This is a genomic window from Geomonas sp. Red276, from assembly GCF_054784495.1.
The window spans coordinates 1-106617 of the sequence record NZ_BLXW01000019.1 but is presented as its reverse complement, the minus strand read 5'-3'; the positions used below and the strand labels follow the sequence as shown (position 1 = coordinate 106617).

98 protein-coding genes, 1 tRNA gene, 2 rRNA genes, 1 pseudogene and 1 riboswitch are annotated in these 106617 nt (G+C 62.0%); of the genes and pseudogenes, 62 read left to right on the top strand and 40 right to left on the bottom strand.

The window, feature by feature from the left end:
• The first annotated feature begins 12 nt into the window (after window positions 1-12).
• The 3 genes from ACYVL5_RS14455 to ACYVL5_RS14445 all read left to right on the top strand — a co-directional run bounded on the left by ACYVL5_RS14455 (window position 13) and on the right by ACYVL5_RS14445 (window position 5103).
• Window positions 13-2970: ribosomal RNA gene (locus tag ACYVL5_RS14455) — 23S ribosomal RNA — on the top strand.
• A gap of 169 nt (window positions 2971-3139) precedes the next feature.
• Window positions 3140-3256, top strand: a 5S ribosomal RNA gene (gene rrf, locus ACYVL5_RS14450).
• A 380-nt stretch (window positions 3257-3636) separates the two neighbouring features.
• Complete coding sequence (locus ACYVL5_RS14445) at window positions 3637-5103, top strand: aminoacyl-histidine dipeptidase (RefSeq protein ID WP_460596281.1); 1467 nt, start codon at window positions 3637-3639, stop codon at window positions 5101-5103.
• 419 nt (window positions 5104-5522) lie between these two features.
• On the opposite strand, the gene ACYVL5_RS14440 is transcribed toward ACYVL5_RS14445, so the two are convergent.
• Window positions 5523-7196, bottom strand: coding sequence for a B12-binding domain-containing radical SAM protein (locus tag ACYVL5_RS14440; protein WP_460596280.1), 1674 nt, complete (start codon window positions 7194-7196; stop codon window positions 5523-5525).
• A 206-nt stretch (window positions 7197-7402) separates the two neighbouring features.
• Here ACYVL5_RS14440 and ACYVL5_RS14435 point away from each other — a divergent pair, with 206 nt between their 5' ends.
• From ACYVL5_RS14435 to ACYVL5_RS14370, 14 genes are all read left to right on the top strand, one after another.
• Entirely contained in the window at window positions 7403-8755 is a 1353-nt protein-coding gene (locus ACYVL5_RS14435; RefSeq protein WP_460596279.1) for a radical SAM protein, read from the top strand.
• A gap of 199 nt (window positions 8756-8954) precedes the next feature.
• A complete protein-coding gene (locus tag ACYVL5_RS14430; protein ID WP_460596278.1) occupies window positions 8955-9821 on the top strand; it encodes a S66 peptidase family protein in 867 nt (288 codons plus the stop codon).
• Window positions 9818-10393 carry a nucleoside recognition domain-containing protein gene (locus tag ACYVL5_RS14425; protein WP_460596277.1) on the top strand — a complete coding sequence of 192 codons (576 nt, stop codon included), beginning with the start codon at window positions 9818-9820 and terminating at the stop codon, window positions 10391-10393. Before ACYVL5_RS14430 ends, ACYVL5_RS14425 begins: the two co-directional genes overlap by 4 nt.
• Window positions 10390-10920 carry a spore maturation protein gene (locus ACYVL5_RS14420; protein WP_460596276.1) on the top strand — a complete coding sequence of 177 codons (531 nt, stop codon included), beginning with the start codon at window positions 10390-10392 and terminating at the stop codon, window positions 10918-10920. Before ACYVL5_RS14425 ends, ACYVL5_RS14420 begins: the two co-directional genes overlap by 4 nt.
• A complete protein-coding gene (locus ACYVL5_RS14415) occupies window positions 10920-11633 on the top strand; it encodes a class II glutamine amidotransferase (protein ID WP_460596275.1) in 714 nt (237 codons plus the stop codon). The genes ACYVL5_RS14420 and ACYVL5_RS14415 overlap by 1 nt, the downstream gene beginning before the upstream one ends.
• A gap of 236 nt (window positions 11634-11869) precedes the next feature.
• A complete protein-coding gene (locus tag ACYVL5_RS14410) occupies window positions 11870-12226 on the top strand; it encodes an Hpt domain-containing protein (protein ID WP_460596274.1) in 357 nt (118 codons plus the stop codon).
• A 32-nt stretch (window positions 12227-12258) separates the two neighbouring features.
• Window positions 12259-12759, top strand: a complete 501-nt coding sequence (locus ACYVL5_RS14405) for a chemotaxis protein CheX (protein WP_460596273.1) — start codon at window positions 12259-12261, stop codon at window positions 12757-12759.
• Between the two features lie 420 nt (window positions 12760-13179).
• The gene (locus tag ACYVL5_RS14400) at window positions 13180-14277 is read left to right on the top strand and encodes a hydrogenase small subunit (RefSeq protein ID WP_460596272.1); all 1098 of its coding nucleotides are present in this window, start codon (window positions 13180-13182) and stop codon (window positions 14275-14277) included.
• Complete coding sequence (locus ACYVL5_RS14395) at window positions 14274-15974, top strand: nickel-dependent hydrogenase large subunit (protein WP_460596271.1); 1701 nt, start codon at window positions 14274-14276, stop codon at window positions 15972-15974. The genes ACYVL5_RS14400 and ACYVL5_RS14395 overlap by 4 nt, the downstream gene beginning before the upstream one ends.
• Window positions 15975-15984: 10 nt before the next feature.
• A complete protein-coding gene (gene cybH, locus ACYVL5_RS14390; protein WP_460596270.1) occupies window positions 15985-16647 on the top strand; it encodes a Ni/Fe-hydrogenase, b-type cytochrome subunit in 663 nt (220 codons plus the stop codon).
• A gap of 356 nt (window positions 16648-17003) precedes the next feature.
• The gene (locus ACYVL5_RS14385; RefSeq protein ID WP_460596269.1) at window positions 17004-17474 is read left to right on the top strand and encodes a HyaD/HybD family hydrogenase maturation endopeptidase; all 471 of its coding nucleotides are present in this window, start codon (window positions 17004-17006) and stop codon (window positions 17472-17474) included.
• Window positions 17475-17781: 307 nt separating this feature from the next.
• Window positions 17782-21711: a CheR family methyltransferase gene (locus ACYVL5_RS14380; RefSeq protein ID WP_460596268.1), complete on the top strand. Its 3930-nt coding sequence runs from the start codon at window positions 17782-17784 to the stop codon at window positions 21709-21711.
• On the top strand, window positions 21711-22145 hold the full coding sequence (locus tag ACYVL5_RS14375) for a DUF2141 domain-containing protein (protein WP_460596267.1): 435 nt from the start codon (window positions 21711-21713) through the stop codon (window positions 22143-22145). The genes ACYVL5_RS14380 and ACYVL5_RS14375 overlap by 1 nt, the downstream gene beginning before the upstream one ends.
• A 53-nt stretch (window positions 22146-22198) precedes the next feature.
• Window positions 22199-22651, top strand: coding sequence for a DUF2889 domain-containing protein (locus tag ACYVL5_RS14370; RefSeq protein WP_460596266.1), 453 nt, complete (start codon window positions 22199-22201; stop codon window positions 22649-22651).
• Between the two features lie 60 nt (window positions 22652-22711).
• Here ACYVL5_RS14370 and ACYVL5_RS14365 read toward each other — a convergent pair whose 3' ends face one another.
• From ACYVL5_RS14365 to ACYVL5_RS14350, 4 genes are all read right to left on the bottom strand, one after another.
• A complete protein-coding gene (locus ACYVL5_RS14365) occupies window positions 22712-23455 on the bottom strand; it encodes a phospholipase C/P1 nuclease family protein (RefSeq protein ID WP_460596265.1) in 744 nt (247 codons plus the stop codon).
• A 132-nt stretch (window positions 23456-23587) separates the two neighbouring features.
• Window positions 23588-24505, bottom strand: coding sequence for a hypothetical protein (locus ACYVL5_RS14360; protein ID WP_460596264.1), 918 nt, complete (start codon window positions 24503-24505; stop codon window positions 23588-23590).
• A complete protein-coding gene (locus tag ACYVL5_RS14355) occupies window positions 24502-26466 on the bottom strand; it encodes an alpha-amylase family protein (protein WP_460596263.1) in 1965 nt (654 codons plus the stop codon). The genes ACYVL5_RS14360 and ACYVL5_RS14355 overlap by 4 nt, the downstream gene beginning before the upstream one ends.
• Window positions 26467-26609: 143 nt before the next feature.
• Window positions 26610-27338, bottom strand: a complete 729-nt coding sequence (locus ACYVL5_RS14350) for a hypothetical protein (RefSeq protein WP_460596262.1) — start codon at window positions 27336-27338, stop codon at window positions 26610-26612.
• A gap of 106 nt (window positions 27339-27444) precedes the next feature.
• Between ACYVL5_RS14350 and ACYVL5_RS14345 the strand changes: the two genes are divergently transcribed.
• The 7 genes from ACYVL5_RS14345 to ACYVL5_RS14315 all read left to right on the top strand — a co-directional run bounded on the left by ACYVL5_RS14345 (window position 27445) and on the right by ACYVL5_RS14315 (window position 34401).
• Window positions 27445-27918, top strand: a complete 474-nt coding sequence (locus ACYVL5_RS14345) for a DNA-processing protein DprA (protein WP_460596261.1) — start codon at window positions 27445-27447, stop codon at window positions 27916-27918.
• A gap of 252 nt (window positions 27919-28170) precedes the next feature.
• Window positions 28171-28491: a carboxymuconolactone decarboxylase family protein gene (locus ACYVL5_RS14340; protein ID WP_460596260.1), complete on the top strand. Its 321-nt coding sequence runs from the start codon at window positions 28171-28173 to the stop codon at window positions 28489-28491.
• A 163-nt stretch (window positions 28492-28654) separates the two neighbouring features.
• The gene (locus ACYVL5_RS14335; protein ID WP_460596259.1) at window positions 28655-30235 is read left to right on the top strand and encodes a putative bifunctional diguanylate cyclase/phosphodiesterase; all 1581 of its coding nucleotides are present in this window, start codon (window positions 28655-28657) and stop codon (window positions 30233-30235) included.
• Between the two features lie 215 nt (window positions 30236-30450).
• Window positions 30451-30588 (top strand): hypothetical protein, encoded by a 138-nt coding sequence (locus ACYVL5_RS14330; RefSeq protein ID WP_460596258.1) that lies wholly within the window; start codon window positions 30451-30453, stop codon window positions 30586-30588.
• A gap of 19 nt (window positions 30589-30607) precedes the next feature.
• The gene (locus ACYVL5_RS14325) at window positions 30608-31606 is read left to right on the top strand and encodes a 6-phosphofructokinase (RefSeq protein WP_460596257.1); all 999 of its coding nucleotides are present in this window, start codon (window positions 30608-30610) and stop codon (window positions 31604-31606) included.
• An 18-nt stretch (window positions 31607-31624) separates the two neighbouring features.
• The gene (gene rtcA / locus ACYVL5_RS14320) at window positions 31625-32752 is read left to right on the top strand and encodes an RNA 3'-terminal phosphate cyclase (protein WP_460596256.1); all 1128 of its coding nucleotides are present in this window, start codon (window positions 31625-31627) and stop codon (window positions 32750-32752) included.
• On the top strand, window positions 32749-34401 hold the full coding sequence (locus tag ACYVL5_RS14315; RefSeq protein ID WP_460596255.1) for an aspartate:alanine exchanger family transporter: 1653 nt from the start codon (window positions 32749-32751) through the stop codon (window positions 34399-34401). The genes rtcA and ACYVL5_RS14315 overlap by 4 nt, the downstream gene beginning before the upstream one ends.
• 39 nt (window positions 34402-34440) lie before the next feature.
• Here the strand turns inward: ACYVL5_RS14315 and ACYVL5_RS14310 are convergent, their stop codons facing one another.
• From ACYVL5_RS14310 to ACYVL5_RS14275, 8 genes are all read right to left on the bottom strand, one after another.
• A complete protein-coding gene (locus ACYVL5_RS14310) occupies window positions 34441-34914 on the bottom strand; it encodes an NUDIX domain-containing protein (protein ID WP_460596254.1) in 474 nt (157 codons plus the stop codon).
• 171 nt (window positions 34915-35085) lie between these two features.
• Entirely contained in the window at window positions 35086-35706 is a 621-nt protein-coding gene (locus ACYVL5_RS14305) for a trimeric intracellular cation channel family protein (protein WP_460596253.1), read from the bottom strand.
• A gap of 158 nt (window positions 35707-35864) precedes the next feature.
• Window positions 35865-37520, bottom strand: coding sequence for an HflX GTPase family protein (hflX, locus tag ACYVL5_RS14300; RefSeq protein WP_460596252.1), 1656 nt, complete (start codon window positions 37518-37520; stop codon window positions 35865-35867).
• Between the two features lie 83 nt (window positions 37521-37603).
• The gene (locus tag ACYVL5_RS14295) at window positions 37604-38374 is read right to left on the bottom strand and encodes an enoyl-ACP reductase FabI (RefSeq protein WP_460596251.1); all 771 of its coding nucleotides are present in this window, start codon (window positions 38372-38374) and stop codon (window positions 37604-37606) included.
• A gap of 195 nt (window positions 38375-38569) precedes the next feature.
• Window positions 38570-38827 carry a hypothetical protein gene (locus ACYVL5_RS14290; RefSeq protein ID WP_460596250.1) on the bottom strand — a complete coding sequence of 86 codons (258 nt, stop codon included), beginning with the start codon at window positions 38825-38827 and terminating at the stop codon, window positions 38570-38572.
• A gap of 14 nt (window positions 38828-38841) precedes the next feature.
• The gene (locus ACYVL5_RS14285; RefSeq protein WP_460596283.1) at window positions 38842-39144 is read right to left on the bottom strand and encodes a TIGR03905 family TSCPD domain-containing protein; all 303 of its coding nucleotides are present in this window, start codon (window positions 39142-39144) and stop codon (window positions 38842-38844) included.
• A 7-nt stretch (window positions 39145-39151) separates the two neighbouring features.
• Window positions 39152-39685 (bottom strand): YkgJ family cysteine cluster protein, encoded by a 534-nt coding sequence (locus ACYVL5_RS14280; protein ID WP_460596249.1) that lies wholly within the window; start codon window positions 39683-39685, stop codon window positions 39152-39154.
• 2 nt (window positions 39686-39687) lie between these two features.
• Window positions 39688-40101, bottom strand: a complete 414-nt coding sequence (locus tag ACYVL5_RS14275; protein ID WP_460596248.1) for a response regulator — start codon at window positions 40099-40101, stop codon at window positions 39688-39690.
• Between the two features lie 176 nt (window positions 40102-40277).
• On the opposite strand from ACYVL5_RS14275, the gene ybaK reads away from it, so the two are divergent.
• The 3 genes from ybaK to ACYVL5_RS14260 all read left to right on the top strand — a co-directional run bounded on the left by ybaK (window position 40278) and on the right by ACYVL5_RS14260 (window position 42612).
• Window positions 40278-40766, top strand: a complete 489-nt coding sequence (ybaK, locus tag ACYVL5_RS14270; protein WP_460596247.1) for an aminoacyl-tRNA deacylase — start codon at window positions 40278-40280, stop codon at window positions 40764-40766.
• Between the two features lie 59 nt (window positions 40767-40825).
• Window positions 40826-41668: an SIR2 family NAD-dependent protein deacylase gene (locus tag ACYVL5_RS14265; RefSeq protein ID WP_460596246.1), complete on the top strand. Its 843-nt coding sequence runs from the start codon at window positions 40826-40828 to the stop codon at window positions 41666-41668.
• Window positions 41669-41871: 203 nt separating this feature from the next.
• Entirely contained in the window at window positions 41872-42612 is a 741-nt protein-coding gene (locus ACYVL5_RS14260; RefSeq protein ID WP_460596245.1) for a YecA/YgfB family protein, read from the top strand.
• A gap of 93 nt (window positions 42613-42705) precedes the next feature.
• Here the strand turns inward: ACYVL5_RS14260 and ACYVL5_RS14255 are convergent, their stop codons facing one another.
• A complete protein-coding gene (locus ACYVL5_RS14255) occupies window positions 42706-42816 on the bottom strand; it encodes a VOC family protein (RefSeq protein ID WP_460596244.1) in 111 nt (36 codons plus the stop codon).
• A gap of 88 nt (window positions 42817-42904) precedes the next feature.
• Here ACYVL5_RS14255 and dusB point away from each other — a divergent pair, with 88 nt between their 5' ends.
• From dusB to ACYVL5_RS14235, 4 genes are all read left to right on the top strand, one after another.
• A complete protein-coding gene (gene dusB, locus ACYVL5_RS14250; RefSeq protein ID WP_460596243.1) occupies window positions 42905-43870 on the top strand; it encodes a tRNA dihydrouridine synthase in 966 nt (321 codons plus the stop codon).
• Window positions 43863-44948 carry a two-component system sensor histidine kinase NtrB gene (locus ACYVL5_RS14245; protein WP_460596242.1) on the top strand — a complete coding sequence of 362 codons (1086 nt, stop codon included), beginning with the start codon at window positions 43863-43865 and terminating at the stop codon, window positions 44946-44948. Before dusB ends, ACYVL5_RS14245 begins: the two co-directional genes overlap by 8 nt.
• A gap of 205 nt (window positions 44949-45153) precedes the next feature.
• On the top strand, window positions 45154-46596 hold the full coding sequence (locus tag ACYVL5_RS14240; protein ID WP_460596241.1) for a sigma-54-dependent transcriptional regulator: 1443 nt from the start codon (window positions 45154-45156) through the stop codon (window positions 46594-46596).
• Between the two features lie 132 nt (window positions 46597-46728).
• A complete protein-coding gene (locus ACYVL5_RS14235; protein WP_460596240.1) occupies window positions 46729-47292 on the top strand; it encodes a cysteine hydrolase family protein in 564 nt (187 codons plus the stop codon).
• Window position 47293: 1 nt separating this feature from the next.
• Here ACYVL5_RS14235 and ACYVL5_RS14230 read toward each other — a convergent pair whose 3' ends face one another.
• From ACYVL5_RS14230 to ACYVL5_RS14170, 13 genes are all read right to left on the bottom strand, one after another.
• On the bottom strand, window positions 47294-47992 hold the full coding sequence (locus ACYVL5_RS14230; RefSeq protein WP_460596239.1) for a response regulator: 699 nt from the start codon (window positions 47990-47992) through the stop codon (window positions 47294-47296).
• Window positions 47993-48215: 223 nt separating this feature from the next.
• Window positions 48216-49499: an enoyl ACP reductase FabMG family protein gene (locus ACYVL5_RS14225; RefSeq protein WP_460596238.1), complete on the bottom strand. Its 1284-nt coding sequence runs from the start codon at window positions 49497-49499 to the stop codon at window positions 48216-48218.
• Window positions 49500-49521: 22 nt separating this feature from the next.
• On the bottom strand, window positions 49522-50871 hold the full coding sequence (gene dnaB / locus ACYVL5_RS14220; protein ID WP_460596237.1) for a replicative DNA helicase: 1350 nt from the start codon (window positions 50869-50871) through the stop codon (window positions 49522-49524).
• 289 nt (window positions 50872-51160) lie between these two features.
• Window positions 51161-51799, bottom strand: a complete 639-nt coding sequence (gene recO, locus ACYVL5_RS14215) for a DNA repair protein RecO (protein WP_460596236.1) — start codon at window positions 51797-51799, stop codon at window positions 51161-51163.
• Between the two features lie 213 nt (window positions 51800-52012).
• The gene (locus tag ACYVL5_RS14210) at window positions 52013-52930 is read right to left on the bottom strand and encodes a dihydrofolate reductase (protein ID WP_460596235.1); all 918 of its coding nucleotides are present in this window, start codon (window positions 52928-52930) and stop codon (window positions 52013-52015) included.
• 143 nt (window positions 52931-53073) lie between these two features.
• The gene (locus ACYVL5_RS14205; protein WP_460596234.1) at window positions 53074-55407 is read right to left on the bottom strand and encodes an endonuclease MutS2; all 2334 of its coding nucleotides are present in this window, start codon (window positions 55405-55407) and stop codon (window positions 53074-53076) included.
• Window positions 55408-55478: 71 nt separating this feature from the next.
• Complete coding sequence (locus tag ACYVL5_RS14200) at window positions 55479-56663, bottom strand: phospholipase D-like domain-containing protein (RefSeq protein ID WP_460596233.1); 1185 nt, start codon at window positions 56661-56663, stop codon at window positions 55479-55481.
• Window positions 56664-56799: 136 nt separating this feature from the next.
• Entirely contained in the window at window positions 56800-57021 is a 222-nt protein-coding gene (locus ACYVL5_RS14195) for a NifU family protein (protein ID WP_250681009.1), read from the bottom strand.
• Between the two features lie 168 nt (window positions 57022-57189).
• Window positions 57190-58590 (bottom strand): aspartate ammonia-lyase, encoded by a 1401-nt coding sequence (locus ACYVL5_RS14190; protein WP_460596232.1) that lies wholly within the window; start codon window positions 58588-58590, stop codon window positions 57190-57192.
• A 9-nt stretch (window positions 58591-58599) separates the two neighbouring features.
• Window positions 58600-59214, bottom strand: a complete 615-nt coding sequence (locus ACYVL5_RS14185; protein ID WP_460596231.1) for an HAD family hydrolase — start codon at window positions 59212-59214, stop codon at window positions 58600-58602.
• Entirely contained in the window at window positions 59211-60368 is a 1158-nt protein-coding gene (locus ACYVL5_RS14180; protein ID WP_460596230.1) for a class I SAM-dependent methyltransferase, read from the bottom strand. Before ACYVL5_RS14180 ends, ACYVL5_RS14185 begins: the two co-directional genes overlap by 4 nt.
• 210 nt (window positions 60369-60578) lie before the next feature.
• Complete coding sequence (locus tag ACYVL5_RS14175) at window positions 60579-61583, bottom strand: helix-turn-helix transcriptional regulator (RefSeq protein WP_460596229.1); 1005 nt, start codon at window positions 61581-61583, stop codon at window positions 60579-60581.
• Window positions 61583-63052 carry a DEAD/DEAH box helicase gene (locus tag ACYVL5_RS14170; protein ID WP_460596228.1) on the bottom strand — a complete coding sequence of 490 codons (1470 nt, stop codon included), beginning with the start codon at window positions 63050-63052 and terminating at the stop codon, window positions 61583-61585. Before ACYVL5_RS14170 ends, ACYVL5_RS14175 begins: the two co-directional genes overlap by 1 nt.
• Before the next feature lie 172 nt (window positions 63053-63224).
• On the opposite strand from ACYVL5_RS14170, the gene trmB reads away from it, so the two are divergent.
• Window positions 63225-63845, top strand: coding sequence for a tRNA (guanine(46)-N(7))-methyltransferase TrmB (gene trmB / locus ACYVL5_RS14165; protein WP_460596227.1), 621 nt, complete (start codon window positions 63225-63227; stop codon window positions 63843-63845).
• A 340-nt stretch (window positions 63846-64185) separates the two neighbouring features.
• Here trmB and ACYVL5_RS14160 read toward each other — a convergent pair whose 3' ends face one another.
• The 3 genes from ACYVL5_RS14160 to ACYVL5_RS14150 form a co-directional block, all read right to left on the bottom strand.
• Window positions 64186-66390 carry a putative bifunctional diguanylate cyclase/phosphodiesterase gene (locus ACYVL5_RS14160; protein WP_460596226.1) on the bottom strand — a complete coding sequence of 735 codons (2205 nt, stop codon included), beginning with the start codon at window positions 66388-66390 and terminating at the stop codon, window positions 64186-64188.
• Window positions 66391-66486: 96 nt separating this feature from the next.
• On the bottom strand, window positions 66487-68616 hold the full coding sequence (locus ACYVL5_RS14155; protein ID WP_460596225.1) for an HDOD domain-containing protein: 2130 nt from the start codon (window positions 68614-68616) through the stop codon (window positions 66487-66489).
• 232 nt (window positions 68617-68848) lie between these two features.
• Window positions 68849-68925: riboswitch (cyclic di-GMP riboswitch) on the bottom strand.
• A 322-nt stretch (window positions 68926-69247) separates the two neighbouring features.
• On the bottom strand, window positions 69248-72202 hold the full coding sequence (locus tag ACYVL5_RS14150) for an NAD-glutamate dehydrogenase (protein ID WP_460596224.1): 2955 nt from the start codon (window positions 72200-72202) through the stop codon (window positions 69248-69250).
• A 244-nt stretch (window positions 72203-72446) separates the two neighbouring features.
• Between ACYVL5_RS14150 and truD the strand changes: the two genes are divergently transcribed.
• The 7 genes from truD to ACYVL5_RS14115 all read left to right on the top strand — a co-directional run bounded on the left by truD (window position 72447) and on the right by ACYVL5_RS14115 (window position 78764).
• Window positions 72447-73646, top strand: coding sequence for a tRNA pseudouridine(13) synthase TruD (truD, locus tag ACYVL5_RS14145; RefSeq protein ID WP_460596223.1), 1200 nt, complete (start codon window positions 72447-72449; stop codon window positions 73644-73646).
• Between the two features lie 213 nt (window positions 73647-73859).
• Window positions 73860-75143, top strand: a complete 1284-nt coding sequence (locus ACYVL5_RS14140) for a putative nucleotidyltransferase substrate binding domain-containing protein (protein ID WP_460596222.1) — start codon at window positions 73860-73862, stop codon at window positions 75141-75143.
• Between the two features lie 216 nt (window positions 75144-75359).
• The gene (gene ispE / locus ACYVL5_RS14135) at window positions 75360-76202 is read left to right on the top strand and encodes a 4-(cytidine 5'-diphospho)-2-C-methyl-D-erythritol kinase (RefSeq protein WP_460596221.1); all 843 of its coding nucleotides are present in this window, start codon (window positions 75360-75362) and stop codon (window positions 76200-76202) included.
• Window positions 76203-76256: 54 nt separating this feature from the next.
• A tRNA-Gln gene (locus ACYVL5_RS14130) sits at window positions 76257-76331 on the top strand.
• A 266-nt stretch (window positions 76332-76597) separates the two neighbouring features.
• On the top strand, window positions 76598-77074 hold the full coding sequence (locus tag ACYVL5_RS14125; protein WP_460596220.1) for a hypothetical protein: 477 nt from the start codon (window positions 76598-76600) through the stop codon (window positions 77072-77074).
• Window positions 77075-77292: 218 nt separating this feature from the next.
• Window positions 77293-77730, top strand: coding sequence for a hypothetical protein (locus ACYVL5_RS14120; RefSeq protein WP_460596219.1), 438 nt, complete (start codon window positions 77293-77295; stop codon window positions 77728-77730).
• A gap of 581 nt (window positions 77731-78311) precedes the next feature.
• Window positions 78312-78764, top strand: coding sequence for a hypothetical protein (locus ACYVL5_RS14115; RefSeq protein ID WP_460596218.1), 453 nt, complete (start codon window positions 78312-78314; stop codon window positions 78762-78764).
• Between the two features lie 228 nt (window positions 78765-78992).
• Here ACYVL5_RS14115 and ACYVL5_RS14110 read toward each other — a convergent pair whose 3' ends face one another.
• Window positions 78993-80891: a methyl-accepting chemotaxis protein gene (locus tag ACYVL5_RS14110; protein WP_460596217.1), complete on the bottom strand. Its 1899-nt coding sequence runs from the start codon at window positions 80889-80891 to the stop codon at window positions 78993-78995.
• A 464-nt stretch (window positions 80892-81355) separates the two neighbouring features.
• Between ACYVL5_RS14110 and corA the strand changes: the two genes are divergently transcribed.
• Entirely contained in the window at window positions 81356-82420 is a 1065-nt protein-coding gene (gene corA / locus ACYVL5_RS14105; RefSeq protein ID WP_460596216.1) for a magnesium and cobalt transport protein CorA, read from the top strand.
• Between the two features lie 86 nt (window positions 82421-82506).
• On the opposite strand, the gene ACYVL5_RS14100 is transcribed toward corA, so the two are convergent.
• Entirely contained in the window at window positions 82507-83016 is a 510-nt protein-coding gene (locus ACYVL5_RS14100; RefSeq protein WP_460596215.1) for a cupin domain-containing protein, read from the bottom strand.
• A 298-nt stretch (window positions 83017-83314) separates the two neighbouring features.
• Here ACYVL5_RS14100 and ACYVL5_RS14095 point away from each other — a divergent pair, with 298 nt between their 5' ends.
• Complete coding sequence (locus ACYVL5_RS14095; protein WP_460596214.1) at window positions 83315-83584, top strand: hypothetical protein; 270 nt, start codon at window positions 83315-83317, stop codon at window positions 83582-83584.
• A 133-nt stretch (window positions 83585-83717) separates the two neighbouring features.
• On the opposite strand, the gene ACYVL5_RS14090 is transcribed toward ACYVL5_RS14095, so the two are convergent.
• On the bottom strand, window positions 83718-84137 hold the full coding sequence (locus tag ACYVL5_RS14090; protein ID WP_460596213.1) for a bacteriohemerythrin: 420 nt from the start codon (window positions 84135-84137) through the stop codon (window positions 83718-83720).
• Between the two features lie 472 nt (window positions 84138-84609).
• Here ACYVL5_RS14090 and ACYVL5_RS14085 point away from each other — a divergent pair, with 472 nt between their 5' ends.
• Window positions 84610-84795 (top strand): hypothetical protein, encoded by a 186-nt coding sequence (locus ACYVL5_RS14085; protein WP_460596212.1) that lies wholly within the window; start codon window positions 84610-84612, stop codon window positions 84793-84795.
• 160 nt (window positions 84796-84955) lie between these two features.
• The gene (locus tag ACYVL5_RS14080) at window positions 84956-85873 is read left to right on the top strand and encodes a hypothetical protein (protein WP_460596211.1); all 918 of its coding nucleotides are present in this window, start codon (window positions 84956-84958) and stop codon (window positions 85871-85873) included.
• A 93-nt stretch (window positions 85874-85966) separates the two neighbouring features.
• On the opposite strand, the gene ACYVL5_RS14075 is transcribed toward ACYVL5_RS14080, so the two are convergent.
• Window positions 85967-86296, bottom strand: a complete 330-nt coding sequence (locus tag ACYVL5_RS14075; RefSeq protein WP_460596210.1) for an Hsp20/alpha crystallin family protein — start codon at window positions 86294-86296, stop codon at window positions 85967-85969.
• Between the two features lie 339 nt (window positions 86297-86635).
• On the opposite strand from ACYVL5_RS14075, the gene ACYVL5_RS14070 reads away from it, so the two are divergent.
• Window positions 86636-87601, top strand: coding sequence for a DMT family transporter (locus ACYVL5_RS14070; protein ID WP_460596209.1), 966 nt, complete (start codon window positions 86636-86638; stop codon window positions 87599-87601).
• A gap of 86 nt (window positions 87602-87687) precedes the next feature.
• On the opposite strand, the gene ACYVL5_RS14065 is transcribed toward ACYVL5_RS14070, so the two are convergent.
• The 3 genes from ACYVL5_RS14065 to ACYVL5_RS14055 all read right to left on the bottom strand — a co-directional run bounded on the left by ACYVL5_RS14065 (window position 87688) and on the right by ACYVL5_RS14055 (window position 89519).
• Window positions 87688-88221 (bottom strand): hypothetical protein, encoded by a 534-nt coding sequence (locus ACYVL5_RS14065; protein ID WP_460596208.1) that lies wholly within the window; start codon window positions 88219-88221, stop codon window positions 87688-87690.
• 299 nt (window positions 88222-88520) lie between these two features.
• Entirely contained in the window at window positions 88521-88691 is a 171-nt protein-coding gene (locus tag ACYVL5_RS14060; RefSeq protein ID WP_460596207.1) for a hypothetical protein, read from the bottom strand.
• Window positions 88692-89099: 408 nt separating this feature from the next.
• Window positions 89100-89519, bottom strand: coding sequence for a DUF309 domain-containing protein (locus ACYVL5_RS14055; RefSeq protein ID WP_460596282.1), 420 nt, complete (start codon window positions 89517-89519; stop codon window positions 89100-89102).
• Window positions 89520-89770: 251 nt separating this feature from the next.
• On the opposite strand from ACYVL5_RS14055, the gene ACYVL5_RS14050 reads away from it, so the two are divergent.
• The 8 genes from ACYVL5_RS14050 (at window position 89771) to ACYVL5_RS14015 (ending at window position 97372) form a co-directional block, all read left to right on the top strand.
• Window positions 89771-90064, top strand: coding sequence for a hypothetical protein (locus ACYVL5_RS14050; protein ID WP_460596206.1), 294 nt, complete (start codon window positions 89771-89773; stop codon window positions 90062-90064).
• A 208-nt stretch (window positions 90065-90272) separates the two neighbouring features.
• Entirely contained in the window at window positions 90273-90695 is a 423-nt protein-coding gene (locus tag ACYVL5_RS14045) for a cytochrome c3 family protein (protein ID WP_460596205.1), read from the top strand.
• 270 nt (window positions 90696-90965) lie between these two features.
• Window positions 90966-92231, top strand: coding sequence for a TraB/GumN family protein (locus tag ACYVL5_RS14040; protein WP_460596204.1), 1266 nt, complete (start codon window positions 90966-90968; stop codon window positions 92229-92231).
• Window positions 92224-92691, top strand: a complete 468-nt coding sequence (locus ACYVL5_RS14035) for a hypothetical protein (RefSeq protein ID WP_460596203.1) — start codon at window positions 92224-92226, stop codon at window positions 92689-92691. The genes ACYVL5_RS14040 and ACYVL5_RS14035 overlap by 8 nt, the downstream gene beginning before the upstream one ends.
• Window positions 92692-92750: 59 nt before the next feature.
• On the top strand, window positions 92751-93905 hold the full coding sequence (locus tag ACYVL5_RS14030; protein WP_460596202.1) for a glycosyltransferase family 2 protein: 1155 nt from the start codon (window positions 92751-92753) through the stop codon (window positions 93903-93905).
• A 547-nt stretch (window positions 93906-94452) separates the two neighbouring features.
• On the top strand, window positions 94453-95307 hold the full coding sequence (locus ACYVL5_RS14025) for a hypothetical protein (protein ID WP_460596201.1): 855 nt from the start codon (window positions 94453-94455) through the stop codon (window positions 95305-95307).
• A 244-nt stretch (window positions 95308-95551) separates the two neighbouring features.
• Complete coding sequence (locus tag ACYVL5_RS14020) at window positions 95552-96046, top strand: hypothetical protein (RefSeq protein ID WP_460596200.1); 495 nt, start codon at window positions 95552-95554, stop codon at window positions 96044-96046.
• 120 nt (window positions 96047-96166) lie between these two features.
• Window positions 96167-97372 carry a glutathione-independent formaldehyde dehydrogenase gene (locus ACYVL5_RS14015; protein ID WP_460596199.1) on the top strand — a complete coding sequence of 402 codons (1206 nt, stop codon included), beginning with the start codon at window positions 96167-96169 and terminating at the stop codon, window positions 97370-97372.
• A 193-nt stretch (window positions 97373-97565) separates the two neighbouring features.
• On the opposite strand, the gene ACYVL5_RS14010 is transcribed toward ACYVL5_RS14015, so the two are convergent.
• Window positions 97566-97949, bottom strand: a complete 384-nt coding sequence (locus tag ACYVL5_RS14010) for a PilZ domain-containing protein (RefSeq protein ID WP_460596198.1) — start codon at window positions 97947-97949, stop codon at window positions 97566-97568.
• A gap of 219 nt (window positions 97950-98168) precedes the next feature.
• Between ACYVL5_RS14010 and ACYVL5_RS14005 the strand changes: the two genes are divergently transcribed.
• The 9 genes from ACYVL5_RS14005 (at window position 98169) to ACYVL5_RS13965 (ending at window position 104422) form a co-directional block, all read left to right on the top strand.
• Window positions 98169-99119: a ribose-phosphate pyrophosphokinase gene (locus ACYVL5_RS14005; protein WP_460596197.1), complete on the top strand. Its 951-nt coding sequence runs from the start codon at window positions 98169-98171 to the stop codon at window positions 99117-99119.
• A 76-nt stretch (window positions 99120-99195) separates the two neighbouring features.
• Complete coding sequence (locus tag ACYVL5_RS14000; RefSeq protein ID WP_460596196.1) at window positions 99196-99774, top strand: 50S ribosomal protein L25/general stress protein Ctc; 579 nt, start codon at window positions 99196-99198, stop codon at window positions 99772-99774.
• Between the two features lie 21 nt (window positions 99775-99795).
• Window positions 99796-100359, top strand: coding sequence for an aminoacyl-tRNA hydrolase (gene pth / locus ACYVL5_RS13995; RefSeq protein ID WP_460596195.1), 564 nt, complete (start codon window positions 99796-99798; stop codon window positions 100357-100359).
• Window positions 100360-100424: 65 nt separating this feature from the next.
• Window positions 100425-101519 (top strand): redox-regulated ATPase YchF, encoded by a 1095-nt coding sequence (gene ychF / locus ACYVL5_RS13990; RefSeq protein ID WP_460596194.1) that lies wholly within the window; start codon window positions 100425-100427, stop codon window positions 101517-101519.
• A gap of 212 nt (window positions 101520-101731) precedes the next feature.
• Window positions 101732-102121, top strand: coding sequence for a 30S ribosomal protein S6 (gene rpsF, locus ACYVL5_RS13985; protein WP_460596193.1), 390 nt, complete (start codon window positions 101732-101734; stop codon window positions 102119-102121).
• Window positions 102122-102124: 3 nt separating this feature from the next.
• Window positions 102125-102406 carry a 30S ribosomal protein S18 gene (rpsR, locus tag ACYVL5_RS13980; protein WP_250680840.1) on the top strand — a complete coding sequence of 94 codons (282 nt, stop codon included), beginning with the start codon at window positions 102125-102127 and terminating at the stop codon, window positions 102404-102406.
• A 42-nt stretch (window positions 102407-102448) separates the two neighbouring features.
• Complete coding sequence (locus tag ACYVL5_RS13975) at window positions 102449-103369, top strand: YybS family protein (RefSeq protein ID WP_460596192.1); 921 nt, start codon at window positions 102449-102451, stop codon at window positions 103367-103369.
• 24 nt (window positions 103370-103393) lie between these two features.
• Window positions 103394-103837, top strand: coding sequence for a bL9 family ribosomal protein (gene rplI, locus ACYVL5_RS13970; RefSeq protein ID WP_460596191.1), 444 nt, complete (start codon window positions 103394-103396; stop codon window positions 103835-103837).
• 195 nt (window positions 103838-104032) lie between these two features.
• Window positions 104033-104422 (top strand): hypothetical protein, encoded by a 390-nt coding sequence (locus ACYVL5_RS13965; protein WP_460596190.1) that lies wholly within the window; start codon window positions 104033-104035, stop codon window positions 104420-104422.
• Here ACYVL5_RS13965 and ACYVL5_RS13960 read toward each other — a convergent pair.
• Entirely contained in the window at window positions 104412-105221 is an 810-nt protein-coding gene (locus tag ACYVL5_RS13960; RefSeq protein WP_460596189.1) for a DNA-binding protein, read from the bottom strand. The two genes, ACYVL5_RS13965 and ACYVL5_RS13960, sit on opposite strands and share 11 nt — an antisense overlap.
• Before the next feature lie 381 nt (window positions 105222-105602).
• Between ACYVL5_RS13960 and ACYVL5_RS13955 the strand changes: the two genes are divergently transcribed.
• Entirely contained in the window at window positions 105603-106430 is an 828-nt protein-coding gene (locus ACYVL5_RS13955) for a hypothetical protein (RefSeq protein WP_460596188.1), read from the top strand.
• Between the two features lie 66 nt (window positions 106431-106496).
• Here ACYVL5_RS13955 and ACYVL5_RS13950 read toward each other — a convergent pair.
• Window positions 106497-106617: pseudogene (locus ACYVL5_RS13950) on the bottom strand (IS1595 family transposase); the annotation flags it as partial.

The window sequence follows — 106617 nt, the reverse complement described above, 5'->3', positions numbered from 1 at the left end:
AGGTTTTTTTATGGTCAAGCTACTAAGGGCGTACGGTGGATGCCTAGGCAGAGAGAGGCGATGAAGGACGTGGTAAGCTGCGATAAGCTTCGGTGAGCCGCTAAACAGGCTTTGACCCGGAGATTTCCGAATGGGGAAACCCACTGGAGGTAATGCTCCAGTAACGCATGGTAAATACATAGCCATGCGTGGCGAACGGGGGGAACTGAAACATCTAAGTACCCCCAGGAAGAGAAAACAATAGTGATTCCGTCAGTAGCGGCGAGCGAACGCGGAACAGCCCAAACCAAATCTACTTCGGTGGATTTGGGGTTGTGGGGCCCCGACGTGGGATTGACAATGGGTAGGAAAACGGTCTGGAAAGTCCGGCCATAGTGGGTGATAGCCCCGTATCCGAAACCTTGAGTCACCCTAGGGTGTCCCCGAGTACCGCCAGGCACGTGAAACCTGGTGGGAATCCGGGAGGACCATCTCCCAAGGCTAAATACTACTCTCTGACCGATAGTGCACTAGTACCGTGAGGGAAAGGTGAAAAGTACTCCTATGAGGAGGGTGAAATAGAACCTGAAACCGTATGCCTACAAGCAGTGGGAGCACTATGGGGTAACCCAGTGTGACCGCGTGCCTTTTGCATAATGAGTCAGCGAGTTACCTTCAGCAGCGAGGTTAAGCTCATAGAGTGGAGCCGCAGCGAAAGCGAGTCTTAATAGGGCGACATAGTTGCTGGAGGTAGACCCGAAACCGGGTGATCTATCCATGTCCAGGGTGAAAGGAAGGTAACACTTCGTGGAGGCCCGAACCCACTGGCGTTGAAAAGCCAGGGGATGAGGTGTGGATAGGAGTGAAAGGCTAATCAAACTCGGAGATAGCTGGTTCTCCCCGAAATATATTTAGGTATAGCCTCGTGAAGTAAGTGATGGGGGTAGAGCACTGGATGGGCTAGGGGTCTTACCGGATTACCAAACCTAACCAAACTCCGAATACCATCAACTGTTATCACGGGAGTCAGACTGCGGGTGATAAGATCCGCGGTCAAAAGGGAAAGAGCCCAGACCGCCAGCTAAGGTCCCAAAATCTACGCTAAGTGGAAAACGATGTGGAAATGCCCAGACAACCAGGAGGTTGGCTTAGAAGCAGCCACCCTTTAAAGAAAGCGTAATAGCTCACTGGTCGAGTGGGTCTGCGCGGAAAATGTAACGGGGCTAAGCGTAGTACCGAAGCTGCGGATTCGATCCTTAAGGATCGAGTGGTAGGGGAGCATTGTGTAAGCCTGCGAAGGTCGACCGCGAGGACGGCTGGAGGTATCACAAGAGATTATGCTGACATGAGTAGCGAAAAACAAGGTGAGAAACCTTGTCACCGAAAACCCAAGGTTTCCTACGTAAAGGTAATCTGCGTAGGGTTAGTCGGTCCCTAAGGCGAGGCCGAAAGGCGTAGTTGATGGGAAACAGGTTAATATTCCTGTACCACCTGTTGTTGCGATGGGGGGACGGAGAAGGGTAGACGATCCAGGCGCTGGTTGTCCTGGTTTAAGGTCGTAGGCGGGAAGAGGAGGCAAATCCCTTCTTCCATTCAACGCTGAGAACTGATGACGAGGGGGTATCCCCGTAAAGTCGTCGATCCCATGCTTCCAAGAAAAGCCTCTAAGCTTCAGACAGCAGGTGACCGTACCGTAAACCGACTCAGGTGGGTGAGGATAAATGTCCTAAGGTGCTTGAGAGAACACTGGTTAAGGAACTCGGCAAAATGATACCGTAACTTCGGGAGAAGGTATGCCCCTCCAGGTGTAGCGATTCGCACGTGAAGCTAGGGGGGGTCGCAGAGAAATGGCGGTAGCGACTGTTTACTAAAAACATAGGACTCTGCAAAGTCGCAAGACGACGTATAGGGTCTGACGCCTGCCCGGTGCCGGAAGGTTAAGGGGATTTGTTAGCCGCAAGGTGAAGCTTTGAACCGAAGCCCCGGTAAACGGCGGCCGTAACTATAACGGTCCTAAGGTAGCGAAATTCCTTGTCGGGTAAGTTCCGACCTGCACGAATGGCGTAACGATTTCCGCGCTGTCTCAACCAGTGGCTCAGCGAAATTGAATTCTCGGTGAAGATGCCGAGTACCCGCGGTAAGACGGAAAGACCCCGTGCACCTTTACTACAGCTTGACAGTGACATTCGAATAAGCTTGTGTAGGATAGGTGGGAGGCTTTGAAGCTGGGACGCCAGTCTCGGTGGAGCCAACCTTGAAATACCACCCTGGTTTGTTTGGATGTCTAACCCAGGCCCGTCATCCGGGTCGGGGACACTGTCTGGTGGGTAGTTTGACTGGGGCGGTCGCCTCCCAAAGAGTAACGGAGGCGCGCGAAGGTTCCCTCAGGCTGATTGGAAACCAGCCGTAGAGTGTAAAGGCATAAGGGAGCTTGACTGCGAGACCAACAAGTCGAGCAGGTACGAAAGTAGGTCTTAGTGATCCGGCGGTTCTGTATGGAAGGGCCGTCGCTCAACGGATAAAAGGTACGCCGGGGATAACAGGCTGATCTCCCCCAAGAGTTCACATCGACGGGGAGGTTTGGCACCTCGATGTCGGCTCATCGCATCCTGGGGCTGAAGTAGGTCCCAAGGGTTTGGCTGTTCGCCAATTAAAGCGGTACGCGAGCTGGGTTTAAAACGTCGTGAGACAGTTTGGTCCCTATCTACCGTGGGCGCAGGATACTTGAGAAGAGTTGACCTTAGTACGAGAGGACCGGGTTGAACGTACCTCTGGTGTTCCAGTTGTTCCGCCAGGAGCAGTCGCTGGGTAGCTATGTACGGAAAGGATAACCGCTGAAAGCATCTAAGCGGGAAGCCTCCTTCAAGATTAGGTATCCCCGGGAGCAATCCCCTGAAGACCCGTTGTAGACCACAACGTTGATAGGCCGGGTGTGTAAGCGCAGCAATGCGTTCAGCTTACCGGTACTAATCGGTCGTGAGGCTTGACCATAAAAATTAACTGAAGGGGGGGCTGGGACCCAGCCCCCCCGATATAAACTGCCAGAGCTGCCGACAGATCAAGAGCATGCGATTGTTATAGGTCGTATAGGACGCATAGGTCCTATAGGACCCATAGAGACAAGGGGTCGGGCACCTTCGGAGCCAGCCCCCAAGAGTTTCTCTGTGGCGATGCCGAGAGGGCCACACCCGTTCCCATCCCGAACACGGAAGTTAAGCCTCTCAGGGCCGATGGTACTGCACTGGTAACGGTGTGGGAGAGTAGGTCGCCGCAGGGAATTTAATAGAAAGCCCCGCCTGGTTATCCAGCGCGGGGCTTTTCTTTTTCACTCTCCACAATTCCCAATCACATTATAACATTCTAATAATATCTCTCGTCCATTTCTTCTCACCATCATGTTAGCTACGGACTTCGGAGGGGGCGACATGAACAAAGTTTTTCGCATCGTCGTGGTGCTCATCGCTATCCTGTTCGGCCTCAATTCTCTCTATGGTTGTCATTGGTGGCAACCGCCAGCCCCTCCGGGCCTTCCCAAACCGCCTCCAGTTCCGGTTCCGTGATCATCCAGCCTCACGTTGTTTGTCTCCAATTGGCCTTCCCTTAAACGGAAAATCTGGTATCTTCTAGCTGATCCGATTTTACCCAGGGAGGTGCCCATTGGAATTCAACGTCTGCCCCGCTATCGGCGGGTTGAAACCCGAACGATTCTGGCGCTGCTTTGCTGAGCTGTCACGCATCCCGCGCCCGTCCGGGCATGAGGAGCGCGCTGCCCAGTTCGTGCTGGACCGTGCTCAATCGCTTGGCCTGGAAGCCCGCAAGGACGGTTTCGGTAACGTAGTCGTCAAAAAGCCTGCCTCCAAGCGGAGAGACGGTCTACCCTCCGTTTGTCTGCAGTCTCACCTGGACATGGTCTGTGAGAAGAACGCTACCAAGGCACACGACTTCATGTCGGATCCCATCGAGTTGCTGCGCGACGGTAACTTCGTCACTGCCGATGGTACTACCCTCGGCGCCGACAACGGTGTCGGCGTGGCGACCAGTCTTGCCATCATGGAGGATGCCGATCTCGAGCACGGTCCCCTCGAACTGCTCTTCACCGTCGAGGAGGAAACCGGGCTCACCGGTGTCTTAAACCTGACCGCAGACCTCGTTACAAGCCGCATTCTCCTTAACCTTGATTCCGAGGACGAGGGCGTCATCTTCATTGGTTGTGCCGGCGGTCGCGATACGGTTGGCAAGTGGACGCTCGCTAAAGAAAGACCGTCCACCGGTTTCACGCAGGTGCGCATCATGGTGCGTGGGCTGAAAGGCGGCCATTCCGGGATCGATATCGGGAGGGGGCTCGGCAACGCCATCAAGATTCTCAACCGAGCCATCATTCAGCTGGGGACTCTAGGATTGCGGCTCTCTTCTCTGGAGGGGGGCAACATGCGCAACGCCATCCCTCGTGAGTGCTCTGCGGTGGCGTTTCTTCCCAAGGAGCGACTCGATGATGCCAAGGCCTTGGTGAACTCGCTCAACTCCACCTATCGGGCTGAGTTTGCCTCGGTAGATCCCGACCTCGAACTCACTCTTGCGGAAGAGCTGGGGGGGAGCGGAGAGGTGATTACGGCCTCTCTCCAGGAGCGCCTTTGCCGCACGATCGCGGCGCTTCCGTCTGGCGTTCAGCACATGAGCGCGGACATGCCGGGCCTGGTCGAATCCTCCACCAATGTTTCCGTCATCAGGACTCACCAGGACACCATCGAATTGATCACCAGCCAAAGGAGCTCGGTGGCCTCCCGTCTGGCCGAGGTCGCCGAAACAGTGGAAGCGGCTCTTTGCTTGGGTGGGGCTGAAGTTACGGGGGGCTCAGGATATCCGGGGTGGAAACCGAACGTTAAATCGCCCATCCTTGCCGTGGCAAAAGAAAAATACCACGCCCTTTACGGTAAGGAACCCGAAGTCACCGCCGTCCACGCCGGGCTTGAGTGCGGAATCATCGGCGAGCGGATACCCGGGATCGACATGATCTCCTTCGGCCCCACGCTCCACGCGGTTCACTCTCCTGACGAAAGAATCGATATCGCTTCGGTCCCTAAGTTTTGGGACTTCCTTGTCGAGATCCTCAAAGCGGTGCGCTGATAGCTCATAGAATGCAGACGAAGCGTACCTGTACCGGTAAAATAGCATTGGTGCCGGCGATCATGACCCTCTGTGTCATGACCCGGCACCTTCCCCCCAACAAACACTCCAGTGTCACATCGTGCAATCCAGGGTCGCATTGAAACACGCGCAGGGTGTCTCCTCTCCGGTTTTCTCCCAAATCCAATCCGTCCAGGATAACCTTTCCTTTGCGCTGGCAGGATACGGTGAAGTATTCCATGCGGAACCTCACTTTATTTCAGTCTCAAACAGGCGATGTGAGTAAACCCATCCTCACCCTGACCCTCCCCTCGAAGGGGAGGGTCCGCTGGGGTGGCATCTCCATGGAGGCTATGTCGATTTGATTAATAGTAGCTAATTATATTGAGGCTGCTTGGGGAGGGGGCGAAAAGGGCGGGCTACAGGATCTGGACGGTCAGGCCTTCTCCGGGGGCGGAGCGGTAGACGAAGGTTACGGTGGCGGGGTGCTCATGCCACGGGGTGACTCGATAGTCACGGGCGAAGGTGCGACGGTAGTATCTCACTCGCTCGTCTTTGCGGACCACCGGGAGCGACGGCAGCGGCTCTCTTCCCGGTTTCTGGGGGGGGCCAAAGAAGGAGGGGAGGTTGCCTCCCGGATAGCCGGTCAGGCAGTAGTCGTAGGCGAGGGCATCGTGGAAGCGGGTGAGTTCCTCGCCGGCAAGCCGGGTGGCGGCGAAGCCGTTGAGGGTTTCGAAGAGGGGAGGGAGGGAGAGGTTCCAGGCCACCTCCTGGCTCTCGAAAAAAGATGCCGCGGCGACGAAGATTTCCGAGAGCGGCGCCCGCTCTGCCAGCACCGCCAACGAGGTGGCGAACCTGCCGCTGTTGTACAGCAGATCCAGCAGCCGGCTGATGTTTTCGATCGAGCAGATCTCCGCGTAGCTGAGCCATGGGGTCTGCAGTACCTTGTACGGTGCCGACTCCGAATACGCGTACTTTTCGCTCCGGGCGATGCCGCGCATCCGGGTCCCTTTCATTACCTTCAGCGGCTCGACCTGGATGTGATCTGGCGCCACCTTGAAGAGGCTTTCGAGGGAGGATAGAAAGCCGGAGAATGACTCCCCGGGAAGGCCGGCCACCAGGTCCAGGTGGACGGTGACCTTGGTCTCCTCTTTCAGCCGGCGCACGTTGGAGAAGAGTTTCTCCAGGCTCGATTTCCTCTCCACCTTGGCGAGCGTCTCTTCCCCTCCCGACTGCACCCCGATCTCGAAGCGGAAGAGATCGGCGGGTACCTGCGACAGTAACGAGATGTTCTCGCCGGTCAAAAGGTCGGCGGCGATCTCGAAATGGAACTTGCTCTCCCGGTTGTTCTCCAGGATGAACCGCCAGATCCTGTTAGCCCGCCCGGCGTCGTAGTTGAAGGTCCGGTCCACGAACTTGATGGTCCGCACCCCCGATTCCATCAGCAAACCAAGGTCGGCTTCGATCCGTTCATAGGAATAGGATCTCACTCCTTTTTCCAGAGAGGAGAGACAGAAGGCGCACGAGAAAGGGCAGCCGCGGGAGGTCTCGTAGTAAACGAGCGGCTTCGAGAGATCGGCCAATCCCGCCAGGAAAGGGGAGGGGAGGGTGTCGAGTTCCGCGACCACCTCGGCCTCCGGGTTGGCAACGGTCTCCTCGTCCTCGCGATAGCTCAGGCCGGCAATGCCGTCGAGCGGCTGGCGGTCCAGCAGGGCTTCCAGGAGCCTGCGGCAGGTGATCTCGCCCTCCCCGCGGACGATGCAGTCGATGGCCGGGTTATGCTGCATCAGCTCGAAGGAGCCGAAGGAGACTTCCGGGCCTCCCAGTACCACGAAGAGCTGGGGATCGAGCTTCTTGAGATCGGAGACGAGCTTGAGGGTAAGCTCGGTATTCCAGATGTAGCAGGAGAACATGGCCACGTCGGCCCTGGCGTCCACCAGGCGGGAGAGAAGCTGGTCCCGGTGCTCGTTCACCGTCAGCTCGAGGATCTCCAGCTCGACCCCCGGCAGGCCGGCGCAGGCGGCCGCCAGGGCGGGGAGGGCAAGGGAGGAGTGGACGTACTTGGCGTGCAGGGTGGCGAGAAGAATTTTCATGGCGGCGATTGTAGCGGAAAAGTCATTAAGGTGAAAGGTCAAAGGGATTCATTGGCGATGCGCCTTGCCGTAAGGGGCGATTTTTGTTAGTGTGCTGAGGTTGGGAATTCGTGGAGGGGCGGATGGTTTTCCTAGGTGGAGGCTCCCCCACCCCCGGCCCCCCTCCCTCCGGGGGAGGGGGAGATATATGGAAGGCGGTAAGTACTATGAAGGGTAGAAAACTTCCCAAGCTCCTGTATGCGGACAGCAAGGGGAATATCTTTGACCATCCCTACCTGAACATGGCGGGGATGAGCGCCGACGAGGCGGTGTTGCCGGAGAACGTGGAGCTGATCCCGCTGCCGGAAGACAGCCGGCTCTTTACGATCCCCAACACGCCCCCCATCGCGTGGGACGGCCGCGAGCGCCGCTTCGTCACGGTGTCGCGGGTGAACGAGGGGAGGCGGAGCATTCCGGTCCAGGCCGTCTCCGCCTTCATGGCCCCGGGGTACATGCGGACCCTGCTCCCCGCCTGCGACTATTCGAAGAAGAAGGTGCACCTCCCCCTTTGGTCCTACACGGCGGTCGGCTGGGACGAGGAGCGCGACTGCTTCGTGGTGGCGGCCACCCGGGTGGACGACAACGAGAACTGGCTTCCCCGCAACTACGATGACCGCCTGCTCGACCCGCTGGTCCGCAAGATGGTGGCCCAGTACTCGAAGAACCGCCTCGTCGAGCAGCTTTCCCGCTGCGCCGTGGACTACCACTGCTTCGCGGCCAAGAACCTCTTCTTCCGCCGCTGGGAGGCCCCCATCCCGACCTCCCCGGTCTGCAACTCGCGCTGCCTGGGGTGCATCAGCCTCCAGCCCTCCGATTGCTGCCCCTCCAACCACGAGCGCATCCCCTTCGTCCCCACGCCGGAGGAGATCGTGGAGCTGATGCTCCCCCACCTGAACGAGGCGCCGGAGCCGATCGTCTCCTATGGCCAGGGGTGCGAGGGTGATCCGATCATGCAGGCGGACACCATCGCGGAGGCGACCAGAAGGCTCAAAGCCGGCACCTCCCGCGGTACGGTCAACTTCAACTCCAACGGCTCCTTCCCCGACCGTGTCCGGATGCTCTGCGACGCCGGGATGGACTCCATGCGCTTCTCGATGAACTCGGTGCAGGAGGAGTTCTACAACCGCTACTACCGCCCCAAAGGGTACACCTTCGCGAGCGTCGTCGAGTCGGTGAAGGCGGCCAAGGAAAAGGGGCTCTTCACCATGATCAACTACCTCGTCTCTCCCGGGGTGACCGACAGCCCCCAGGAGGTCGAGGCGCTCCTCAAATTCATCGACCAGACCGGCGTGGACATGCTGCAGATGCGCAACCTTTCCATCGACCCCGCCTTCTACAACGAAAGGATGGGGGTCTCAAAGAAAGGGATTGGGATGTATCGGATGCTGGAGATCATCAAAAAAGAGTTCCCAAAGATCCAGTACGGCTACTTCAACCGGACCAAGGAGCGGTTTTACCCTGACGGTTATGAGACCGGGTGGCCGATCAAGGAAAAGAGCAGGAAAAAACAGCTGCAGTGAGCTGGGAGTGCAAAGTCCCCTAGTCAAAGGGGACTTTAGGGGGATTTGCCTTTGCTGCCGGTGAGGTAACTGCAAATCCCCCCTGTCCCCCATTTGACAAGGGGGGGACGTTGCGCCGGCGGCTTCCCTCGGATAAACATTTGAGGGCTTGCCGCAAATTTCGCCGGAGCGGACGGAACGATCAATTTTGGGAGGTCCAGTGAGCACCATCTCGATCATCACGCCGAGCTACCTCATCAAGAAGAGGAGCGACCACGCCAAGGGGATCAAGCAGCTTGCCACCCTCGGCTACCAGGTGCTCAATCCCGATTTTCCGGCCCGGCTTCCGTCCCCCGCCGAGAAGGCCCAGCAGATCCACGAAGCCTTCCGCGATCCAGGCACCGACATCATCCTCGCCCAGCGCGGCGGCTACAGCGCGATGAAATCGCTTCCCTTCCTCGACTTCGAGCTGATCAGGAACCACCCCAAGATCCTCGCCGGCTTCAGCGACCTCACCGCGCTCCTTAACCCGATCTACGAGCGGACGGGGATGGTCGCCCTGCACTCGCCGATGGTCATCAACCTCGACGCCCCCACCGCCTTCACGGTGAAATCCTTCCTGAACGCCCTCAACCGCTACCCGGAGAAGAACCTCCTCAAGGGGGCGCCGATCAAGGTCTACCGGCACGGCGTCGCGGAAGGGATCCTCAAGGGAGGGAACCTCATCACCCTCACCGCGCTCATCGCCACCAACTGGGAGGTGAACCTCGAGGGGGCCATCCTCTTCCTGGAGGACGTGGACGAGAAGCTCCACCAGGTCGACCGCTACCTGACCCAGTGGATCCTCACCGGCAAGCTCAAGGGGGTGAGGGCCATCATCCTGGGCGACTTCCGCGGGATCAGGAGCCCGCAGGTGTACCAGATCCTCTCCTCGCAGATGGAGCTGGACATCCCGGTCATCCACTGCCCGTTCATCGGCCACGTCCCCAACAAGATCACCCTCCCGGTCGGGGCAGAGGTCGAGCTGAACACCCACAAGAAGCAGCTCCTCATCCGGAACATGGCCTGGCCCGGAGGGGATGCATGAACGTCGTCTGGCTCGGGCTGATCACCGTCAGCGTCATCTTCGCCATCTTTACCGGCAACCTCGAGCCCTTCACCAAGGCGATCTTCGACGGCGCCAAGCAGGCGGTCGAGATTTCGCTCTTTCTCTTGGGGATCGTCTCGATCTGGATGGGGATCACCAGGATCCTCGAAGACTCCGGGCTCATCTACCGGATCGCCCATCTCTTCAAGCCGCTCATCTCCCGCCTCTTCCGCGGCATCCCCGACGACCATCCCGCGGTCTCGGCCATCACCCTGAACGTGCTCGCCAACGTCTTCGGCTTAGGCAACGCCGCCACTCCCCTGGGGATCAAGGCGATGCAGGAGCTCGACACCCTCAACGACGATAAGGGGACCATCACCTTCGAGATGATGATCTTCACGGTGATCAACACCGCCAGCGTCCAGCTCATCCCCTTCTCGCTGATCGGCATCCTGGCGAGCTTCCACGCCAAGAACCCGACCGCCATCGTGCTCCCGGTCATGATCGCCACCATCATCCACGCGAGCTCGGCGGTCGCCGTCCTGTTCGCCTTCAGGAGGGTGCTCAAGTGACCGAGTACGTCAACTACGTCTCCCTGCTCTTCATCCCGCTGTTCATCCTCTTCACCATCTGGTACGGGACCTTCAAGAAGATCAGGGTCTACGACTCCTTCATCGCGGGGGCCAAGGAAGGACCCAAGGTCATCCTCAACATCTTCCCCTACCTGGTGGGGATCTTCATCGCGATCAAAGGATTCCAGGCATCGGGCGCCTTCGATTATCTCAAGAACTGGTTCTACCAGATCTTCTCTTTCCTCGACATCCCGATCGAGGTGGTCTCCATGTCGCTCATCAAGCCGCTCTCCGGTTCGGCCGCCACCGCGCTTTTCACCGACATCGTCAAGACCACCGGACCCGAGTCGGTGGCCACCAAACTGACCGCGGTGATCGTGGGAAGCGCCGAGACGACCTTCTACGTGCTCGCCGTCTACCTGGGGGCGGTGAACATCAAAAAGAGCCGCTACCTGGTGCCGGTCTGCCTGATCGGCGACTTCATCGGCATCGTGGTGGCGGTAACCGTGGCGAGGTACTTCCTGTAATGTGCAGACTCCTGGGCATCACCAATTTCGACTATTCACTTCATGGCCGCCTGGTCGACAACTTCTGCGAGCTCGCCCGCTGCGGCGTGGTGATGGCGGAGGACCCTCCCGGGCACGAGGACGGGTGGGGGATGGCCTACTATGAGGACGGCAAACTCGTGGTGGACAAGAGCGGCGAGAGCCTTCTCAAGGAGAGGGAGCGGGTCGTGGAGCCGTTGAAGCGGCTCGGCCGGACGCCGGTGTTGATCCTGCATCTCAGGAAGTCGGCCTGGAAGGACAGTTCCTCCACCCGCCACGCCCACCCGTTCCACCACGACAACGTGGTCTTCGCCCACAACGGGACCGTGTACGAGTACCAGCCCCTGCTTCCCGAGATTACCCTCCCCGGGCTCGGCGACGACGCCCTCGATACCGAGGTCTTCTTCTACCACATCATGAGCTTTCGCGAGTCCGGCCTGGGACCCGCCTTCCTGCACAGCGTCGCCAGGATCAAAGAGGGGCTTCGCTATTCCGCCCTGAACTGCCTCTTCAGCGACGGCACTACCCTCTACGCCTACCGGGACTTCACCAAGGAGCCCGACTACTACTCGCTCTACAAAGCCTTCTCCCCGACCTCCTCCCTGGTCTGCTCCGAGCCGCTCGACGACCGTCACACGTGGCTGGCGATGGAAAAGGGGGAGTTTCTCGAACTCCCGGTGGCCACTACCCGCTGATTGACCCCGTCTGTCCCACCCACGCCCGCGCTGTCCCGCTACGGGACAGCCGGGTTTCCCTCCCTCCAGGCTAACCTCCTGAAATCACGCCTAATGCTCCGTTGGCATCCATCCTGAAAGGTATAAGGGCAGAAACGTTGCAGACCGCCCTATTTGTCCCATCGCGGGACATGGGGCTGCCGCCATCGAAAGCGCAGAGTCCAACGCAGCGCGCAGAGTACTTCAGGGGGTGCCAAATGAAATACAGAACGATTTCCGGTGACGGCGTAGAGGTTTTTTCGCGGGAAGAACTGGAGGACCGGCTGGGCGACGCGATCCCGGTCGACCAGATCGTGGAGGTATTCCTGGTGAGCGGTGCCAATCACCTGGCGAGCCTCAAGGAAGCGGTGGCGGAGGGGGACGTAGACAATTTTCTCGCCATCGCGCACACGCTGAAGGGGACCGCGGCTTCCCTGGCAGCCCACCGGATGGAGGCGGTCACCACGGCGATGGAGTCCATTGCCATCCTCGGGTCGCTCGCGGGAGCGCGGGAACTGGTGAGCCTTTTGGAGTTGGAATTCGAGGCGTTCAAGGAAGCGGTGGCTGCACGCTGAATCGGCACCTGCGCCGAAGGAGGGAGAGAAAGATGGCATTTTCCAGCGCTCTACTTAAACGGTTGCAGACCACCGAAACGACCATGGAGAGGTCGCTGATCAAGGACGTGAGGAAGGTGTTCGCCGAACTGCTCGGCATGGATCACCTGCTGCACCTGCCGATATCGGTGGATCCGGCCAGTAACTTCAGCGACTGCATAAGCGCGCTGGTAGGGCTCGCGGGGCACTACAACGGCCTGGTCAGCCTGCACGTTCCCATCGCGCTGGCCACCCGGCTCACTTCGCAGCTTTTGGACGTGGCCAACCCGAGTGAGGAGGACGTGGAGGACGCCCTGGGTGAGATGGCCAACATCCTGGCCGGGGCCTTCAAGCAGCACCTCTCCGCCAGCAGCCTCGATGTGAGGCTCTCGACCCCCTCGATAGTTTCCGGGAAACAGTACGTGATCCACGTGGCCAAGAAGCCCGAGGTGATGACGCTCCTCTTCGACTCCGAGGAGGAGTGGTTCATGGCGGCGTTGGCACTGGAGAACTAGCGGCTTTCACGGGCAACATCCCCAGCCCCCCTCTCCCAAGGGGGGCGATATGGTCCCCTCCTCCTTGCGTTTACTGCGTATTTCCTGTCCCTGCTCGTCTCCCTGGTGGATTCCCTTCTCGGCTCACTTTTCACGGCTCCTTTTACACCCTGGCGGGGTGGGGGCGGCCCGCGGACCGCTATCCGGGGGCGGAGCAATCAATCCTGTAGGTGATGGCGTTTTAGAATCGAATGCCTGCCCGAAGCCGCCGAGAGGGTCCGGCAGCGCAAGCCGATCGCCACCTGGCTGGATTTTCTGTTATTAGGCCTTGACAAAGAAAATATCGTCATATAGAACGATGTTATCTTTAAGGTGGTTAGGGGCTGCTCCCCGTGGCCCGATCGGTTCCTGGCGAAGGCAAAGCTGCGAAAGGAGGGCGTGATGGCGAAGGACCAGAGAGAGGAGTTCGATTTTCCCCGGCTCCTGAAGCAAAAGGGGGTCTCCCGCAGGGACTTCCTCAAGTTCTGCACCGGCGTGACCGCCGCCTTGGCACTGCCGGCCAGTTTCGTTCCCAAGGTCGCCGAGGCGCTGGAGGGGGCCAAGCGGCCGACCCTGGTCTGGATGGAATTCCAGGACTGCGCGGGCGACACCGAGGCCCTCCTGCGGGCGGCCAACCCGACGGTGGCCGAACTGATCCTCGACATCCTCTCGGTGGACTACCATGAGACGGTGATGGCCGCGGCCGGGTTCCAGGCCGAGGAGGCGCTCGCCAAGGTGGTCAGGGAGGAGAAAGGGAAGTACATCGCCATCGTGGAGGGATCGATCCCCCTGAAGGACAACGGCGTCTACTGCTGCGTGGCCGGCAAGAGCGCCCTCCAGAGCGCCCGCGAGGTCTGCGGCAACGCGCTCGCCACCATCGCGGTCGGCACCTGCGCAAGCTACGGCGGGCTCCCCGCCGCCAAGCCCAACCCGACCGGCGCGGTCGGTGTCAAAGAGGCCGTCCCCAGCGCCACCGTCATCAACCTCCCCGGCTGCCCCGTCAACGCCGACAACCTCACCGCCATCGTCGTCCACTACCTGGTCTTCAACAAACTCCCCGCCACCGACAACTACGGCCGCCCGATGTTCGCCTACGGGAAAAGGATCCACGACAACTGCGAGCGCCGCCCGCACTTCGACGCCGGCCAGTACGTGGAAAGGTGGGGGGACGAGGCCCACGTGCAGGGGCATTGCCTTTACAAGATGGGGTGCAAGGGGCCGGAGAGCTACCACAACTGCCCGACCCAGCGCTTCAACGAGAAGACCTCCTGGCCGGTCGGCTCCGGCCACGGCTGCGTCGGCTGTTCCCAGCCCCAGTTCTGGGACACCATGATGCCGATGTACAACCGGCTCCCGAAGGTCCCGGGCTTCGACATCGAGCATACCGCCAACACCATCGGCATCGGAGTGGCAGCGGGGACCGCGGCCGCCTTCGCCGCCCACGCGGTGGTTTCCTCGTTCCGCGGCAAAGACAAGGATAAGAAGGAGGATAGTCAATGACGAAGATCGTGGTCGACCCCATCACCAGGATCGAGGGGCACTTGAGGATCGAGGCCGAAGTCTCCGGCGGCAAGGTGACCGACGCCTGGTCAAGCTCCACCATGTTCCGCGGCATCGAGACCATCCTCAAGGGGCGCGACCCGCGCGAGGCGTGGTACTACACCCAGCGCTTCTGCGGCGTCTGCACCACGGTCCACTCGATCGCCTCCATCCGTGCGGTCGAGAACGCCCTGAAACTCAAGGTCCCCCCCAACGCGGAGCTGATCCGCAACATCATCATCGGCATCCAGAACGTGCAGGACCACGTGATCCACTTCTACCACCTGCACGCCCTCGACTGGGTGGACATCACCTCGGGGCTCAAGGCCGATCCGGTCAAGACCGCGGCGCTCGCCGCCTCGCTCTCCGACTGGCCCCTGAACTCCGCCACCTACTTCAAGGGTGTCCAGGACAAGATCAAGGCCTTCGTCGCCAAGGGGAGGCTCGGTCCCTTCGCCAACGCCTACTGGGGGCACCCCGCCTATCAGCTCCCCCCCGAGGCCAACCTGATGGCCACCGCCCACTACCTGGAGGCCCTCGAGTGGCAAAAGGACGTCATCAAGATCCACGCCATCCTGGGCTCCAAGAACCCGCACCCCCAGACCTTCCTGGTGGGGGGGATGTCGATCCCCATCGGCCCCGACTCCCAGAACGCCTTGAACGCCGACAAGCTGGAGACCATCAAGAGGCTTTTGGCCAAGGCGCAGGAGTTCGTGGAGAAGGTCTACATCCCGGACCTTCTGGCGGTCGCCTCCTTCTACAAGGACTGGGCCTCCATCGGGGGGGGCGTGGGGAACTTCCTCTCCTACGGCGAGTTCCCGGATCCCCTGAGCGGCAAGCAGTGGATCCCCCCCGGAGTCATCCTAAACAAGAACATCTCCAAGGTGCTCCCGGTCAGCCAGGAGAAAGTCACCGAGTACGTCGACCACTCCTGGTACGAGTATCCCGGGAAGCAGGGGAAGGGGCTCCACCCCTACGACGGGGAGACCGAGTTCCGCTACAACGGCCCCGAGCCCCCCTACAAGAACCTCGACGTGAACGGGAAGTACTCGTGGGTGAAGGCGCCGCGCTACGAGGACCAGCCGATGGAGGTGGGGCCCTTGGCCCGGGTGCTGATCGCCTATGCCTCCGGTGACAAGGGGACCCAGGAGACCGTGAACGCGGTACTTAAGAAGCTCGGCGTGGGGCCCGAGGCCCTCTTCTCGACGCTCGGGCGCACCGCCGCCCGCGGCATCGACTGCCTCCTCATCGCCCGCCAGACCCCGAAGTGGCTCGACCAGTTGATCGACAACATCGGCAAGGGGGACCTCCGGATCCACAACGGGGAGCGCTGGGATCCCTCCTCCTGGCCCGCCGAGGCCGCCGGCTACGGCTGGCACGAGGCGCCGCGCGGCTCGCTCGGCCACTGGGTGAAGATTAAGAACGGCGCCATCGAGAACTACCAGGCGGTGGTCCCCTCCACCTGGAACGCCTCACCCCGCGACGCCAAGGGGCTGCGCGGCCCCTACGAGGCGGCGCTGGTCGGGACCCCGCTGGCCGATCCGAGCAAGCCCTTGGAGATACTGAGGACCATCCACTCCTTCGATCCCTGCCTGGCCTGCGCGGTCCACGTGCTCGACCCCGGCGGCAACGAAATGGTGCGGGTAAAGGTGCTCTAGGAGGCGAGCCATGGTAGACAGGATTGCAAGGTACGTCTGGGAAGTGCCGGTCCGGGCGAGCCACTGGGTGAACGCGGTGGCCATCGTGCTCCTCTCGGTGACCGGCATCTACATCGGAAGCCCGAGGTCCCTCGGCCTGACCACCAGCGATTACGTGATGGGTTGGGTCCGCTTCGTCCATTTCGTGGCCGCCTACTGCTTCACGGTCAGCGTGGCCGCCCGCTTCTACTGGGCCTTCGTCGGCAACAAGTACGCCTCCTGGAGGGTCTTCTTCCCCCTCTACACCAAGGAGGGGCGCAAGGGGGTGATGGACACCTTCCGCTACTACACCTTCACCAAGCACAGCATCCCTCCCCTGGTGGGGCACAACCCGCTGGCCGGGAGCATGTACGGGCTGGTCTTCCTCCTGTACGTGATAATGATCCTGACCGGCTTCGCCCTCTACAGCGAGCACGCTCCCGGGGGGCTCTTGTACAAGCTGTTCGGCTGGGAGTTCTCCATCTTCCGCAACCAGCAGCTGCGGCTCGCCCATCACCTCATCATGTGGTTCTTCTGCGCCTTCTCGATCAACCACATCTACAGCGCCTGGCTGATGGACGCCAAGGAGCACGGCGGGGTGATCTCCTCCATCTTCAGCGGCTACCAGATCGGCCACAAGGAAGGGGAGAGCTAAGCCGGTATCAATCCCTCTCCCGGAAGGCGAGGGTGGCCTAAGGCCGGGTGAGGGTAGACCTCCCTCACCCCTGCCCCTCTCCCGGAGGGCGAGGGGATATGGCTTCCGCCCCTCTAATTGGAGAGGGGATATCGATTTCAGGAGTCATCTAGGTCGGGTCCGGAGACCGACCGGCCGGCAGCGCCGGCAGCTACTCCGGATTGTGTTGGATAGGAGGGAAAGGGGAGGGTGTCTTCGGATGCCCTCCCCACTTCGCCTGAAAGGGGAGCCGTGGGGTGGGCACGCCGTGCCCACGCGGGTCTGACCCCGAGACTGGTGGGCAGGGGGCTGCCCACCCTACTGTTTGGGGAGACGGCATGAGCGTACTGGTATTGGGAATCGGCAACCTGGTCATGGCCGACGACGGCGTGGGGGTGAGGGTGGTGCAGCTCCTCGCCGGGCGGCACCGCTTTCCGGAGTGGGTGACCGTCCTCGATGGCGGCACCCTCGGTCTCGATCTCCTCCCCCAACTCGAGGGGATCTCCAAGCTCCTGGTGGTGGACGCGGTGGAGTGCGACGGGGAGCCCGGGACCCTGGTGCGGCTGACCGGCGAGGACATCCCGCTCGCCCTGCAGACCAAGGTCTCTCCCCACCAGATGGGACTCAAGGACCTCCTGACCGTCGCCTCCCTCATGGGGCACACGGCCGACGAGATGGTGCTCCTGGGGGTGAAGCCCGGGAGCATCGAGATGTCGATGGAGCTCACCCCCGCCGTCCAGGCGCAGGTGGAGCCCTTGGTCGAGCTGGTCCTCCAGGAGCTCGATCGCTGGGGCGCCTCCCCCGGGTGAATCTTCCCGGCCCTTTCCCGCTTCCCCCGTCGTTTCCGCAACCTTTCTACCACCTTGCCATCCCCTCTGCCCTGGCTTTTCCGGCGACTCTTCTCACCCCCCTTGACCGTCTCGCGACTCCTGATTTTCAGGTAGGGAATTTCGACTATTTTGGGCGAGATTTTTTCCTGGAAAGGGTATTTTTTTCCTTTAATGTGTGGTATACACCATCCGTACTTATTAGCGCCCGGCCCTGGCATCAGGGTGCGGCGTCGACGTCCTGCCGGTCCGTACAGATTCTTCATCCCCTGATGCTGAGGTTGAGCTCATGACCCCATCCGACCTGGACGACCTGGACGACGCGGGAGGCGACATTCGCCTTACCCCCCGCCTAGGCATGCCGGCTTCCCCCCCCGCTGCTCACGAGCTGAAGACCATCTTCGGACTGGTCCAGTCTGCGACCGGCCACGATTTCAGCTCCTACAAGGAAACCACCATCCTGCGCCGCCTGCACCGGAGGATGACGGTCAACGACGTCGAGGTGGTCGCGCAGTACATCGACCTTCTGCGCGAGAACCCCACCGAGGCCGAGGCCCTCTCCCAGGACATCCTGATCGGCGTCACCAGTTTCTTCCGTGATCCCGCGGCCTTCCAGGCGATCCGCGAGCAGGTCCTGCCGCAGCTGTTCCTGGACCGGGACCCCGCCCGGCCGGTCCGCATCTGGCACGCCTGCTGCGGCACCGGGGAAGAGGCCTACTCCATGGCCATCCTGGTCCGGGAGTTCCTCACCGAGCACCGCCTGAGCGCGAACGTCCAGATCTTCGCGACCGACATCGATGCGGCCGCCATCGACCATGCCCGAACGGGGATCTACCGCGAACAGCTCTGCCGGGGAATCAGCGACGAGAGGCTCTCCGCCTACTTCACCCCGACCGAAGACGGATGGCGCGTTCACAAGCTTTTGCGGGACATGATCGTCTTCGCCCACCACAGCCTCATCAAGGATCCTCCCTTCTCGCGGATCGACCTCCTGGTCTGCCGCAACTTCCTGATCTATGTCGACCCCGACCTGAAGAAACGGCTGATCTCCCTCTTCCACCGGGTACTGGTCCCCAACGGCTACCTCTTCCTCGGGGTGGCCGAGAGCGTCGGGGCCGACTGCGACCTCTTCTCGGCAGCGGACAAGAAGTGGAAGATCTTCTCCCGGCGCGAGATCGGGAACCGGCTGGACGTCTCCATCCCGCTGCCGAACCCGCTCTGGTTCCCCCCCAAGGAGCGTTTCCGTCAGCCTCATCCCGAGGATCCCACTCCCGCCACCCTGGCCCAGAAGGTACTCCTGGAGAGTTACGCGCCGGCCAGCGTGGTGGTGAACGAGCGGTACGAGGTGGTGCACACCTTCTCCCGGATTGCGAACTTTCTCGAACTCCCCATCGGCGAGCCGACCCACGACATCCTGAAAATGGCGCGCCCGGAACTGAGGCCCGCCCTGCGCGCCGCGATTTACAAGGCGTTGACGGAGCAGACGGAAGTCGTCTTCAACAGCCTGCCGGTCGAGGATAGCCCGGACCTCGCGCTGGTCAACGTGGTGGTGAAGCCGCTGGATTCCCTCCCCGGCCAGGGAAAACTCCTCTTGGTCATCTTCGAGCCGGTCCGCCACGGCGGTGGCAATCTCGCCCCGGTCTCCATCCCTGCCCCTTCCGAGGGGGAGGAGCGCTGGGCCATGCTGGTGCGCCAGCTCGAGGAGCAGCTCCGGATCACCCACGAGCAGTTGCAGGCCACCAGCGAGCAGCTCGACAGCTCCAACGAGGAGTTCCTCTCCACCAGCGAAGAACTCATGTCGATGAACGAGGAATTCCACTCGGCCAACGAGGAACTCCAGTCGGCCAACGAGGAGCTGGAGACCTCCAAGGAGGAACTGCAGTCCCTCAACGAAGAGCTCGAAAACGTCAACGACGAGTTGCAGCGCAAGGTGGAGGAACTGAACCGGGCCACCAGCCAGATGGAGAACCTGCTGGCCAGTTCGGAGATCGCCACCGTCTTTCTCGACCGCGACCTGAACCTCAAGGGGTTCACCCCGGCGGCCGCCACCCTCTTCAACCTGATCCCGTCCGACAACGGCCGGCCGCTGCGGCACTTTGCCGGCAGGATCGACTGGCCCGCCTTTTCCCAGGACGCCGAGCGGGTCCTGAACGGAGAGGAGCTGGCCGAGCAGGAGCTGACATCCCTGGAGGGAGGGCGCTGCTTCCTCACCAGGGTTTTCCCCTTCCGGACCCAGGACGGCGGGGTCGACGGTTTGGTCGTCACCCTCATCGACATCACCGAGCGCAAGGCGATGGAGGCCGCCCTGGCCGCCAGTGCCGCCAAGCTCGAGGCAGCCTTGGCCAGCATGAGCGACGCCATCCTGATTACCGACGACAAGGGGCAGTTCCTCGAGTTCAACGACGCCTTCGCGACCTTCCACAAGTTCTCAAGCAAAGAGGAGTGCAGCCGTAAACTGGGCGATTACCCCGACCTGCTGGAGGCCTACCTCCCCAACGGCGAGCCGGCCCCGGTCGAGCAGTGGGCGGTTTCGCGGGCCTTGCGCGGCGAGAGCTGCACCAACGTGGAGTATGGGGTGCGCCGCAAGGATACCGGGGAGCGCTGGGTGGCGAGCGTGAGTTTCGCCCCGATCAGGGACGCCGCCGGGACCATCGTCGGCTCGGTGATGACGGCTCGGGACGTGAGCGAGCAGAAACGAGACGAGGTGGCCCTGAGGGAGAGCGAGGAGCGCTACCGCAGCCTCGTTAAGTCGTTGCAGGTGGCGGTCTTCGTGAACCGGCACGGGACGATCGCCATCGCCAACGATGCCACCGCCCGTCTCTTCGGGGTTCCCAGCGTCGATGACCTCATCGGACGCTCCCCGCTCGACTTCATCCATCCCGCATTCACGACTCTCGTCGAGTCGAGGGTCTCCACCGCCATGGAGGGGGGAAGCGTCCCCATCATGGAGCTGAAGGTGGTGCGTTCCGGCGGCGAGGAGCGGGCGGTGGAGTCGACCGCGGTCCGCTTCATGGACGGCAAGGAGCCCTGCATCCTCGTCATCATGCACGACGTCACCGAGCGGAGGGACCTCGAGGAGCAACTCCGCCAGTCCCAGAAGATGGAGGCCCTCGGGGAACTGGCAGGGGGGATCGCCCACGACTTCAACAACATCCTCATGGTGATCTCGGGGCTGAGCAACATCCTCCTCATGGACAACACCCTCAACGGCTCCCAGACGGAGCGGATCCAGCAGATCGTCTCGGCGGCGGAGCGGGCCGGGCAGCTTACCCGCAGTCTCCTCTCCTTCAGCCGCAAGCAGGTCATGCTCCCCAAGCCCGCCGACCTCAACGAGATCGTCCGGCACATGCAGCAGCTGCTCATGCGCATCATCGGGGAGGATATCGTCTTCCAGTCGGTCCTGTCGGAGGGGCCGCTGCCGGTCATGGTCGATTGGGGGCAGATCGAGCAGATCATGGTCAACCTCACCACCAACGCCCGGGACGCGATGCCCAGGGGGGGGAAGCTGACCCTGACAACCGAGCTGCAGCGGTTCGACCAGGAGTTCGTACACGCCCATGGCAACGGGGAGGCGGGGAGCTACGCCGTGCTGACCTTCAAGGACGACGGCTGCGGCATGGACCACAGCGTCCGCTCCCGGATCTTCGAGCCCTTCTTCACCACCAAGAGCCCCGGAAAAGGAACCGGTCTCGGAATGGCCATCGTCTACGGCATCATCCACCAGCACAAGGGGTTCATCGACGTCCAGAGCCATCCAGGCAGTGGCGCGACGTTCCAGATCTTCCTGCCGCTGGTCGAGAGCTCCGGAGAAATGGCCGCCGAGGAAGCGGGTGACCAGGTATCGCCGCACGGGTCGGAGACCATCCTGATTGCCGAGGACGAAGAGCCGGTGCGCAAGATGGTGGCGGAGGTCCTGACGCGGTTCGGGTACCGGGTGCTCATCGCGGTGGACGGCGAGGAGTGCGTCCGCAAGTTCGAGGAGCACCGGGACGAGGTCGACCTCGTGCTGATGGACCTCATCATGCCCAACAGGAACGGCGCGGACGCCTACCAGGAGATCCATGCGCTCCATCCCGAGGTCAAGATCCTCTACACCTCCGGTTACACTTCCGATTTCCTCGAGAACCGCGGCTTGCAGGAGGAGGGGATCGAGCTCCTCATGAAGCCGGTCGCTCCGCTGGTCCTGCTCAAGAAGATCCGGGAGGTCTTGGATCGTTGATGTCATCCCCTGTAAAGTTCCTGCCGTGCTGTCTGCTGTTCCTCATGATGGCTGTTCCCGCCGCGCATGCTGAAACCCTCAAGGTCAGGATTGTCGGGCTGAAGGATAGTGCCGGACAGGTTGAGGTCATGGTCTGGAAGGATGCCGCCGGCTTTCCGACCGACGCCAGGACTACCGTGGCCCGCAAGCGGGTCCGGGTCAGTGGCCAGGTCGCCGAGGTGACCATCGGCACCCTCCCCAGGGGAGTCTACGCGGTAGCCGCCTACCAGGACCTCAACGGCAACGGCGAGATGGACCGGAGCATCTTCGGATGGCCGGTGGAACCGGTGGGAGCCTCGCGGGGCGCCCGCGGCCGGATGGGGCCTCCCCGTTTCCAGGATGCCGCCTTCGAGCTCAAAGAGCCGGTGCAGGAGATCGAGATCAAAGTGAAGTAGGGGAGCCTCCGCGGCCGGATAGTGCGGAAAATCAAGGCAGGAAGGATGTTTCGATGCAACTGAACACCATGGAAGATTTCCAGCGCGATATCACCTATCGGCTGTTGAAGCAGGAGGACGGCACCGCCAGGCTGACGGCCCTCATGAAGGACCGGTTCCACGATGTGGAGGTGACGGTGGTGGTGAACGCGGAGAGCCTGGAGATCGTCTCCACCGCCGCCGAGTTCCGCCGCAGCCCGACCACCGACTGTTGCAACGTTTCCCGCCGGCTGGAGGGGCTGATCGGTTTCGTCATCGGCAAGGGGCTCAACAAGAAGGTGGTGGAGGTGCTCGGCGGCGGGGAAGGGTGCGGCAACGTCCGCAATCTCCTCCTGGGCCTTCTCCCCTTGGCGCTGAACCTGAAGGCCTCGGCGGGGATCTACGACGAGCGCGAGATGCTGGACATGATTCACGAAAAGCTGATGGGGTCCTGCGCCGGCTATCAAAACCCGGTTCCCAAGCGGTAGCGCGCCAGAATACACCCTCGCCCCTTCAGGGGAGAGGGTGGCCGAAGGCCGGCTACCTCTTCATTCCAGCGCCCGGTAGGCCTCCTTGAGTAGAAGGGCACTCTCCGCCAGTTGCCCGTACGCCTCCTCGCCGGTCATCACCGCCTGTGCCCTATCCTCCATTCGGTACCCGAGCGCCATCGAGCGATTGGCGAGCTTGGCGATCCTTTTTGCCAGCTCCTTGTCGAAGCGGGCCATCCCTTCGCGGGCCGGCGGGAGGCGGTACGGCGCCAGCCTTTGCATCCGCTCCCTGATCCCGGCGGCAATGCGATCCACCTTTTCCCTGGTCGACCCGGTCAAGCCTCTTTCCACCACCCCGTCATTTTCAGCGTGATGCGCCCGGTTGAATTCATCGTAGGCGGTATTGTGGAGCGGCATCGAGAGGTCGGCGATGTAGTGGGAGGCGTAGCCCAGCGGGTAGCGGGCGTACTTTCCCTGCTCGCGCGCTTCCCGGTAGTCGTGCAGGGCGGCGACGATCGCACCGTAGAGATGCCCCTCCCCGTTGCAGCGGCAGTTGTAGTCCCGGACCTGGTCGAGCACCAGGTCGGCGGTCACCACGGTCCCCTTGGGATTGTCCCGGTAGTGGTTGCCATCCTCGTGCCCTCCCGCCTTCTCCTTGGCCATGTCGGGGCCCACCGCGAGATACGAACAATCTCCCAGCCCGGCCGCCTCCATCACCGCCATGTGGGTCAGGTCGTTCCAGGCCCCGGCCGGTGAGGGAAACAAGCCGATTGCGGCCACCAAAGCCATTACCGCATTGCGCATCACCGCTCCCTCCTTCCGTATTGCCTGGCCCACGGGATCTTCTTTGATGGCAATCGAATCATTCGCTACCTCCCTCCGTGGTCGGCTTCGCCGTCTCCGCCATCCGTTTTGGCCGCTATCGAAACGTCTATCTCAGTCCGTCCGCTCCTCATCGAATGCCGCGCCGGGGGGAAGTCCCTGCTTCCTCCGGAGTATCCTCGCGTTCAGCCGGTTCCGGGCCAGGACCGCGGCGTCCACCAGTTTCTCAGGGAGAAGCTCCGCGATGGGGCGGTGCAGCTTCAGCCGCAGGGCGAGCCGGCCTCGCAGGTTGAGCGGGACGAAGTAGCGCGGCACCTCGATCTGCTGGAAGGCGTGGTTACGTTTGAAGTCCCCCAGCCCCCTCCGGCTCCAGGTGCTGTAGCGGAGGTAGGGGATCCCTTTGCTTGCGCAGAGTTCGATGGTCTTGGCCAGAAGGGCGTTGGTCGGTGCCTTGTCGCGATGCCCGATCATCGAGATGATCTGCATCAGGCTCGATACCCCCTCGTCGTGCACGAGCTTTACGAAGCCGATCATCTCGCCGCGGTAGAAGGCGCCCAGGAATTGGCTCCGCTCGAGGAAGGTGCCGTTCTCCTTCTTCAAGGTCTCCAGGCTCTTCTGGTAGTGCCAGAACGGTTTCCCCTGGCGGACGGGGGACTCGTCGTAGATGAGCTTGATGGCCTTCACCGTCTCGTCGTCGAACTCGATCGGGCGCACCTCGATGCCGCTTTTCTCCGCCTTCCTGATCCGGTTTCGTTCGTGGGTGCGGATCTGCCGGGTCCACCACGCGTCGAAGGAGGTGATCGGGAGCACCGCCAGGCTTTCCCACTCGTGGTAGAAGTCGAACTTCGGCGAACGCTCATCGACCCCCTGCTGCACGAAGGTGAAGAGATCCCCCTCCACCCCTTCCTCCTTCAATTCCCCGAGGAAACGGTAGGGGGCGTTCACCCAATCGAACAGCTCGTCCTCCAGGTACACGATTCTCGGAAACCGCCCCCTGACGAGGACTCCCTTGTCTCCGACCCGAAATGTCATCGTGGGCCTCCGTTGCTGCGCGGGCCGTTCGTACGGCGGGCACTCTTAAACCACGCGGCCGGCCGACCGGTAGTGGCACCCAGGGGCCCGGCCGTCCAGATCCTTCCGTAGTGTGACGGGATGGTCAGCTCGACCTCCTGGTAGGGGACGATCCCCTGCAGGTTGGCCTGGCCGTGGAGCTCCTCCTGGTAGTTGCCCCCCACCGGGAACCAGAAGGGGACCGTCTGGTCCCAATCGCCGGTGTTGATGGCGACCAGCGTGTACTGCGCTCCCTGGTAGCGCGCGAAGAGGAGCACCCCCTTCGACTGGTAGCGATCCCAGCTGTTAAAGAAGAAGTATTGTCCGGAACGGACCTGCTGACGTTGGCGGCGGATCTTGAGGAGCCGTCTCACCAGCCAGGTCAGCGACTTGCCTGCCGTGTCGTAGAAGAAGTCCCAGCGCATCGGGCGCAAGATGCCGACGCGGCCGGAGCCGAGGTCGGGGAGGTAGTAGTTCTCGCAGAATTCCTCGCCCTGCCAAAGCATGGGGATCCCTTTGCTCATGACGGTGGCGATCAGGAACGGCTGCACCATGAACCAGCGGCTCCGGTCACCCTCCTGAAAGAGGTAATTCCCCGCCTCGTCGGGGTTGTAGACCCCGAAGTTGCAGATGAAGCGTTCGTGGTCGTGGTTCTCGATGTACTGGAGGGCGCTCTTGGGAATGAGGTCGCCGTTGCTGTTCTCCTGTTCCGGATAGCCGAAGAGTCCCAGCGTGAGTCCCCAGTCGTAGAGCCTTCCCCGGTCGCCGCGCGCGACCGACTTGGCCGCGTCGTAGGTGCGGTTTTGCCAGGTGCAGTTGGAATAGCTGGAGGTGAGTACCTCCTCCGGCCCCTCCAGCTGCTCCGCGCATTGGATGAGGTTGACAGGGGCGCCGCCACCGGCGTCGAAGCGCCCCCAGTACGGAGTGGCGGCCGCCAGTTGTCCCTTGGTGAGCTGGTAGGTGTCGTAGACCAGGGCGGCGTAACCGACGCCGAGCGGGCCGTCCCAGAAGTTGGGAACACAGTCGTAACGGAACCCGTCGACGTGGTAGACCTCGAGCCAGTGGTGGTTGACGGTGTAGAAGTAGTCGCGGGTGAGCTGGCGGGTGTAGTCGGTGCTCTTGCCGAAGTTGCTGAAGTAGTCCTTGGCGAAGGGGCCCATGAACGGGTTTTCGTGGTACTGGAGACGGGTGTAGAGATCGTAGTAGGGGAAATCGACCCCGGTGTGGCCGTAGACCGCGTCGACGATGACGGCCAGGCCGTGCTGGTGGGCGGCATCGACGAACTGCTGGAAATCGGAGCGCTTGCCGAAGCGCTCGTCGACGCCGAAGTAGCCGATGGGGAGATAGCCCCAATCGACCGAGGCGGCGACGTTGGAAAGGGGCATCACCTCGAGGGCGTTCACCCCGAGGTCCGCCAGGTAGGCAAGTAGCTCCCGGGTCCGCTCCAGGTCCCCCCCGAGTTCGGCGATGTCCACCTCGTAGATGATGAGGTCGGAAAGGGGGGGGGGCTTCCAGGACGATTCACCGGCGCTCCACTGGTAGGGCTGGTAGCCGAGGGTGAAGGCCGAGAGCTTGCCGACCCCGAACTCGCGGGCGCAGGGATCGATCACCCAGTCGAGCACCCCCACGTTGGGATTGGTCACCTGGTAGCGGTAGACGTAGCGTCCCGGAGTCCCCCAGGCGGAGCCCGGGGAGGGAGGGGTGGTCCCGGCGATCGGGACGGTGACCGACCAGAAGTCCCCGTACGGCTGGCGGACGCTATGGGCCATCGGGAATTCCGAGGGTGGGATCGCCTGGAGGAACTGGTCCTCCTCGTGGATGATCTTTACCGAGACCGAGTTGCCGTCGGCGTCCGAAACCCAGGGGAGCCAGACCCCGAAGGTGACCGTCCCGTTGTTCTCGATGGCCCCCAGACTGGTGAGGGGAAGCAGCGACGCGCTCATAGTTCGACTCCCGTCATGATACCGGTTCCTCCGTCAATGACTGAGGCGGAGGCCGCTACATTTATACCCTCGCCCCCCTTGGGGGAGAGGGTGGCCGAAGGCCGGGTGAGGGCAGGTTCTTAAGGGGCGAGGAGAGAAAAAGTCTACTGGTCCGAGCTCAGATCCGCCTTGCTCAGTGTGTAATTCCTTCCGAAGTTGTTGTCCCAGAAGGTCTCTCCGCTGTCCAGGTCGACGTAGAAGATGGCGAACTTGAAGTCCGGGGTACTCTCGTCGAGGTTCAGCTCGGGAGTCTTGAATTTCCAGACCTCCACCTCGGAGACCCCTTCGGCGACCGGGACGATTCCCGCGAAGCCGGCGAAGGTGTCCTCGAAGGTGCCCCAATCGTCGGCCGTCAGCCGGATGCCGACCTTCTTGTTGAAAGAGAGGTTGTTCAGGTAGATTTCCCCGTCCACCCAGGAGGTGGTGAAGACGAAGCCGCCCCCCGCCTCGGTCCCGCGGTGCGCGGTGGCCAGGTTGAGGACCACGTTCCCACCAACGGTGTTCGGGTGGATCTCGTCGATCCGGTAGTCGGCCCCGCCGTTGTTGTCCCAGAAGGTCTCCCCGTCCACCGAGTAGCGGAGGGCGAAACGACTGATGTAGAACTGGTCGTCGTTGAGGATGAAGTCGTCGTAGTCGTTGAAGTTTTTCTGCCAGCTGAGGGGGGCTTCGCTCCAGGTGCCGTCCTGCTGCTGGTAGTGAAGGGCGACATCCTTGGCAAAAGCCAGGTTTTCCACCTTGGCGGCGACGATGGTGTTGTTCACCCCGGTGATCCCGCCGCCTGGGGAAAAGGTATCCGACTCGACGTACTTCAACCGTATCGCGCTCTGTCCCATCGCTTTCTCCTTGCGCGGGTACGCCCCGGACCCAGACGGGAGGGGGCGGTAATTGTCACCCGGTCAAAAATTGGTATCGTCTATCAACCGCAAATCGGGAGTGGGTATGAAGAATCCGCCACCCCTACATACCTTGGGAAACCGGGAACTTCTCTCCGGTCACAAGGTCGCCTTCCTTTGTTCCCGCAACTGTCCGGCCGAGGCGGCCGAGAAGTCCCGGCTCTGGGCCATCGCCCAGCGGGAGCGGGGGAGCTGTGTCATCTCCGGCTTTCACTCGCGGATCGAAAAGGACGTGCTCATTCACCTGGTCCCGGGGAGCCAGCCGATCATCCTGGCGCTGGCCCGGGGCATCATGAGGCAGTTGGAACCCTGGATGGAGAAGCGGCTCGAAGAGGGGCGCCTGCTGATCGTGACACGGTACGCGGAAAGCGTGACCCATGCCTGCGAGGATTCCTGCTTCCATCGCAACCGCCTCATGATGGAGATGGCGGACGAGATCGTCATCGCTTTCGCCTCGCCGGGAGGAAGCCTCGAAAGGCTCTGCCGGGAGAACCCCCATCTCCGGTATTCTCTGCTTTGATAGCTGCCGCGTTGAATAAGGGAAACTTACCACCGGCTGGCCATTTTACAATTTGTTACGGTTAATGATATGCCGGGGCTTCGGCGGGGCATGCGGGGCGGGCGCCGCATCCGGAAGCGCCACCACGGTGGCAACCGCCTGCCGGTTTGCCGAATGTTCCAAAACGGATAGACTTTGGAGGGTTAGTACCGCACGACCGTCACTATTTTCCTCATGACCACATTGAGAGCTACCCTCGGGAAAGGAGGTTCCATGGCCAGGGAACCGCACGAACACTACCAGACTTTGAAAGGACGTCACCAGGGAGTCATTGCCGCCGTGGAGGCGTTGCGTGACGCCGCGCAGGCCGCCGGCCCACTGGACAAGAAGACCCTGCACCTGATCCAGCTCGCCGCCTCGGCCGCCATCATGTCCCATGGCTCCGCACACAGCCATACTATTCGCGCCCTGGAGGCCGGTGCCACTCCCGACGAGATCCGTCACGCGGTGCTCGTCCTTACCAGCACCATCGGCTTCCCGTCCACCGCCGCGGCGCTCTCCTGGGTCGACGACGTGCTCGAACGGGGATACTAGCCGCGCCCGCTCCCGCTCCAACTCCTGTCGGCCCCTAACCTGGCCCCACCCTTCTTCTACCTCGCGTTCGGGGGAGGGTGGGGCACGCCCGTCGAAACCGTGGCGGAGGCAGGGGAGAATGGGCGGGCCGCGGAACCTTTAGCCAGCGGAAGAGGACCTCCTGATGATCAGTGGCAGGCTCTTCAGACCATTTCAGTGGCTAGGCAAGCTTTCCCCGGCGGCCATCACCTCCGTCTACCTTTTCTCAAGCCTCTGCTGGATCCTGATCGCCACCTTCACGATCGACCGCCTGTTGGCCGGTCGGCCGGAGCTCCGCGCCTGGGCCGAGACGGTCCTCGAGCTCCTCGGCGTCTTCAGCATGGGGCTCATCGTCTATATCCTTACCTCCATCAGCCAGGCCCGGCACCGTGCCAGCGAGGCCCGCATCCGTGAACAGGCAGCCCGGGACGGTCTCACCAGCCTCTTCAACCGGCAAGCCTTCGACGAATTCCTGCTGCAGTCGGTGGAGTACGCGAAGCGCCACCGGGAATCCTTCGCGCTTCTCTTCCTCGATCTCGACCGCTTCAAGGTCATCAACGACCGCCGCGGACATTACGTCGGCGACCTGCTCCTCCAGGAGGTGGGCCGCCGCCTCACCGAGACCTGCGCCCGTCGTGGTGAGGACGTCGTGGCCCGCGTCGGCGGGGACGAGTTCGCCGTCCTGCTCCGCCAGTCAGAGGCCCCGGAGGGCCCCTCGGTGGTCGCCCAGCGGATCCTGGACTCGCTCGCCGAGCCGTACCTGCTGGATGGCAACTCCATCAAGACCACCGCCAGTCTCGGAATCGCCCTGTATCCCGCCGACAGCGATGAAGTGATGGAGCTTTTCAAGATGGCCGATATCGCCCTCAACCAGGCCAAGCAGCAGGGACGCTCCACCTTCTGCTTTTATGGCGGCGAGTGGCGGGAGGAGCGGGACCAGCGCCTGCACCTGGAACAGGGACTTCTGCGCGCCATCACCCACGGCGAACTCTTCCTCGTGTACCAGCCCAAGCTCGACACCGGGGCGATGCGGGTGATAGGGGTGGAGGCGCTGGTGCGTTGGAACCACCCCCACCTGGGGGTGCTGGGGGCGCTGAGTTTCGTGCCGCTTGCCGAGAAGGCGGGGCTGATCTGGACCCTGACCGAGTGGGTGCTGAAGGCTGCCTGCCGGCAGGCGGGGGAGTGGTACCGGGAGGCGGGGCTCGATATCAACGTGGCGGTGAACATGTCCCCTTCGGTCTTCGGCCACCCGGACCTGGAACAGGCGATCCAGGCGGCACTCCACGACGGCGGGCTCCCTCCCGACCGGCTCACCCTGGAGATCACCGAGGAGTCGCTCATGATCTACGAGACGGAGTCCCTCGAGGTGCTGGAGCGGCTGCACCGGATGGGGATCAACGTCCAGATCGACGACTTCGGGACCGGCTACTCGTCGCTCTCCTCGCTCAAGCACTACCATTTCCAGGCCCTGAAGATCGACAAGTCGTTCGTACGGGATGTGGTCACCTCGTCGGACGACGCCGCCATCGCCACCACCATCATGTTCATGGCCAAATGTCTCGACATGGAGGCCATCGCGGAAGGGGTGGAATCGGAGGCCCAGAAGGAATTTCTCTCCTCGATCGACTGCCGCTTCATGCAGGGGTACTACTTCGCCCGTCCCCTGGTCGCCTCCGAGGTGACCGCCTACATCGCCCGGCTCGGGATACAGAAAAAGTCAGAGTAGGCCCTACACTCCCTCACCGCTGCCCCTCTCCCGGAGGGAGAGGGAAAATGGCCAGTGCCCCTCCCGGGAAGAGGTCCGGGCGATGATGCCCTCTCCCTCCGGGAGGGGGTGGCCGAAGGCCGGGTGAGGGTTGATTTGATTGAAATGGTTACCCCCTCCGCTATACTAGTTAACGTTTCCCAATATATATCGGTCGTTACTTCGGGAGGAGCGCCATGCCAGAGAGGGTTAAGAAGGTTGGGGTGTTGACCGGTGGTGGCGACGTGCCGGGTCTGAATCCGGCGCTGAAGACCCTCGTTAACCGGGCGTCCGATCTCGGGCACCAGGTGCTGGGGAGGGCTGCTCAACCTTAACCGGGATGATCCTTCCACCATGGAGAACCTGGTCACCCCGCTAGATCGCCAGGCGGTACGGACCGTGGATCGTACCGGGGGGACCTTTCTCCATACGAGCCGCACCAATCCGGGGAAGGTGGGGAGCTCGGAGGTCCCGGCCTTCCTGCAGCAGGAAGGGTTCGATCCCTTGGCCAAGGAGCCCCACGACTTCACCTCCCACGTGCTGGCGAACTTGGAGCACCTCGGGCTGGACGCCCTGATCGCCATCGGCGGCGACGATACCCTGAGCTATGCCGAAAGGCTGCACCGCGAGGGATTCCCCGTGGTGGCCATTCCGAAGACCATGGACAACGACGTCTTCGGCACCGACTACTGCATCGGCTTTTCTACCGCGGTAACCCGGAGCATCAATTTCATCCACAGCCTGAGGACGTCGGCCGGCTCCCACGAGCGGATCGCCATCGTGGAACTCTTCGGGAGAAATTCCGGCGAGACCTCCCTGGTTTCCGCCTACCTCTCCGGCGTGGACCGTGCCCTGATCTCCGAGGTTCCCTTCGACGTCGAGAAACTTTCCCGCCTGCTCGCCGAGGACAAGCGGGGGAACAAGAGCAACTATGCGATGGTGACCATCTCCGAGGGCGCCACCATGATCGGCGGACAGATCGTGGAGTACGGGCAGGAGGATGCCTACGGCCACAAGAAACTCGGTGGGATCGGCGTGGTAGTCAGCGAAGCGGTCCGGAAGCTGACCGGTTCCCACATCATCTACCAGCAGCTCTCCTACCTGATGCGGAGCGGAGCGCCCGATTCACTGGACCTGATGGTCGCCTTCAACTATGCCAACATGGCGATGGACCTGGTCAACGAGGGGATGTCGGGGCGGATGGTGGCACTGCAGGGAGGAACCTACTGTCACATCCCGATCGGGACCGTGATGCAGGGGGGGAAGCGGGTCGATGTGGCGGAGCTCTATGACAGTGATGAGTACCGCCCACGCGTACGTCACGTCCTCGGGAAGCCGATGTTCCTGTATTAAAAGGCAATTCGAACGCGGATGACGCGGATTGAGCGCACATCCGCGTCATCCGCGTTCAAAGATGTCAGGGATTTTATGATCGAAATCGATGGCAGTCTCGGTGAAGGTGGAGGACAGATGCTGCGCACGGCACTCAGCCTCTCCTGCGTCACCGGCAAGCCGTTTCACATCTTCAACATCCGCAGGTTGCGCCCCAAACCGGGCCTCATGCGGCAGCACCAGGTCGCGGTGCAGTCCGCGGCCCGCATCTCCTCCGCGGAGGTTGTCGGCGACCAACTCGGCTCCGTCGAACTCACCTTCGTATCGAAGGCCGTGGCCCCCGCCAACTACGACATAGCCATCGGCACCGCCGGATCGGCGACCATGGTTCTGCAGACCCTGATTCCGCCCCTCCTTACCTCCCATGGGACGAGCCGCATCGCCCTTTCCGGGGGGACCCACGTTCCCTTCAGCCCCTCGTGGGAATACCTGACCGAGGTCTTCTCCCCCATGATGGCCCGGCTGGGCGCCCGGCTCGAATTCGCCCTCGACTCCTGCGGCTTCTACCCAAAAGGGGGCGGGAGAGTCCGCTGCCGCATTGAGCCTGCCGCGAGCTTTTCGCCGCTGGAGGCGGTCCACCGCGGAAAGCTGCTCCGCATCGTCGGCGCCTCCGCCGTCGGGAACCTCCCCGTCACCATTGCCGAACGCCAGGCCCATGCCGCCACCCTCCGTTTGAGGCAGCACCTCGGCGAGCACCTCCCGGTTGTGATCGACATACGCAACCTGAAGATGCCGGGGCAGGGGACCTTCATCTTCCTCAAGGCCGAGTATGAACACGCCGTGGCGGGATTCACCTCCCTCGGTGAACGGGGGAAACCTGCGGAGCGGGTCGGGGAGGAGGCGGTCCTCGAACTGATCCGCCATCATGACGCCGGGATGCCGTTCGACCCGCACCTGGCGGATCAACTCGTCCTCTACCTGGCCCAGGCCACCGGGCCCTCCCGTTTCGGGACGTCGAGGCTTACCTCGCACCTCAGGACCAACCTGGAGGTGTCGGGGCTTTTTCTCGATTTCAAGGTCGAGGTCGACGGCGAATGGGAGGGGCCGGGCACGGTCACCATCATCCCCCGTCCCGCCGCCGGGAAAGGTTGCACGGTGTATCGATGACCAAAATCCTGCTGGACAATCCGCTGCTCCTTTTGTTCCTCGTGGCCGGGATCGGCTACCCCTTGGGGCGCATCAAGATCTTCGGCTCCAGCTTCGGGGTGGCCGCCGTCCTCTTCGTCGGCCTCGCCTTCGGCGCCATGCATCCGCAGATGAAGCTTCCGGACGTCATCTACATGCTCGGGCTCAGCATCTTCATCTACGCCATCGGGCTGAGCGGCGGACCGGTCTTCGTCACCTCCTTCAAGCGGGAGGGGCTTCGCTACAACCTCCTGGTGCTGACCATCCTGGGGATCTGCGCCATCGTCACCGCCCTGGCTGGCGGTCTTTTTCACTTCAAGCCCTCCATCACGGCCGGTATCTACTCGGGAAGCCTGACCAGTACCCCTTCCATCGCCGCCATCATCGACACGCTGCGGCACAACTTCCGTGGCGGGGGAAATCTCGACCAGATCCTGGCCGAACCGGTAGTCGGTTACTCGATCACCTATCCGATGGGGCTGATCGGCACCGTGCTGGCCATCAGCCTGGCACAGCGCCTCTGGAAGATCGACTTCAAGGCCGAGGCGAAGCAGCTCCGGTCGCTGGGGGCCGCCACCGAGCCGCTCAGAAATTACACGATCGCGGTGAAGAGGGGGGAGGTCTGTTGCGGCAAACCGGTGGAACAACTGCGGCGCGAACAGGGGTGGGATGTCATCTTCGGCCGGGTCAAGCGTGACGGCCAATACCTGCTGGCGTCCCCGGAGGAGAGACTGCGGGAGGGGGACCTGGTGACGGTGGTGGGGACCTCGGAGGAGCTGGAACGGGTGGCGGCATTCCTGGGGGAAAAGAGCACCGAGGAGATCGACCTCGACCGGAGCGAATTCGACTTCCGGCGCATCTTCGTTTCCAATCCGGCGGTGGCCGGCAGACGGCTGAGCGACCTGGACCTGCGCGGGAAGTACGGCGCGGTGGTGACCCGGGTCCGCAGGGGAGACGACGAGTTTCTTCCCCATGGCGACCTGTCGCTGGAACTGGGCGACCGGGTGCGGGTCGTGACCCATCACGACAACATGAAGGCGGTCACCAGGCTCTTTGGCGATTCCTACCGCGCGGTCAGCGAGATCGACGTCCTCACCTTCGGGCTGGGGTTGGCGATGGGGCTTTCTCTTGGGCTTTTGCCGATACCGTTGCCGGGAGGGATAACCTTCAAGCTCGGTTTCGCGGGAGGACCGCTCGTAACCGGGATCGTGCTGGGGACCATCGGGCGCACCGGGAAGATGTTCTGGAACCTACCCTACAGCGCCAACATCACCTTGCGGCAGATCGGGATGGTGCTCTTTCTGGCCGGCGTCGGCACCGGGGCGGGGTACAGCTTTCTCTCCACCTTCGTAAACGGCGGAGGGCTCCTCTTTTTCGGGGTGGGGACCGGGATAACCTGTCTGGCGTCGCTGCTTGTCCTCGGGATCGGCTACCGGATGATGAAGATTCCCATGACCCTCCTGATGGGAATCGTCGCCGGCATGCAGACCCAGAGCGCGGTGCTCGGCTACGCCCTGGACCAGACCCGTAACGACCTCCCCAACATCGGGTTTGCCTCCGTCTACCCCGCCGCCACCGTCTTCAAGATCGTCCTCGTGCAGATCATGGTGGTTACCCTCGCTCAGCGTTGAAACTGCACCTATAGCGAAGCCCTCACCCTGGGAATGCCCTCACCCCTGCCCCTCTCCCGACACCATCTCGCGCAGCTGGTCGATGAATCCCACCTGTCCCTTCAATATCTTTTCCCTCGCCTGCTCCACCGTGAACCATCCCGCCCGGTCCACCTCGGGGAATTCCGCCTGGCGTCCCGATTTCGGCGGCCACTCCATCATGAAGGTATTGCTGGAGATCCGCTCCGCATCGCAGTCCCCCTGCACCGCCCAGGCCCGCACCTGTTTCCCTCCCGGCTGCCTGACCATGTTCAGCTCCCTGAAATCGCCGTCGATCGTCTGCCCCGTTTCCTCCTGGAACTCCCTTTTCGCCACCGCGAAGGGATCCTCCCCCTGCCCGTACTCACCTTTGGGGATGGACCACGCCCCGAGATCCTTCTTGGCCCAGAACGGTCCCCCCGGATGCACCAGGAAGAGTTCCAGTCTGTGGTCACGGAAACGGAAGAGCAGCAATCCCGCACTGGTTTTTCCCATACGACCCCCTTTTAGAAATACCTAAACCCTCGCCCCTTCAGGGGAGAGGGTGGCCGAAGGCCGGGTGAGGGCAGATTTTAAAACCTCCCTCACCCCCGCCCCTCTCCCCTAAAGGGGCGAGGGGAGATGCACCTCTCCCGGAGGTCGAGGGTTGGATCATAATGTGCGGGGTTAAGCCCTCGGCAGCTGCCAACCTTTCACCAGTGCCGCGCCACGAATGGCGATCACGGTGGCGGCGGAAGCCAGCAGGGTGACTGAGGAAGGGAGGTCGGTTTGATGCAGGAAGTATAGCAGCGCGCCGCCGGCGACGCAGGCGGAGGCGTAGATCTCCCGCTGCAGGATGAGCGGGATCTGGTTGCTCAGGATGTCGCGCACGAGTCCGCCGCAGGTCGCGGTCATTACCCCCATGATGACCGATCCCATGAACCCCAGGTGGAAGTTCAGGGCCTTGGTGGTTCCGATCACCAGGAAGGTACCGAGCCCGAGTGCGTCGAGCAGGAGCATGGCCCGCTTCATCCTTTCGAAGCTGCGGGGAGTGAGAAAGACGACCACCGAGGCGGCGACCGCGAGGTAGAGGTAGAGCTCGTTCTTGAAGCAGAAGGGAGGGGTGTCGTTGAGGAGCACGTCGCGCATCACGCCGCCGCCGGTGGCGGTGACGATACCGAGTACGATGACCCCGAGCAGGTCCATCTTCCGGCGCACCCCCGCAAGCGCCCCCGAGGCGGCGAAGGCCACCGTCCCCAGCAGGTCGAGGGTGTAGATGATCTGCGGCTGATGATCGACAACATTCATCGTGCTACGTAAGCCTCTTCTTTCCCCCTCTCCATACGAGGTTCCCGCTATGGCGGTGTCAGCCGGCCATTTCCGCCGTCTCCGCACGAAGCGCCCCCCCCCCTTGCGAAGGGGGGACAGGGGGGATTTGGTTTTCGCTTTCTTCCCGGGAAGGGGGATCAGTCGAGGTCCAGGTCCTGGTGCTGCAGGGCCTGGTAATCGGGGACGTCGTGCCAGAAGCGCTGCTGCAGTTCCTTCATGAGCGGCTCGAGGGTCTTACGGTCCGAGGCGCTCAACGTGATCGCATGGTACTTGCGGGTGACCTGCCGTACCTTCATGAAGGCCAGCGGATCGCTCTTCTTGAGGTCGGGGAGGAGGTCCGCCTTGTTGAACACCACGAGCCGCTGCTTGTCCCCCAGCCCGAGCTCATCGAGGATCGCGTCCACCTGGGTGATGTGCTCCTCGAAACGCGGGTTGGAGCAGTCCACGAGGTGGATCAGGATGTCGGCGTCCTTCAGTTCCTCCAGGGTTGCCTTGAAGGCCCCGAGCAGCGACTTGGGCAGGCTGCGGATGAAGCCGACCGTATCGGTGATGATCACTTCCCGGTCCATCGGGAAGCGCAGCCGTCGTGACGAGGTGTCGAGGGTGGCGAAGAGGAGGTTTTCGGTGAAGACCTCGCTCTTGGTCAGCGTGTTCAAAAGGGTCGACTTCCCGGCATTGGTGTATCCGACGATGGAGATGATCGGTATCCCGGCCTTCACCCGTTTCTGGCGGCGCTGGTAGCGGCCGTTGGAAAGTTCCTTGAGCTCCCGCTCCAGGTGCGCGATCCGGTCGCGGATCCGACGGCGGTCGACCTCCAGCTTGGTCTCGCCGGGGCCGCGCCCGCCGATCCCCCCCATGAGGCGGGACATCTGCACGCCACGCCCGATCAGCCGGGGAAGGAGGTACTTCAGCTGGGCCAGCTCCACCTGGACCTTGCCGTCCTGGGTGGTGGCGCGCCGGGCGAAGATGTCGAGGATCAGCTGGCTGCGGTCGATGACCTTCAGCTCCGAGAGCTCGGAGATGGAGCGGACCTGGGCCGGGGAGAGCTCCTGGTCGAACACCAGCATGGTGGCCCCCAGCTGGAGCGCCTTGATGAGCACCTCGCGGATCTTACCCTCCCCCATCAGGTAGCGGGGATTGAACTCCTTCGGGCGCTGGATGACGGTGTCGAGGACGCCGACGCCGGCGGTGCGGGCAAGCTCCTTAAGCTCCTCCATGGAGTCGGCCGCCTCCTCCTGGGACTTCTGGGTCACCGAGATGAGGATCCCCCGCTCCTGTCCGGTCGAGACCGCCGTTCCCTCCTCCAGCCCTTTTTCGAGGGAGTACTCCAGCGTCTCGATGAAGGCGCGGAAGTCGAGGTCGTAGCGGTTGAAGGGGACCGAGGGCTCGACGTGGTAGGGGGATGAACTCCCCTTGGGAGGAACCAGGGCCGCGGTCTGGATGGAGAAACGGTCGGGGTTCTGGGTGAGCTGCAGCGCCGCGATCATGTCGAGACGCAAAAGCGAGAGGTCGGTCAGGTCGTCGTCGGAAAGTGTTTCGGCCTTGAGGTGGGTGTGGACGAGCCGCAGGCCGCGCACGAGGCGCCGCCCCAGCGGGTATTCGTCCAGGGAGGGGATGAGGATTGCCCGCTCGTCGCCCACCACCAGGTAGGCGATCTCACCGATCCGGCTGATCAGTACGCCGATCTGGCGCCTGATCTCCAGGGATATCTCCGCCAGCTCCCGGGCCAATTCCAGCGAGATCACCTCGCCGGGACTGACACGGCGGCGGTACAGCCGCTCCAGCCTCTTCATCTGGCTCGGCTTGAGCCCTGTCAGATTACCGTATGGTTGTTTGATGGGTGCCCCTCCGGCAAGCGGGATTAAAACTCATTTTACTACAATCCAATGATATTGTAGCCGGCGTCGACGAAGTGGATCTCGCCGGTGACGCCGCAGGCGAGATGGCTCGCGAGGTAGACGGCGGCGCCGGCCACCTCTTCCTGGCTGATGTTGCGGCGCAGCGGCGCCATGGACGCCATGTGCCCGGCGATCTGGTTGAAGCCACCGACTCCTGCCGAGGCGAGGGTCTTCAGAGGCCCTGCCGAAATGGCGTTCACGCGGGTCCCTTCCGGGCCCATGGCTTCGGCGAGATAACGGACGCTCGCCTCGAGGGCGGCCTTGGCGACACCCATCACGTTGTAGCTCGGGAATACCTTTTGGGCGCCGAGGTAGGTCATGGCGATGACGCTACCGTTACGGCCGGCCATCAGCGGGGCGGCCTCCTTGGCCATGGCGATGAGCGAGTAGGCGCTGATGTCGAGCGCGGTGGCGAACCCTTCGCGGGTGGTGTTGAGGAACGATCCCTTGAGTTCGTCCTTGTTGGCGAAGGCGACCGAGTGGACGAGGATGTCGAGCCCGCCCCAGGTCTTGCCGATTTCGGCGAAGATGTTGGCTATATCTGCATCGCTGCGGACGTCGCAGGGGAGGATGGGACCGGCCCCGATGCTTTCGCCCAGCGGAATGACCCTTTTGGCGACCGCCTCACCCGCGTAGGCGAGGGCGACTTCGGCCCCCTCGCGACGGTAGGCTTCGGCCACCGCCCAGGCGATGCTTCTTTCGTTGGCCACCCCGAAGATAAGGGCCTTTTTCCCTTCCAGTAAACCCATGTGGTCTCCTTATGGCCGCTTTCGGCAACAGAAACTGGCTATGGCCTCAGGTGCCGATAGCAACGGGGCATAATAATGAAAAAGTCAGTGGAATGCAAGATATATGGCCTGCTTGCGCGGGGAAAACGGTATACGCGGGAGCTGTGAAACGCCCTCCCCGTCAAGGGGAGGGCAAAGGTGAGGATGGGGGGAGTCCTACGGGGATTCCTCTTCCGGCGACGGACCCGGCGGGGGCGCCGGGGAGGTGAAAGTCTGCTGGGGAGCCGGCCTCTCCAGGGCCGCCACCGCCCGCTCGAGCTCGGAGAGCCGCTTCTCCATCTTCTCCGTCACCTCGAGCGTGCGGTCTACTCTCCCCTTGATCGAGAAGATCACGAAGGGGAGGACGAACCAGATGACGGTCAGGAAGAAGCCGATGATGGAAAGCATCATCATGAATCCGCCGAAGACTTCCATGGGGCCTCCGGTCATTACTGGGCTCCCGATACGGCCTGCTCCAGGGCCTTGGCAAGCTGGTCGGGGCAGGAGGTGTTCCCCTGGCAGGGGATCCCCTTGAGGCGGGTGATCGCTTCCTTTACCGGCATCCCGCGTACCAGCGCCGCGACCGCCTGGGTATTCCCCGCGCAGCCCTGGAAAAACTCGGTGTTCACGATGATGCCGTTTTCGATCTCGATGTCGATCCGGGTGGCACAGCTCCCGGAGGTGTGGTAGCTAACCTGGGTCTTCACGTACTGCTCCTTGTAAGTGTAATGGTGGCTTGGTGGTAGTCCAATGGCGGCGTCAGGCTACGGAGTCGGGCTCTTCCCGGGGGCCGAGGATGGCGTCGGCGATGGTGACCCGTTCGGGGCCGGGAGAGGATTGGAGGTACAGCGCGTTGATGGCCGCCAGCACGGCGTTGAGGCGTTCGAGGTCGATCACCGCGCTCCCCGGGATGCTTTCGAGCTCCTGGAAATTCCGGGGGCAGAAATCGACCTCCTGTTCCCCCTCGCGAGCGATCAAAAGCGGCAGGCCGTGGGTGCGGCAGATGATCGGGCGCGCCCCGTACAGAAGGCAGAGCCCGTCCTTGAGAAGCGGGCAGTGGCCGTCCGGGGTGGATTCTTCGGCTGAAGCGCGGATCACCTCCGCCTCGGCGGCGGAAAGTCCGGCGAGGGCCAGGCGAAGAGCAGCGGCCTCGACCGCGAAGATGGAGAGGTGGCGACAGCAGGAGTCGCAGCCGGGGGTGCAGGAAATGTGGGAGGCCAGGCTGGAGGTGGTGCGACCGCAGAGTTCGTCGACGCGGCCGACCAGGGTGAGATAGTTGTCGAGGGCGGGCATTGTTACCCCGTGCCGCGGAGGCTCTTCGTGAACGCTTCCATCAGCTCTTTGCTCAGGTAAAAGTACGGCTTTTCTATGGTGCCGGTGAAACCGAAGGTCTGGTAGTTCATCATGACGGGGTCGTCGGTTCTTCCGCTGGAAACGTACCCTTTTGCCTGGGGATCGATCTCCAGGAGCAACTTCATCGCCTCGGCTCCCCCGACGCCGCCGGGAATATTGAGGTCAAGGATCACCGCCACGAACGGCGACCCAGCATCGCGATGCTCTCGGTACAGTTTCACGGCTTCGGTCCCGTCAGCGGCAAATTCCACATCAAAACCATAACGTTTGAGGGTTTCACCTGCGACGAATCGTACCATCTCGTCATCGTCCATCACGAGCACCTTCGTCACTGCCTGCTGACCGCCTTCACCCATAGTGGAATCCCCGGTTGCTGGTTGTGTAGCTGCTTTAGACGTGATATGTAGTGCCATACATCTATAGCGTGGAAGATGGGTGCTTGCAAGTCGATTTTTTCATGTGAGTCGTAAAATGCGGTGCTTACGGCGCGAGGTATCCGCCGGATGCCCCTTATAGAATAAGGAGGCCGATGATGGCCAAGCTGAAGTCGCCGGTGACGGCGGCGGTCAGGGTGCTGAGGGATGCCAAGGTGGCCTACGAGGAGCATCCGTACAATTATGAGGAAAAAGGGGGGACCGCGGTATCCGCTCGCGAACTCGGGGTCGACGAGCATGCCGTGATAAAGACCCTCATCATGGAAGACGAAGGCAAAACCCCGCTGGTCGTCCTCATGCATGGCGACTGCCAGGTATCCACCAAGGAGTTGGCCCGGGCCATCGGGGTGAAATCGGTGGGGCCGTGCGCTCCCGAGGTCGCCAATCGCCACTCCGGCTACATGGTCGGGGGGACCTCCCCGTTCGGCACCCGGAAGCGGATGCCGGTCTACGTGGAGGAGAGCATCCTCGCCCTCCCCAAGATCTACATAAACGGCGGTCATCGTGGCTTCCTCGTTGCCATCTCCCCCGCCGACCTGGTCCGGGTGCTCAATCCCGTCCCCGTCAAAGTCGGCATCAAAGGGTAACCCTTCCCCCGAAGGCCGGGTGAGGGAGGTTTTAAGCGCCACCTTCAGGAGGCAATCCCATGGACCTTTCCGAAAAGTACGCCCAGGCTGCCGAATGGATCAGGGAAGCCCACGCCCTCCTGGTAACCGCCGGCGCGGGCATGGGAGTCGATTCCGGCCTCCCCGACTTCCGCGGCGATGCCGGCTTCTGGAAAGCCTATCCCCTCTACCAGCGTCTCGGGATCAGCTTTGTCGACGCCGCCAACCCCGATCACTTCGAGCGCGACCCCTCCTTCGGTTGGGGCTTTTACGGCCACCGCACCAACCTCTACCGCGAGACCGTTCCCCACCGCGGCTTCTCTATCCTGTTGGAATGGTCCCGGCGCTTCGGGATGGAATACTTCGTGGCCACCTCCAACGTGGACGGCCAGTTCCAGAAGGCCGGCTACCGTGAAGAAGCCGTCCTCGAATTTCACGGCTCTATCCACCACCTGCAGTGCACCCGCCCCTGTTCGAGCCGGATCTGGGAGAACAGCGAGCAGTTCGGGATCGACTTCGAGACCATGCGCTCCGACCATGTGCCGCTTTGCCCGCACTGTGGGGCCACCGCCCGTCCCAACATCCTGATGTTCGGCGACTGGGGGTGGATCGAGGACCGGACCCGTCGCCAGCAGGACCGCTTCCGTGCCTTCCTCGACCGCAACGCCGGGAAAAGGATCGTGGTCGTCGAGATGGGGGCCGGTACCGCCATCCCGACCGTGCGCGCCGCCAGCGAACGCGTCGGCTCCCTCTCCCGTGCCCACGTCGTCCGGATCAACCCCCGCGAGCCCCGGATCGCCCCGCCCCACATCTCTCTCCCCTGCAACGCCCTGGAAGCCCTGGCCGCCATCGACGACTGCCTCACCAAACCCACCCGAGGGTAGAGGAGATCCTCCGCTACTTTGGGAGGGGGGGGAAGGCTGTGCGAGGGGTTTTTCTCCCCCCGTTTCGCCCGGGGGGCCTTCAGCGGCGGCAGGCGGTGACCCTGGAATCCACAGAATTTTCTGTTATTATTATGCAATTCTAATTCTGTGCCTTGCGCCGGCCGTGGTGCTTCTGTAGGACAATTCCAAAGTGGAGAAACGATATGAGCGAGAATCTGCTTGAGGCCCCTGAACGGGACGCGATCGAAGCGCATCTGAAAAAGTGCCAGGCAAATTTTGGCCGGGAGGCTACTACCTTCGAACAGCTGCTTGGCTTCGTCACCGGCGCCGTCATCACCCCTGGAGGATTCGAGCCGTCGGACTGGCTGCAACAGTTATTCGATCTCAACGGAATAGCTCTTGGGGCCGTAGAGGACATCGAAGTCTTCATGGAATCGCTGCTGTCGCTGTATGAGCGGGTGGAGGGAGTGAAGCTGCAGGGGGAAGAGCTGTTCCCCTTCGACCTGCTCAAAATTAACCTCGTGACGGAGGCCCAGCCGGTCATCGATTGGGCAACCGGCCTGCATCACGCCATCTCGTCGCAGGAGGATATCTGGATTCCTTACGAGGACGAAGAGGATTACATCGATGAGAAACTGAAGGAAGAGGTCAACCTGAACATTCAATCCCTTGGCACGGTGGTAGATCCAGCCTCGATACCGGAGATAGTCAAGGACCCGGTTCCATTCCAGCGTAACGTCCTGGCTGGTTCCCCCGATTGGCACCATGCGTTGCGCGAAAGCTGGGACGAGGAGTTGATTACGCTCTTCAGGATCTTCGGCATCGCCCGCCTGCACCATGTCGTGGATTCTCTGCAGCGTTACGCAGCCGCGTATGACGAGGAGGACATAAATGAGGAGTGCAATGAAAGCTTGGGCATTCGCCCAGATAAAGAGGAGTCCTGATCAGCCAATAGGGCCGTAGTTCACCGTGCCGGTGGCCGTCACCAGGCAAAAGGGCCAGCTTCTCAAGCTGGCCCTTTTGCGTTACCGCCTCTGTCACGCAACCGGTGGCAGATTCAACTGCCAGGAAACCCCAAAGCGGTCGCAGCACCAGCCGAACCGGCGGCTGAAGCCGTAGTCGTTGGTGATCTGTTGCAACCTTGCCACAGGTTTTCTCCCTGCACAATCCCCTTGATTTCCGTGACCCTACCTGTTAGTATGCACATTTTTTAAGCAGATAAGGAAGATGAAAGATATGCAGAAAACGGTGGCGATCGGCTCGCTGACCTTGAAGAACCGGTTGTTCCTCGCCCCCATGGCCGGAATCACCAACCTCCCGATGCGATTGATCGCCCGCCGCGAAGGGGCCTCGCTCACCTTCACCGAAATGGTCAGCGTGAACGGCCTCACCCGCGAGGGACGCAAGAGTTTCGATCTTTTGAAGACCACCCCCGAGGACCGTCCCATCGGGATGCAGCTCTTCGGCGACGAGCCGGAGATGGTGGCCGAGGCCGCCCGGCTGGTCGAGGGGTACGGCGAGCTCATCGATATCAACATGGGATGCCCGGTACGCAAGGTGGTCGGCACCGGCGCCGGCAGCGCCCTTTTGAAGGACCCTCCCCGCATCGCCGCCATGGTGGCCGCGGTGAGGAAGGCGACCACGCTCCCGTTGACCATCAAGATCCGCACCGGCTGGGTCTGCGGCGACGACGTCTTCCTCGAGGTGGGACGGATCGCCCAGGAGGAGGGGGCCGACGCCATCACCCTCCATCCCAGGAGCCGCGCCATGATGTTCGACGGCCACGCGGACTGGTCGAAGATCGGCGAGCTGAAGAGTCTCCTCAAGATCCCGGTGATCGGCAGCGGGGACCTCTTCACCGCCTCGGACGTGGTCGCCATGCTGGAGCAAACCGGCTGCGACGCGGTGATGGTGGCCCGCGGGGCCATGGGGAATCCCTGGATCTTCCGGGAGTCCCTTGCCATCTTGGCCGGCGAGGAGCCCGTCCCCCCCACCGCTTCCGAGCGCCATCGGGCCGCCCTCGACCACCTCGCCCTTTTCGAGGAGCACGAGGGAGCAAGGCTCGCGCTCATGGAGATGCGCAAGCATCTCGCCTGGTATTCCAAGGGACTTCCCGGCGCCGCCCAGTTCCGGGCCGCCGTCAACCGGATCGAGGATCGTTCCCAACTTGTCGAGGCAATGGAGAGCTTTTTCCATGGGTGACACGACAGAAAGCTATTACGCAAACGTGGTGGACAGTTTCGGCGACGGCGTCATCGTGCTGGACAACGCCGGAGCGGTGACCCACATGAACCCGGCGGCCGAGGAGATGGCGGGCGTTTCCCGTCGCCTAGCCAAGGGGAAGCCGTTCAAGGACATCTTCAAAGGGGAGGATGCTCTCAACGAGATGGTGGCCAAGACCGTCGCCACCGGCATGTCGGTCTCGGATCACGAGAACATCGTCCTCAAACGCAGCGGCAGGATTACCCCGATCGGCACCAGCACCTCGCCCCTTTTGAGCTCCTCCGGCGAGCGGATCGGGACCATCGTGCTCATGCGTGACCTCACCAACGTGAGGGAACTGGAGGCTGCCGTCCGTCAGGCGGATCGCCTCTCCTCCCTGGGGGCGCTGGCCGCAGGCCTCGCGCACGAGATCAAGAACCCCCTGGGGGGCATCAACGGCGCCGCCCAGCTCCTCGAGATGGAGTTCCCCGACAACGAGGATCTCCGCGAGTACATACGGGTTATGCTGAAGGAGGTGCAGCGGGTCAACGTCATCGTGGAGGAGTTGCTGGCGCTCGCCTCCCCCGGCAGGCTCAAGCTCTCCAAGGTGAATCTCCACCGGGTCCTCTCGGACATCGTGCTCCTGCAAAAGCGCGCCACCGGTGGCCGGGAGATCGGCATCCAGCAGTACTTCGACCCCAGCATCCCCGCCATCCTGGCGGACGAGTCGCTCCTGACCCAGCTCTTCCTGAACCTCATCAAGAACGCCATCGAGGCGGTCGGGGAGGGGGGCGTCGTCAAGGTCAGCAGCCGGGTACTCTCCGACTACGCCATGAACCAGATAGGGGAAAGGCGGGCGAGGATGGTCGCCATCGACGTGGCCGATAACGGCCCCGGCATCGCCCCGGATGTCCTGGAGAATCTCTTCACACCCTTTTTCACCACCAAATCCAAGGGGACCGGCCTCGGCCTCGCGATCTGCCAGAAAATCGTGTCGGAGCACCGCGGCATGATCAAGGTCGATTCCGACGCATCCCGCGGCACGGTCTTTACCGTTATGCTCCCCTTGATCCAGTAACCGTACCGCTGGTCCGTGGCGGCGGCCTTCAACGGCGAAGGCCATAAACGTCGCGGCGGCCAGCACATCTTCCCCATCCTCACCCCGGCCCTCCCCTTGAAGGGGAGGGGCCCGCGGGACGGGGACGGTGGGTACTCTTAGCTCAAACCATGGGGGAGCAGCGTCGCTACCCTGCTAGCTGAACGAACTGCCCCAGGAGTCTGCTATGACAAGCATCAAGAACATACTGGTCGCCGACGACGAAGAGAGCATGCGATGGGTCCTTTCCAAGGCCCTCAGGAAGAAGGGTTTCAACGTCGACCTGGCGCGAGACGGAGACGAGGCGCTCCGTATGATCAAGGAGAGCTCCTACGACCTGGCGCTCCTCGACATCAAGATGCCGGGGGTGTCCGGGCTCGAGCTTTTGGACCGCATCAAGGACGAGAGCGGCGACCTCTTCGTGGTCATCATGACCGCCGAGGCGAGCATGAAGAATGCGGTCGAGGCGATGAAGCGCGGCGCCTACGACTACTTCACCAAGCCCTTCGACCTCGGGGTGATCGACGCCCTGGTGGAGAAGGTGAGCCGGGCCCGCGAGATGACCTCCCAGGTCTCGCTCCTGAAGGAAGAGCTCAAAGACCGCTACCAGCTTGAAAAGACCATCATCGGCAACTCCCCCGTCATGCGTGACATCTACAAGACCATCGGCAAGGTCGCCCCGAGCGACGTGACGGTGCTCGTGCAGGGGGAATCGGGGACCGGCAAGGAGCTGATCGCCCGCGCCATCCACTACAACTCCAAACGGCTCGGCAAGCCCTTCATCCCCTTGAACTGCGCCGCCATCCCGAAGGAGCTTTTGGAGAGCGAACTCTTCGGCTTCGAGAAGGGGGCCTTCACCGGCGCCTCGGAGCGTAAGCTCGGCAAGTTCGAGCAGGCCAACGGCGGCACCATCTTCCTCGACGAGATCGGCGACATGCCGTTCGACCTCCAGGCCAAGATCCTGAGGGTCCTCCAGGAGCGGGAGATCACCCGGACCGGCGGCAACCAGAGTATCCCGGTCGACGTCCGCATCGTGGCGGCGACCAACCAGGACCTGGAGGACAGCGTCCGGAAGAAGCAGTTCCGCGAGGACCTCTACTACCGCCTGAACGTGATCCCCATCCACCTGGTGCCGCTTCGCGAGCGCGCCGAGGACGTGCCGCTTCTGGTCGATTACTTCCTGGCCAAGATCTGCGGAGAGCTGGAGGTCCCGGTCAAGCGCTGCTCGCCGGACGCCATGAAGCTTCTGACCGGCTACAACTGGCCCGGCAACATCCGCGAACTGGAGAACACCATCAAGCGCGCGGTGATCCTCTCCCCCGACCCCCTGCTGGTGGCCGCCGACTTCCCCGGCCTTCGGAGCCGGCAGAGCGGGGACGGCAAGGGCGAGGAGCTTTCCCTGGAAGGGATCGTCGACCTGAAGCTGCGCGGGAGCTTCACCAACATGGAACGGATGGAGAGCGGCGACGTGTACGCCATGGTTCTCGAGCAGGTGGAGCGCCCGCTGATCCGCTTCGTCCTGGAGAAGACCCGCGGCAACCAGGTCAAGGCCGCCGACATCCTCGGCATCAACCGCAACACCCTCAGGAAGAAGATCACCGAACTCGGCATCGAACTCAGGAAGGAATAGCCGCGAGACGGCCGGCTGCTGTTCCTTCCCGCTGACCCCACCACCAGGCTCCCTCCTTGTCAAAGGGGGAGCGGGGGGGGGATTTGAACCCTCACCGATGGAAAAGGCACAAAAAATCAAGGAGGTCTACCCGTGACAGTGATGGAGAAGTTCTTTTTGGACCGTAACACGGCGCAACTGGTGGTGGTCGACGTGCAGGAAAAGCTCTGCCTGGCTATGGACCCCCCGGTGCTTGAGAAGCTGACGAAAAACATCTCCATCCTGCTGGATGCGGCGACCGAGCTGGGACTCCCGGTGGTGGCCACCGAGCAGTACGTGAAGGGGCTCGGTGCGACCATTCCGGCCCTCAAGGAGAAGCTCACCTCCGCGGCGCTCGAGAAGATGACCTTCAGCTGCTGCGGCGGCGAAGGGTTCATGGAGACCCTGGCCAAAAACGGGAAGAAACAGGTGATCCTGGTGGGGATGGAGACTCACGTCTGCGTGCTGCAGACGGCCCTCGAGCTGATCGAGAAGGGGTACGTGGTGCACCTGGTGTGCGACGCGGTGATGAGCCGGAAAAAGGATAACTGGGACATCGCCAAAGGGGCGATGGCGGCGGCCGGGGCGGTGCTGACCTCGACCGAGTCGGTGGTTTTCCAGCTTCTCAAGGTGGCGGGGACCGAGGAGTTCAAGAAGCTCTCCAAGCTGGTCCGGTAGGCTAGGTGTGCTGGTTGAGGAAGCGGGCCAGGTCCGCTTCCGCTTCCTTGGGGATGGAGATGATCTCCACCCCGAAACCGATCGGCAGCACCGGCTTCACCCGGCGGCTACCCGAGTTGGTCCAGGCGATTCTTCCCTTGGCCTGAATCACCGTCCCGATCGGGTCGGGAAGGGCGAAGACGAGATCGATCATCCTCCCCACCTCCGCGTCGATATCCGCCGTGATGTAGGTGCCGTGCCGGCTGATGTCGGCAAGGGTGCCGGAAAGGGTGACCCCGAAGGCACGGAATTTAGCCTTGATGTTGCACGGCACCCGCTTGTCGCGCCGCTCGATCTCCGGGAGGAACCTGCGGGCGGTGGCCAGGAAGAGGAGGCGGTCCAGCGGCTTGGTCATGAAGTCGTCGCACCCGGCGTCCAGGCAGAGTTTACGATCTTCAGCCTTTCCCTCCGAAGTAATGAGAACGACCGCAGTCCCTTTGAGATTGCGGTCTTCTTTTATCTTGCGGCAGCAGTCGGCGCCGTTCATGACCGGCATGTGGAGATCCATGAAGACGAGACCGGGCTGCTCCTGCCGGCAGAGGGCGAGGGCCTCCTGCCCGTCGCGCGCCGACAGTACCCGCACCGCGGAATGCTGCAGGTATCCCTTTTCAAGTTCCAGGAACATATTCACGTCATCTACAAGCAGAATTTTTTCCGCCATAACATTTCCTTTCGCTCTGCCTGATCCCCGCCCGCCTTCGCCAAGGCTGCGGCGGGCACACCCTCTCCCCCCCTTGAAGGGGAGGACTCTTGAATATACCCCTCGCCCCGCCGTAGCCTTGGCGAAGGCGGGTGGCCGAAGGCCGGGTGAGGGACGATTTCAAACCTCCCTCACCCTTCCCCTCTCCCGGGGAGAGGGTGCGTGGATGATGATCGGGGGATACCTACTTGCCGGCCAGCGCCTTGGCGATCACGTCGTGGTTCAGCCAGAAGACCGGGGCCTGGGGGGCCCAGGAGGAATTGAACATCAGCTTGCCGACGCCCACAAAAACGGCGCGGGAGAGGACGGCGCAGACGATCTCCTTCGGATCGGCGTTGAGCGAGATCAGCTCCGCGGAGATGTTCAGCATGTACTCCTGCTGGGCCGGGGAGTTGTGCTGCGGCCAGGAGTCGTAGTCGCGGGTGGAGGTGACCAGCGGGTTGACCAGGTAATCGGTGGCGATCTTCACCAGGTCGTCGGTGGTGGTCCCTTCCTTCAGCATCGACTGGCAGTCGTTGACCACCGACTCCACCCCTTCCTTCTTGAGGGCGGACAGCAGCGGATACAGGGAGTTCTCGACGCCGAGGAAGAGGGCGCTCGAGTTGGTGAGGATCTCGGGGCAGTTGTAAACGGTGGCCTTGATGCCGTTATCCCAGGCGGCGGTGGCGATCTCCTCCAGGCGGATCTTCGCCCATCCCTGCAGGTACGGGGTGTAGGACTGCCAGACGAACTCGCCGTTCACCATGACCTCGCAGCCGTGGTAGCCATAGGCGGCGTAGCGGACGTCGTGGGTGTCACGCAGGGGGGCGGTGGCCTCGATCAGGTAGCCGAAGGTGTCGGCAGTGACCTCGTTGAAGCTCAGCGCGCAGAGCTGCCCCATGTCGGAGTTCCAGAACGGCTCCGAGGCGAGGAAACGGTCACCCTGCCCCTTGAAGAGCTTGTTGAGGATCGGCATGAAGACGCGGGCGCGCGGGATGCCGCCTGCCATGGTGTGCACCACGAGGAGATTCCCCTTGGAGGGGAGGAGGGCGGTGAGTTCCTTGATGACCGCGGCCAGGTTTTCGCGGAAGCGCTTGGTGCCGGCCTTGCGGGAGAAATCCACCTCGGCCGGATCGAGCTTCACCGAAGCCCAGTCGTCCGGCTTCACCCCTTTGAAGCGGTCGCAGGGGGTGACGCCGTCCTTGCCGGGCTCCATGTCGAAGCCGGCCTCCAGCGGGATGTTGATGATCTTACCGCCCAGGTTGGCTTCGGCAGCGGCAAGCTCCTCGGCGTTCAAGGGGCGGAGCGTTCCGTCGGAGTCGCGGCGGCCGACGGTGGCGCCGATGATGGTCATCCCCTTGGCGCGTGCCTCGTCGATGATGCCGTTGGCGTAGCCGCGGCCGAACAGTTCGCCGCAGAGAAAAAGGACGTCCCCCTTCTTGAATCCCGCAGTGGCGGGCACTTCGCGCATGGCGTGGTACTTGGTCATAGCATTTCCTTTCTTTCACTCGTTATGAGTAGTCTTCTTTGGCAGCATTTTCGAACCGGGTGAACTCGCCGCGGAAGGTCAGGTCGACCGTTCCGGTCGGGCCGCTTCGATGCTTTCCGATGATGATTTCCGCCTTCCCCTTGAGCTCCTCGTTGTCCTTCTCGTAGACCTCGCCGCGGTAGACGAACATGATGATGTCGGCGTCCTGCTCGATAGCACCCGATTCCCTCAAGTCGCTCATCATCGGGCGCTTGTCGGAGCGCTGCTCCAGGCCTCGGTTGAGCTGGGAGAGGGCGATCACCGGGATGCCGAGTTCCTTGGCGAGCCCCTTGAGCGAGCGGGAGATCTCGGAGATCTCCTGCTGGCGGGACTCGGGGTTGACCCCGCCGCGCATGAGCTGGAGGTAGTCGATGACGATCAGCCCGATGTCGTGCTCGGCCTTCAACCGCCGCGCCTTGGAGCGGAGCTCCATCACCGTGATGGAGGGGGTGTCGTCGATGAAGATCTTGGCGTCGTGCAGGGCGCCCGCACCCTTGGTGAGCTTCGGCCAGTCGTTCTCCAACAGGTGCCCGGTCTTGAGCCGGCTCAGGTCCACGCGGGCCACCGAGCAAAGGAGCCTCTCGACCAGCTGTTCCTTGGGCATCTCCAGCGAGAAGATGGCGGCCGGGTAGGGGGTATCCGATTCGATGGCCGCGTACTGGGCGACGTTCAGCGCGAAGGTCGTCTTGCCCATGGCCGGGCGCCCGGCGATGATGACGAGGTCACCCGCGTGGAAGCCGGCGGTCATCTTGTCGAGATCGGTGTAGCCGGTGGGGACCCCGGTGATCAGCTCCTTCTTCTCGTAGAGGAGCTCGATGTTCTTGATGGTGTCCTTCAGGATGTCGCTGACCTGGTAGTAGGCCGGGCGGAGCTTGTTCTCGCCGATCTCGAAGATGACCTTCTGGGCGGTGTCGAGCAGTTCCTCGACGTCGACCTTGTCCTCGAAGCCCTGGCTGACCAGGTCGGTGGCGGCCGAGATCAGCTTGCGGGTAAGCCCCTTCTCCTTGACGATCTTGCAGTAGTAGGCGATGTTGGCCGCCATCGGGACGTAGTCCACCAGGGTGGCCAGGTAGGCGCCGCCGCCCACCTCCTCCAACTCCCCTTTCTTGCGGAGCTGGGTGGTCATGGTGATGAGGTCGCACGGCTCCCCGCGTTCGCTCAGCTCGATCATGGCGCGCATGATCTTGCGGTGGGTCTCGCGATAGAAATCGTCCGGGGTGAGGATCTCCAGCACCCGGTTGATCGCCTCGTTGTCCACCAGGACGCCGCCGAGGATCGACATCTCCGCCTCGATGCTCTGCGGCGGCAGTTTTCTCATGTCCATGGGGTTCATCGGTACCTCAAAATCTTCCCTCACCCCTGCCCCGCTTACCCGACGGAGGGAGGATGACAGGCCCTGATCATACCCTCGCCACTTCACGGGAGCGGGAGAAGGTATCTTTTTTATACCCTCGCACCTTCAGGGGAGAGGGTGCCCGAAGGGCGGGTGAGGGCGGTTTCCGCCTTCGGCGCTGCGCCCTTTTGGTTGGTTTCTTCGAAACGGAGAATACTACCTTCATCCGTCCCCCCGGTCAACCATTTTGCTTAAGATATTAGGGAATTCTGCCGGTTCGGCGGGGGGATTATCCCCCGCACTCCCTGAGAAAGGCGAGCGACTTGAGCTCCCGGTCGAGATGCAGGTCGATGGCGGGGTTGAGGAGCAGGTCCGCCTCCCTGAGGAGGTGGTCGGGGAAGATTACGGCGCCGAATCTCCCGGTCCGCATGGCCCGGTCGAGGAGCTCCGCGGTCTCCGGCGAGACGCCGCGCACCGAGAGGTCGGGCTGGTAGCCGAGGATCTTCAGCAGGTTAACGGTGAAGAAGCGCCGGTCGGATGGGGAGAGCGGTGCGGAGTCGAGCCGTTCCAGGTAGCAGTAGAGGAGGCGGAACAGGCGGGGATTGGGCTCCTCCTCGGGAGTGAGCCGTTCCACCAGCTCGCAGGCGTAGGCGGCGGTGCCGATCTTGGCGAGGTCGGTGCGGATGCCGGCAAAGATGCCGACGATGTCGGCGGAAAGGAGGGTGGCGAGGCCGCTTCCCTTCTGGAGCTGGAGTCTCAGGTGCGCGAACGGCTCGAGCGCGCCGCCGAAGCGTTTGCGGCTCTTTTTGGCGCCGCGGGCGATCCCGGAAATCTTTCCCTGCTCCAGGGAGAAGAGGGTGACGATGCGGTCCGCCTCCCCGTAGTCGGTGAGCCGGAGCACGATTGCTTCAGTCTCGGATCTTTTCATTCAGGCACTCAACTAACCCCATCCTCACCCTGTCCCTCCCCTTGAAGGGGAGGGTACCCTTGGGCCGGAAGCATTGCCTACGGTTGATTGATTTACCCTCGCCCCCTCTGGGGGAGAGGGTGGCCGAAGGCCGGGTGAGGGCTGGTTCGAAAATCGCGTGGGCACGGGGTGAGGGCTGGTTTTAACCGGGGATCGGACGCGACAACGGGGAGGTCAACGCTTGATCTTGCTCCTCAAAAGCCCCAGGTACCGGTTCAGGAAATTCTCTCGTGGCAGCGACGGTATCACCGGTTCCCGCCGGGTCCCTATGCGCACCAGCTCGACCTGCAGTTCCGGCCCACCCCCAAGCTGCATCCCGAGGCGGAAGGTCGCCAAGGCGTCCCCCTGTTTCCCCGCCAGGAGTTGAATCCGGCCGAGATTGAGGCAGACGCGTGGATTGTCAGGAACCTGCCGGAGCGCCTCCTCGGCCATCTTCAGCGCGACGGTCACGTCACCGCCGCTTTTCGCCAGGCAGAGAGCGAGATCGGAGCTGCACTCCGGGCTCTCCTCGATGGCGGAGGCCTGCTCCAGGCAGATCCTTCCCAGGAAGAACAGCTGGCGCTGGATTGCCTCCTTCCCCTTGCGTCGTAGTTCCTCGACGTCCTCGCCGCGGACGGGGCCGTCCACCCGCTCAAAGGTCACGAAGGTGATCGGCGGGGTGAGGTCCTGGCGCTCTTCGATGGCGGTCTGCTGGAAAGTGGCGGGGATTTCCGGGAAGAACGTGTCCCCCGGGTAGCGCTCATGCACCACCGTGAGGTAGATCCTCTGGCAGAGCGGGATGGCCTCCCTGAAGATCTCGCCGCCGCCGCAGATGAAGACCTCTTCCTCCTTCTCGCAGGCGACCAGCGCTTCCTGGAGGGAATGGACGAGCTCGCACTCTTTGAGGGAGGGGAGGCTCCTGCTGAGGACGATATTGCGGCGGCCGGGGAGGGGATGGCCGATGGAGTCATAGGTCTTTCTCCCCATGATCACCGGGTGCCCCATGGTTATGTTTTTGAAGCGGGTCAGGTCGGCGGGGAGGTGCCAGGGGAGTTTTCCCTGGTAACCGATCACCCTCTCCTCCGACATCGCCGCGATGAGCGAGACGATCATAAAGAACCCGATGAACAAGTTCTACGTGCCAGGTTCCATGTCCCACGTTGAAAACCGCTACGGCGAAGCGGTCGCCACCTTCAAGCAGTTTGCCCTTTAACGTAGAACGTAGAACCTAGAACATAGAACAGTTTTAATTGTTATCACCGCAATGTTACCACGGTAACGCCGTCTCCGCCTTCGAATCGTTCGCCGGTTCGGTAGGAGGCGACCAGCGGATGGGTGGCGAGATAGCTCCGCACCCCCCGCATGAGGGCCCCGGTTCCCTTGCCGTGCACGATCCGCAGCTCGCCGATCCGGTCCAGCGCCGCGTGGTTCAAAAACGGCTCCAGCTGATCGATGGCTTCTTCCACCCGCATCCCGAGAAGGTTGATGCTGGAGACCGGCTCCTCCCGCTCGGCTTCCTTCTGCGCCCGCTTGGCCCGTACCTTGGTCTCTTTCCCCTTGGCCCTCGCCAGGGCGGAGAGCGGGACCTCGATCTCCATGCTCCCGGCCCGGACCCGGACCTTGCCGTCGCGTCCGTCTATGGAAAGGACCTTGGCGTCGGAATTGAGCGGCTTCACGAAGACGGTCTGCCCCACCTCGACCTTGTCGACCGGGACCTCCCGCTCCGGGCTCATCTCGGCCAGCACCCGCTCCACCTCGGCCTCGGCCTGGTCCAGCTTGGCCTTCGCCTCCCGCGCCTTCTCCTTGCGGGCCTCCTCCATGATCTCCAGGACCTCCCGGCGCGCCTTGCGGATGATCTGCTGGGCCTCCTGGTATCCCTTCTCCTTGGCCCCCCTGACCAGTTCGTTGGCCTCCCGCACCCGGTCGGCCAGGTTCTGCTCGTTGCGGATGAGCTTCTCCTCCCGCAGGGCGAGATCGTCCAGCTTCTCTTCGAGCTGCCGGCTCTTATCCTTGAGATCGCGCAAGAGGGCGTGGAAGTCGGCCTCCATGGTGCCGATCATGCTCTTGGCGAAATGCACCACGTGGGCGGGGAGCCCGTAGCGGGCGGCGATGTCGAGCGCGTGGGACTCTCCCGGCTCGCCCAGGGTGAGGCGGTAGAGCGGGGCCAGCTTCTGGCGGTCGAAGGCCATCGCCGCGTTCAGCATCCCTTGCTCTCTCTGCACGAAACCGATGATCTCGGTCAGGTGGGTGGTGGCGATCACCAGCGCCCCCTTGCCGTGGAGCTCCTTGAGGACGGCGCAGGCGATGGCGGCCCCCTGTCCCGGCTCGGTCCCGGTTCCCAATTCGTCGAGGAGCACGAGGGTGTCCTTGTCGGCGCCGGAAAGGATGGAGGCGATCTTGGAGATGTGGGCCGAGAAGGTGGAAAGGCTCTCCTCGATGGACTGCTCGTCGCCGATGTCCACCAGGATGCTGGAGATGAGCGGGATGCGGGAGCCCGGCGCGGCGGGGATCGGCATCCCGGAGAGGGCCATCACGGTCAAAAGCCCGGCGTTCTTGATGGCTATGGTCTTGCCGCCGGTGTTGGGGCCGGTGACCACCATGACCCGGTTGTCGTCGGTGAGCTCCAGGTCGAGCGGGACGACCTCTTTCCCCATGAGGGTGAGGATCGGGTGACGGGCGGCCTTGAGCGAGAAGCCGTTTCCTTCCACGAGGATGGGGGGCTCGCACTTGAGCCTGTCCGAGAAGAGGGCGATGCAGTTCAGGACGTCCAGCATGACCAGGGCCTGGAACTGCTCCAGCATCAGGTCGGCGTCCTCGCGGATCCAGTCGCAGAGCTGGCGGATGATCCTGATCTCCTCGGCGCGCTCGTCGGCCACCAGGTTCTCGAGCTCGTTGGCGAGCCCGATGATCTCCAAAGGCTCCATGAAGGCGGTCTCGCCGGAGTTGGAGACGTCGTGCACGACCCCCGGCACCATCCCCTTGGAGTCCATCCGGACCGGGATCACCCACCGTCCCGACCGCTGGGTGATGAAGTCGTCCTGCAGGAAGATGGCGGTGTGGCGCTCGCGGACGATCTCCTCCAGCCGCCTCTTGATGCGGGCGGTGAGCCCCTTCTTCTGCCCCCTGATGTCGGCCAGAAGCCGCGACGCGGTGTCCAGGATCTCTCCCACCTCGTTCACCGTGTGCTCGAGCGGGTTGAGGATGTCCGGGAAACCGGTGATGACACCCGCCTTTTCCTGGAGAAGCGGAATGTCGTTGCGGTAGCCGAGCTGGGTGGAGACCGCGGCCATGACCCTTAAGGTGGGGATGAAGAGCTGCAGGTCGAGGGGGGAGAGGACCGCGCCGCGCGGGCGCACGCCGCGCAACTGGCGCGTGATGTCCTCGAAGGGGGAGAGCTTGAGGGAGATCCCGAGGCGGTTGAGCCTCCTGATCTCGTCGACCAGCCCCAGGCGGAGTTCGGTCTTTTCCGGGGAGTTGAGAGGTGCGATGGCGAGGGCGTCGGCTCGCGACGCTTCGCAGTGGGAGAAAGCGGCCACGGATTCGAGTATCTTGTCGAACTCCAGCCGCTTGAGAGTGTCTTTGTTTATCATCAAGTCAGCCTTGCTACCTTATTTCCTCTCCCTCCGGAAGAGGGGCAGGGGTGAGGGATGTTTTGAAATGGTTATAAGAACCAGCTGATCGGGCTGAACACCCTCTCCAGGATCCTGATCGGCCAGCCGCGGCGCTCATGTTCCTTGAGCACGATCCGCCGGGCCGTGCTCATGTCGGTCTCCAGCATGTCGGCCACCTGCTGGCCGAAGTCCAGGCTGTCCACCACCACGTTCAGCTCGTAGTTGCGATGGAAGCTTCGCTGGTCGATGTTGGCCGAGCCGACCATGGCGAGGTTGTCATCCACCAGCAGCACCTTGGCGTGCAGGACGGCGCTGTCCAGCTCGTAGATCTCGATCCCGCTCTTCAAAAGCTGGGCATAGCAGGTCCGGCTCACCAGCCTGACCAGCGGCACGTCGCTCTGGTAGGGGAGAAGCAGCCTGACCCGCACGCCGCGGCCGACCGCCCTCAGCAAAGAGCGGATGATGCGGGGGCCGGGGATGAAGTAGGGGCTCGCGATGGTCACGCTGTCCGAGGCCCCGGCGATGGCGACCCGGAAGGCGCTCCTGATCACCGAGCGTTTCAGGTGGGGGCCGCCGTTGATGATCATGACCTTGGCATCGCCCCGGACCTCACCCTGTGTGTCCGGTTCGCGCAGGTGCGCCCAGGAGCCTCGCTCCCGGTGCCACGTTTCCTGGAAGATCCGCAAAAGCTCCGCCGCTACCGCCTCGCCCTCGATCTTGACCCCGGCGTCGCGCCACTTGGTGAGTTTCTTGCCGCAACCCGAGTAGACGTCGGCCACGTTGATGCCGCCGGTGAAGGCGCACCAGCCGTCGATCACGACGATCTTTCGGTGGTCACGCTTGTCGAACCAGGCACGCCGGAAAGGAGGGGGATTGAACGCGGTGCAGTGCACCCCCCCCTTGACCAGTTTCCTGAAGAAGGAGGCGGGGGTGTCGAAACAGCCGATGTAGTCGTACAGCAGGTAGACGTGCACCCCTCGCTTGGCGGCCGCGATGAGGGCGTCGGCGAGTTGATTGCCGGTATGGTCGGCGCAGATGGTGTAGAACTCGAGGCAGAGGCCGTGGCTTGCCTCCCCGATCGCCTGCAAAAGGGCCGGGAAGAACTCCGATCCGTCCCGGTACAGCGTCGCGCTTTGGCCGACAAACGACACGGCTTCGCTGTTCCTCCTGAACAGATTGAAGAACCTCGAGGTCTGGAACCGGAAAGGTTTTCTCTTGCGGCGGATGGTATCCATGGCGTCGTAGTCTCTGGTTCGGTGGGTGAGCGAGGAGTCTACAAGCTGTCTACATGCAATGAAGCGCGGAAATAACGTCGTTGGGTGGCGATACTCCCGCGCTTCCGTTACTGCGCGTTGCTATGCTGGGAACCGTTTAGACGGAGATGACTTCCTTCACGCCGGGCACTTTATCCTTAAGAGTCCTTTCGATGCCCATCTTGAGGGTCATCGTGGACATCGGGCAGTGACCGCAGGCGCCGACCAGGCGGACTTTTACCACCCCGTCTTCACCGACTTCGACCAGTTCGACATCGCCACCGTCAGCCTGCAGCGCGGGGCGGATATTTTCCAGAACGGATTTTACTTCTTCTACCATGTCGTCCTCCAGGGATTGATTGGGGTTCAGCCAGCTATGAGTCTATAGGAATAGCATGATAAATGCAAAAGGTTTAACCCTCTGCCCGCCCGGTTTTACCAGGTGAGAGATACCCTCGCCCCTTTAGGGGAGAGAGTGGCCGAAGGCCGGGTGAGGGAGTTTTTCGCCTTATCCCTTCTCATGCACCCCCGGCGTGGTGAGCGGGTAGGGGGCCAGCACCACGTCCAGCTCCTTTTCGGTGAGGATTCCCCGCTCGAGGATCACCTGCCGGATGCTCTTCCCGCTCTTGGCCGACTCCTTGGCCACCTCGGCCGCCGCCGCGTACCCGATGCTCGGCGCTAGCACGGTGGCCAGCCCCACCGACTGGTCGAGGTAGGTGCGGCAGCGCTCCTCGTTGGCGGTGATCCCGGCCACGCAGAGGGTGGTGAACTGGTGCAGGGAGTTCTTGAGGATCTCCATCGAGAAGAGGAGGTTGAACGCGATCACCGGCATCATGACGTTGAGCTCGAGCTGACCGGCCTGGGCCGCCATGGTCACCGTGAGATCGGCGCCGATGACGTGGAAGGAGACCATGTTGGTCACCTCGGCCATCACCGGGTTCACCTTCCCCGGCATGATGGAGGAGCCGGGCTGCATGGCCGGAAGGTTGATCTCGGCAAGCCCCGTCCTCGGACCGGAGGAGAGGAGCCTGAGATCGTTGGCGATCCTGATCAGGTTGACCGCCGTCCCCTTCACGGCACCGCTCAGGGCCACGAACGGACCCATGTTCTGCATCCGCTCGACCAGGTTGGGGCTGCGGGTAAGCTTTTCCCCCGTCTCGCGGGAGAGCTCCTCCACGATCCGGTCGATGAACTCCTCCTCCGCGTTGAGGCCGGTCCCGACCGCGGTCCCCCCGATCCCGAGCTCCCTAAGCCCCGGGAGCGCGGCCTCGATCCCCTCGCGGTTCCTGGTCATGGCAGCTGCGTAGGCGGTGAACTCCTGCCCGAGCCGGATCGGGACCGCGTCCTGGAGATGGGTCCGCCCGGACTTCAGGATGCCGTCGAACTCCTCCCCCTTCGCGGCCAGGGCGGCCGAAAGCCGGTCCAGTTCGGCCGCGAGCTCCCCGGAGAGCTCCAGGGCGGCGAGCCTGATGGCGGTGGGGAAGACGTCGTTGGTGGACTGGGCCATGTTGACATGGTCGTTGGGGTTGACCCGGGCATACTCACCGAGGTTGCCCCCTAAAAGCTGGTTGGCGCGGTTGGCGAGCACCTCGTTCACGTTCATGTTGTGCGAGGTGCCGGCGCCGGCCTGGAAGGGATCGACCACGAACTGGTCGGCGAATTCCCCGCCGAGAGCCTGGTCGGCCGCCTGCACGATGGCATCGGCCAACTCCGGCTCGAGCCTGCCGGTCCCGCGGTTGGCGAGTGCGGCGCACCTCTTGATCCTGACGGTGGCGCGGACCAGGGCCGGGTGGGGTTTCAATCCCGAGATGGGAAAATTGCCGATCGCCCGTTGGGTCTGGGCCCCGTAGAGCGCCTCGGCGGGAACCTCGACGGTCCCCATGGTGTCCTTCTCAACGCGCGTAGCCATGGCGGGTCCTCACTCCTTTTCCAGGAATTCTCTCAATCCGAGCAGCTGCTCGATGGTGCATGACTCGAAGACGCGGGCCCCCAAGGTGGCGGGAAGGGCCAGGTCGACCTGGTAGCGGTCGCCGACGAAGAGGGTTTCCTCCGCCTTTTTCCCGATCGCGTCGAGGATGGAGGTCAGCGCCTCCTCGTCCGGCTTGGGGCGCCAGAAGTCCTCGATGGTGAAGACCTTGTCGAAGAGCTCGGCCACCCCGATGATCTTCATGATGCGGGCGGAGAGGGAGCGGTTGTTGTTCGTGTAGATGTGGATTTCGAAGCGGCCGGCGAGATCCCTGAGAAGATCCACGACCCGCTCATCCTCGGCGAGGAGCCCTTCCGGCCGGACCTCCCGGGCCATCCGTTCGTGGAGATCGTGCATGTTGCCGCCGAGCGAGATGACCGCCTGGCTCAATGTAGCGGCGAGACCGGCCAGGCTGGCCCTCGCTTCCTCCAGCATGAGGTCGGCCTCTTCCACGCTCACCCCCTTGAGTTGGGCGATGTAGCGGCAGGCGCTCAGGTTGACCTGGTCCCCCATCTGCTCATTCTGGTACAGCGTCCCGTCGAGGTCGAAGACGATCGCCTTGATCAACTGAGCCCCCACTTCCTCATGCAGAGCAGCTCCGGATTCTTGACCCCCTTGGACTGGATGAGGACCTTGAAGGTGTCTCCCATCCCCCCTTCCGGGAGCATCAGCTTCTTGAGCGCCAGGCGGTGCTGAAGCTTCTCCTGCTCGGTCTCGGCCTCGGCCTCCAGCCGGATCAGCTCCTCCATGAGGCCTACGCCGAGCAGGAAGCGGTACTGCTCTCCGAACCAGATGGTCTCAAGGCCGACGTCCTTGCCGGTCTCGATCAGCTGCGTGAAGTTGATGTGGGTGGTGATGTCCTGCTCTCCCACCAGGAGGTACGGGTCGTCGCCGGTGGTGTGCCGGTGGTAGCAGAGAAGCGTCCCGTCTTTTCTCTGGGGAGTATAGAGCTCCTCGGTGACGTAGCCGTAGTCGATGGTGAGGACGAAGCCCCGGTCCAGCGATTCGGCGGCGGAGGCGAGCCAGCCGGGGGCGCAGAGATTGATCTCGCCGCGTTGCCCGAGCATGAGCTGCACCTCGAAGCGGTCGAGGTAGCTCTTGATCTCCGGCGTGGAGGGATGGCCGAGCCGCTCGCGGAAACCGTTATGATCGGCACCGACGTAGACTTCCTTGATCCCGTCCTCGGTCATCTCCACGATGTGGACCGGCATGGCGTCGAAGAGTTCGTTGGAGATGATGCAGCCGGTGAAGGTGATCTCCCCGTCGGCCAGTTCTTCGGGCGTGCTCCATTCGAGGTGCCCGGCATGCTCGCGGAGCCGGTTGGCCTGGACTTCCTTGAGGGTGGGCTCCTTCTCGATGAGGCGATAGGTGATGGTGCCATAGAGGGTGCCGTTGAACTCACGGACGGCGTCCAGGATGTCCTGGGCGAGCTGCCCTCCGCCCGCGCCCGCCTCCGCGACGGTGAAGTCGGCGGGGGTGCCGAGGATCTCCCAGAAGCGGATGATCTCCCTGGCGACCAGGCGCCCGAAGGAGCTGTGGACGTTCATGCTGGTGTAGAAGTCCCCCTCGGCGCCGACCTTGCGGCCGGGCGAGGTGTAGTAGCCAAGCCCCGGCTCGTACAGGGCGGCTTCCATGAAGGACGAAAAAGGGATCTCCCCGTGGGAGCGGATCCGCTCGAGGATGATCTGGGCGAGTTTGGTATGGGGAGCCTCGTTAGGCATGGCGTTCCTCCTGGATAGATTCTCTATATACGGTGCCCCGCACCTTGTCAAACGGGGCGGCGCGCTCCCTCACCCGGCCTTCGGCCACCCTCTCCCGGAGGGAGAGGGGACAGTAGGGGCCATCATCCCGAGAGGGAACAGTTGGGGGCCATCATCCCTCTCCCCCCGGGAGAGGGGATGACTATACAAGGGGCAGGGGTGAGGGAGGGGTCAGCTTCCGGCCGCAATGTACATCCTGGCCGTCTCCGCCGCCATCCTGGCCAGCTCGTCCCTCAGCTCCGCAGGAGCCAGCAGCTCCGCGTGCGGGCCGTAGGAGAGAAGCCAGGCGAGGATCTCCATCTTGCCTCCCGCCCGGAACCTCAACACGAGCGAGCCGTCCTCCCCCCGCTCGATCCGTTGCGAGGCGTGCCAGGTACGGTCCGCGATGGCGTGGGCGATCCCCGCGGAGAAGCGGATGGCCACCTCCATCGGCGGCTCCGCCACCAGCCCGAAGGCCTCCTCCAGCGCGTGGGTAGGGTGAAACCCCTCCGGGATATCGAAGCGCTCGGTCCCGGCAGCCACCGAGACGATCCGCTCCAGCGCGAAGGTCCTCAAGGCCTGGCGCTCCCGGGCGAAGCCGTGGAGGTAGATCCCCCCCTTCTGGAAGAGGAGCGTATAGGGGTCGACGTGGTAGCTCGCGGGCTCGTCGCGCCCGGGGGAACGGTAGGTGAGGGTGACGCTTTGCTGGTAGAGCAGCGCATGGCGGATCAGCTTGAGCTGGTCGGAGGACTTGCTGTAGTCGCGCTTTCCCTGCAGAAGCGGATGGGCGACCTGGGCGATCCGCTCCATGTGGGCGGCCAGCCGCGGGGGGAGGACCGAGTTGACCTTCCCGAAGATGCTCTGCATGTCCTCCATGAAGGGGGTGCCGCTCAAGAGGTCGAGCTGGGATCTCAGGAGAGAGAGGGTCATCAGCTCCTGCAGTGAGAAGCTGATGGGGGGGACGTTCTTGAAGCCGGTCAGGAAACGGTAGAATTTCACCCCGTCCTGCCAGTCGGAGACGATCGGGTACCCGGCCTCCTCGATGGCGATCAGGTCCCGCTGGATGGTGCGCCGGTTGACGCCGGTCTCCTCGGCGAGCTCGGCGGCGGAGATGCCGTGACGGGCCTCGATGAGCCGGATCACGTCATGCAGCCTCGCCGCCTGGGAGTATTTCTTGGCCGGCCGTCCCTTCCCCATCAGGCGTTGCTGTCAGGGGTCTCGGAGCCGGACGCTTCCGCGCCGCCTTCTCCGGCGGGCTTCTTCTTCCTGCGGGGCCGGCGGCGCTTCTTCTTCTCGGCGCCCTCGCCCCCCGCTTCACTGGCCCCTTCGGCGGGGGCTGCCGTGTTGCCGGCTCCGCCGACACCTGCCGGAGCCTCGGCTTTGACGGCGGCATCCTTCTTCGGCTTGTCGCCGCGGCGCCCCTTGTCACGGTCCCGACCGCGGTCGTCGCGGCCGCCACGGCCCCCTTTGCCTTTGGGCTTGTCGTCGGTGCGGGGCGGGCGGGGCTTGCTCCTCACGTAGTCGTGGACGAACATGTCGTCCTCGGCCCACTCGACCGGAATCTTCTGCTTGATGTATTCCTGGATCGGCTCGATGTAGAAGGCGCCGTCCTCGTCGGCCAGCGAGATGGCCATCCCCTCGGCCCCGGCGCGCGCGGTGCGGCCGATGCGGTGGACGTAATCCTCGCAGTCCTGGGGGAGGTCGTAGTTGATGACGTGGGAGACCCCTTCGATGTGGATGCCGCGGGAGGCGACGTCGGTGGCGATCATGATCGGGAGCTCGCCCGCCTTGAAGTCGGCCAGGATCTTCATCCGCTTGCGCTGCTCGACGTCGCCGGAGATCACCTTGGCGGGGAAGCCGTTGGCGTTCAGGCGGTCCATGAGGAACTCGCACTCCCTTTTGGTGTTCACGAAGATCATGGTCCGCTCCATCCCCATCTTCCGCAGAAGACCGAGGAGCAGCGGGAATTTCTCCTTGCGGGATGCGTGGTAGAGGACCTGCTCGACCCGCTCGGCGGTCATCTGCTCGGGGGTGACCGAGACCTTGACCGGGACGTTCATGAACTCGTAGGCGAGCTCCATGACGCGGGTGTTGAGGGTGGCGGAGAAGAGCATGTTCTGGCGTTTGTCGTAGGTGGGGAGCCTCCGGAGGATGAAGCGGAGATCGGCGATGAACCCCATGTCGAACATGCGGTCGGCCTCGTCGATGACCAGCGCCTCGACCTCCTTCAGCGAGTAGACCTTCTGCTTCAGGTAGTCGATCAGGCGGCCGGGGGTGCCGATCACGATGTCGGCGCCCGCCTTGAGCGCGTCACGCTGCTTCATGTAATCCACGCCGCCGTAGATGGCCTGCATGTTGAAGCCGGTGTACTTGCCGAGCAACTGGGCGTCCTTCTCGATCTGGACCACCAGTTCGCGGGTAGGGGCGAGGATCAGCGCGCGGGGATGCCGCTCGTCCCCGGGTTTCGGCTGGCTCAGGAGCTTGGTGAAGAGGGAGATCAGGAAGGTTGCGGTCTTGCCGGTGCCGGTCTGGGCCTGGCCGGCGACGTCCTTGCCGGAGAGGGCGAGGGGAAGCGCTTTTTCCTGGATGGGGGTGCAATCGACGAATCCCGCTTCTTCGATGGCCTTAAGGACCTCGGAGGGGATCTGCAACTCGTTAAATTTCATCAGTGATAGTTGTCCTTTTTTACCTTATTTCAACAGGATAATTAATTAGCACAGTGACCGTGAAATGGCAACGGAAAGCGTGAGACAGTCAAGAGTCACCTTCCCCAAGCTTTTGCTTTTTATCGGTTCCTGTGTTATGTTCGCGGGTCACGAAAATCAGCAGAGGGGCACTATGCAATCGTTCATTCACATTGAATCGCAGAACTACCTGAGACCGGAAAACCTTCCCGATCCTCCCGATTGGGCATCGCTGTTCGGTAATGATAATCCCCTGGCGCTGGAGATCGGCTGCGGTGTGGGGGATTTCATCCTGAAGACCGCGCTCGACCAGCCCGACACGAACTTCATCGCCATCGACTTCTACAACAAGGGGTGCTACAAGACCTGCCGCCGCATCGACCGCCATGAGCTCGGCAACGTGCGCGTGCTGCGCGAGGAGGCGAGGAGTTTCATCACCGAGCGGATCCCCAAGGGGAGCCTCTCCGCGGTATACATCAACTGTCCCGATCCCTGGCCGAAGAAGCGGCACCGGAAGCGGAGGCTCGTCAATCGCCAGTTCGTGGAATTCCTGATGGAGTACATGAAGCCCGGGGCCAATCTCTACTTCGCCACCGACTTCGACGACTACGGCGAGGACGTCGCTGCCGCGTTGCCGGAGATCGAAGGGCTCGAAAACCAGTTCGCCCCCGACCTCTTCCGCCACGACTTTCCCGGGTACCACCTCTCCAAGTACATGAGGAAGTTCCTCGCGGAAGGGAAGAAGATTTACTTCGTCCATTACCGGATGAAGTGATCGACCGGTATTTAAATACAAACAGAAGCGAAGCCCCCGGCTGCCATAGCATCCGGGGGCTTCGCTTTTCTGGATGGCGCGAGAGCCCCCATTTATCCCCTCGCCCCTTCAGGGCCGAAGGCTCCTCTATTTATACCCTCGCCCCTTTAGGGGAGAGGGTGGCCGAAGGCCGGGTGAGGGTAGATTTTAAAACCTCCCTCACCCCTGCCCCTCTCCCCTAAAGGGGCGAGGGAAATGAAGTTAGTGCCCCTCTCCCCTAAAGGGGCGAGGGGATATGGATTCCTGCCCCTTAAACTGAACAGCAAGTGGATGAGGGGGGATGCCCATCCTACGAGTGACCTTACGCGCAGCGCTTCTGGTTCTGGTAGGGGAGGCCACCCTCCGGTGCCATGGGCGACGACTTGGAGACCGATTCCCGCAGGAATTTTTCTATCTCCGCCGCGGGAAGCGGCTGGCTGAAGAAGTACCCCTGCATCTCGTCGCACCCCAGCTGGTACAGGGTCCTCATCTGGTAGCTCGTCTCCACACCCTCCGCCACGAGGTTCAGCCCGAAACCGCGCGCGATGCCGATGATGGCGTGGATAATCGGGGAAGAGGTCTTGTCCTCGGAGATGTCGTGCACGAAGGAGCGGTCTATCTTGATGGTGTTGATCGGGAAGCGGCGGAGGTAGTTCAAGGACGAATAGCGGGTCCCGAAATCGTCGATGGAGATGCGGATCCCTTTTTCCCGCAACATGCGCATCTTGTCGATGATCCCCGATACGTCGTCCACCGGCAGGTTCTCGGTGATCTCGACCTCCAGGACATCGGCCGGGAGGTTGTGCCTCGCCACGTGGGAGGAGAAACGGTCCACCACGTTGTGCTGGTTGAATTCCTTGGGCGAAACGTTGACCGACACGCGGAGGTCACCGAGCCCCATGCCGCGCCAGCGGTCGAGCTGGCCGCAGACCTCGGCCAGCACCCAGTCGGTGATCTCGCTGATGAAGCCGCTTTCTTCCGCCATGTCGATGAAGCTCGTCGGGGTGAGGAGCCCGTGCACGGGGTGCCGCCAGCGCAGCAACGCCTCCAGCCCGACCACCCTGCTGCCGCTCACGCTGATTTGCGGCTGATAGTGCAGCTCGAACTCTGAATTCCGGACCGCCTGCCGCAGCTCGTTCTCGAGACCGATCCGCTCCTGGTAGCAGGCGTTCATGTCCGAGGTGAAGAAGGTGTAGCCGTTCTTGCCGTTCCCCTTCACCTCGTACATGGCGATGTCGGCGTGCTTCAGGAGCTGGTCCGCGCTCTCCCCGTCACCGGGGAAGACGGCGATGCCGATACTGGCCATGGCGCAGAAATCCTGGCCCGCCACCGGGAACGGCACCTTGAGCTCGTCCATGATCTTCTCGGCGATGACCGCGGCGTCTTGCGGGTGCAGGAGGTCCGGCAGCAGCAGGGTGAATTCATCCCCCCCTTGGCGGGCGAGGGTGTCGGTGGCCCGCAGGCATTTTTGCAGGCGCTGGGCCACCTTTTTGAGGAGCTCGTCCCCTTCGGCATGGCCGTGGGTATCGTTCACCCGCTTGAAACGGTCGAGATCGAAGAACATGACGGCGGCCATCCTGCCGTTTCGTCTGGCCTGCGCCATCGCCAGCTCCAGCCGGTCCTTGAAGAGAGTCCGGTTGGGGAGGAGGGTGAGCTGGTCGTGCAAGGCCTGGAAGCTTATGGTCTCCTCGGCGATCTTCCGTTCGGTGATGTCGCGCGCCACCCCGTAGGTACCGGCGTAGGTTATCGACTGCAGGTCCCTCTTTTTCTCCCGGGTCTCGTAGATGCCGATCGCGCTCAGGATCGCCACGATGTGCTGTCTCTCGAGGTGGCGCTGAGGATCGACCTTGCACTTGAGGCGGATCTCCAGGTTGGTGGTGGCGCGGTGGTCGCGGCGGCGCTCGACGAAGGCGAAGGTGGCCAAGTGGGCGTCCTCCTCGTGAACGATGGAGGTGTACTTGCACCCTTTCAACTCGTCGCGGGAATAGCCGAGCAGCGACTGGAAGCGCTCGTTGGTGAAGGTGAAGCAGCCGTTTGGGTCGAGGGTGTAGATGAGGTCGGGGGACTTCTCCACCAGGAAGCGGTGCAGGCGCTCGGATTGCTCGAGCCGGGCGGCGATCAGGAAATGGCTCCGTTCCAGGTGCCGCCGGTGCAGGGCGTTGTCGACCTTGTACGGGATCTCCTCCAACTCGGTCGGCTTGCGGACGAACTCCACCGCCCCGCCGCGCATGGCCCGGATGGCGGAATCGATGCAGTCGTTGGCGCTCACCATGATCACGCTGGTGGGGATCTTGCTGATCTTGATCCACTCCACCACTTCCAGTCCCGAGATGTCCGGCAGATTGATGTCGAGCAGGACGAGGTCGATCTCGCCGGATCTCAGGATACGGATCGCGCCCCCGCCGCTGTCGCATTCCGATATCACGCGCCCGGCACCCTCCAGCAGCTGTCGCAGGCTGGAGCGCATGAGCGGCTCATCGTCGACGATCAAGATGTGCTGAGGCTGCTCGATCCATTCTTTCGGCAAATTCACGTTCCCATAGGCCATTTGTTTAGTCCCCTGAAAATCACCCGGTTTTGACCCGGGAATCCCCGCCCCGCAGGCGGGATGATAGGTTCTGCTTTACCAGCTCGCTGCCACTTCGTTTTCCATCTCGCGCGGCAACAGGATGAAGAAGCTCGTTCCGTTGCCGACGTTGCTGCGGCACTTGATCAATCCGTCGAGACCTTCCACCAGCGAGGCCACAATCGAGAGCCCGATACCGGAGTGGCCGGGACGCTGACGGCTGTCCAACGGTTGGAAAAGACGCTGCATGACCTCGGGGGGAAGCCCGGGGCCCGTGTCGCTCAGGCAGATCTCGACATAGAAGCGCCCGTTGAGAATGACGTTGTCCGAGGTCGAGATGAGCAGCCGGTCGCCGGTCGAGAGCGCGTCCGCCGCGTTGGTCCAGAGGTTGAGGAGGACCTGCTTGATGCTGTCGCGGCTGCCGGTGATCGGGAGCAGCGAAGGGGAGAGTTCCTTTTCGACCACGATTCCCTGCGAGGCGAAGAGGGTCTCCCCGTACAGCGCCAGCATCCCGTCGATCATCCCGTTGAGGTCCACCGACTCCGTTGCCGGCATGGGGGCGTTCAGGTCGTGGAGGCGTTGGAGAATCTGCGCCACCCGGTCCACCTCCTCCCGGAGGATTTCAAGCTCCTGGCCTGCGGAGTTGTCCGCGGGAAGCTTCTGGCCGACGATGGTCAGGTAGTTCTTGATGATGCCGAGCGGATTGCCGGTCTCATGCACGATCTTGCGGGCGTGCTGCTGGTACCCGCTGCAAAGGCTCGCCGCGATCCTTTCCTCCTTGGCCCGGATTCCGCGCCACGCTTCGATGCTGACCGCGGCCTGCTGGGCGAAACGGGCCATCCGGGGGAGGAACTTCTGGAGCCTGGCGTGCTGGGAAAGGTTGATCCCGCAGGCCATGACGCCGATCCGGCGTTCACGGATGCACATCGGGACGAAGAGCACCCCTTCGCTTTCGAGGGCCCGAGCGACCTGCACGTCGACCAGGGAGACCGGGACCGGGAGCTCCTTGTCGAAGGTGGAGCGTGGCTGCTTGCCGACCATAGCGGCGGCAGCCAGGCTGCGCCCGGTGTCGAGCCTGATCTGCAGGTGCTTGAGGAGGGCGGGCTGTCCAGCGAAATCGGGCGCCGATGCTACCGCCTCGTCCTGCGCTATGAAAAAGAAGGCAACCCGCCCGATGCCGAACAGGATCCGCGCCGACTCGTGCACCGCCACCAGGATTTCCTCCTCCCGGCAGAGGGTGGAGAGGTTACGCTGCAACGACTGCATGATCGCCATGTCCCGCACCCGGAGCTCCACCTCGGAGTGAGCCGAGTCGTGACCGCGGTCGTGCTGCGGACGTGGCTGCCGGTTTTCTGGAGGAGCGGGGAAGGGGAGGGGAGATCCCTCCTCGCGCTGGGGAGCGCCGAGGGTGGCCGACAGCACGGCGACCTGCTCCCCGGCCTGCTTCCGGATGGCCAGGATCTCGGACGGCTCCAATCCCAGCATGGAAATGACGGCGGCGAGATCCTCACCCCCGGAGAGGCCGGATCCTTCCCCGCAGCTGTCGATGACGTGGGATGACCAGACTATCTTGCTCAGCTGGTCGGCGTCCTCTATCTCGTCGTGACGCTTGTGATGAAAGAGGATGGCGTCGGAGAGAAACGACGACAGGCGCCACTGATCTACCAGCCAGGCGCCGATGGCGGCGTGGTCGGTCCCGAACAGAAGCTCCTCGACGTCCCGCAGTTTCGATTCCACGTTGAAATTCTGGAGCCAGCATCCGTAGCGCTCACCGACCCCGCCCAGGAGGAGCAACTGGCCGATATCATGCAGGAGCCCGGCCAGGTATGCCCTTTCGCTGTCACCGTAGTTGGTCCTGATGGCGAGCGCGCGGGCCATTTCGGCCACCCGCAGCGAATGCCTCCAAATCCCCTCCACATCGACCTCTTCCTGCTCGCCGCCGCTGCGTGCGAAGCCGCTCTCGATGGCCAGGCACTCGGCGATGGTACGGGCCAGCCGGGTGCCGAGGGTCGCCAGGCAGTCGTCGAGGCTGGTGACGTCCGGGCCGCGGCGCAGGGCAGGGGAGTTTGCGGCGGTAAGAAAACGGGCGGCCAGCGCCGGGTCGCGTCCGGCCAGGGTGGCGAGGTCGGTGAGCGATGCCTGATCGTCCTCCAGCATGTCCAGAAAGCGCAGCAATACCTGCGGCATGAAGGGGAGGCGGACTGCTTCTAGGGAAGGACGTATCCAGTCAGGAATCTGCACGAGGTACCCCTGGCTGCTGCTCCAGTGGACGCCCACCGGAAGGGTCGGTGGGGAAAAGGTTGAGTGTCGGCGTTCAACGAGACAAAACGCTGAACAAAAAAACGCCTGATCCGCGGAGCGAATTCAGGCGTCCTTTAATGTGCTAGGTACGGGTGGAAGAGTGACAAGTCGGCCCCCTTTCGGCGGCCCAGCCATCCCTCAACAGGATCTGTGACTTTGCGTCCCCGGATTGCCCCGGGTTTGCCCTTTTACAGTGAATATAAACATTTCAAAAAAAATTTAATCACATCTATAGGATTAAGGGCACACTGTCAAGAGTTATTTACTTCCCCGGTTCCGCACAACTGTCTCAACTGTCGATGAAATTCATCAAGCCAGTGTTTCTCGAGTCATAGCCGCTTCCGCCGAGTCAGCAGCGGGTATTAAAGATGAGTTGAGAATCTCCTTTTGCGTAGCGGTGGAATTAAATCCCCTCGCCCCCCTTGGGGGAGAGGGTGGCCGAAGGCCGGGTGAGGGAAGATTTTAAACACCTCCCTCACCCCTGCCCTCTCCCCTAAAGGGGCGAGGGGGGTAATGGTTAGAAGTACTTCTGCACATGCCCCTTGATGGTGGCCTCGAAGTCGGCCTCGCGGTCGCCCCGGTAGACGAGCGACGAGCCGATCTCGGCCGCCAGGATGGCGAAGAGGTATTTCTGCGGCAGGTTTTTGATCCGCTTGCTGTACCTGGCCTCCTCCCTGAGCATGCGCGGCAGGTGGGAGAGGATCGCCCGGCGGTAGAGCGGCTGCAGACAGAGGCTCGGTCGCTGCTGGAAGAAGCGGAAGATGCTTGCGTAGTGGGTGTTGATCTCCCCGCTCAACGAGTCGGAGATCTCCGTGCAGATCAGGGCCGGCGTTTCCCGACGCCGCTTCAGGATCAGCTTCGCCTCGTCCGCCGCCCGGGTCTCCAGGATCTCGAGGACGTCCTTCACGTAGCGCTCCTTCTCGGCGAGGAACTCCTCCTTGGTGAGCAGCAGGTTGGCGATGATCTCGTAGGACGAGGAGATGACCCCGCACTTGTTGGCGGAGGCGTCCCGCATGATGATCACCCCTTCCTTTTGCAGGTTGAGCCGCGCCTCGGGGGTGATGAAGGAGTTGGCCCCCTCCACGATCGCCATCGACGATGGCGTCCCGTCCGGCAGGAGGAACTCCCTCCAGTTGTCCTTGTCGATGGTCTCCGGCCTCCCCCCCGCCGGGATGAAGAGATCGGCCTGGACCGAGAAGGGGAGACTCGCCGTCTCGCGCGAGAACTCGTCGGTGGAGATCCACTCCTCGCGGACCTTCCCCCCGCTCCTGGTCACCTTGCGGTACAGATCCTTCAGGCCGTCGCGCCGGCTCCCGCTCCGGTAGATGAGGCACCCACCCTCGTGAAGCTTGGCCGGGGCGAAGGCGTCCAGATCCTCTTTCAAAACGATGCGGGAGAGTTCCTTGTGGTCCGCCCCTGCCGGGTCGAAGAGGGCGGCGGTGCCGTCCAGGATCAGCCGGATCGCCACCCGGGGAGAGCGCTCCAAGAGGATCCTCATGGCGTTCCCCGCCACGTCGCCGTTGGGGCCGCCGGTGAACTTCACGCTGAAGGGATCGCGGTAGATGTTGATCCCCAGCTCCGCCATGGTGATCTCGGCAAACTTCACCACGCCGGTGGAGGTCACGCCGTACTCCTTGTGGTTGATCCCCACCTTCTTGCTGGACATGATCCCGATCCCGAGGATGTAGCCGCGGCTTGCCGAGATGCGGGCGATGTTCTCGATCATGCTGTCGTGCATGTTCTCGTCCGGCCCGAGCTCGATCGGCTCGTCCTCCCGGTAGTAGTCGACCACCTGGGGATGGCGGGCGATCCCTTCGGTGGTGACGAAGATGTCCAAAAAGGCGTTGAGCACCCCGTGCTGCAGCTTGTACAGGCGCCAGTCCTCCATCTTGCGCTCCCCGCTCCGTTGCAGGTCGGCCGCGTCGAGGATCAGCACCAGCTTGGATCCCCCTTCGTAGATGTCCTTGTTCTTCAGGTGCTGGGTGTGGGCCAGCACGAAGTTCTCGCGGAAGATGGTGTTGGCGTTGGTGATGAAGTCGTCGGTGTTGCGCGAGATGACCGTGCGCCAGCCGCCGCGGGCGATGTCGGAGAACCCGATGTGGTAGCCGAAGCCGTAGCGGCTGAAGAAGAAGGTGACCCGGAACGGGAGCACCGTGGGGAGGTCCGAGGTGAAGGCGGTACCGAGCTCGGCCAGGTAGTTCGGGTCCAGGCGGAAGGCGAGCGCCTGCTTTTCGAGCACGAAGAAGTTGGTCTTCAGCGTGTTGGTGATGAACGCCAGGCAACAGCGGTAGATGGCGCGCCGCGCCTCGTCGAGGTAGCGGTGGCCGGTGTTGTATCCATCCACCGCGTCCTTGGTTTCTGCGAGCATGGCGGAATAGGTCGAGGCACGGTCCTTGATGGCGGGGTCGAAGCGGGCGCGGAAGAGCTTGATCAGCTGCAGCGCCATCTCCGGGTGGAAGTGGACGGCGCTTTGCACCTGTTCCAGCCCGAAGCGGTCCGGCTGGTTATGGGCCAGGTTGGTGTGGCAGAAGGCGACGAACGCGTTGGTGAGGGCGGCCTCCTCCCCGGTCATGACCCGTGCGGTGACGAACTCGCGGTAGGTGTAGAGCTTGGTAGAGAGGATCTGGGTGTTGTAGAGCTCCTGCTGGAGCCGGTTGAAGAGCTCGGAGCCGTACTCGAGGAGTTCCCCCGACCTCCTCATGACCATGAAGGTGCCGAGGAAATAGGGGTGCTGGCCGTTGGATATCGTGAGGCAGTAGGCGCGATTCACCCCCAGGTCCAGCCGGTTGAAGACCTCCATGAGCTGCAGGAGGAACTCGGTCTGGGGCGGGTTGGCCACCGCGAAGTGGACCCGGGTGACGTTGGGGATCGAGGTCTGCTCCACGAAGAGGTAGAGGCCGCCGCTCATCCCGGCCTTCTGAAGCAGGTGCAGCACTTGGGCGACCCTGAGCGGGGCGGAGATCCGGACGTAGTTCTCGTTGTTGAGCCAGAGGATCCGGATCAGCCGGTCGAACTCCTTCATGTCGAAGTCCGGGTAGCTGCGCCGCATCTCCAGGGCCACCCGGCGGGCGAGGTGGGGGGGGAGTTCGACCTCTGGCCACCCCTGGATTTCGCGGTTGCTCTTGCGGTCGAACTCGAAGCGCTGGATCTCGAGGATCTGGTCCCTCCCCGGCATCGGTCCGTCGGAGTGGGTGATCATCGCGTAGGAGATCTCGCGGTCGTGGATATGGCGGAGGGCATCGTAGAGCGAGCCGGGTGCGTTGACCCTGGCGAGGATCAAGGTCTTCTCCCGGTCCGCCAGTATCAGCCGGCGGTTATGCTGCAACGAGGAAAGCTCCCGCTCCAGTATTGCCAAAGCCTCGGGCTCGTCCTGCATCGCCGTGAAGAAATAGGGGTTGACCTGCTCTCTAAGCCATCTGCGATTTTCGGCTATCTCTTTCGCCGTAATCCTGGTCACTGTCGCACTTCCCATCGTGGGACTCCTGTGAGTGAATGGTGATGGTTTCTGCGGCCAAGTATAACAACGAGATGGCCGATTTTCTTTACGATTTTTGGCTTCAGAGAGATCTTTTCGGCGATGAGTCCTCTTTACCTGAGTGCCATGTCCGGGAACAGGCATCCTGGTCCTGCCGCCGGGGTGCGGAATAGTGTTGAAACATCGGGACATAGCAGGTATCATGCGCGCCCAGATTAAGAAAAACTTTGATGGAGTCCGTTTGACACGATACCTTTCAGCCGGCATCCCCGGAACCGGCGGCAGCATGAAGACCACCCCCGAGGACTTCCTGGTGGAGGAGATCCCCGCCTACCTGCCCACCGGGCAGGGGGAGCATTGCTACGCCCTCATCGAGAAGCGCGGCATCGCCACCCTGGAAGCACTCCGCAGGATCTCCAAGGCCCTCGGCGTCCAGGAGCGTGACCTGGGATACGCCGGGATGAAGGACGCCGTGGGGGTGACCAGGCAGACGGTCTCCATTCCCCGGGTGGCGCCCGAGAATGTCCTGGCGTTGCAGATCCCCGGCATCACCGTCCTTTCCGCCAAACTCCACGGCAACAAGATCCGTCTCGGGCACCTGAAGGGAAACCGGTTCCGCATCCGCATCCGCGGCGTCGAGCCCGGTGCGCTCCCCCACGCGGTCGACACCTTGGCGCTTCTGGAAAAGCGCGGGGTACCCAACCGTTTCGGCCTGCAGCGTTACGGCGTGCAGGGAAACTCCCACCTGATCGGCGCCGCCGTCGTGCGGCGCGACTTCAAATCCGCGGTCGATATCCTCATCGGGGATCCGGCGGCCGTCACCGACGAAAGGTGGCGTCAGGCGATCGAAGCCTACCGCGCCGGGGACCTCGCCGGGAGCCTCGAGAAGTTCCCCGGCTACCTGCGCGGGGAGCGGGAGATACTGAGCCGGCTCGTCCAGCGCCCCGACGGTTACGAGCGGGCCTTCAACTCGGTGCAGCCGCGTCTGAAGCGGCTCTACCTCTCCGCCTACCAGTCCTCCCTTTTCGACAAGGTGGTGGAAGAGCGGCTCGACACCCTCGACCGGGTGAGCGACGGGGACATCGCCTTCAAGCACGAAAACGGCGCCTGTTTCCTGGTGAAAGACGCCGCCGCCGAGGCTCCGCGGGCCGCCGTCTTCGAGATATCCCCCACCGGGCCGATGTACGGCTGCACCATGATGGAAGCCGAAGGTCACCAGGGTGAACTGGAGCGTGGGATTCTCGCCGGGGAGGGGATCACCCTGGAGAGTTTCAACCTCTCCGGAGGCCTGAAGATGGAAGGCGAACGGCGCCCCCTGCGAGTCCCGTTGAAGGAAACGGTAGCCACCGAAGAAGGAGATAGTCTCATTCTCGAGTTCTCCCTCCCCCGAGGCTCTTACGCCACCGCCGTCCTCGCCGAAGTGATGAAGCAGGCGCTGTAATTTATATCCCCTCGCCCCTTCAGGGGAGAGGGTGGCCGAAGGCTCCCAACTTATACCCTCGCCCCTTTAGGGGAGAGGGTGGCCGAAGGCTCCCAACTTATACCCTCGCCCCTTTAGGGGAGAGGGTGGCCGAAGGCCGGGTGAGGGAGGTTTTTGTGGGCCTTTCAGTCCTATGCAATGTTATGAATTGACCTCGAACAAAGGTATGCCCCGATGGAGAAACAATTCGCCGATCCCGAGTTAGTGTCAGCCGCCAAAAAGGAACTATTTGAGAGAACCCGTCTCCAGTCCCCCGCAGACACCCTGGCGGCCGTCCAGGATCTGAAGAAATGGGTGACGGAGGAGCTCTCCTTCGAGCACGCCGCATCCGCCTCCTTCGGACGGGTCCTTAACGACCTGTGGCACGCCGAGTACCTCGACCAGTTGCCCCCCCTGCTGAACAAATTCGACCGCCTTGCCGCCGCCTACTATGTCCGGCGCGGTTCGGTCACCGCCTTTTACGGCTTCTGCAACGCCTGGCGAGAGGGGCTGTTAAAAAGGGCGCTCCTCTTCGCCGAAGAGGGGCTCGAAGTGAGCGATCACGGGCACCCTCCCGCACCCTACGCCCTGTTGGCCGGCGGAAGCCTCGGGCGGCGGGAGCAGACCATGGAGGAGGGCGATGCCTACTACCTGGTCTGGGCCGGCGGGGAGGGGAAGTATTTCGAAGACTTCTCGTACCGCGTGCTGGCCATCCTGGACCAGTTAGGAGTCATCACCAAAGACGGTCTCGGTTCCGCCGCGCGCGTGCTCTGGCGGGGATCGTTCGAAGAGTGGGAACGGTTTGCCGGGCTGCAGGGTCAGGTCGAATTCCCGACCCGGAGGCTGGAACAACTCTCCGACCTCCGAATGATCGCTGGTGACGAGACCCTCGGACGCGAAGCCGTGCTAAAAGCTGTAACCCTTCTCGATCGCTACCGGCAGGGGCGCGAATTCGACATCCTCAGCGAGGAGACCGTCTCCATGCCGGTGGCGCTGGGAGTGCTGGGAGGGCTGCTGACCGAGATGAACGGGCCGCAGCGCGGAAGTATCAACCTCACCCGTTGCGCCATCTATCCTCTGGTCTCCGCCGTCCGTTTGCTGGCGCTCCAGGAGGGGCTGGACGTCGCCTCGACCCTGGACCGCCTGGTGATCCTGAAGGAGATGGAAGTTCTCCACAGCGGCCTGGCGGAAAGAGTGGAGGCAGCCTACCATCTGCTGGCGGGGATCAAGGTAAAGAAGGAGATCGCCCTCGAGCCCGCCTATGTCACCCCCGGGTCACTGACCGCCGCCGAACAGCACGAGCTGAAAGGAGCACTCGAGGCAGTCCGGCAGTTACAGCGCCAGGTGCGCAGGATCCTGTCGTCGAAAAAACGGAAGCCGATCATCGCCGCCGCCTCCCTCTCCTTCGATTTCGGCCGTCGCCTCCTCGACCCCACTCCGTTGGCAGAAGTCGAGACCCTCCCCGCCGAGAAGGTCTAACCGCTTTCGGTCCCCTCTGTTCAAGGGGAGGGAAAGGTTGAGGATGGGGGGATGAACACCAAAGAAAATGGAAGGAGTTCCTGGTGAAGAACTTGTAGGGTGGGCACCCCGTGCCCACGCGGTTCGAATCGAGGGCTAGGCAACCTCCCGGACCGAACGTCCCTCTTCAGGGGGGATGGGGGATGAAAGATCAAACAAGGCAAAAGGAGTTAGCTAGTGAAGAAGTTGCAGTTGAAAGCCCCCGCCAAGGTCAACTATCGCCTGGATGTCCTGGGGAAACGGCCGAACGGGTATCATGACCTGAGGATGATCATGCAGAGGGTGGACCTCTGCGACGACATCGAGCTGAGCCTGACCGACGTTCCCGGTATCCGGGTAACTTGCGGCAAAGCCGGCGTCCCCGACGGCCCCGACAACATCGCCTGGAAAGCCGCCGATGCCCTTTTAAAGCTCTCCGGCCGTGAAGTCGGCATTGACATCAACATCACCAAGAACATCCCCTCCGGCGCCGGCCTGGGGGGAGGAAGCAGCGACGCCGCCTCCGTACTGATGGGGCTGAACGAACTTCTGGAACTTGGTCTCTCCGATGAGCGCCTGCGGGAGATCGGGGTGAAGCTCGGTGCCGACGTGCCGTTCTTCATCTTCAAGAAGACCGCCTTCGCCGAGGGGATCGGCGAAGAGCTCACCGCCATCGAGAGCGTTCCGACCCTCTGGATCGTGCTGGTGAACCCCGGGATCCACTGCTCCACCGCCTGGGTGTACCAAAATTTGCAATTGACAGGCTACCGCACGGCGGATATACTTGCCAATTCCTACGGGACGCTCGAAGACGTGTGCGGGATACTTTCCAACGACCTCGAAGCGGTGACCTTCAAGAAGTATCCGGTAGTGGGCGATCTGAAGGAGATGCTCATTGCCAGCGGGGCCCGCGGCTCGCTCATGTGTGGCAGCGGATCCACCGTTTTCGGGCTCTTCCCCGACGAGAAGAGCGCCAAAGCCGCCGCAGCCGAGATCGCCAAAAAGCACGACTGGTTCGCGGTAGCCGTACAGACCCTGTAGGAACGGCAGAAAGCTCCCTTGGATGGGGGCGCAGTGATATAGCAAGTTGCATACTGGGGTATCGCCAAGCGGTAAGGCACCGGATTTTGATTCCGGCATTCCAAGGTTCGAATCCTTGTACCCCAGCCAGTAATAGAAAAGGGCCAGCTCAAAAAGCTGGCCCTTTTTGCGTATTTGCACTTCCTTACGTGGAGGGGACTGGCTCCGCAGGTGCCTGTCCCCCTCAGTGAAACAATCATCCACTCCCCCGGTAACCGAAACGCCAACATTAAAAAGTGCCTGTCCCCCTGTCCTCCCCTAAGTACCGGCCCCACAGCCGTTCCTCGCATCGGCCCACCTTGACATTCGGGGAAATTCCGCGACATTATGCATCCGGAAGAGCTTTAGGAGTGATTATGGTACGCATGATCTACCCGATCAAATTAACAGACGATGCTCTTGACGGCGGCTTTACCGTGACTTGCCGGGACTTCCCTGAAGCCATTTCTCAGGGCGACACCCTCACTGACTGCCTTGTCGAAGCCGCCGATTGTCTGGAAGAAGCGATTGCCTCGCGGATTAAGCGTGGGGCCGAGATCTCGGAGCCGTCAGCGCCGCTTGAGGGTGAACAGCTTGTAGCGGTCCCCCTTTCCATGTCACTTAAAGCGGCTCTGTACCAGGCCATGAAAGAAGATGGAATCAGCAAAAGCGAGCTAGCCAGACGTTTGGAATGTGACGAAAAAGATATCCGGCGTATGTTAGATCCGCGTCACCCCACAAAAGGTCCTGCAATAGAGAAGGCCTTGGCCTTGTTAGGCAGGCATGTCGTCATCGGCATTCGTAAGCAACCCGAGGGCGATGCATCATCATACAGTTCTGGCCGTCTCTACTAGCATCGTTGAAATTACCTTTCCTCCCCGCCTGCCAACTGCCGGCTGGAGAGCGGCGGGCCTAGCAACTTTCGATGGGGGCGACGGATCTTTGCTCTTCCTGGCTTGCATTGTCGGCGGAGGCTGGTAAATTTCTTAAATGCGCTCGCGTTAATTAACGGTGCCCAATTTAAACGGAAAATCCATCTGCTTCGGCTAGACCGAGGCGAGGGAGGTGACCAATGGGCAAGAAATTCGCAGTCAGGGCGTTGCGGTCCTACCGCAACATGTCACCAACCAGATTCCACGGATTCAATCAAAAGGTCAGTCGGAGCTTGCCCGACAACCCGGCGATCCCAGGTTCGTTATGGGCTAGTAATCCGACTCTGGTTTCGTTGTATCTGGAGCTAACACGGAAGTACGAGGTAACGTATCACGGAGCCTTGGACGGCAGCAAGCTCCTGATCGCCCAAAGAGGCGCTCTGCAAGCGGAACTCGTCGACTACCTGGATGAGATCCTCTCGACCCTCGAAGCTGCGGCGGTTCGTAATCCGGATGTGCTGGTGGCTTCCGGGTTCGATCTCGCCAAAGAACGTAGGGGCCGTACCAGGGCAAAAATACCTTCACAGGTCTCCGACAGTGACAAGGAAGTGACCAACGCCGACTTCCAACAGAACTGACGGATTTTGGCAACACACAACGCGAGCATCCAGGGGTTACCTAGGCGGGTAACCCCTTTTTTTCACGCCGCCTCATTCAACTTCCAGCCTCGATCTCAATTCTTCTGCTCCCCAATAGGTGTCATCTGACCCCGATGATTCATCTCCCGGACCAGATGAGTTCTCGGTCGGGCTCGATGATTCATCGCCTGCGTCCGATGATTTATCAGCCGGGCCCGATGATTCATCGCACGCGATTGATGATTTATCGGTCGGGCTCGATGATTCGTTACCCGCGCCCGATGATTTATCGGCCGAGCCCGATGATTCGTCGCTCGCGCTCGATGATTAATCACCCGCGTCTGATGATTTATCTGCCAAGGTCGATGATTTATCCCCCACGCCGGATGAATCATCCCCAGGACCCGATGATTTATCGCCTGCGCCCGACCGGCGACTCCCCTTCCCTCGCGTGGGGGGGGCGGAGAAAGGTTACCCTCGTTGGGGGTGTTTGTATTTCCACGAGATAAGTGCTCTGAAGTATTGGAATATCGATATGTTAAAAAATGTTGTGTTTACAGCTGTTTGAGGATTGTGTATATATGGTCACGGTTTGGGCCAGTCTGCAGAGCTGGTCTTTTTTTGCGCTTGAAAAACTCACACGAGAAGGGTTCCGTATCGAGATGAAGTGGTTCGTTGTTGTCGGCATACTCCTTTTACTCCCTGCTTTACTGTTCGCTGAAAAGATCCCGACGGTTTCGACCAAGGATGGGAAGCTCGCTTTCGACGAGGCGCGGTTCCCCACCAAGATGAAGGCCGGGGTGACGCTCCTCAATACCAAGTGCGATTCCTGCCATAGCCTCGAACGCATCCTCAACGCGCTCGAGACGGGCTATACGATGAGCGGTTTGCCCTTCAAGCGGGCGGACCTGAAGCCCTTTGTCATCAAGAAGATGCGCCGTTCCGATATCAACCTCTCCACCCAGGAAGCTGCGGAACTCCTCCGCACCCTGCAGTACCTCGTGGACAAGGATTCTCGCCTCGCCGCCGAATAGTGGCATCCGTCTTCACACACGTTTCTTTAGAAGGGTCAGCCGATAAGGCTGGCCCTTTTTTCATACTCGGTGGTCAGGTGGGAAGTCGAAGGAGGCTCTGCAGGCAGACGGTGTTTCTTTGGGAATGTGGCGGGGGAAAGCCGCGGGGGGGAGGCTCCTTTATGAAGGAACCGTCCCCCCGCGGCTTTTGGAGGGGGCGTAAGGAGATGACGGGCGGCCACCGGCCTCTCACAGTTTGAACTTGCCGACGATGCCGTGCAGTCTGCCGGCGACATCGGAAACGTGGGCGGAGGTGGTTGCCACCGTCTTCGCCTCTTGCGTGGTGTGGTGCAGCACCGAGGTGACGTTCTGGATGTTGCCGGTGATCTCGTTGGTGACGGCGGTCTGCTCTTCGGCGGCGGTCGCTATCTGGTTCACCTGCGCCGTCACCGCTTCCACCTGGTCGAGGATCCGCTTGAGCGAGGTCTCGATGCGGGCTGCTTCCTCGATCCCCTTTTCCGCCGCGATGACACCCTCGTCCATGGCTGTCATGGCGACCCTGGTTTCCTGCTGGATCGCCCGGATCATTTCACTGATCTCCTTGGTTGCCTTGGTGGTTCTCTCGGCGAGAGCCCGTACCTCATCCGCCACCACGGCGAACCCGCGCCCCTGCTCGCCTGCTCGCGCCGCTTCGATCGCCGCGTTCAGCGCCAGGAGGTTTGTCTGGTCGGCAATGTCCTCGATGGTGCTGACGATGGCGCCGATCTGTTCCGATCTCTCCCCCAGCGACGATATGGCCCGGGCCGTCTGGCGTGTTATCTCACCACGGCTGCGGATGCCGTCCAGGGTGCTGCTGACGACGTCGAACCCTTCGTGGGTGGTGTCGGCGGCAAGCTTGGCGTTTTCGGCGACGGAGAGGCAGTTGCTCGCGATATCGGACGCCGTTGCCGACATCTCTTCGCTGGCGGTAGCGACCGTGGTGGTCTGGGAGGCGACTTCTTCAGTCCCGCTTGAGATCGTGGTGGCGATGGATGAGAGCCGCTCGGAGTCGGTGGCGAGCATGGAGGAGGCGTTGGCGATCTGCAGCACTATCTCCCGGACGCTCTCGACGAAATGGTTGATCTTTCCGGCGAGGACGCCGATCTCGTCCTTACGGTCTCCAAGGTCGAGCTTCCTGGTGAGATCGCCGTAGCCTTCGGCAATGTCCGATACCCGGTCGCACAGGACGCTGACCGGCCTGAGCAGGCCCCTGATGAACAGGCTGACCACGGCAACTCCGGCGACCAGGAAGAGCAGGCCGATAATCGCCAGCGCGGTGAGCTGTTTTCCGACCGGGGCAAAGACTTCGGAACGGTCGACGCTTACGCAGAGGTACCATCCGGTGGAGGGGATCTCCGCATACGACATGATCTTGTCGCTGCCGTCGAGACGGTAGCTGAGAAGGGATGTCTTGCTCGTCGACAACTTGTCGGCCACCCCCTTGAGGTCCGGGGAGAGGTCGGCCAGGTTCTGTTTCATCACGTAATCCTGCTTCGGATGAATGACGATCTTGCCGGCCTTGTCGACCACAAAGGCGTATCCGCTCTTACCGAGCTTGATATGAAGGACCTTCTCGATGATCTCATCCAGCGCGATGTCGGAGCTGACCACTCCGGTGAGGGCGCCGTTGGAGAGGAGGGGGCTCATGAAGGAGAGGGTGAGCTTGCCGGTGGAGGAGGCGATGTACGGTTCGGTGAAGCTCGTTTTGGGGGCGGCCTTGGTCTGGGTATACCAGGGGCGCTTGCGCGGGTCGTAGTCGGCGGGGGCCTTCCAGTCATCGGAGAAGATGACGGTCCCGTCCTCGTACCCGGTGTAAACCTTCTTGAAGTTGCCTGCCGCGCTCAGAACCTTTACCTGGTTGAGGATGTGGTCGTGCTGGGTAACGGGATACTTGCTGAGATCCTTTCCCGCCGCATCGATGATGGCGAGCTTGCTCTGCAGCCAGGTGTCGATGTTTCCCGCGTTGTCCTTCGCCAGGTTGAGTTGCTGCGTCTCCAGCACCGAAGCCATGATGCTCCTCGAGCTGCTGAACGCGGTTACGATGAGGGCCAGGATGGTCACGGCAAAGACGACTACCACTGTTGTGCCAACCTTTGTCACCAATTTCACGGAAAATCTCCCTTATTGTGTATAGCCGTCACAGGCTTTGGCGGAGGGCACAGGTACCTTCAGAGGTAAACGGACCGGTCGCCGCAGTCAACGGCATGCTCTTCGGCCCGCATCCAAATGACCGAACATGCTTCTGTGTCAGGTGATCAATCTATCGACGTTGTGTGAGAATTCTTTAGGAGCAATTGGGCTGGAGTAGCCGCCACCAATGCCAGCGCGGCAGTTCCGCAAGGTGGGTAGCGAGTGTTGTGGTCCTTGTCGAGAGAAAAGGGGCCTGATCCAGGTACAACGGATCCACGTGTAGATTGGGACCCCGCGCCGACGATGGCCCCGCAGAGGATAGCGAGAGGGGAGTGCGAGCATCTGCAACTGCCGTGGGCTGGACGGAAAAAAGTCGTGATATCGAGGGGAACTCATGGTAGTTTCTCCGCCACGTAGGTCCCGACTCTTTTTCCGGAGCAGCCATGGCACGCCACGTAAAGAACAGGTCGAAGAAGATCGGTGTCCCTCCCGGGACCCTCGTCCACATCGGCAAGGAAAAGATCGGCAGCACCAGGATCGAGGTCATCGAGTACGATGCCGCTTCCCTCTCCCACCGCGAGGTTCCCACCCTCTCCCAATGCCCCGTCATGAAGCCTGCCCCCACGGTGACCTGGATCAACGTGGACGGCATCTCCGACGTGCAGGTCCTGCAACAGTTCGGCAGCTGTTACGGCATCCATCCCCTGGTCCTGGAGGACATCCTCGCCACCGACCAGCGCCCCAAGGTGGAGGACTACGGCGATTACCTCTACGTGGTGCTGAAGATGATCTCGGTGGACGCTGCCGGAGGGATCTCGTCGGAGCAGGTGAGCCTGGTCCTCTGGGACAACTACCTGATCTCCTTCCAGGAAGGGCTCGACGGAGACGTCTTCGAGCCGGTGCGAACCCGGCTGAAGAACGAAAAGTCCCGCCTGAGGACCGGGGGCGCCGACCTCCTGCTCCACGGCCTGCTGGACATCGTCGTCGACAATTACTTCCTGGTGCTGGAAAAGCTGTCCGAGAGGATAGAGTCGCTCGAGGACGCCCTGATCGAGAAGCCGGAGAACGCCACGCTGCATGCCATCTACGACATGAAACGCGACATGCTCTTTCTCCACAAGGTGGTCTGGCCGCTACGGGAGGTGGTCGGGCGCCTGCAGCGCCGTGATTCTCCGCTGGTCAGGGAGGATGCCGTCATCTACCTGCGCGACCTGTACGATCACACCGTGCAGGTGCTCGACACGCTGGAGACCCTGCGCGACACCCTATCCGGCATGCTCGACATCTACCTCTCCAGCGTCAGCAACCGGCTCAACGAGGTGATGAAGGTGCTGACCATCATCGCCACCATCTTCATGCCGCTGTCGTTCATCGTCGGCTGGTACGGGATGAACTTCAAGAACATGCCGGAGTACGACCTTTCCTATGGCTATCCGGTGGTGCTGGGGGTAATGGCGACCATCGCCGTCGGGATGCTTGTCTACTTCCGGAAGAAACGCTGGCTGTAACCGCCAATTTATGAACCTTGCCCAAAAAAGAACGGGCTGCTTCGATCGCCGAGGCAGCCCGTTTTTTTCTCCCGCAACGATTCCGATCACTTCCCGGCAGTCTCGCGGACTCCCTTCAGCGCCTGATCAGGCGGGATTTCCTTGCCGTCCGCGTCGACGTAGTGGATATCGAAGGCGGCATCGGAGTAGACGTACATCTCGCAGGTTCCGGAACTGCAGGTGTACTGGTGGACGTGCTGAGCCGGCGTCTTTGCGAAGGCTCCGCGTTTCAGGGTCATCTTCCCTTCATCCTTCATTTCTATCCGCGCGGTTCCTGACACCATCATCAGGTGCTCGTTCGGGGTGTGCCAGTGCCAAGGGATCACGCATCCTCGTTTTACCCTGGCGAAGATAATCGAGGGGCCGGTGCCCGGATCGCCATTCTGGACCGAGCCTACGGCACAGGTCGGCAGGTTGGGGAAGGTGCCGAACTTCATGTCGGTCACGTTCTGACCCATGGAGTGCTGGTGGGTGTCCGATGCGATCGCCGGCACCGTTGAAACAAGAGCAAGAAGCAGCGCGACGATCCACGGCCACGTCTGAACCTTCAAGTTCATCTCTCTACCTCCTTCATGCGGCATTAATAAGGAGTGTTTGTGCCTCCCACTACTATAACTCCGGCGGGATCAGCGGTTCAAGACGATGCGGGCTCGGACCGGGAGGTCGAGACCAGCCAAAGCAACTGCGTAGCTGACCTAGCCATGACTCAGCCAATGTCTCAATTGACATTAAATTTGTTTCACAAGATGATAATGACAGGGGTAGATAATGCGAGAGAGGGCACCGCCCATTTTGATAGCTCTTTTCCGATGCAGTTGTGATGCGAGGTGCCGACCTCACGGGAAGGAGGACGCCATGACCAAGGAGCTCGAAACCAAACCTACGGGAAGGATGACCAACTGGTGGATAGTGGGCCTGATGATTGCCGGCGCGCTACTGTTTTGGAAGATCTCCGACCTGCCGGCGAGAATGAGTATCATGTCGAAACTCTTCATCTCCTTTCTCGGTGCCATCATCGTGGTGCAGATCATCCCGGCCATGTTGCTGTTCGGCGCCATGTTGAAGGGGATCTTCGGGATCTTCCTCAAAAAATCGAAAGGGCCTTTGGAAGAGTCGAAGAAGTAGGACCGAGGCGATAAGAGGGGGCGCTCCGCCCGGGGGCCGGCACCAGCAGCACCGCTGCCGCTTCCGGGGGGTATGCCGCGCACTCCCCGGCCCGCCGGCACCGCCCGCTAAGCTGGAGGTTTGGTCCGGGACACTAGGAGGCGGAAACCATTGCATCCAGGTCCGGTTCGAAGCGTGCGAATTCGGCATCGGCCTCGAGGATGTGCCCGGTAAGCCAGTTCTGTAAAAATCTCAGCAGTTCCAACGTCAGCCAATTCTTCTTGGCATCGAAATTCCTTTGGATTTCAGTGACCTTGGCGGTAAACGCACGGTGTGCGGCCTTATGCTCCGCGGTCTTTGGGAACGACACCCGTTCCATAAACCGCTCCTCACAGCCGAAGTGATAGGTCGCATACTCAGCCAGTTGGGCGACCAATTCTTTGAGCTCCTGCTCTGACGCGCCCCTGGCAAAAGAATCGTAGGCCCGGTTCAAAAGCCCGATCAAGTTTTCGTGATGGGCATCGAGCTCCTCGATGCCAATGGCATAAAGCGGGCCCCATTTGACAAGCGGCATGAATTCCATCCTCTCTACCAGTCGAACTTACTCCTTTCACCCTGTTTCGGCAGAACGGGCGAATCCTTGAGCATTCGGCAAAACGGGTCCACGATCGCCCGCTCGTCTTCATTCGTCGTCATCCCTCCACTTCATCCTGACTCTCTGCGCCCCCTCACTAAAAAGGTGGGGCAACCTCCTTTCCCCGGGAGTTCCCCGTTATGGTCGCCATCGGTAAAACTGGGGCATGCCCCACATCCGGATGGTACAAAAGTGTGGCATGCCACAAGGCTGACCTGGCCGATCCTCCGTTTGAATTTTCCGCCTGAGAGCCCCGTTTTGGGGACCACCTCTCCCGAAATGAAAGGCTGGTAAGGGGTTGGCGCCATGTCCGCACCGGAGTGAGGCCGCCGCTCCCGCCCCTGGAATGGAAATTGAAAACGGGACTGGGCAAGCCGTTCACCCCCGCTAACTGTCAAAGGAGCGAAAAGCCATGTCCACCAATACCTCGCTTATGGAAAGCCTGCATGCCGCCAACCCGAAATGGAATGAGTCGCTGGAGACCGGACACCAGGTTATCGACCGGCAGCACCGGGAGTTGCTCGGTAAGATAGATGCCCTGCTGATGGCCTGCGCACAGGGGAAGGGGAAGGAGGAGGTGGGATATAGCAGGTCGTGAGTCGATTTCTGTCAGTAAACCTTGAAAAATGGGGCCTCTGTCTTTTTTTTTACTGGTAGTGGGCAAGCTAAACCCTGTAAAATGCCGCCTCCAGTCCTAAGCAAAGCGTTATGGCCGTTTTCTTGATAACCGGTTCGTGGAACGAACAGAGGAGGCCCCTGTGATTGAAAGGATGAGTAACCGCATCACTCGGATCAAGAGGATATTTGCGGCGGGCGTTGTCGTCCTGGTGTCGGCACTTTTGGCCGGCTGCTTTCAGATCGAGCGGACGGTGCATCTCAAGGCCGATGGGAGCGGGACGGTCGAGGAAACGGTGATGATCAGCAAGTCGCTTACCTCGATGTTCGAAATGAAGGAGCCGGTCGCCGAGGGGGCGAAGCCGGAGCCGAAGAAGAAAGAGGACGAGTTGGCCGAGGTGGAAAAGACCGCCCGCGCCAAGGTCGCCGGTATGGGGGAGGGGGTCTCGCTGGTCTCAGTCACCCTGGTGCAGAAGGGGGATTTCGAGGGGTACCGTGCGGTCTACGCCTTCAAGGACATCAACAGGTTGACCCTGGAGGCGGACGCCACTCCGGTCGACAAGGGGCCCGGCTCGGGCAGGACGACTTCCTTCCATTTCACCCGGGGCGTCAACAGTGTGCTGGTCATGAAAAACGGCGCGGCGCTTCCGAAGGAGCCGGAGGCCCCGGCTGCAGATGCCCCGGCAGCGGATGCCCCCCCGGCAGCGGATGCCCAGGCGGCGGCTGTTACGCCTCAGGCCGGCGCCGACAACCCGCAGGCCCAGCAGGCGATGGACATGCTCAAGCAGATGTTCAACGGTATGCGGTTCTCCGACAAGCTCATGATCGATGGGACCGTGATCGAATCCAACGCCCTTTTCCGCTCAGGAGCCGAGATCACCCTGGTTGAGGTGGACCTGGGCGAGCTGCTGAAGAAGAAGCCGGAGGAGTTGATGAAACTGCAGCAGGCGGTGCCTCCTGACGACAAGCAGAAAATGCTGGCGGCCATGAGCAAGATCCCCGGTCTCAAGGTGGACCTGAACGACGAACTGCGGGTGGTGTTCCGCTCCAACGGGAAGTGAGATCTCCGCGGAGGTGATCGGTGCGAATAAAAAATGGCTACGGAGCCGTCCGTAGCCATTTCGTTATCGACCACCGCCACTTCCTGGCCGGATTTATTCGATTTTCAGCTTCTTCAGCTGGCTGCGGGCCGATTCCGTCTTCGGAATCCTCACCTCGAGGATGCCGTCTTTGAAGACGGCGCGGGCTTTGTCGGTGACGGTTTCAACCGGCAGGTGGCAGGTCCTGCTGAATGATCCGCTGGAGCATTCCTGCCTGAAGTAGTTCCCTTCCTCAACCCGCCTTTCCGTGGTCTTTTGCCCGGAGATGGTGACCGAGTGCGGGGTGAGCTCGACGTTGATGTCTTCCTTCTTCATCCCGGGGATTTCAGCCTTTACGACGACCGACTCGCCATCCTCGAAGATGTCGATGGGTACGTACGGCACCATTTCCTCCTCGCTGAACTGAGGTGACCAGAGGGAGAAGAACGGTCTTTTGAAAAAGTCGTCGAAAAGACGGTCCATCCGGGCCATTTGAGACGGCCGCTGTTGTAGCTGCCTCGTCAAACCTTTCTCTGCCATAGCGCAACCTCCTTTACTTTCTGATTACACGCTTTAATCTTAGGTCCGCTCCCCCCCTTCGTCAAGGCGGTGGCCCTGTTGTCAACCCTAAAAAGGATCGTATAAGCAATAACACGTCAGAGGGCGTTTGCGAGGGTGGCGTACCTCCTCCCCGAACCGTTTTGGTCTTTACCTTTGCGGTCGATTCGGCTAAAGCTCTCCCTCATGATTCGTCTCATCGGTATCGGAATCCTCTCCGCGTTCTTTTTCAGCAGTACCTTCGTTCTCAACCGCGCCATGAGCCTGGCAGGCGGAAGCTGGGTCTGGACCGCCAGCCTGCGCTATTTCGATACCCTCCTTCTCTTGGCGGGGTGGCTCCTGGTGACGGGGCAGGGGAGGCAACTGCGGGCCATCATGGCGACCTTCCGGCGCCACTGGCGCTTCTGGTGCGTTGCGGGAAGCGTCGGCTTCGGGACCTTTTACGCCCTGCTCACCTTTTCTTCCTGCTATGCACCGGGATGGGTGGTCGCCACCACCTGGCAGGCAACCATCCTGGCCACTCCGGCAGTCTTGCTGATGTTCGGCAGGAAGGTCCCCGCCCAGGGACTCTTTTTCACCGCGCTCATCTTTGCCGGCATCGTATCGGTCACCATCGAGCAATCCGGGTCGGTGTCCAATCGGGACCTTCTGCTCGGCATCGTCCCGGTGATCGCCGCCGCCTTTGCCTACCCCGTCGGGAACCAGCTGGTGTGGGAGGCGCGGCACGGCAGCGGCCGGCTGATTCCCCGTGTCGACGATCCGGCGGTCGACACCAGCGTCGGCCGGGTGCTCCTCATGGTGCTCGGCTCGATCCCGTTCTGGATCGTGCTGATTCTGCTCTCCCGCCCGGGCGCGCCCAGCCGGGGGCAGCTGGTCAACACCCTGGTGGTCGCCCTTTTTTCCGGCGTCATTGCCACCACGCTCTTCTTCCGCGCGCGGCACCTGGCCAGGACGCCGATGGAGCTCGCCGCGGTGGACGCCACCCAGTCGACCGAGGTGCTCTTCTCCCTGCTGGGTGAGATCGTCTTCCTGCAGGGAGGGGTGCCGGGCGCGGCAGGGGGCGTCGGGATAACTCTCTGCGTTACCGGGCTGGTCCTCTACATCCGCTCGCAATCTTCTGACGCAGGGGGCAAACGAAAAAGGGCCGGCTGAATGCCGGCCCTTGCGGGTACCTCAGGTGAAACGGGGCTCTAACGGGGGGGCTAACGGGGGCGCTAACGGGGGCGCTAACGGGGGCGCTAACGGGATTGGCCCCAACTGCTGATCGCTGGCTGACCGCCGCCGATCGATCCGTTGGAGCCGCCTATCCTGGGACCGGTTCCTTGGCCCGAAGCGGTCCCGCCGGTTCCATAGGTTCCGGTATCGTAGAGGCCGGAGCCGCTGCTGCCCCGGGAGTTCCCCTGCTGAGAGGTTCCGGGGCCCGAGGTCCTGTTCGTGTACCGCCCGGACGTGTTGGTTCCCCCCCCATACATCCCGGTCTCGTACATCCCTGAGTCATAGCTCCCGCTGTTGCTTTTGTGGGCGCGGGCGTGCAGTTTCTTCTTCGGCTTTTTCTTCTCCTTCATCTTGTACTGGCGCATCGCACTCTCATAGTAGGAGCTGACGCTGGTGGTGCTGCTGGTCGAGGAGCTAACTCCCGGGGGGACGTTCACTGGAGGAGGGGACGGTGTCGAGGCTGGATAGCCCGCCGGGCCTGCCGGGCCTGCCGGTGTGATGCCGTTACTGTCTGCGGCGTGCACCTGCCCGAGGACCCCGAGGGTTATCGCCGTCACCGCGAAAATACTCCATTGCCTTCCCATTGCTAATCCTCACTTTCCCAGACTACCAGCCGTATATATCAATTTTCCCCCTCCGACAAGGGAATTACGCTCGAGGGCGTAGGTGGCTCACCTGAAATGACAAAGGCCAGCTCACAAGGCTGGCCTCTACGCAACCCATCACCACATCTATGCCTGACGTCGTGCTCCGGCTTCTGCCACCGTCCCGGTCAGCTCCCCGGTACCGTTGCCGCTTTCTCTATGGCGCCCTCGGGGCGCTCACCGTCGATTCCCCGGAACTGTCAGCCGGGAGCCTAATCGTCCAATGTCTCTGAACCGGATGACGTATCGGAATGATGCGGGACTTCACCACGCTCTCTTGCCTTACGCTGTTCCTCTTTGCGCTCCTCCTCGGTACGCTGCTTGCCTGTACCGATATGCATCATGCTCTCTTTGAAGTCTTCCCACTTCGTTCTGATGGTCATAACCGTCACCTCCTCTCCATGTACATAATTATACCTCTTAGAGAGTCGAGTGAGAACATTGTCATTGGGGTGCACTTCTTTTTGGTGCTGACTTCTTCAGCTTGTTGCGTGAGGATCGGCGGTAGGGCTAAGTCTTTGAATGTGCGAGGTTTCTCCAGCATTTCCACTCCAAATGTGGAAAACTGAGCTCTAGCTGTTGATATCTGTCCCTAATGTTACGAAATTTGAGGCAGTTTAGCTCGCTGCACAATTTCTGCGCACCCTGCTAAGTGCTGGAAATTGCGTGTCAATATCTTTTTTTTAGTGGTGCGCTCTGCAAAGTGTATGCAATTAGGCGCGGTGATTGTAACAAAAAAGTGGAGGTGGAAAACCACGGAAAATCACAGGGAAATACTGCAGACCCGGAAGTCAAGCGGCGGGATTTTCGTGGGGAGCCAGCAGGCACAGGTGGGGGATCAGATGGGGGGGCAGCGCGTCCATCCGGTCCGGTCCCAGGGCGACCAGAGCGTCTCTCAGCCGGTCGGCGGCTGCGACCGTTTCCTGGACCTGGACCTGCTGGCAAACGGCACGGACCTGGCGTAGATGCCCGGCGGCCCGCTCCAGCAGGAGGATCGCTCCGGCGTAATTTCCCTCTCTCCAGTGGAAAAGGGCCACGGCGAACTGCAACAGTCCCTGGTAGAAGTGCCGTAGCTCGCCTTCCGACCCCACCCAGAGCTCTTCGAGACTCTCATGGCACTCGAACCATTCCCTTCGGTTGAACTCGTCTACCGCCCGGATCAGTTCCTCCGGGGCCCCGGTCAGGCACTGTGCACTTTCCTCTTCAAGCATGGCTGGCAAAGGGACTGAGTCCTCTCATGGTCCCTTCCTCTCCGGTTGCCACTACGCTCATCGTGCGATCTCCCTTTGCTGGTCCTTACTGTCATTAACGATACCGCAACCAGCAGGGAAAGTAAAAAAAGGCGTCCAGGATTAAAGTGGATGCATCTTTGCGGCCCTGTTGCTATCATAGGATCAGAACGGTGGGCAACTCTCTCAGCTCCCGGCCTCCCTTGTGAGAGTTGTCCGGGAAGGAGAATGCCATGGCAGTCACCGCGATTACCGCAGCGGGAGGGACGCCAAAGATCGCGGCGGTTTCCTCCGCAACCTCCCGGAAACGGACCGCCACCACTCACAGACCTGCCGCCGCCGGAGGCGATATCGTCGAGATCAGCACCACCGCACGGGTGAAATCGATGCAGCTCTCCGGCCTGAGCGCGAGGCAGATCTCGATCGAACTCGGCCTTGATCTCGCCACCGTGGAGTTTTATCTCGGCCTGGCCCCGGCCAAGGCCAACGCCATCACCTGGCAGACGTCCATGGCCAAAACCGCCTGAGGTAATCCGGCAACCGGAAGAGCCGGCGTTTTCCACGGGTGGCTTTTTCCTGTCATCTGTTGACTTGATCTTTCCTGGCTCATTGAGTGGAGCGTCCCTGACAATAGTGCGGTAAAATTAGCCGCATCGGCAGTAATTGTGAATTTGTTGTACTTCTCTGTGGTTGAATGTCTACTGTTTGGACAAGGTTATACTCTCAGAGGGCGGTATGAAAAATTCACATCGGTACCTCGTCTTCAGCGGCATCGTGGTCATCTCCGTCCTCGTTCTCTTCGCCTTCGGTTTCGTGGTGGGGAACACCTACCACCAGAGTCAGGCAAGCGGCATCCTGACCGCCGAGGATTGTCTTCAATGTCATGACGGCATCACCGGGCGCTTGATAACCCTCTGCCTGGGGGACCAGTGCCTGTACCTGCAGAACCATTCCATCCTGCATCCGTATCCACCCGTGAGAAGAGCCGCGGAGTACGCGAGCCGGGCGGAGATCGAGGCCGCCGGCTGCATGCTGGAAGATGGCAAGGTCACCTGTCTTTCCTGCCACAACCTCACCAAGCCGCCCCCCCACCTGATACGGGACGGCGACGAACTCTGCTACATATGCCACAAGACCTTCAAACCGAGAGCGCCGTGACAAGTGCCCCTTCACCTTTGACGCGCCCGTCTCCCTCCTTGAAAGGCTCCTCCCTGCCTCCCTGAGGTCCTCCAGGTCCCGTGGCCACTTGGTTTCTTTGGTACCCTTGCGCCCTTCCGAGGGAGGAGGGGCCGGTATGGACTTTGGTTCCGGGAAACCGTATGATGGCGGCAAGAGGACCGGAAGAGTCGTCCCCGCCCGCTTTCCCGCCCGCTTTCGCCAAGCATTTACGCGGGCCCGGCGGGTGTAAAGGAGCAAGAGGAGCACCAAATGACACGCATCCTGGCTAACCTGTTCCTGCTCATGTTCCTGGCCGACGGGGGTATCTCCTTCCTCGACGAACTCGTCTCGCTCGTCCACCCCCTGGCTCCCCTTTCGTTGTTCCGCGCCGGCCTCGGCAACTTCGTGGTGATCCTGGCCGTCACCGTCTACGCCCTGCTCGGCATCGACAAGCGGCTGCCGAAACGGGTCTTCATACCGCTTGTGCTCTTCACCACCTTTTCCCCGTTTGTGGCCTTGCTGGTCCCGTCACTGGCCGGCTCTGCGGCGCTCGGATTGGCGATCGCTGTACTGCAGCTGCTGGTCTACCAGCTGGCGACCGCCCCCCTCCGCCAGATGACTCCGGTGACGGTGAGCCTGCCGAAGGGGCTTTTCAAAGGGCCATCGTACAGTGCCAGAAACAGCGGGGTATTCGCGGCGGCCAACCTGGTGATCCTCCCTTGCGTCCTCGTCCTCCTGCTGGGCCTCACCGCTAACGCCTTCATGCAGCGCTACACGGCGGGTTTCATGCACCTTGGCCCCGACGGGCTCCACATGTACGAGAAGGTGTACCGGCGTCAGAACCGCACCATCCTGCTGGCGGGAATGATCCATGTAGGGGAGAAGGAGTTCTACCAGCGGGTGGCCTCCCTGCCGTCCGCAGGGCGGACCATCGTGCTGGCCGAGGGGGTGACCGACGACCGCAACCTGCTCCGCGATCGTCCCGACTATAGCAAGCTTGCCGGCTACCTCGGGTTGACCTCCCAGGCGGACCGGATGCATTTTGCAGGACGGGTGATCGAGCCGTCCCAGCTTGACACCGCTCCGGCCAAGGGGAGCCCGGGCGGAGTCGACATCCTGCGCGCGGACGTCGACGTCAGCTCTTTTCGCCCGGCCACCATCTGGTTCCTCAACGAGCTGGGGAGGCAGATGAAGGGCAGCCAGACCTTGTCACAGCAGCTCCTCTCCTCCATCCTCTGGTCCGAGAACAACATCACCCCCGAGATCCAGTCCACGGTGATGGACGACATCCTGTATCGCCGCAATCGGGTGCTGCTCGGGAACCTGACCAAGGCGCTCACCCAGTACGATACGGTGGTGATCCCTTGGGGTGCCCTCCATATGGCCGAGATCGAGAAAGAGGTCCGCAGGCAGGGGTTCCAGTTGCAGCAGGTAACCGACCGTGTCAGTATCAGGTTCGGCAGGGGGGCCACGGCTCCCCCTCGCGATGCCGGCAGCAAAGCACCGCTGCCGGGAGCGGGCGGCCGGCATGAGTAGCCTTCTTGCGGTGGACCTCGGCCTCAAGACATGGCTCGCGATGTACGGTGAGAACGGAAAGCTCATCTGGTACCGCTCCCACAATTTCGGCACCACCGATCGGTTGAAACGAGCCGCCCACGGTATACTGAGAGGTGCTCCGGAGGTCACCGCCATGGTCATCGAAGGAGGCGGCAACCTGGCCCTGGTCTGGGAGAAGGAGGCCGCCCAACTGGGGATCGAGGTGCGGCGGGTGGGGGCGGAGACCTGGCGCCAAGAGCTGCTCTTTCCGCGCGAGCAGCGAAGCGGAGTCGACGCGAAAAGGCACGCCGCCGAGGTGGCCCGCCGGATCATCGACTGGTCGGGAGCCCCCCGCCCGACCTCACTTCGCCACGATGCCGCCGAAGCGATCGTAATCGGCATATGGGGCGTGCTCCATTTCGGCTGGCTTGAGGTCCTGCCGGCCGCGCTGCGAAGATAAGCGTTGAAGGGTACCGACCCGGGTACCTCAAGTTCATCTGCCAAAGGATGGTGTTATTGATGAGTGCCGTGCTGTTCTGGGTCGCCCTGGTAACCCTGGTTCTTACCGTGCTGGCCGCAGTGGATCTGGTGATCGGCAACCGTTCCGTCTCCGCCCTGCGCGACGTCTCTCCGGAGGGGGCCGGCGACCCGCCGCGGGTCTCGTTGATCGTGGCGGCCAGGAACGAGGAGCGCCACATCCGCGCCGCCGTCGAATCGATGCTGGCCTTGAGCTACCCGAACTACGAGATCATCGCCGTCGACGATCGCTCCGACGACCAGACCGGCACTCTTCTCAACGAGCTCGCCCGCAGGCACACCCGCCTCAAGGTGATCCATATCGACGCCCTTCCCCCCGGATGGCTCGGCAAGAACCACGCCCTCTGGGTGGGAAGCCAGCGCGCCACCGGGGAGCTTCTCCTCTTCACCGACGCCGATATCTACATGGAGAAGACGGTGCTGACCCGGGCGGTCACCTTCCTCAAGGAGCGTCGCCTCGATCACCTGGCGGTAACCCCTTCCCTGCAGATGCCGACCCTGTTCCTCTCCATGTTCGGCGCCGCGTTCGCCATCTACTTCTCCCTTTTTTCCCGCCCCTGGAAGGCGAGGAACCCCAAAAGCCGCTCCCATATCGGCATCGGCGCCTTCAACATGGTGAGAGCCGAAGCATACCAGCGGGTGGACGGCCACCAAGCCATCCGGCTGCGTCCCGACGACGACATCAAGCTCGGCAAGGTACTCAAGCTGACCGGCTTCCGCGCCGATGTCGCCTACGCCCCCGAGTATCTCTCGGTGGAGTGGTACGACTCTCTTAAGGCGGTGGTCAAGGGTCTGGAGAAGAATGCCTTCTCCGGCGCCGACTACAGCATTCCGCTGGTCCTTGCCGGTGTCGTCTTCCATACCCTTTGCAGCATCTGGCCCTTCATCGCGGTTTTGGTCACTACCGGTTACGTCCAGTTGATCAACCTGGCGGTGGTGGCGCTCATCATGCTGGCCGCCGCCGACACCGCCCGTTTTCACGGCTCCCGCCCCTGGTACGCCATCGGCTACCCGGTCACCTCGGTATTTTTCGTCTACATCCTCCTGCGCACCATGACCCTCAACCTGATCCAGGGGGGAATCTACTGGCGGGGAACCTTCTACTCCCTCAAGGAGCTCAGGGCCAACCGGGTCTAGCTCTTCCACCGCTTTCCTTCCTTTGCTGTCCCGCGACCCGGCCTCCGCTTCGCCACGCTCTTTCCTTGCCGGCCGTTTTGCCGACACCCCAGTTTCTCTCCCTCCAGTGGCTTCTCCCTTCCTTACCTTGGACCGGCGGTATCTCGCAATGTGATAATGAACAAATGAATGTATATTCCGGCATCTAATGGGTAAGTTGAATTTATATGAAAGCGAGAATAGTGACGGCTTAACTGCCGACAATTATTGTATTTTGGAGTTGCGAAAACAAGTTTTGAAGGGATTGTTTATTATTTTCAATAATAATAATGGATACAACATATAATGAACAACATTAGCAGGTAATATTGTTGTATAAAGTAGCATCATTATCTATAATTTTATATAGGCCTTACTTTGATGCAGTTCATGGTGATAACTTCGTGCGAAACCATTTTATGCTTGGTGGTATTTCATTTAATGATTTATTGATGGTTAGTGTTCGAGCCGATTTAAAAAAGGTGAACGCCTTTCGGGGAAGGGCGCAAGAAGCTAAGGAGGTAGGGCGATGAAGAGTGTACGGAGAGTTTTGTTCTCTACAATAGCCATGGCTGCCTTGCTGGCATTCTCAGTCGGCACCGGCGAAGCCCAAAGTACCGCCACTGATACCGCGAACCAGACGAGCACCAGCGCCGGTGCCACGAGCACGGGTGGCACCCCGGGCGCCGATGCCGGTGCGGCCAAGGCCACTCACAAGAAGGCCAAAAAGCACCACAAAAAACACCATAAACATGCTGCTAAGAAGAGCACCAGCACCAGTGGCGCGGGGACCGGCGGTTCGATGTCCGGGACCAACGCGACGGGGTACCGCGGCGGTGAAGGTGGCAGCATGGGGCCCACGAGCGGCAGCCGTAACATGTACCGTCAAAACGAAACCGGTACCAGCAACCTGCAGAACTCCCAGGGTGGCGCCGGCGGAACCATGGGGACCGGCAGCGGCGGTTCGACCGACACCGGCAACATGAACCGCGGTAGCAGCGGTTCGGGCACCGGCAGCGACACCGGTAATGTCTACCGGAGCAACCAGCCCAGCGGCAACATGCAGGACCAGCAGCATCAGAACCAGCCGTCCAATCAGCAGTACAACCAGCAGTACGACCAACGTGGTGGGTCCATGGGATCCGGCAGTGGCGGGGCCACAGGCACGGACACGTATCGCGGTCCGGGTGCCGGGAGTGATGCCGGCAGCAGTTACCCTGGTGGCAACACCAACATGCTGCGGGGCACCGGCGGGGCGAGCGATCGTAATGAAATGAACCAGGGAGGGAGCATGCAGAAGGGAAGCGGCGGGAGCAGCGGAACCGGTAGCGGCGGATCGACCGGCACCGGGAGTAGCCCCTCCGGCGAAAGCCAGGAAGAGTAAGCTCCTTCGCCACTCCCTCAGACCTCCCCTCGTTCGGCATGTTTCGGCAGGGGAACGGCACTGAGAAAGGAGGTAAGTCATGACAAGGTTCAGGACATTGCTGCTCACAACGGTTGCCATAGTGGGATTGATGGGGTTGACAACGGGGGGGGGCTTCTCGGCCACATCCGGCATGGGGGGTAACTCGACAGGCTCCTCTGACGTGTCAACCAACTCCACCCTCCCTCCTGGAACCGGCGTGCAGATGAGAACCATTACCGGGTTCACCTCTGAACCGGTGACCGGTGGCGGGTCGGCGGGTGTAGGAGCCGGAGGATCGGTCGGCTCCGGTAACGTCGGGGCCGGAACGAACTTCAACAACGGCTCCATGAGCACAACCACCGGCGAGAGCGTCGGTACCGGGGCTGGCGGCGCTACGACCGGCACCGGCGGAAGTCTCGGTACTGGCACCGGCGGTTCGGTGGGGACCGGTACTGACCAGGGCACCCTCGGCACCGGAACCGGCGGAACCCTCGGCACCGGAACCGGCACGAGTAATTTCGGCACCGGGACGACCGGCACCGATACCGGTGGTTCGATGGGTACTGGCACCGGCGGCTCGATGGGTACCGGTGGTACCGGTGGCTCGATGGGAACCGGTGGTACTGGCGGCTCGATGGGTACCGGAACCGGCGGCTCCATGGGCACCGGGACCGGTGGCGCTGGCGGGGCCGGCGGCGGTGGCGGTGGCGGCCGCTAATGCCCTTCACTACTGATTGCGGCGCCTCGGACGGGCGTCCGGCACGGCTTGCGTGAGCTCTGGCTTTCGCAAGCCTCTTTGTGCCGGATGCATCCCTCCGATGGCGCCCCGGGAGGAACGATGAAAGCTCTCGTTTTCGCCGACATACGTCGGATGGAAGTAAGGGAAGTGCCGGATCCGGTGATCGAGAAGCAAAACGATGCCATCATCAGGGTCACCTCCGCGGCCATCTGCGGAAGCGATCTTCACATGTACGAGGGGCGCACGTCCGCTCAACCCGGCATGGTGTTTGGCCACGAGATCATGGGGGTAGTCGAAAAGATCGGCAGCGATGTGCAGCTGGTCAAGGCGGGGGACCGGGTCTCGCTCCCCTTCAACGTCTCCTGCGGCTGCTGCTGCAACTGCACCCGGGGGTTCGTCAACGCCTGCCTGACGACCAACCCGAAAAGCCCCGGCGGCGGCTACGGCTACGCCGACCTCGGCCCCTACCGTGGAGGTCAGGCCCAACTGGTGAGGGTTCCCTTTGCAGACTTCAACTGTTTGAAACTCCCCGGCACCCCGGGAGATCGCTGGGAGGACGACTTCATCATGCTCTCCGACGTTTTCCCGACCGGCTACCACGCCTGCATCATGGCGGACGTCTCCCCCGGTGCTTCGGTTGCCATCTTCGGCGCCGGCCCGGTGGGGTATATGGCCGCTCTCTCCGCCTTCCTGCGCGGAGCGGCCGAGGTCTACGTGGTGGATCGCTCCCAGGTGCGGCTCAACAAGGTGCAGGAGCTCGGCGCGGTGCCGGTGAACTTCGCCCAGACCGACCCGGTACAGTTCATCATCAACGCCCGCAAGGAGAACAGGGCCGTGCAGGAGTCGTTGCGTCCGGGAGAGGAGAAGATGCCCGGCGTCCTTTGCGGGATAGATGCCGTCGGCTACCAGTCGCTGAACCGGACCAACCTGGGGAAGGAGAACCCTACCCAGGTGATCGAGGATCTGGCCAAGGTGGTTAATGCCACCGGCTCCATCGGCCTGATCGGTGTCTACTTCTCAGGCGACCCGCGCGGGGTGGACGGCAAGGCGAAGCAGGGGCTCTTCACCCTCCCGCTCGGCCTGCTCTGGGAGAAAGGGATCAAGATCGAGACCGGCCAGGCCCCGGTCAAGCAGTACAACGCCCTGTTAAGGGATGCCATCGTCCAGGGGCAGGTGATGCCGGGTAAACTGGTGAGCCACCGGCTCAGGCTGGAGAACGGCCCGGAGGCCTACGAGAAGTTCGTGCAGCGTGGCGAGGGGCAGGGGGCGGAATACACCAAGATCGTCCTCAAACCTAACGGATAGGATGTGCAGGACCGGTGGCAAGTGGTGAAGACAGGGGCGGCTCTTTTCGGTCGCCCCTTCTTTATACCCTGGGGGTACCTTTCCCCCCTTGATCGGCAGCGGGTGGAGCTCAAAGAGGAGGGGGCGTCGTGGCGGTATCGGGGGCGGCGCGGCCGTCCGGCCCGGCCCGCTCGCCCTGGGGGGGGAGTGGAGGTCAGGTAGCGTGGATCATCGGGGCGGGCTCAGCCGGGTGGAGCGCCTGCCATTCGGCGGCCAGTTTCTCGGGCTCGCGGGTGACCCTGCGGAGAAAATAGAGCAGCTCCTCTTCGGCTCCCCCTGCGAAGCCGACAAACTTCACCCCGGACATCGAGAAGAAGGAGTGGACGACCTTTACGCTGATGGTGGCGGGGGCGAGCCCTTCACCGAACGAAAGGGCGAGCGTGCAGATGTCGTCGACGGCGGCCAGGAAGCATTCGTCGGAGCTTAACAGGGCGCCGCGCAGGGAAAGGTTTCTGACGGTGACGGGGTAGCTGAGTCCGCCATGAGTGAGGCTGGCCGGCTGCTCGCACTCCACTCGGTGAAAACGGCGCTGTTCCATGCTGGTTCCTTTCGGAGGCGTTTGGCTTCTTATCGACATCATGCTGGCAAACTGTAAGGAAAAAGCCGGCGAAGTCACGGCAGCGGCGGAACCAGCTTTTACGGTTGACTTCAATGGGCAAGTATTGTATTAGATGACGTTTCCGGGATTTGGCGCCGGCGCCCGTTTCGATTCAAGCGGGAGCCGAGAAATTTGAGAATCGAAGAGGGCTGGCGGTAGATGGAAAATAAGATCAGGGTGTTCAGCGGTAACTCCAATCCGGTTCTGGCAGAGAAGATCTGCGAATGTCTTAAGGTGCCGCTGGGCAAGGCGAAGGTCAAGACCTTCTCCGACGGCGAGATCATGGTTGAGATCGGTGAGAACGTGCGTGGCCGCGACATCTACGTCGTCCAGTCCACCTGCTGCCCGACCAACAACAACCTGATGGAGCTGCTCATCATGATGGACGCCCTGAAGAGGGCCTCGGCAGCCACCATCACCGCCGTGATCCCCTACTACGGCTACGCGCGTCAGGATAGAAAGGCCGCTCCGCGTACCCCGATCACCTCGAAACTGGTGGCCGACCTGATCACCACCGCCGGGGCCGACCGGGTGGTCACCATCGACCTGCACGCCGGCCAGATCCAGGGCTTCTTCAACATCCCGGTGGACAACCTTTACGCCGCTCCGGTGCTCCTGGCCCACCTGAAGAGCCGTTTCGCCGACGAGCTCGACAACCTGGTCATGGTCTCCCCGGACGCGGGCGGCACCGAGCGCGCCAGGGCCTTCGCCAAGCGGCTCGGCTGCACGCTGGCCGTCATCGACAAGCGGCGCACGGGTCCCAACGTGGCCGAGATCATGCACCTCATCGGTGACGTCAAAGGGAAGTCCGCCATCATCCTGGACGACATGATCGACACCGCCGGCACGCTGACCCAGGCCGCCCTCGCCCTCAAGGAGCACGGCGCCGCCAGCGTCTACGCCTGCGCCACCCACGGCGTTCTCTCCGGCCCGGCGATCGACCGCATCAACGACTCGGTCATCGAAAAGGTGGTCATCACCGACACCGTCCCGCTGGGTGAGAAGGCCGAGCGGACCGACAAGCTCCGGGTGCTCTCGGTGGCCGATCTTCTGGCCGAGGCCATCCGCCGCATTCACGAGGATGAATCCGTCAGCTCGCTGTTTGTGTAACCGCGGCTTTCTGGTTTAATAGTTTCTGTCATAGAATAATCATCATCAAAAATATCGAAGCGATTTCGGAGGAAGTATGAGCAAGCAGGTGCTGAATGTTGAACTGAGGGAAGAAACCGGCAAGGGGGTCTGCCGCCGTCTGCGTAGCGCAGGTCGCATCCCGGGCGTCGTCTACGGCAAAGGGCTTGAGCCCGTCGCGATCTCCCTGGATCAGAGGCAGTTTTCCGAGGCGATCGCCGGCGAAGGTGGCCGTAACCACATCCTGACCCTCAAGTGCGAGGGGTCCCTCAACGACGAGACCGTGATCGTGGCCGACCTCCTTCAGGACGCCATCAAGCGCACCCCGCGTCACGTCGACCTGCACAAGATCAACCTCTCCGACAAGGTCAAGGTCCACGTTCCGGTCCGCGTGGTCGGCACCGCTGCCGGCGTCAAGGCAGGCGGCATGCTCGACCTCGCCATGCACGAGCTCGAAGTCGAGTGCCTCCCGGTCCACATCCCGGGCCACATCAACGTGGACGTCACCGAGCTCACCATCGGCCACTCCGTCCACCTGGGCGAGATCCCGGCCCCGGTCGGCATCACCATCCTGGGCGACGTCAACGTCCCGGTGGTCAGCGTCCTCGGGAGAAAGGGCGCCGAAGAGGCTGAATAAGCTCTCTCCGCCGGAAAGAACATGGCAAAACTCGTTGTAGGGCTCGGCAACCCCGGGCCACAGTACTCATGGACCCGCCACAACGCGGGTTTCATGGTTTTGGACCGCTTATCCCGTCTGGCCGGTATTCCCGTCACCAAGAAGGCCTTCTCCGGCCTGATCGGTGACGGGAACTGGGCCGGGGAGCGGGTCTATCTCCTCAAGCCCCAGACCTTCATGAACCTGTCGGGGCGCTCGGTCGCCGAGGCGCTCCGTTTCTACAAGCTCTCCCTTTCCGATCTCGTGGTCATCCACGACGAACTGGACATTCCCTTCGGCAAGATCAGGCTCAAGGAAGGTGGCGGTCACGGCGGCCACAACGGCCTGCGGTCGCTCGGACAGGAGCTCGGCTCCACCGCCTGGGCGCGGATCCGGGTCGGAATCGGGCGCCCGGTGCACGGCGACGTGGTCAACTACGTGCTGACCAACTTCGCCAAGGACGAGATGGAGTCGCTGCTGGGGATCCTCGACGAGGGGGTCGACGCGCTGGAGATGATGATCCGGGAAGGGATGCCCAAGGCCATGAGCATCTTCAACGGTAGATGATCCACCAACCGCTTTCCGTCCTGTCGACGGGGCGGTGCCTCGCACGCTAACAGAGGATTATTCGTATGGGTTTCAACTGCGGCATCGTCGGGCTCCCCAACGTGGGGAAGTCCACCATCTTCAACGCGCTCACCTCGGCCGGTGCCGAGTCCGCCAACTATCCCTTCTGCACCATCGATCCCAACGTCGGTATCGTATCGGTTCCCGATCCCCGGCTCCAGAAGCTGGCCGAGATCGTTCATCCCGAAAGGATCCTCCCGACCACCATCGAGATCCTCGACATCGCCGGCCTGGTGAAGGGGGCGAGCCAGGGGGAGGGGCTTGGCAACAAGTTCCTCGGGCACATCCGTTCGGTGGACGCCATCCTGCACGTGGTGCGCTGCTTCGAGAACGAGAACGTGGTGCACGTCTCCGGGAGCGTGTCGCCGGTCCGGGACATCGAGGTGATCCAGACCGAGCTGGCCCTGGCCGACCTCGACACCGTCGAGAAGCGCATGCAGCGGGTCGAGAAGCAGGCGAGAAGCGGCGACAAGAAGGCCAAGGAAGACGTCGACTTCTGCATCAAGGTGAAGGCCGCCCTGGAGAAGGGGGAGTCCCCCAGGAATCTCCCGGACAACGAGGACGAGCGGCTGATCCTCCGGGACATGCACCTCATGACCGCCAAGCCGGTTCTCTACGTCGCCAACGTGGCCGAGGACGACCTGGAAGGGAAGCACCCGTACGTGGAGGAGGTCAGGAAGCTGGCCGAGCGCGAGGGGAACGGGGTGGTGTACATCTGCGGCTCCATCGAGGCGGAGATCTCCGAGCTGGAAGGTGAGGAGAAGCAGGCCTTCCTGGAGGAGATGGGGCTTCCCGAGTCGGGGCTCGACCGCCTGATCCGGGCCGGCTACGAGCTCTTGGGGCTCATCACCTACTTCACCGCCGGGGTCAAGGAGGTCCGCGCCTGGACCATCACCAAGGGGACCAAGGCCCCCGGGGCCGCCGGGGTCATCCACTCCGACTTCGAGAAGGGGTTCATCCGGGCCGAGACCATCGCCTACCAGGACTTCGTCGCCGCCGGCGGCGAGGCGGGCGCCAAGGAGAAGGGGCTCATGCGGCTGGAAGGCAAAGAGTACGTGGTGCAGGACGGCGACGTCATGCACTTCAGGTTCAACGTCTGACAGTCGGGCCCGCCGGCAGGAATGACCGGGACGACGCGCCGGACAGCCTGACACTCTGACAAGCTGACATAAAATGCGGCGGATCCCCCTTTTGATCTTGCCAAAGCGCGATTTCTGTAGTAATGGATACTGTTCCACAGAACGGCAGATACTGCCGTATCTCCTTGTTCCGGGCCGGTCCCGGGGCTAAATAACCGTGAGGAGGCAACACAATGAGGATGTACGAGACGATCTACATCGTCCAGCCGGAACTCGGTGACGAGGAGCTCAAGGCTCTCTCCGCCAAGGTTCAGGACGTGGTCGCCAGCATGAATGGCGATTTCAAGAGGCTGGAAGACTGGGGCACCAGGAAACTGGCCTACCCGATCAACAAGAACCCCCGTGGCCGCTACTTTTACCTCCGCTTCGACGGCGACGCAGCTCTCATCGCCGAGCTGGAGCGCCGCCTGCGCCTTGATGACAAGGTGATCAGGTACCAGAGCGTCAAGCTCGAGCAGGAAGTGGTTCCGGCTGCCCCCGTGGCTGCCAAGACCGCCGAGGAAGGGACCGAGGAAGCTGCCGGTGCCGAGGCTCAGGCCGAAACGACTACTACGGAGGAATAAGAGATGGCTGACGAGAGAACCCCCCAGAGAAGCACCAGCGGCGGCCCCAGGAAGAAGCGGCCGTTCCAGCGCCGTAAGGTCTGCCGTTTCTGCGCAGACAAGCAGGTAACCATCGACTACAAGGATCCCCGCACCCTCCGTTACTTCGTCTCGGAGCGCGGCAAGATCATTCCGCGCCGCATCTCCGGCAACTGCTCCAAGCACCAGAGGGAGATCACCGAGGCAATCAAGAGGGCGAGGAACATCGCGCTGCTCCCGATCGCGGGCAGCCACGTTACTCCGTAATCTGTGCCCAACGAGATGAACCCTCAACTGCAGGGGCGGATTTTGGACGTCATCAAGGGGAGCGTCGCCACGGCGACGCTCTTCCTTGCTTTCATGATGGTTCCTGTCCTGGGACTCCTCCCCGGCTTTTTCACTCCGCTTCCGGCAGTTTTCTACCGCCTCAAGAGTGGGCGGGGAGTCGGGGTCGCCATCGTGGTGGCAACCTCGCTGCTGCTGGCGGCCGTCGCGCGCGAGCCGGCGACGGTGGCCATCTACCTCCTGCAGGGCGGCATCATGTCGCTGGCGCTTCCCGAGTTCCTGATGCGCCTCAAAGGCGGCGCCCGTTCCGTCGTTTACTCGGTCGCCATCAACCTGGTCTTCCTGCTGGCCGCCACCGCCATCTACGGCGCGGTGACCGGCACTCCCCTGCACGGCAAGATCGTGAAGGGGGTCCAGATGAGCATCGCCCAGACCTCCCAGCTCTACGAGAAGGCCGGGGTCAAGGGGGATGAGCTGAAGGCTCTGCAGGATTCCATGCACCAGGCGGGGGAGCAGGTCGTACAGGTCTACCCTGCCCTGGTCACCGTGGCCCTCGGGCTGATCGCCTGCCTGAACCTGAGCGTGCTGGCGCGGGTGGCCCAGCGGTCGCACATCCCGGTCTTCCTCGGGAACTTCCGGCAGTTCAGGAACCCGGAGCACCTGGTCTGGCTGCTGATCGCGGCCGGTTTCGCCCTGCTTCTCCAGGAGCCGACCGTCCACCTGGTTTCGCTCAACCTGCTGATCGTGGTCGGTGCGCTCTACACGGTGCAGGGCTTCGCCGTGATAAGCCACTTCTTCCGCAGGATGGCGATCCCGGGTTTCATGAAAGTCATTGGCGCCCTGTTCCTCCTCTTCCAGCCGTTCATGCTGCTGGTGGTGGGGGTGCTGGGCATTTTCGATCTCTGGGGCGACTTCCGGTCCCCCAAAAAACCGCAAAACCTGTGAAAAAATCAGGCTAGGAGGCAAAGCATGAAGGTCATTCTGAAAGAGAACGTCGAGAACCTCGGTCACATCGGCGACATCGTCAAGGTCGCTCCGGGCTACGCCAGGAACTACCTCCTCCCCAAAGGGTTCGCCATCGAGGCTACCGAGAAGAACGCCAAGGCTCTGGAGCACGCCAAGCGTCAGCTCGAGTACAAGAAAAACCGCGTCCTCGAAGCAGCCAAGCAGCTGGCCGCCAAGATCGAGGGGCTGTCCCTTTCCATCGCCCACCAGGCCGGGGCTGACGACAAGCTCTTCGGCGCCGTCACCAACATGGAACTGGCCGAGCAGCTCAAGGTCCAGGGTCTCGAAATCGACCGCAAGAAGATCGTCCTGGACGAGCCGATCAAGCACCTCGGCGATTTCACCGCCCAGGTGAAGATCCACCCGGAAGTTGTCGCCACCCTCAAGATCTCCATCACCAAGGCGTAAGCTTCAGGACGGCTCGACCGTTTAAGGAAGTAAAAAGGGCCGACACTCAGCGAGTGCGGCCCTTTTTGTTATCATCATCCTTCGGTGAACTGGCACCCAGAGTGCCAAACCGACTTCTCGCTCTAGCCGGCCCTGCCTTCCCGGGAAGCGGGCAGGGTGAGGGGGCGTCTACCACTCCAAAACGAGGAAGGAAAGATGGACATTCAGCGGTACGCCAAGAGCGACATCGCGCTCAACCAGATAGAGACCGCGCTGGTGATCTACTTTGGCGGTGGCGACCTCTTCTCGGTCATCACCCTGGCGGGGGCTGCCGAGGAGCTGATCGGCGAACTCCTGGCCAGCCGGGCAGAGCGGGGCTTCTTCAAGCCGCTATTCGAAATCCTGCGGCCGGCGAAGCGGCGGGAAGAAGGGGAGTCGCTGGTCCCCGGCGAGTCCGACGCCTTCATCCACACCGATCCTCGGCACGAGGCCGTCTTCCTTTTGGGGAGATCCATTGACGACTACCGGAAGCTGACCGGCGCCGTCACCCCTTCCATGGCCCGCTTCGACCGCGAGGTCCGCAAACGGGAGTCGGCTATCGCCTGACCTGGGCGTCCTGGATCAGCAGATCGTACTTGTAGCCGGAACCGAAGTCGACGTTCTGGGAGAGGATCCCCTTGACGGTGACCGTTTCACCTTCCTTTGCCGTCCCCTTGATGGTGGCGGTCAGGTCGTAGTTTTTCCTGGCCCTGCTCCCGCTCCCGTCCTGGATATGGATCCAGGTGTGCTTCATGATGTGCTCGGCGACCTTGACTACCTTTCCCCTTACCACCACCTGCTTCTTGTCCAGTTTGGCCTTCTTCGCGTAGAGCTCTGCGATGGTGTAGGCGTTGGCCCCTTTGGCCTTGGCCACCCGGCCGACCTTGACCGCGGCCACCTTGCTGGAATTGTTCTCCTGCTTGGCCGTTGGGGTCGCCTGCACCTTGGCGGGCGCGGCGGGGGGGGGAGCCGGTGCGTTTGCGGCCGCTTTCTCGTGCGCCATTTTCACCGCGGCTTCGGGAAGCTTCACCCGGGTGTTGGCGGGGCCAGCCGAGAAGACGATGTGTTCAAAGGTGCGATGGAGCGCCTTGCTGGTGAAATGGTTCAGGGTGTAACCGGGAATCAGGGTCAGCTGCTGCCCGACGGTGACTTTCATCTCGGGGGCGGCCACCCAGATCTTTTCCTTGCCGTTGGCGATGAGGAGGTAGGTGTAACCGCCCCCGTTCATGGTCTCCAGCACTTTCCCGGAAATGTTCACCTGCTGCGGGGCTTTGTCTGCTGCCGAGGTTTCGGCGCCAGCCGGGACGGATACGGTGGTGACGGCAAGAAAGGCCAGCAGCAGAAGGTGAGTTAAGGACAGTTTCATCGGGCGCTCCTCGACAGATGATAGGGCCTGCCGGTGAGGGGAAGCCCACCGGGCAGACTACTTTGTTCGCCCCCTCTTTGACAAGAAGTTTCTCACCCGTTTCCAGCTCCCAGTTTGCCCGCGCCGCTTACTGGCCACCACACGCTCTCAGAGCCCGTCGTCACCATCACTCCCTTTCGCCGATCTCCGTACATCTGCATCATCTCTCGCTGCCTCCCATGAAAATACCGCCACTGCTTGCCAGCGAGCAACGCGCGGTTATATTTGTTGGCGATGGTTAATCTGAACCGGTCGTCTGAATGAGTGCGGGACCCGCCTGTGACTGAGAGGTTGCGGCGGTTTCACGCCATACCGATGGCGAATAGGGTACGGGAGGGAGCCATGTACAAAAAGGTGGGGGTGCTGCTGGTACACGGGATGGGAACAACCATGGACGATTTCGCCCACGACCCGATCCATGAGCTGAGGGAGAGGATATGCGGCCGGGGCCTCAAATGCGAGGACGTCGCCTGGGAATCGGTCTACTGGGCTCCGCTGCTTTCGGCCCGTGAGAACCAGCTCTGGGTGGATCTTTCCGCCGACCACGACCTCAACTGGGCGAAGCTCCGCAAGTTCTTCGTCAATGCCTTCGGCAACCTCACTGCTTACCAGACTGCTCACGAGCGGCCGGACAGCATCTATTACAGGATTCACGACCAGGTGCACGCAGCTCTCGCGGCCCTCTATGAGAAACTGGGGGGGGAGGATCGCCCACTGGTGGTCATCGCCCATTCCCTGGGGTCGGTCATCATGTCCAACTACATCTGGGATCGCCAGAAGGGGAAGGACGTCGATCGCTACGGAAAGAGTCCCTTCGAGCGGATGGAGACCCTGGCGGGGCTGGTGACGCTCGGGACCAACATCCCGTTCTTCACCATGGCGCAGAGTCCGGTGGTGAGCATCGAGTTTCCCCCCAACACGCTCCCGGAGAAGATCAGGCGCCGGGCCAAGTGGCTTAACCTGTACGATTCGGACGACGTCCTCGGGTGGCCGCTCAAACCGCTCAGCCCGAGCTACGCCGACGCCGTCAGCGAGGACATCGAGGTGAGCGTCGGGAACATCCTCACCGCCTGGAATCCGGCCAACCATGCCGCCTACTGGACCGACGACGAGGTCATCAAGCCCACCGCCTACCTGATCGGCTCCATCTACGAGGCGGAGGCGGGATAGCCGAAGGTCACCCCCGCCCCTTTCCCCTGAAGGGGCGAGGGGATATCACGCGAAAAAGAAACCTGATTAGCGCCAATCTTCCGCTAGGCGTAACCACCGCTCTGGTCGGCTGCCAGTCCGGGCAGCGGCAGCAGCGAGGCGGGGAAGCATAGCAGCAAGATCGAAACGACGGTTAAAGCGGTACTGA

What these genes read in the sequence shown, in the direction of transcription:
- ACYVL5_RS14195 (WP_250681009.1), bottom strand. Translation starts at nt 57,021, where the DNA reads ATGGTAGAAGAAGTAAAATCCGTTCTGGAAAATATCCGCCCCGCGCTG.
- ACYVL5_RS13955 (WP_460596188.1), top strand. Translation starts at nt 105,603, where the DNA reads ATGTACAAAAAGGTGGGGGTGCTGCTGGTACACGGGATGGGAACAACC.
- ACYVL5_RS14205 (WP_460596234.1), bottom strand. Translation starts at nt 55,407, where the DNA reads ATGATAAACAAAGACACTCTCAAGCGGCTGGAGTTCGACAAGATACTC.
- ACYVL5_RS14355 (WP_460596263.1), bottom strand. Translation starts at nt 26,466, where the DNA reads ATGAGCGCGTCGCTGCTTCCCCTCACCAGTCTGGGGGCCATCGAGAAC.
- dnaB (WP_460596237.1), bottom strand. Translation starts at nt 50,871, where the DNA reads ATGAACCCCATGGACATGAGAAAACTGCCGCCGCAGAGCATCGAGGCG.
- ACYVL5_RS14120 (WP_460596219.1), top strand. Translation starts at nt 77,293, where the DNA reads ATGGGCAAGAAATTCGCAGTCAGGGCGTTGCGGTCCTACCGCAACATG.
- ybaK (WP_460596247.1), top strand. Translation starts at nt 40,278, where the DNA reads ATGGCCAAGCTGAAGTCGCCGGTGACGGCGGCGGTCAGGGTGCTGAGG.
- ACYVL5_RS14400 (WP_460596272.1), top strand. Translation starts at nt 13,180, where the DNA reads ATGGCGAAGGACCAGAGAGAGGAGTTCGATTTTCCCCGGCTCCTGAAG.
- ACYVL5_RS14275 (WP_460596248.1), bottom strand. Translation starts at nt 40,101, where the DNA reads ATGGGTGAAGGCGGTCAGCAGGCAGTGACGAAGGTGCTCGTGATGGAC.
- rpsR (WP_250680840.1), top strand. Translation starts at nt 102,125, where the DNA reads ATGGCTGACGAGAGAACCCCCCAGAGAAGCACCAGCGGCGGCCCCAGG.
- ACYVL5_RS14280 (WP_460596249.1), bottom strand. Translation starts at nt 39,685, where the DNA reads ATGCCCGCCCTCGACAACTATCTCACCCTGGTCGGCCGCGTCGACGAA.
- ACYVL5_RS14170 (WP_460596228.1), bottom strand. Translation starts at nt 63,052, where the DNA reads ATGAAATTTAACGAGTTGCAGATCCCCTCCGAGGTCCTTAAGGCCATC.
- ACYVL5_RS14020 (WP_460596200.1), top strand. Translation starts at nt 95,552, where the DNA reads ATGAGAACCATTACCGGGTTCACCTCTGAACCGGTGACCGGTGGCGGG.
- ACYVL5_RS14025 (WP_460596201.1), top strand. Translation starts at nt 94,453, where the DNA reads ATGAAGAGTGTACGGAGAGTTTTGTTCTCTACAATAGCCATGGCTGCC.
- ACYVL5_RS14260 (WP_460596245.1), top strand. Translation starts at nt 41,872, where the DNA reads ATGAGCGAGAATCTGCTTGAGGCCCCTGAACGGGACGCGATCGAAGCG.
- ACYVL5_RS14150 (WP_460596224.1), bottom strand. Translation starts at nt 72,202, where the DNA reads ATGGGAAGTGCGACAGTGACCAGGATTACGGCGAAAGAGATAGCCGAA.
- ACYVL5_RS14175 (WP_460596229.1), bottom strand. Translation starts at nt 61,583, where the DNA reads ATGGGGAAGGGACGGCCGGCCAAGAAATACTCCCAGGCGGCGAGGCTG.
- ACYVL5_RS14225 (WP_460596238.1), bottom strand. Translation starts at nt 49,499, where the DNA reads ATGACCAAGTACCACGCCATGCGCGAAGTGCCCGCCACTGCGGGATTC.
- ACYVL5_RS14050 (WP_460596206.1), top strand. Translation starts at nt 89,771, where the DNA reads ATGGCAGTCACCGCGATTACCGCAGCGGGAGGGACGCCAAAGATCGCG.
- ACYVL5_RS14325 (WP_460596257.1), top strand. Translation starts at nt 30,608, where the DNA reads ATGGAGAACCTGGTCACCCCGCTAGATCGCCAGGCGGTACGGACCGTG.
- ACYVL5_RS14440 (WP_460596280.1), bottom strand. Translation starts at nt 7,196, where the DNA reads ATGAAAATTCTTCTCGCCACCCTGCACGCCAAGTACGTCCACTCCTCC.
- ACYVL5_RS14085 (WP_460596212.1), top strand. Translation starts at nt 84,610, where the DNA reads ATGTCCACCAATACCTCGCTTATGGAAAGCCTGCATGCCGCCAACCCG.
- dusB (WP_460596243.1), top strand. Translation starts at nt 42,905, where the DNA reads ATGCAGAAAACGGTGGCGATCGGCTCGCTGACCTTGAAGAACCGGTTG.
- ACYVL5_RS13960 (WP_460596189.1), bottom strand. Translation starts at nt 105,221, where the DNA reads ATGAAACTGTCCTTAACTCACCTTCTGCTGCTGGCCTTTCTTGCCGTC.
- ACYVL5_RS14190 (WP_460596232.1), bottom strand. Translation starts at nt 58,590, where the DNA reads ATGGCTACGCGCGTTGAGAAGGACACCATGGGGACCGTCGAGGTTCCC.
- ACYVL5_RS14330 (WP_460596258.1), top strand. Translation starts at nt 30,451, where the DNA reads ATGCCAGAGAGGGTTAAGAAGGTTGGGGTGTTGACCGGTGGTGGCGAC.
- ACYVL5_RS13965 (WP_460596190.1), top strand. Translation starts at nt 104,033, where the DNA reads ATGGACATTCAGCGGTACGCCAAGAGCGACATCGCGCTCAACCAGATA.
- ACYVL5_RS14015 (WP_460596199.1), top strand. Translation starts at nt 96,167, where the DNA reads ATGAAAGCTCTCGTTTTCGCCGACATACGTCGGATGGAAGTAAGGGAA.
- ACYVL5_RS14060 (WP_460596207.1), bottom strand. Translation starts at nt 88,691, where the DNA reads ATGACCATCAGAACGAAGTGGGAAGACTTCAAAGAGAGCATGATGCAT.
- ACYVL5_RS14340 (WP_460596260.1), top strand. Translation starts at nt 28,171, where the DNA reads ATGGCCAGGGAACCGCACGAACACTACCAGACTTTGAAAGGACGTCAC.
- ACYVL5_RS14115 (WP_460596218.1), top strand. Translation starts at nt 78,312, where the DNA reads ATGGTCACGGTTTGGGCCAGTCTGCAGAGCTGGTCTTTTTTTGCGCTT.
- ACYVL5_RS14090 (WP_460596213.1), bottom strand. Translation starts at nt 84,137, where the DNA reads ATGCCGCTTGTCAAATGGGGCCCGCTTTATGCCATTGGCATCGAGGAG.
- ACYVL5_RS14005 (WP_460596197.1), top strand. Translation starts at nt 98,169, where the DNA reads ATGGAAAATAAGATCAGGGTGTTCAGCGGTAACTCCAATCCGGTTCTG.
- ACYVL5_RS14140 (WP_460596222.1), top strand. Translation starts at nt 73,860, where the DNA reads ATGGAGAAACAATTCGCCGATCCCGAGTTAGTGTCAGCCGCCAAAAAG.
- ACYVL5_RS14240 (WP_460596241.1), top strand. Translation starts at nt 45,154, where the DNA reads ATGACAAGCATCAAGAACATACTGGTCGCCGACGACGAAGAGAGCATG.
- ACYVL5_RS14125 (WP_460596220.1), top strand. Translation starts at nt 76,598, where the DNA reads ATGGTACGCATGATCTACCCGATCAAATTAACAGACGATGCTCTTGAC.
- ACYVL5_RS14095 (WP_460596214.1), top strand. Translation starts at nt 83,315, where the DNA reads ATGACCAAGGAGCTCGAAACCAAACCTACGGGAAGGATGACCAACTGG.
- ACYVL5_RS14045 (WP_460596205.1), top strand. Translation starts at nt 90,273, where the DNA reads ATGAAAAATTCACATCGGTACCTCGTCTTCAGCGGCATCGTGGTCATC.
- rpsF (WP_460596193.1), top strand. Translation starts at nt 101,732, where the DNA reads ATGAGGATGTACGAGACGATCTACATCGTCCAGCCGGAACTCGGTGAC.
- ACYVL5_RS14425 (WP_460596277.1), top strand. Translation starts at nt 9,818, where the DNA reads ATGAACGTCGTCTGGCTCGGGCTGATCACCGTCAGCGTCATCTTCGCC.
- ACYVL5_RS14335 (WP_460596259.1), top strand. Translation starts at nt 28,655, where the DNA reads ATGATCAGTGGCAGGCTCTTCAGACCATTTCAGTGGCTAGGCAAGCTT.
- ACYVL5_RS14035 (WP_460596203.1), top strand. Translation starts at nt 92,224, where the DNA reads ATGAGTAGCCTTCTTGCGGTGGACCTCGGCCTCAAGACATGGCTCGCG.
- ACYVL5_RS14010 (WP_460596198.1), bottom strand. Translation starts at nt 97,949, where the DNA reads ATGGAACAGCGCCGTTTTCACCGAGTGGAGTGCGAGCAGCCGGCCAGC.
- ACYVL5_RS14315 (WP_460596255.1), top strand. Translation starts at nt 32,749, where the DNA reads ATGACCAAAATCCTGCTGGACAATCCGCTGCTCCTTTTGTTCCTCGTG.
- ACYVL5_RS14375 (WP_460596267.1), top strand. Translation starts at nt 21,711, where the DNA reads ATGTCATCCCCTGTAAAGTTCCTGCCGTGCTGTCTGCTGTTCCTCATG.
- recO (WP_460596236.1), bottom strand. Translation starts at nt 51,799, where the DNA reads ATGAAAAGATCCGAGACTGAAGCAATCGTGCTCCGGCTCACCGACTAC.
- ACYVL5_RS14210 (WP_460596235.1), bottom strand. Translation starts at nt 52,930, where the DNA reads ATGATCGTCTCGCTCATCGCGGCGATGTCGGAGGAGAGGGTGATCGGT.
- ACYVL5_RS14200 (WP_460596233.1), bottom strand. Translation starts at nt 56,663, where the DNA reads ATGGATACCATCCGCCGCAAGAGAAAACCTTTCCGGTTCCAGACCTCG.
- ACYVL5_RS14180 (WP_460596230.1), bottom strand. Translation starts at nt 60,368, where the DNA reads ATGCCTAACGAGGCTCCCCATACCAAACTCGCCCAGATCATCCTCGAG.
- ACYVL5_RS14000 (WP_460596196.1), top strand. Translation starts at nt 99,196, where the DNA reads ATGAGCAAGCAGGTGCTGAATGTTGAACTGAGGGAAGAAACCGGCAAG.
- ACYVL5_RS14100 (WP_460596215.1), bottom strand. Translation starts at nt 83,016, where the DNA reads ATGAACTTGAAGGTTCAGACGTGGCCGTGGATCGTCGCGCTGCTTCTT.
- ACYVL5_RS14070 (WP_460596209.1), top strand. Translation starts at nt 86,636, where the DNA reads ATGATTCGTCTCATCGGTATCGGAATCCTCTCCGCGTTCTTTTTCAGC.
- ACYVL5_RS14365 (WP_460596265.1), bottom strand. Translation starts at nt 23,455, where the DNA reads ATGCGCAATGCGGTAATGGCTTTGGTGGCCGCAATCGGCTTGTTTCCC.
- cybH (WP_460596270.1), top strand. Translation starts at nt 15,985, where the DNA reads ATGGTAGACAGGATTGCAAGGTACGTCTGGGAAGTGCCGGTCCGGGCG.
- rtcA (WP_460596256.1), top strand. Translation starts at nt 31,625, where the DNA reads ATGACGCGGATTGAGCGCACATCCGCGTCATCCGCGTTCAAAGATGTC.
- ACYVL5_RS14055 (WP_460596282.1), bottom strand. Translation starts at nt 89,519, where the DNA reads ATGCTTGAAGAGGAAAGTGCACAGTGCCTGACCGGGGCCCCGGAGGAA.
- ACYVL5_RS14370 (WP_460596266.1), top strand. Translation starts at nt 22,199, where the DNA reads ATGCAACTGAACACCATGGAAGATTTCCAGCGCGATATCACCTATCGG.
- ACYVL5_RS14030 (WP_460596202.1), top strand. Translation starts at nt 92,751, where the DNA reads ATGAGTGCCGTGCTGTTCTGGGTCGCCCTGGTAACCCTGGTTCTTACC.
- corA (WP_460596216.1), top strand. Translation starts at nt 81,356, where the DNA reads ATGGCACGCCACGTAAAGAACAGGTCGAAGAAGATCGGTGTCCCTCCC.
- trmB (WP_460596227.1), top strand. Translation starts at nt 63,225, where the DNA reads ATGCAATCGTTCATTCACATTGAATCGCAGAACTACCTGAGACCGGAA.
- ACYVL5_RS14380 (WP_460596268.1), top strand. Translation starts at nt 17,782, where the DNA reads ATGACCCCATCCGACCTGGACGACCTGGACGACGCGGGAGGCGACATT.
- rplI (WP_460596191.1), top strand. Translation starts at nt 103,394, where the DNA reads ATGAAGGTCATTCTGAAAGAGAACGTCGAGAACCTCGGTCACATCGGC.
- ACYVL5_RS14310 (WP_460596254.1), bottom strand. Translation starts at nt 34,914, where the DNA reads ATGGGAAAAACCAGTGCGGGATTGCTGCTCTTCCGTTTCCGTGACCAC.
- ACYVL5_RS14395 (WP_460596271.1), top strand. Translation starts at nt 14,274, where the DNA reads ATGACGAAGATCGTGGTCGACCCCATCACCAGGATCGAGGGGCACTTG.
- ACYVL5_RS14410 (WP_460596274.1), top strand. Translation starts at nt 11,870, where the DNA reads ATGAAATACAGAACGATTTCCGGTGACGGCGTAGAGGTTTTTTCGCGG.
- ACYVL5_RS14405 (WP_460596273.1), top strand. Translation starts at nt 12,259, where the DNA reads ATGGCATTTTCCAGCGCTCTACTTAAACGGTTGCAGACCACCGAAACG.
- ACYVL5_RS14415 (WP_460596275.1), top strand. Translation starts at nt 10,920, where the DNA reads ATGTGCAGACTCCTGGGCATCACCAATTTCGACTATTCACTTCATGGC.
- ACYVL5_RS14155 (WP_460596225.1), bottom strand. Translation starts at nt 68,616, where the DNA reads ATGCCGCAGGTATTGCTGCGCTTTCTGGACATGCTGGAGGACGATCAG.
- ACYVL5_RS14245 (WP_460596242.1), top strand. Translation starts at nt 43,863, where the DNA reads ATGGGTGACACGACAGAAAGCTATTACGCAAACGTGGTGGACAGTTTC.
- ACYVL5_RS14385 (WP_460596269.1), top strand. Translation starts at nt 17,004, where the DNA reads ATGAGCGTACTGGTATTGGGAATCGGCAACCTGGTCATGGCCGACGAC.
- ACYVL5_RS14040 (WP_460596204.1), top strand. Translation starts at nt 90,966, where the DNA reads ATGACACGCATCCTGGCTAACCTGTTCCTGCTCATGTTCCTGGCCGAC.
- ACYVL5_RS14265 (WP_460596246.1), top strand. Translation starts at nt 40,826, where the DNA reads ATGGACCTTTCCGAAAAGTACGCCCAGGCTGCCGAATGGATCAGGGAA.
- ACYVL5_RS14350 (WP_460596262.1), bottom strand. Translation starts at nt 27,338, where the DNA reads ATGGGACAGAGCGCGATACGGTTGAAGTACGTCGAGTCGGATACCTTT.
- ACYVL5_RS14230 (WP_460596239.1), bottom strand. Translation starts at nt 47,992, where the DNA reads ATGGCGGAAAAAATTCTGCTTGTAGATGACGTGAATATGTTCCTGGAA.
- ACYVL5_RS14435 (WP_460596279.1), top strand. Translation starts at nt 7,403, where the DNA reads ATGAAGGGTAGAAAACTTCCCAAGCTCCTGTATGCGGACAGCAAGGGG.
- ACYVL5_RS14345 (WP_460596261.1), top strand. Translation starts at nt 27,445, where the DNA reads ATGAAGAATCCGCCACCCCTACATACCTTGGGAAACCGGGAACTTCTC.
- ACYVL5_RS14360 (WP_460596264.1), bottom strand. Translation starts at nt 24,505, where the DNA reads ATGACATTTCGGGTCGGAGACAAGGGAGTCCTCGTCAGGGGGCGGTTT.
- pth (WP_460596195.1), top strand. Translation starts at nt 99,796, where the DNA reads ATGGCAAAACTCGTTGTAGGGCTCGGCAACCCCGGGCCACAGTACTCA.
- ACYVL5_RS14295 (WP_460596251.1), bottom strand. Translation starts at nt 38,374, where the DNA reads ATGGGTTTACTGGAAGGGAAAAAGGCCCTTATCTTCGGGGTGGCCAAC.
- ychF (WP_460596194.1), top strand. Translation starts at nt 100,425, where the DNA reads ATGGGTTTCAACTGCGGCATCGTCGGGCTCCCCAACGTGGGGAAGTCC.
- ACYVL5_RS14290 (WP_460596250.1), bottom strand. Translation starts at nt 38,827, where the DNA reads ATGGAAGTCTTCGGCGGATTCATGATGATGCTTTCCATCATCGGCTTC.
- ACYVL5_RS14305 (WP_460596253.1), bottom strand. Translation starts at nt 35,706, where the DNA reads ATGAATGTTGTCGATCATCAGCCGCAGATCATCTACACCCTCGACCTG.
- hflX (WP_460596252.1), bottom strand. Translation starts at nt 37,520, where the DNA reads ATGAAGAGGCTGGAGCGGCTGTACCGCCGCCGTGTCAGTCCCGGCGAG.